Genomic DNA, 113398 nt, shown 5'->3' with positions numbered 1-113398 from the left:
CCGCAGACCTCGAAACATCCAATAAAAAAGGGCCGGTCCCGGACCGGCCCTTTCTCGTATCGGTCAGCCTGTTCAGGCTCAGTTGGCGACGAGGTTCCTCAGCACATAGTGCAGGATGCCGCCGGCCTTGATGTATTCCAGCTCGTCGAGCGTATCGATGCGGCAGAGCGCCTCGATCGTCTTCTTCGTGCCGTCTTCGTATTCCACCTCGATGTCGACCATCTGGCGCGGCTTCAGGTCCGCCACCCCCTTGATGGTGACCTTCTCCTTGCCGGTGATGTTGTGCGACTGCCAGCTCTCGCCGTCCTTGAAGGTGAAGGGCAGCACGCCCATGCCGACGAGGTTGGAGCGGTGGATACGCTCGAACGACTGCGCGATGACGGCGCGAACGCCCAGAAGCGTCGTGCCCTTGGCCGCCCAGTCGCGCGAGGAACCGGTGCCGTATTCCTTGCCCGCGAAGATGACGAGCGGGGTGCCTGCTTCCTTGTATTCCATCGCGGCGTCATAGATGAAGCGCTGCTTGCCGTCCTTCGTCGTGTAGCCGCCCTCGACGCCCGGAACCATCTGGTTCTTGATGCGGATGTTGGCGAAGGTGCCGCGCATCATGACCTCGTGGTTGCCGCGCCGCGAGCCGTAGGAGTTGAAGTCGCGCACCGAGACCTGATGCTCCGACAGGTACTGGCCTGCCGGGCTGTCGGCCTTGATGGAGCCTGCCGGCGAGATGTGGTCGGTCGTGATGGAATCGAGGAAGAGGCCGAGCACCCCGGCGTTCTCGATGTCCTGGAGCGGCTTCGGCTCCATGGTCATGCCCTCGAAGTAGGGCGGGTTCTGAACGTAGGTGGAGGAGACCGGCCAGGAGTAGGTCATGCCGCCCTCGACCTTGATGCCCTGCCAGTGCTCGTCGCCCTTGAAGACGTCCGAGTAACGGGTGCGGAACATCTCCTCGGTGATCGACGCGCGGATGAGATCGGCGATCTCCTTCGTCGTCGGCCAGATGTCCTTGAGGTAGACCGGGTTGCCGTCCTGATCCTCGCCGAGCGGGTCTTCCGCGATGTTGACGTTGAGCGAGCCGGCGATGGCATAGGCCACGACCAGCGGCGGCGAGGCGAGGTAGTTCGCCCTGACATCCGGGTTCACGCGGCCTTCGAAGTTGCGGTTGCCGGACAGCACCGAGCAGGCGACGAGGTCGTTTTCGTTGATCGTCTTCGAGATCTCTTCCGGCAGCGGGCCGGAGTTGCCGATGCAGGTCGTGCAGCCGTAGCCGGTCAGGTTGAAGCCGAGCGCGTCGAGATCGTCCTGCAGGCCGGCCTTTTCCAGATAGTCGGTCACGACCTGGGAGCCCGGCGCCAGCGACGTCTTCACCCAGGGCTTCACCTTGAGGCCCTTGGCGAGCGCGTTGCGCGCGAGGATGCCCGCGCCGATCAGCACGCTCGGGTTGGAGGTGTTGGTGCACGACGTGATCGCGGCGATCACCACGTCGCCGTCGGCGAGGCCATGGTCGGCGCCGGCGACGTCATAGCGCGTCGGCGCGTCGAGCACGCCGGTCGCCCCTTCGTCGACGAAGCGGGATTCGCCGTTCGGATTGGGGATGGCGTCCTGGTTCTTGTGGCCGCCCTTGATCTCCTTCAGCGCCTCGGCGAACTTCGGCGCGGCCTCGGTCAGCGCCACGCGGTCCTGCGGGCGCTTCGGTCCGGCGATGGAGGGTACGACGGTCGAAAGATCGAGCTCCAGCGTGTCGGTGAACTCCGGCTCGAGCGAGCCGTCGCGGAACATGCCTTGCGCCTGCGAATAAGCCTCGACCAGCGCGATGCGCTCCGCGTCGCGGCCCGTCGAGGTGAGGTAGTTCAGCGTGTCGCCGTCGACGGGGAAGAAGCCGCAGGTCGCGCCGTATTCCGGCGCCATGTTGGCGATCGTCGCCTCGTCTTCCAGTGACAGGTGATCGAGGCCCTCGCCGTAGAATTCCACGAACTTGCCGACCACGCCCTTCTTGCGCAGCATTTCAACGACGGTCAGCACGAGGTCGGTCGCGGTGACGCCTTCGTTCAGCTTGCCCTTCAGCTTGAAGCCGACGACTTCGGGAATGAGCATGGAGATCGGCTGGCCGAGCATGGCGGCCTCCGCCTCGATGCCGCCCACGCCCCAGCCCAGAACGGCAAGGCCGTTGACCATGGTCGTGTGGCTGTCGGTGCCGACCAGCGTGTCGGGATAGGCGATCGTTTCGCCGTCCTCGTCCTTCGTCCAGACGGTCTGGGCGAGATATTCCAGGTTGACCTGGTGGCAGATGCCGGTTCCCGGGGGCACGGCGCGGAAGTTGTCGAATGCGGACTGGCCCCAGCGCAGGAACTCGTAGCGTTCCTGGTTGCGCTCGTATTCGCGCTCGACGTTCTGGGTGAAGGCGGTCGCCGTGCCGAAATAGTCGACCATAACCGAGTGGTCGATGACGAGGTCGACGGGAACCTGCGGGTTGACCTTCTCGGCATTGCCGCCGAGCTTCACCGCGGCATCGCGCATGGCGGCAAGGTCGACCACGGCCGGAACGCCGGTGAAGTCCTGCATCAGCACGCGCGCCGGTCGGTAGGAGATCTCGTGGGAGGACTTGCGCTCCTTCAGCCAGTCGGCGACGGCCTGGATGTCGTCCTTCGTGACCGTGCGCCCGTCTTCGAAGCGAAGGAGGTTCTCAAGGATCACCTTCAGCGAGAAGGGGAGCTTTGAGACGCCGGAAAGACCGTTCTTTTCCGCCTCGGGCAGGCTGAAGTAGGTGTAGGTCTTGTCGCCGACCTGCAATGTCTTGCGGGCCTTGAAGCTGTCGAGTGATTTGGTCACGGCTGGCGATCCCCTTTTTGTCAGCGGCGCGGGGCGGGAGGCCGAACGCACCTTCAAATTTGCATCCCCGGTCGGGCTTGGGAGGTCCGGCGGCGGATCGGTCACGGAATACGCGGGCGGGGGCGAAGGCTGGCGTAATCGGCTGCCGTGTGCCCCGCCTTGCGCGGGTTGGCGCTCCTATAGCGAATTTTAAGCCCGCGTGCCAGCGCCCAGAGGCGCCATTTTCCTCGGCATATAGGATAGGTCATGCTTGATCTTGCTCAAGGAGCCGGAAGAGCGCATGGGCGATTGATGCGGGCCTGCCGGGCAAGCCATGCGTGCGGTCCGCACTTGATTGCGCATCCACGCTCGGGCACAAGCGTCAGGCGATGTTTCCTTGGGGGCACAAGTTCACGTCCATGCAGCTCACCGCCGAAAAGCTTGCCTGCGACCGCGGCGGGCGCAGGGTCTTCGAAGGCGTCTCCTTTTCGCTTGGGCGAGGAGAGGCGCTGGCGGTGACCGGGCCGAACGGCGTCGGCAAGTCGAGCCTGCTGCGTGTCCTGGCCGGCCTCGTGCGGCATTGCGAAGGCGAAATCCGCGTGGACGGCGGCGAGGCGGAGTTCACGGTTGCCGAGCACTGCCACTATTTCGGCCACCAGGATGCGCTGAAACCCGCACTGAGCGTTCTCGAAAATCTCGATTTCTGGCGATCCTTCTCAGCACCCGCTCCCGGCCTCGACGGCGCGCATGAGGCGATGGCGGCGATGGAAGCGCTCGATGCGCTCGGCATCGGCCACACGGCGCATCTGCCGGCGGCCTATCTTTCCGCCGGCCAGCGGCGGCGGCTTTCGCTTGCAAGGCTTTTGACGGTGCCGCGCCCGGTGTGGCTGCTCGACGAGCCGACTTCGGCGCTCGATGCGGCGTCGGAGGAAAAACTCGTCGCTCTCATGACCGCGCATCTCGATTCCGGCGGGCTGATCGTCGCCGCGACGCATCAGAACCTCGGCCTTGCAGCCATGCGGTCCTTGCGGATGGAGGCTGCCCTATGAGTGAGCGGACGAGCGGCGCGACGCAAGGATGGATCGCGGCACTTTTCGCGAGGGAACTGCGGCTTTCGGTGCGCGTCGGCGGGGGCGCGCTGATCGGCGTGCTGTTCTTCCTCGCCGTCGTCACCGTCATTCCCTTCGGCGTCGGGCCGGACCTGAACCTTCTGGCGCGCATCGGCCCTGCCATCTTGTGGATCGGCGCGCTGCTGGCGACGCTTTTAGGCCTCGACCGCCTGTTTCAGGCCGATCGCGACGACGGCTCGCTCGATCTCATTCTCATGTCGGGCCGCCCGCTGGAACTCGTGGTGCTTCTGAAATGCCTGTCGCACTGGGCGGGCACGGGCCTGCCGCTCGTCGTCGCAGCGCCCGTGCTGGCGATATTCCTGAACCTCGAACCCGTCGCCATGGGCGCGGTGACACTGACCCTTCTCGTCGGCACGCCCGCGCTCACGCTGATCGGGGCCATCGGCGCGGCACTCACGGTGTCGCTTCGGCGCGGCGGGCTGCTGCTTGCCGTCCTCGTCGTGCCGATCGCAATCCCCGTCCTGATCTTCGGCGTGAGTGCAGCCGATGCTGCGGTCACGGAGCCGACGCCCTTCCTGACGCCGTTCCTTTTCTTGTGCGCGCTGACGCTGATTTCCGCCGTCATCGGTCCCGTCGCGGCCGCAGCAGCCCTTCGCCACGCGGGCGATTGACGGGCCGCCGGGCGATGGCCGCCTGGGAAGTCATTACGCTCACCTTCAAACCGGATGAACGCCAAAACCTTTTCTCAGGGGCCCGAAACCTTCACGGTCCTGGGGTCGGTCTCGTCCGGCGAGCGCGCTTCGATGGCGAGCGCATGCACGCCACCCTTCAGCTCGGCGTCGAGGCAGGCGTTTACGGCGCGGTGGCGCGCAAGGCGGTTCATGCCCGTAAAGGCTTCTGCAACGATCCTCACGCGAAAATGTGTCTCGCCGCCCTCGCGCCAGCCGGAATGACCCCGGTGGCGTTCGGATTCGTCAATCACTTCCAGCTGTTGCGGAGAAAACGTCTCCCGCAGCCTGGCTTCCATGGTTTCGCGCATGCTCATGATTCGCGTTTTCGCCCGCCCGGGAAATGTCGTCAAGACCTTGCGAAGCAGGGCGACAATCTCATATCTAATCGCTTCGCTTTCGCCGGGTGGCGTCTTCCCGGCTTGTAGGCAATGCCTCACATTCACATAATCGGTCCATGAAGCTCGACTCGAAGATATTCGATCGCATCCGCGTCAAGCCCGACCAGGAACGGGTTGCGGAGGATCGGCACCAGGAGTGCCAATGGGACGGCTGCACCCGCGCCGGCACCCATCGCGCGCCCAAGGGGCGCGATCGCGAGGGCGAGTACCTGAACTTCTGCATCGACCATGTCCGCGAATACAACAAGTCCTACAATTATTTCGCCGGCATGGACGACGACCGCGTGCGCCAGTGGCAAAAGGCCGCGACCACCGGCCATCGGCCAACCTGGAAGATGGGCGTCAACTCCAAGGCCGCCGGGGCGAACGGCGCGTCCTCGGGCACGCAGTCGCACACCGGATACCGGTCTTACCACAACGCCTGGCGGCGGCATGCCGAAGCGCCGCGCCGGCCCAAGCTGAAACCCCTGGAGGCGGGCGCCTTCGAAACGCTCGGGCTCGATCACGCCAAGCGCGGAAACGAGATCAAGGCGCGCTATAAAGAACTTGTGAAGCGCCACCATCCCGATGCGAACGGCGGCGATCGCTCGTCGGAAGAGCGGCTTCGCCAGATCATTCAGGCCTATACTCTTCTGAAAAAGGCCGGTTTCTGCTAGACCGTTCCCGAAAAGGTTTGGCCGTTCACGCATATGGTAAGCCGCGAACGGGCTAAGTCGATTGGATCGCACGCATTTTCGGGCTGCCAGATTGCCTTGGGGCTTCGAAGATGCAATTTAGGGCGATCGAACTCTTCCCTCGTATGCGCGCTTTCCCGCGTGTATGAATTTATGGAAATCAGCGCCAGCCCGCGAAGAAACGCGGGCCTGCGGAGGACCGATGACCGAGACAATGACGACGGCCGAAGGCCTGCCCGATACCAAGGTGAAGGCGAGCGAACTCTTCGGTTTTGACACCGACCTTGAAGTTCCCGCCTACAGCGAGGCAAACGAGCACGTTCCCGAGCTTGACCCCGACTATCTGTTCGATCGCGCGACGACGCTCGCGATCCTCGCCGGTTTCGCGAAGAACCGCCGCGTGATGGTCACGGGCTATCACGGCACGGGCAAATCGACGCATATCGAGCAGGTCGCGGCCCGCCTCAACTGGCCTTGCGTGCGCGTCAATCTCGACAGCCACATTTCCCGTATCGACCTCGTCGGCAAGGACGCGATCGTCATTCGCGACGGCCAGCAGATCACGGAGTTCCGGGACGGTATCCTGCCCTGGGCGCTTCAGAACAACGTCGCCCTGGTGTTCGACGAATACGACGCCGGCCGTCCGGACGTCATGTTCGTGATCCAGCGCGTGCTTGAGGTTTCGGGCCGCCTGACGCTTCTCGACCAGAACCGCGTCATCCGCCCGCATCCGGCCTTCCGCCTGTTCGCGACCGCTAATACGGTCGGCCTGGGCGACACGTCCGGCCTCTATCACGGCACCCAGCAGCTCAACCAGGGCCAGATGGACCGCTGGTCCATCGTCACCACGCTGAACTACCTGCCGCATGACAACGAGGTGGAGATCGTTCTCGCCAAGGCAAAGCACTACCAGGGTGCCGAAGGCCGCTCGATCGTCTCCAAGATGGTCCGCCTCGCGGACATGACGCGCAATGCCTTCATCAACGGCGACCTGTCCACCGTCATGAGCCCGCGCACGGTCATCACCTGGGCGGAAAACGCGGAGATTTTCGGCGACCTCGGCTTTGCCTTCCGCGTCACCTTCCTCAACAAGTGCGACGAACTGGAGCGCACGCTGGTCGCGGAGTTCTATCAGCGCTGCTTCGGAGAGGACCTGCCGGAATCGGCGACCAACGTCGTGATGAGCTAACAACGAGCCTGGGGTCCAGCCTCTAAATGCGTCAGCCTCCCTCCGAGAAGCCGAAGCAGCCGACGACGGAGCCGCTGAAACAGGCGGTTTCGGGCGCCATGCGCGCCATCGCCGGCGATCCGGAACTGGAAGTCATGTTCACCGCCGACCGGCCTTCGCTCGTCGGCAATACCGCCCGCGTGCCCGAGCCGCCGCGCAAGCTCACGCACGAGCAGGTGGCGATTACCCGTGGCATCGGCGATTCCATGGCTTTGAAGCTCGCTTGCCACGATGCCACGGTGCACCGCAAGCTGATGCCCCAGGGCCAGGCGGGGCGCGAGATTTTCGAGGCGGTGGAGCGTGCGCGCTGCGATGCCGTCGGCGCGAACCGCATGCCGGGTGTCGCCGACAATCTTTCGGCAATGCTGGAAGACCGCTACCAGAAGGCGGGCGCGGACAAGATCTCCATCCGCTCGGAAGCCCCCTTGCAGGATGCGCTCGCCCTTGTCGTGCGCGAGCGGCTGACCGGCCGCAAGCCGCCGGCATCCGCCGAAAAGCTCGTCGACCTGTGGCGCGACTGGATCGAGGAGAAGGCGGGCAGCGATCTCGACCGGCTGATTACGCGCCTTGAAGATCAATCGGCCTTCGCCAGCCAGCTTCGCAATGTCCTTACCGCGCTCGACATGGAAGACGAGCTTGGCGACGAGGCGGAGGACGAGGAGCAGGAAGGCGAGGACGAAAACGAGGGCCGCAACGAACGCGCCGAAACGTCCGCCGACGGCGAAGAGGATGCCGGCGAGGAGGAAGGCGCCCCGCAGGAAATGGAAATGTCCGGCGAGGAGCAGGAGGCCGGCGAAACCGAGGCGCTTGACGGCGATTTCGACGAGTTCGACGAAAACGCCGACATGGATGCCGAGGAGCCGGGCGAAACGCCGCGCAGCGATCAGCCGTTCTCCAACCAGCCGCCAGGGCCCGACTACAAGGTTTTCACCACCGAATTCGACGAGACGGTCACGGCGGAGGATCTTTGCGATCAGGCCGAGCTTGACCGGCTGCGCGGCTATCTCGACAAGCAGTTGACGAACCTCCAGGGTGCGGTCGCCCGCCTCGCCAACAAGCTTCAGCGCAAGCTGCTTGCCCAGCAGAACCGCTCGTGGAACTTCGATCTCGAGGAAGGCATCCTCGACACGGCCCGCCTGATCCGCGTCGTCACCGACCCGATGCAGCCTCTCGCCTTCAAGGAAGAGACGGACATCAATTTCCGCGACACGGTGGTGACGCTGCTTCTCGACAATTCCGGCTCCATGCGCGGGCGGCCGATCACGGTCGCCGCCACCTGTGCCGATATCCTCGCCCGCACGCTGGAGCGTTGCGGCGTCAAGGTCGAGATCCTGGGCTTCACCACCCGCGCCTGGAAGGGCGGGCAGTCGCGCGAGTCCTGGCTCCAGCGCGGCAAACCGGCAACTCCGGGGCGGCTCAACGACCTGCGCCACATCATCTACAAGTCGGCGGATTCGCCTTACCGCCGCTCGCGGCGCAACCTCGGGCTGATGATGCGCGAGGGTCTTTTGAAGGAAAACATCGACGGCGAGGCGCTCGACTGGGCGCATCACCGCCTGCTTGGCCGACCCGAGCAGCGCAAGATCCTGATGATGATCTCCGACGGTGCGCCGGTCGACGATTGCACGCTTTCGGTCAATCCCGGCAATTATCTTGAAAAGCACCTGCGCTGGGTGATCGAGGACATCGAGACGCGCTCGCCCGTCGAGCTGATTGCCATCGGCATCGGCCATGATGTCACGCGCTATTACCGCCGGGCCGTCACCATCGTCGATGCCGAGGAGCTTGCCGGCGCGATGACCAACCAGCTCGCCGATCTTTTCGACGAGGAGACGACGCCCCAGCCGTCACGTCCCGGCCGCAGGCGGCACGCCGCGCACCGATGAGGCGCGTCGCGGCCATTGCCGGTCTCGTGGTGCTGCTCGGGGCGCTGCTCGGGCTGGCGCCTGTCCCGCCCGCGGTTCTTGCGGCCTCGCCTAAGCTGCCGGACGGCAAGGTGGTCATCGATACCAGGCCCGTCCCCTATTTCGGAATCGGCGAGGCGAACCGGGACCGTTTCGGCAAGCTCGAATTTCTGGGCGGGCTGGAGCTGTTGCCCCGCGACCGTCATGTCGGCGGGCTTTCCGGGCTCGTTGTCTCGGAAGACGGCGCATCCTTCATCGCGGTGACCGACAATGGCCTCTGGGTTTCGGGCGAAATCCGTCAGGACGAGGCGGGCCGCCCGCTCGGCCTTACACCGGTCGACGTCGCGCCGATACTGGGGCCCGACGGAACGCCGCTCGTACTTGCCGGGCGAGGCGATACCGAAGCCGTGACGATCGACCGTTCGGGCGAAACCCCGCGCCTTCTGGTTTCCGCCGAGGGCCATCATTCGGTCTACGCCTTCGGCTATCCGCTCGACACCTCGCAGCCGGCCGTCCCCCTCTCCCTGCCGAAGGCCGTAAAACGGCTTCGCTACAACAAGGGGCTGGAAGCCATCGCCGCTTCATCCCCGGACGGGCCGCTTGGTGGTACACTCGTGGCGATTGCCGAGCGCGGCGCTTCCTTCGACGACGATATGCAGGGCTTCTTGATCGGCGGCGCCGTGCCCGGCACCTTCACGGTCAGGCGGCATGACGATTTCGACGCGACGGATGCCGCCTTCCTGTCCGGCGGAGATCTGCTTTTGCTGGAGCGCCGCTTCAACCTGCGTCACGGAATCGGCATGCGCATCCGCCGTATCGACGGGGATAAATTGAAGCCGGGGGCGGTGATAGACGGGGAGACGATCGTCGAGGCGGGCTTCGCCCACCAGATCGACAATATGGAGGCGCTCGCCGTCCATACCACCGCGTCAGGCGACACGATCCTGACGCTCCTGTCGGACGACAACAGATCGATCCTGCAGCGCAGCCTGCTCCTCAGATTTCGCCTGGCGGATAACTGAAGAACCTTTTTCGCCTCGTTTGGCGGCGAATTCCACCCTTCCGGAATTCACCTCGCCGATGGCCGGTTACGCCGCCGCAGGGTTCGCCTTGAGGCCGAAAACCGCCAGAAGGACGCGGTAGGGCGCAAGCAGGGCAGTGGCGACGAAGATCTTCACCACATAGTCGCCGAGCGCCCAGGAAACCCAGCGCGGAACCTCGATCGCGAATGCGCCGAGAAGCGGTGCCGCTTCGGTCGCGAACGGTTCGTCGAAACCGAAGACGGACGCGAAAACGCCAGCAAAAGCAAGGCTGAAGAACAAAACCGTATCGAGGAACGAGCCGACGAGCGACGAGATCACCGGCGCCTTCCACCAGGACTGCAGGCGCAACCTGTCGAAGATCGCAATGTCCAGAAGCTGGGCGAAAAGAAAGGCCGAACCGGAGGCGATCGCGATCCTGGGCGTCGCCAGCCAGATGGAAAGTATCACCGCCATAACGAAGCCCGCGATCACGACCTTTCGCGCCGCGGCCGGGCCGAAACGGCGGTTCGTCAGGTCGTTGACGAGGAAGGCGGCCGGATAGGTGAAGGCGCCCCAGGTCAGGATATCCGCGAGATTTATGGGCCCGAGCATGCCCATCACCGGATATTGAACGAGAATATTCGCGGCGACGACGACAGCCACCATCACGCTCATGGCTACAAGGGCGGAAAGTGGAGAAAACCGGCGGAATTCCGTCATTTTCGGAGTGTCCCGAGCAAGGTGATTTTGAAAAAGAGGCCAAGTCCGCCTCGCGCCAACGCGAAAAGAGGCGCCGGGGCGCCTCTGGCTTCCAATCGCGCTTAAACGCCGATCTTACGCAGCGGCTTCAGCCTGGCGGCGCCTGATCTCGCGCTTCAGGATGCGAGCGCGCGGCGACAGTTCGCTGTCGGCGGCCTTCGCCAGGAACGCGTCGAGACCGCCGCGATGCTCCACCGTGCGAAGCGCATGCGCGGAAATGCGCAGCTTCACGGTTTCGCCAAGCGTGTCGGAAATCAGCGACACATTGCACAGATTCGGCAGAAAACGGCGGCGGGACTTGTTGTTGGCGTGACTGACATTGTTGCCGGTCATCACGTCCTTGCCGGTGAGTTCGCAACGGCGGGCCATTTGGTCACCTTCTTGTTTCGCAACGGCCTCGCCAGAGGCCGCAAACACGTAAAACCGGAGCGGTGCGGGCCCTTTCGGTCCGGCAATCTCGCGCCCGGCGCTGATTGGAAAGTCGGGATCGTATAAGCATCATGGGCTGCAAGGTCAAGCGGAGTCGCGCCGCGTTTACCGAATTAACACTGCCGCATGGCGGGCGAGCCTCGTTTGCAGTACATTAACCATGCGGTTACCGCATTTGGCGAAACTCCGCCACGGGCCATGGGGCCCGCCGGACGGAGGCGCGCAATCCAGAAAAAACCGCAGCCGCCGCCGGCATGGAGGAACAAAGAGTGCCGAGTGTCATGAGCCAATTCACCAAGCCGATCCGCAGTTTTGCCGCGCACCTCGTGGCCGCCGCGGCCATTTCGGCGTTTTCACTCGCAGCGGTGGCTCAGGGCGCTTCGGCGCAAACGGCGCGCCTCGGCGGCGTCTACGATGTCACGGTGGCGGGCCTGAAGATCGCCCGGGGTTCCCTCTCGCTTGTCGTGCAGGGCAACGCCTATTCGGCGAAAGCCGGTATGGAGCCGGCCGGCATCGGCACGATCTTCTCCACCGGCAAGGGCGGCGCACAGGCATCCGGCTGGCTCGGACGAGACAATGTGCGCCCGTCGCGCTATACGATGGCCTCGCGCGCGGCAGACCGCGATTTCTATGTCGACATCGCGCTCGGCGGAGGCCGGGTGAAATCCGCCGACGTCACGCCGAAGCTCAAGAAAAGCCCGGAACGCATCAAGGTCACGCCGCAGCATACCCGCAAGGTCGTCGATCCGCTGAGCGCGATCCTCATGCCCGTTCCGGCCAACAAGGGCGCGAAGAACGAAGCCGTCTGCGATCGCACGCTTCCGGTCTACGACGGCTGGACCCGCTTCGACATCCAGCTTTCCTACAAGGAAATGCGCGAGGTTTCAGGGCGCGGCTACGACGGCCCGGTGGTGGTGTGCGAGGCGCGCTGGATCCCCGTCGCCGGCCACCGCCCGTCACGGATCAAGGCGTCGGGCATCGAAAACCGTTATATGGAGGCCTGGCTCGCCCCGCTCGGCAAGAGCCGGGTTTTCGTGCCCTATCGCATCCAGATGGCGACCGCGACCGGAACGCTGGTGGTGGAAGCCAACCGAATAAAGGTTTACGGCGGCAAGGACACCGCGGCCCGCTGATGCCGCCACGCCGGCGCACCGCTTTGCAGCCTTGACAGCGGCGCCCGCTCTCGCCAGTGTCGCGCCGCAACGCAACCGGGTAACCTTGGGTCCATCACCCAGGCCCGTTGCCGGCACCATCCACGAGATATTGAACCCATGCACAGCTTCCTCGAATTCGAAAAGCCGGTCGCCGATCTTGCCGGCAAGGTCCACGAGTTGCAGTCGCTCGCGCAAAGCGGCGAGGCGGTCGATGTAGACGAGGAGATTTCGCGGCTGCAGACCAAGGCCGACCAGGCGCTGAAAGACATCTACGCGAAGCTGACACCCTGGCAAAAAACGCTTGTGGCACGCCACCCGGACCGGCCGCATGCCATCGACTACATAGAGGCCCTGATCGAGGACTTCTCGCCACTTGCAGGCGACCGGAAGTTTTCCGAGGACGCCGCGGTTGTCGCGGGGTTGGGGCGGTTTCGCGGGCGTTCGGTCGCCGTCATCGGGCAGGAAAAGGGCAACGACACCCAATCGCGCCTGAAACGCAACTTCGGCATGGCAAGGCCCGAAGGCTACCGCAAGGCGGTGCGCATCATGGAGCTTGCCGGACGCTTCGGCCTTCCGGTCATCTCGCTGGTCGATACCGCCGGCGCCTATCCCGGCATCGGTGCGGAAGAGCGCGGCCAGGCGGAGGCGATCGCGCGCTCCACCGATGCCTGCCTCATGCTCGACACGCCGAATGTGGCGCTCGTGATCGGTGAAGGCGGCTCGGGCGGCGCAATCGCGATCGCGACCGCCAACCACGTCGCAATGCTGGAGCATGCGATCTACAGCGTGATCTCGCCGGAAGCCGGAGCCTCGATCCTCTGGCGCGACAGCGCGCGGGCGCAGGACGCAGCAACCAACATGAAGATCACCGCCCAGGACCTCATGAAGCTCGGCATTATCGACGAGATCGTGGAAGAACCGCTTGGCGGGGCGCACCGCGCCAAGGAGATCGTCATCGACCGCGCCGGCGGCGCGATCGAGGCCGCGCTGAAGCGGTTCGACGAGATGCCGGCGGAGGAAATCCGAAAGCAGCGGCGGGAAAAATTCCTCAAGATCGGCCGCAATCTCTGAAAAGCACCGTCACACGAATGCAACGGATGCGCAGGAATTTTTCCTGCGCATGACGCTTGCCGCCAAAATGCCGGATTCCTGACGCAAGACCAGCCGAACGCGGCACTGCCGCGCCGCATTTTGCCCGATTACGGTAACGTCTGATCAACATTAAGCGCTTAGCGTCGACAGACGGGGCAAACGTATATGGAGCGTGGTAAAACCCGCGACTGATCAAAAGATCAAACGGATCAACAGGCTGGATTTTCGAAGATGAAGGCTGTCACGTCTCGCTTCCGGACCAAATGGTTCAAGACCGCAAGCGTCTTGCTGGTCGCCGGCTTTCTTGCCGCCTGCCAGGCCGACGAACTGGGATACGGGCCGAAACACCTGCGCCCGGTCAGCGGCGGCCTGAAAGCCAAGATGGAGCGCATGAACCTGGCGGCCGAATCCCCTATCATGATCCGCATCTACAAGGAAGATTCGGAGCTCGAGGTCTGGAAGGAGGCCAAGGACGGCAAGTTCAAGCTGCTGGATACATTCGAGATTTGCAGCTGGTCCGGCGAATTGGGCCCAAAGAAGAAGGAAGGCGACCGTCAGGCGCCCGAAGGCTTCTACGAGATCACGCCAAGCCTGATGAACCCGAATTCGAACTACCACCTCGCCTTCAACATGGGCTACCCGAACAAGTTCGACCGGGCGCACGGGCGCACCGGCAGCCACCTGATGGTGCACGGCGCGTGCTCGTCGCGCGGTTGCTACGCCATGACGGACCCGCAGATCCAAGACATCTACGCGCTCGCGCGCGATTCCTTCCGCGGTGGCCAGCGCTCGTTCCAGGTTCAGGCATTGCCCTTCCGCATGACGGCGGAAAACATGGCGCGTTTCGTCGACAACGAGAACTACGACTTCTGGAAGATGCTGAAGCGTGGCTCCGACCATTTCGAGATCACGAAACGCCCGCCGCAGATCGCCGTTTGCGACAAGCATTACATTTTCGACGCCACGAAGCTCGTGGAAGGCGTGCCTTTCAATGCCGTCGGCAAGTGCCCGGAGCTCGATGTTCCGGATTCCGTCGAGCGCGCGGTCCTGGCCAAGGAAAAGCGCGACGAGGAGAAGATCAGGCAGATCGTCGCGAGCAACGAGCGGGCTGAAAAGCGCAAAGAGGCGATAGCCTCGATCTTCGGCGGCGGCGCACAGACAACCGAAAGCGAAACGCCCGAGACCGACCCGGCAAGCGAGACCGCAACCGCCACGGCAGCGGACGCCGCGAAAGCGGCCGATACCGCGATCGCAAGCGCCACGGCGGACGCAAAACCCGAAGCCGGCGTGGTGGCGGAAACCGTCAACGCGACCCCGATCCCGGCGACGGCTTTCGCCGCACAGGAAAAACCGGCCGAGAGTGGCTTCTTCAGCCGCTGGATACCGAGTTTCGGAAGCGACGACGAGGAAACGGCGACCAGCGAACCCGATCCGGCGCTTGGCGAAGCCCCGCCGCCTGCAGCCAAACCTGAATAAGCTGCGCTCTCAGGCCCAGATCGCCATCCGAAGGCCGCGCACGTCCCTCTCATAATCCTCGGGAAACGGGCGCGCCTTGCCTTGAAGGATACGTTCTGCGATCAGGCAGCTCGCGCAGGCATCTACAAGGTCGTCGCGCGCCGAGCCACGAGGCGGTTTCTGAGACAGAAATTCGCGCGCGAACCCATACCGCTCCAGCAACTCGCTTCTTTCATCCAGTCCAGGACTGTTTATCCGGCTTTTTACCTTTTTGGGCAGCGACATTGCTCTTTCGCCGTTAAGCCGCCAGAAGGCGACTTCCGGATGCACTTCGTATATCTGCGCCTCACGCTCGGCCGTCATGAGGGAATCGATCTCCCGGATTTTGGGAAACAGGGCGAATGCCTGCTTCGATACCTTTCGCGGCGGATCGGATGTCACCAACGCGATGCTGCAAGCTGTGCGATAGTCGTCGCAATAAACCGCTGCTCTGGAAGGCACGGAAAACACCGAAGATTGACGCTCACGAATTAAAGGGCGCACAGCGCGTTCCGGCCCACGCCCCCCTGCGCCTGCACGCTCCGGCAAACCGATCGGCATGTCGACCGCAACGATCGACGGCGGAACAGCAGATGTCAGAATATCGCCGAATTGCGCAAACATGCGAACGTCGGCAAATGAAGGATCGGCCGTATCGCGCATAACGGCGATCCAGCCGAAACGTGCACCATCAACACCCATAACCAGAGGCATCTGCATACCCCTTCTATGAATTATGCAATACGCGGTTTCTCCAGCACCCTCCGCGAGGAAACAAGCGCCATGGGTCCAAGGATGGAACCCTGCTCGGAATGAAGCAAAAGCTCGCTGGAGCCTTGTTTGACGCTACGGGCCACAAGCTCGAATGTGGAAGCGGCCGCACGCTTCAGGGCCCCTTCTTCGCCATGCCCTTCCAGCAGGCGTGCGGTAAAGAGCGCCGAGAACACATCACCCGTCCCATGCGGCGCATCGGGAACGAGGCCGTGCTCGGCAGCGATAACGGCATTCGGGCCGACCAGCAGATTGCAGGCGGAATTGCGCCTGAGCGCAGGCGACGACGTTACCAACACGCGCTCGGGCCCGAGTGCGCGTGCGGCGGCAATCGCATCCGCCTCGGTATCGACCTCGCACCCCGTGAGCCACGCAAGCTCGAAACGGTTAGGCGTCGCGATGTCGGCACGGGCGACAAGCTCCTCGCGGATCGCGGCAGCCGTTGGTTCGGGAACGTAGAGCCCGCCCGCATCGCCGATAACGGGATCGCAGACATGCCAGGCCTGCGGGTTGGCCGATTTGACCGCATCGACAAGCCGACCGACCTGCGCCGCCTGCCCGGCGTCGCCAAGGTATCCGGTAATCACGGCGCCAATACCGCCAAGGCTTTCAGACTTCGCGAGATCATCGACAAGTGCCGAGAAGCTCTCGTCCGCAGGCACCACGCGCGTTCCCCGCCCATGGCCCGGATGCCACGGCAGCAGGATCGTCGGCACGAACCAGACGGGAAAACCGAGCCGTTCCAGAACGAAGACGGCCCCGCGCCCTCCAACGGCGCCGCTGACGACCTGGGAGGTAACGACAAGGATCGCGGGGGGTGAAGCAGACTGCCGGGACGACATCGGCGTGCCGATCACGAAGCCGACTTCATGGCCGGGGTCACGCCCTGCCCGAAGCGCTGCTCGATATAGTCCGCCACCATTTGCTTGAAATCATCGGCAATCGTGGGCCCGCGAAGAGTGGCGACCTTCTTTCCGTCGACAAAAACAGGGGCTGCGGGAGTTTCTCCCGTGCCGGGCAGCGATATGCCGATGTCGGCATGCTTGCTTTCTCCCGGGCCGTTGACGATACAACCCATGACGGCGACCTGGAGCGCTTCCACGCCCGGATATTTCTCCCGCCACTCCGGCATCGACAAGCGGATGTTTTCCTCGATATCGCTGGCAAGCTCCTGAAACACCGTCGACGTGGTGCGCCCACAGCCCGGACACGCGGCAACGACGGGAACGAAGGAACGAAAGCCCATCGTCTGGAGGAGTTCCTGCGCCACCTGCACCTCACGCGTGCGGTCGCCGCCCGGCTTCGGGGTGAGCGAAACGCGGATCGTGTCGCCGATGCCCTGTTGCAGCAAAATGCCCATGGAGGCCGACGAAGCCACGATTCCCTTGGACCCCATGCCGGCTTCGGTCAGCCCTAGATGAAGCGCATAGTCGCACCGACGGCCTAGCTCCGAATAAACCGAAATAAGGTCCTGAACCTGGCTGACCTTGGCCGACAGGATGATCTTGTCACGCCCCATGCCAAGCTCTTCCGCGCGTTCGGCGGAAAGCAGGCCGGAACGGATAATCGCCTCCCGCATGACGGCGGCCGCGGAAACGGGCCGCTCGCTTTCAGCGTTCTCATCCATCAGGCGGGTAAGCAATTCCTGGTCGAGAGAACCCCAGTTGACGCCGATCCTGACCGGCTTGTCATGCTTCAGCGCGATATCGATGATCTGCGAGAACTGGGTATCCCGCTTGTCCCTGAAGCCGACGTTGCCCGGATTGATCCGGTATTTCGCGAGTGCTTCGGCGCAAGCCGGGTGATCGGCCAGGAGCTTGTGGCCGATATAGTGAAAATCGCCAATGAGCGGCACGAAGACGCCGATCCGCTCCAACCTCTCGCGGATTTTGGGCACCGCTGCCGCAGCCTCATCCCGGTCCACCGTGATGCGGACGATCTCGGAGCCCGCCCGGGCGAGGCTCGAGACCTGCGCGACGGTTGAATCGACATCCGCCGTATCCGTGTTCGTCATCGACTGGACGACGACCGGCGCATCCCCGCCGACGGTAACCGAACCGACACGAACCGGCACGGAAACCCTGCGCGGGGCGGGTCCGCCGGCGTCACTCATCTGGTCGCTAATATTCTTCATGAGGATGGCCCAAACATTTGCGGACTATCGCCGTCCGATTTACGAGTACATGACCTAATACCCGTCAGGACCCTAGGCAAGAGGCGAAAGATGCCGCAAATTGCGCGGGTCACCGAAGAAGCTGACCGACAAGGCTGAAATCCGCGATGATCCTTGCCGTCTTCAGCCGGACCATTCATCCGGCACACAACAGTTTGGGCGTGCTCCTCGCCGCCGGCTGGGGGTATATACTGGTTCTTGTCGCCGTAAATCCCGCCATAAACATGGCGCTTGCCCCGGACGGCGGATTTGCCTCCCAATTTCGCTCCGCCCTTTTTCCAACAGGCATGAGAGTGATCGTCACATGGATATTCGCCAGCCCGCATGCCACAAGCTATGCATCGGTCCGGGAGCGATTCGCCGAAGAGGTGGGCTTTTCGGCGGATGACGTAAAACGCGCTCAAGCCCTGCGCACGATCGAGATGGCAAACCGCCTTGGCCGCGACAGCGGATAGGATTCGAAATATTTTGATGACGCCTTGATAACGATGAAGCCCGTACGCAATCAGAACGCGAAAACTGAGACTTGTTAAGGACTTATCCATGCGTACGACATTCAGATTGCTTCAGGGAACGTTCAAGGCGCTCTATTACAACTTCGACGTTTTCCTGCGGCTGTGCTGGGCATGGTTTTTGATCCTGATCGCCCTTGCGAGCGCCGTCATGGCCTTCATCGGATCGAAGGGCGACCCGGAATTGACAAGTGCAGCGACGATCGTCGTCATCCTGATAGCCCTCGTCGCGAATGCATCCATCGCCGTAAGCTGGCACCGCTGCCTGCTCATGGATGAAATGCCGGGAACCACCCACCTCAAGATCGGCGCGCGCGAATGGGCCTATCTGGGGCGTGCCGTCCTGGTCGGGGTTATCGCCTTCGCAATGATGTTCGCGATCAGCTTCATCGTCCATTCCTTCGGCGCCATAGCCGATGGCGCGGAGGCCAACGCGATGCTCGTGCTGACCGTCCTGACCGGAGCCGCCGCCGTTTTCCTGATCGTTCCCGCCGTCCTGCGGCTTTCCCTGATCCTGCCGGCGGGTGCGGTCGACCGGCCGCTCGGCATGCGCGATGCATGGCGCATGAGCAGAAGTCTCGGCTATCCGATGCTGTTCGCCATGTTCGGCATCGCCATCGTCATGGGGCTGGCGCAGGAAATACTCGACGCGCTTCTGGACCTTGTATCCTTTCAGTGGTTTCTCGGCGTCTACTACGTCCTGAAATCGGGCATCCTGCTGGTCGCACTGCAGATCCTGTCGCTCGCCCTGACGATCGGCATCCTGACGGGCGGTTACAAGATCATGCTCGAAAGAGTCGATCCGGCACGGTCGTAGGGTTGAGCGAACCCCGAAGCAGGTCTCTTTCGGGTACGCCTTTCGCCCGATATTGCAGTGCAACGCATGTTACGTTCATATGCCAGCGGATGAACACGGAAAGCCGGCCACATCTGCACGCCGGCGACGCACGAACACGGGAGACATCGCATGCTCGCCAATAAAACCGCCGTCGTAACCGGCTCAACATCCGGCATCGGACTCGCAATCGCCAAGGCGATGGCTGGGGAAGGCGCGAATATCGTCATCAATGGCTTCGGAGACGCGAATGCGATCGAAAAGGAGAGATCCGGCATCGAGAGCGAATACGGCGTAAAATGCGTCTATTCGGGCGCCGACATGACGAAACCGGACGAAATCGCGGCAATGATCGCGGATGCGGACAAGGAATTCGGCGCGGTCGACGTTCTCGTCAACAACGCCGGCATCCAGCACGTTTCCCCGATCGATGAATTCCCGATCGAAAAGTGGGATCAGATCATCGCCATCAACCTGTCTTCTTCCTTCCACACGATCCGCGCGGCCCTTCCTGGCATGAAGCGCAAGGGCTGGGGCCGGATCATCAACACGGCCTCGGCGCATGCCCTCGTCGCATCGCCTTTCAAATCGGCCTATGTGGCGGCAAAGCACGGGATCGCCGGGCTGACGAAGACGGTGGCGCTTGAGGTCGCCCAGCAGAAAATCACCGTAAACGCCATCTGCCCGGGCTATGTCTGGACGCCGCTGGTGGAAGCCCAGATTCCCGATACCATGAAGGCGCGCAACATGACCGAAGAACAGGTGAAGCGCGACGTCCTGCTGGCCGCGCAGCCGACCAAGGAGTTCGTGACCGTCGACCAGGTCGCCGCGATGGCAATCTTTCTGTGCTCGGACGCGGCAAGCTCGATCACCGGCACGATGCTGCAGATGGACGGCGGCTGGACGGCGCAATAAGCGCGAGAAAAGCGCGGGCGGCACGCCGGCCCGCGCCTGATATCGCCTTTATGGGAGATGAATGCCTTGGCGAAGTCCGTGAGCGCACCGAAAAGGATCAACCTGGCGCTCCAGGGCGGCGGGGCGCATGGCGCCTATACCTGGGGCGTGCTCGACTGGCTGCTTGAAAGCGAGGATTTCGCGATCGACGCCATTACCGGCACGTCGGCAGGTGCGATGAATGCCGTGGTGCTCGCGTCCGGTTATCAATTGGGCGGCGCTCAGGGCGCGCGCGAGGCGCTGGAGGAATTCTGGCAGGAGGTGAGCCGAAGCGCCTTTCTAAGCCCCATCAAGCGCACGCCTATCGACTATGCGCTGGGGCAATGGAGCCTTGATTTTTCGCCAAGCTACCTGGCGTTCGACCTCGTCTCGCGGTTCGCGTCTCCTTATGAGTTCAATCCGCTCAACTATAACCCGCTGCGCGATATCGTGGCAGATGCCGTCGACTTCGATGCCGTTCATCACTGCAAGCAGATCAAGCTCTTCATTGCCGCGACGAATGTCCATACCGGCAAGATCCGCGTCTTTTCGGAGAAAGAAGTCACACTGGATGCTGTCATGGCGTCCGCCTGCCTGCCGCATCTCTTCCAGGCGGTGGAAATCGACGGCGAACCCTATTGGGATGGCGGTTACATGGGCAATCCGCCGCTCTATCCGCTGTTCTACGGCACCAAAACGCCCGATGTGGTTCTCATCCAGATAAACCCGCTGGAACGCCGTCAAACTCCACGCTCGGCGCGCGAAATCCTGAATCGGCTGAACGAGATCACGTTCAACTCGACGCTCTTGAGGGAAATGCGCGCGATCGACTTCGTCACGCGGCTGATCGAGGAAGGCAAGCTTGACCGCAACACCTATATGAAGGTGCATGTCCACCGCATTACCGCGGAAGAGCTTAAACCGCTGCAGTCCTCTTCGAAACTCAATGCCGAGTGGGCCTTCTTGAGCGAACTTCGCGACATCGGACGTGCGACCGCGGAAGAATGGGCGCGCGAGAACTATGATGCGATCGGCGAGCGTTCGACCATCGATCTCAGAGAAGAATTCGGGTAGCGCCGCAAACCGCAATCCGCGAGCCTCGAACTCGGCGAGACTGCGCTTTTCGAGCTGGGCCGCAAACCGCGGCTCCCGCCCCCGGAAATTGACTGAAATTCTTAAGAAAATTAAGACATTAACCGATATTTACCGCTACTTGCGTCCTGCATTGCAGTCCGCAATGCAAAGAGAACTACACAAATCTTAACAATCGTCAGATATTGTGGTTTCCAACAATGCCGACACTTCATATAGAACAATCAGCGCACCAACGATTTGGCAAGGGTTTTGCTCCATCATTGGCACGCTGATCGTCAGGTTGTGCGTCGTCAGCGATTGGCGAACGAAGAAGGACGGCAATGCGACCCCGCCGCCTTCTTCGTTCCGCCACTCTTGGCATGGCGCTTCAAACGGAAGCGGAATGCCCATTTGAACGGACCCTAACCTACAACCTGCGCGAGAGCGAGGCGTGGAAGCGCCAGTTCGTAAACAAAATCTTAGCGCGTTACGACGATTCGCGCATTCCTCTTTCCATTCTGCTCGATAAGCGTGAACAGCCGCCGCGCATTTGCCGGATGGAGGCGAATGCAGCCGTGCGACACCGGGCGGCCCAGATACTTGACCTGATCCGTGCCGTGAATTGCATAACCGTGATAGAAGAACACCGACCATGGCATTGGCGCGCCATCGTATTTCCTGGAGAAATAACGTCTGTGCATACGGCCGGGACGGAATTGGCCGATTGGCGTCCTGTAGCCGCGCCTCGCGGTGGAAACAGGCCAGCTGTGGCGCGGAAAGCCATTTATGTAGACCCGCATTCGTTGCTCGGAGAGATCTATTCGCGCGACGATGCTTGCCGCCTCGGCAGGTACGATTGGAGATGCCGCGAGAAAGGCAGTTACGAAAACGCACGCCACCGCGGTGCGAAAGATACGCATGACCTACTCCCCCACAACCGGATACGCTCCCGAATTTCGTGAGGCGCCACATCCGGCGCACAACATTATTACGTGAGGGTAGCATATTATTTCGCCGATACGGCGCGCAATGTCCGCCGTTTACCTTCGCCCGGCGCCATATTCACGTCCATCTGCAATACGGCTCCTTTTCCAGGCGGGTCGAATACACTAAATCTATGGCTAGGTAGTCAGTCCGGGAACGGAACCGATGAGCGTTGCTCGCTTCGCCGCATTCGCCACCCTGTTCGCCCTGATGGCGTCCGGAGCCCAGTTCGCGCGCGCCGATCAGGTGTCGGTCGACAAATTGCGGGCAAGCGGCTCCTGCCCCGGCTGCGACCTGAAGCTTTCGGAACTGCGCGACCTCAACACAAATGAGGGCGATTTAAGTAAGGCCGTCATGCGAGAGGCAGACCTGAAGGGCGCCACGCTGACCAATTCCAATCTCAGGCAAGCGGACCTTCGACGGGCGGAACTGGAGCGCGCAAACCTTTCCGGCAGCGACTTCACATACGCCCAAATGCGAGGCATCGACCTTGAAAAGGCTAATATTTCAGGCTCGATTCTGGTCGAGGTCGATCTGCGAAACGCAGACATGGCGGAAGTGGAAATCTCGGGAAGCGATTTCACCGAAGCCGATCTGCGCTCGGTGAACCTTGTCCGCGCGAACGCCGGCGGAGCGATATTTCGCGACGCAAAAATGGATGCCGCCGATTTCGAGCGTGCGAAGCTGGACCGCGCCGACTTTACCGATGCACGTCTGCCCTATGCGGACTTCGACCGCGCGGTGGCAACAGGCGCAATCTTTCGTGGAGCGAACCTCTCCGGCGCGCGGATGACGAGTGCCGACCTTTCCGACGCAGACCTTACCGGCGCCAATCTCGAAGGCGCACTGTTGCGGCACACCCGGCTTTCGGGAACCAACCTCACCGATGTGCGCGGCCTGGACCCAAAGCGCATCATCAATGCATGCGGCGACAGCAAAACGCGCCTGCCGAAGGGAATCAAGTTAAAGACCTGCAATTGATGCCGGCCGGACACCGCCTGCGCCGCCGAAAAGCGGCGGCGGCATTTTCACCCGGTCAAAAAACATCGAACCCGAAGCGATAGCTCACGCCAATGCCGATGGAGAACTGATCGTCATCGCCACGAGTGACGATCGGACTGTTATCCGCATCGCCTACAAAGCGATCCCATCCGCCCTGGAGATGAAAGGTCGTCTTGTCGTTCCAGGCGTAGCTTGCGCGTGCCGCCACACCTACCGTCTTGAACCCTGCGTCCGGATCATAAGGAGTGAGTATTCCGCCAGATGCGGCAGCTTCGCTCGGGGTGACGCCGAAGTAGGTGTCCATATAGTCTTCCGACGCCCAGGACGCGCGCGGGCCGATGCTGAATTCGACCCGGTCGAGAGGGTTCGTGATGATATCGATACCGAAATCCGCAACCTGGCCGTGGTGACCGTTGATACCCTGGCGCAATTCCACGAAACCACGCAGCCAGTCGTAGCGGTATCCTGCGCCCAAACCCAGTTCCAGCGCCCAATTGACCTTGCCGGTGCCGGTCAGATCCGAAGAGTCGGATGCTTTACGCTCTCCGATGAAATCGAACGACGGATAGAAGAAGAACCCGCGCTTGACGACATCCCCATCGACGACCTGCCCGAGACCCGGCAGGTAGAACCGTCCGACGGCGATAATCGGAAAGGGATAGACCAGATAGTCGTCCGCACCAGGATAGCGCGGCTGAACGATGGCCCCACCGCCGAGATCAAGCACATATTGCTTTTGGGGCAAAGGCCTGTCTTCCGGCGCAAGGTTTCCATCCTGCGCTTGCGCCGCCGAGGCGGTTGCAAGCAAGGCGGCGGCAAGGCAGGCGCGTGAGAAAAGCGATCGCGGCATGTTCAAGGTATCCAGATCAGAAGACGGTTCCGTGAGGAAACTTCTGACACGTTATACCGCCGTTTCGAAGGGCATCTACTAACGAATTCGCGAATGTCGCGAAGGTGTTGCAGCGCTGCACCGCTTACGCGCCACGTCCACCGAACTCAAGCTACCCGGGAGGACCGCAGCACCTGGCCGACGTCCACGGGTTCGAAGAGGCAGAGCGGAATCCTATTTTGCAACAAATCACGAATACGACCGGTATCAATACCAGGCATCCGGCATTTCGGCCTTCTTGCGAGCCATGAAATCCAGCAGGGCTTCATCCACGCCCGGATCGATAGGTGGTGCCTCGTAAGCATCCAGCAGCTTCTTCCAGTGCGCGTTGGCGCGGGTTGCCATATCCAGCCCGCCTTTTTCCTCCCACGTCTCGAAAGGATCGTTGTCGGAAAGCTCCGTATCCCAGAAGGTGGTCTCATAATTCCGCATTGTGTGGGATGCACCGAAGAAATGGTTGCCCGGCCCGACTTCCGAAAACGCATCCAGCGCAAGCGCGTTATCATCCACCGGAACACCGGCAAGGTAAGTATGCAACGCGCCGCAGTAGTCGACGTCCATGACAAACTTCTCGTAACTCATCGAAAGGAGACCATCGAGGAACCCCGCCGAGTGCAGCAGGAAATTCGCACCGCAATGAATGGCGGAAAGCATGGACGTCACGCTTTCCTGCATCGCCTGTGCATCGGGCAGCTTGGAAGTCGTGAAGGAACCGGCACAGCGAAGGGGCAAGCCCAGGCGCCGCGCGAGCTGACCGACAACGAGCGAGCCAGCCGCCGGCTCCGGCGTGCCGAAAGTGGGCGAGCCGGAGCGCAGCGCCATGGACGAGAGAAAATTGCCGAAGATGACCGGCGCGCCCGGTCGCACGAGCTGGGTGAGCGCACAGCCGACCATGGTCTCGGCAAGGGACTGGGCGATCGCGCCGGCCGTCGTCACAGGCCCCATCGCGCCACCCAGAATGAACGGCACGATGACCGAACCCTGGTTTGCCGCGGCATAAGCACGGATTGCCCCCGTCATCGTCCCGTCCCAGACAAGCGGCGAATTGACGTTCACATTGCCCATGACGACGCAGTTTTCCTCGACGAAATCCCGCCCGAAGACAATCCGCGCCATGTCGATGGAATCTTCCGCACGCTCCGGCGCCGTGATCGACCCGAGGAACGGCTTGTCGGAGTAACGCAAATGCGCATAGACCATATCGAGATGGCGCTTGTTCACGGGCACGTCCGTCGGCTCGCAGACCGTGCCGCCTGAATGGTGCAGCCAGGGCGCGCTATAGGCGAGCTTCACGAAATTCCTGAAATCCTCGATCGTCCCGTATCGACGGCCCTGATCCAGGTCCATCACGAAGGGCGAACCATAGGAAGGCGCGAAAACCACATGCGGCCCGCCGATCCTGACCGAACGAGCGGGGTTTCGGGCATGCTGCACGAATTCGCGCGGCGCGCTCTTGAGAATTTCCCGCAGCATGCCGGGCTCAAACGTGCAACGCACGCCATCCGCCTTCGCACCTGCCTTTCGGAAAAGTTCGAGCGCGACATCATCGCCTCGGAATTCGATGCCGACCTCGGCAAGGATGCGGTCGGCCGCGTTCTCAATTCGCACAAGGCCTTCCTCGCCCACGATCTCATAGGGCGGGATCTGCCGCGTGATATAGGCGGGAGCGGAATGGCTTGCGGTGGCGCGACGCTCCTTGCGCCTTTCGCGCGCGCTTCTTTTTGCCCGCGCGCCGCTTTCGGCCAAATCCAAGGACGCCATGACGATCTCCCTTCACCTGAACTTATGACAAGAAAGGTATCAACCTCGACCATCATCGTGACGTGGCTAAATTCTAATCTTTGGAATAAGGTTTACTTATGAAAAGCCTACGCCATCTGCTGCCTTCGCCCAGCGCGCTTATCGCCTTCGAAGCGGCGGCGCGCCACGCAAGCTTCACGCGGGCGGGGGAAGAGCTTGCGATGAGCCAGGCGGCCGTCAGCCTCGCCGTCAAATCTCTGGAAGAAAGCCTGGGCGTGCGGCTGTTCCACCGCCGCCATCGACATGTCGAACTGACCGAGGCCGGTGCGCGGTTTTACTCCGACGTTTCGCTTGGTCTGGGCCACATCAGAAAATCCGCGGAGGAATTGCGCGCACTCGGAAGCGAAGGCCATGTGACGCTTTCGGCCTCCACCGCTTTCGCGAGTTTCTGGATGCTGCCGCGGCTTGCGAAATTCCGCGAGGACCTGCCCGATATCGACCTGCGCATCCAGACGAGCGACCGGGATATCGATATCGTTGCCGAAAACATCCCGCTTGGCATTCGCTCCGCGCCCGTCGGGATCTTTCACAGCTATGAAGCCGAAGTGCTGGCGCCTGAACGCATCGAGCCGGTGGCAAGCCCTTCCTACGTGGCGCGCAATGGAATGCCGGCCGGCGCCGAAGAGCTTTTGGGCCACAGGCTAATCCACCTGGAGGAACCCTATCGCCCCTGTACCGACTGGGCGGACTGGTTCACCGACAGCGGCCTTCCACGGCCGAGCCTGGCAAGCGGGCTCCTGATCAACGACTATGTGCTCGTGATACAGGCGGTGATGGAGGGCCAGGGCGTGGCGCTTGGCTGGAAGCACCTCACGGATCGCCTGATAGACGCGGGGCTGCTTCTACGCGTTTCGGATCATGTGCTTGAGACCGAGCAGCCTTTCCAACTGGTCTGGCCTAAGTTCGCCACACTCAACAAGCCGGCCGCGCTGGTGCGCGACTGGCTGCTTTCGCAAAAGTCGGCGTAAGACCGCTACTCTTCCGTTTCGACGAAGGGATCCCCGTTCGTCCTGTCGCCCGGCCCGAGGTCCTGAGAGGCCTTTTCCAGGGGCTGTTCGGTAAAGCCCTTCATCGGACCGATTTCCTTCGCATCGCGCTCGATCTGAACCGGGCTCAGCGTATAGGCGGTCAGGAGTTCCGCCACGGACCTCAACGCATGCATGTTGATGCGCTCGTATCCGTGCGAGGCATCCACACCAAAGGTGGCAAGAGCGGTGCGCACATCCGCGCCCGCCTCGATCGCCGATGCGCTGTCGGAGCGATAATAGCGGAAGACGTCGCGCTGGTGACGGATCTCGTTGTCCCGGCAAAGCTGGATGAGCTTGTGCGTCAGGTGATAGTCGAACGGCCCGGTCTGGTCGGCCATGGCGATCGTCACGCCGAATTCCGAGGAATTCTGGCCCGGCGCGCTGGTGCCGTTGTCGACAACCACAAGCGAAGCGACATCGTGCGACAAAACGGCGGAGGCACCGACACCGACTTCCTCAGAGATGGAAAAAAGCCAGTAGGTATCGACGGTCGGAACCGCCTTCTCGCGCTTGTGCGCTTCAAGGGCGGCAAGCATCAACGCAACGCCGGCCTTGTTGTCGAGATAGCGCGAGACGATGTAGCCGTTGTCGAGGAACTCTGGTTGCGGATCGATGGAAACAAGGTCGCCAACCTCGATACCCAAGCGCAGAACATCCTCCCTCGAATTGGCAAGGGCATCGATACGAAGCTCCACGTATTCCCATCCGACGGGCAGCTTGTCGACGTCTTCGCCATAGGTATGCCCCGATGCGCGCAGGGGCAGGATCGTACCGCGATAACTGCCGCGATCGGAGATGATCGTGCAGCGCGCGCCTTCGGCAAAGCGCGCCGACCAATGCCCGATCGGCACAAGCTCGAGCCGCCCGTTATCCTTGACCTGCTTGACCTGCGCGCCGAGCGTATCGAGGTGCGAGATCACGGCGCGGCGCTGGTTGCTCGCCTTGCCGTCCAGCCAGGCCCGGATGGCGCCCCGCCGTGTCATTTCGAACGGCACGCCAAGCCGCTTCAACTCCTCGCTGGTCGCCCTGACGACGGTGTCGGTGAAGCCTGTCGGCGATGGTATCGCCAGCAGTTTCTTCAATTGATCGGCGAGATAGTCGATGTCGATCTGCAAACGCGCCATGCGGCAGTTGCCTCCCCTCTTACGAGTAGGCCACCGTCAGCGGAAAGAGGAGATCCATGAAGCGTTCCGCCGTCGGTTGCGGTTCATGGTTGGCAAGCCCCGGCCGCTCGTTGGCCTCTATGAATGCGTAGTCCGGTTTGGACGGATCCTTGACCATGAAATCAATGCCTACGACGGGTATGTCAATCGCCCTGGCCGCCTTTTGTGCGGCATCGATAAGATCGGGATGGGTAAAATCCGTCACATCGTGGATCGTGCCGCCTGTATGAAGATTAGCCGTCCGGCGCACTTCGAGCTTCACGCCTTCGGCCAGGATACTGTCGAATCCATAGCCCTTTTCCGCCACGCAGCGGCGCGTTTCATCATCCATCGGGATCTGCGATTCGCCCCCGGTCGCATCGCGGCGACGCCGGCTCTGCAACTCGATCAGATGGGCGACGGTGCTTTTTCCGTCGCCGACCACAGTCGCGGGCTTGCGCATGGCGACCGCCACCACCTCGAAATCGATGACGACAAGGCGCATGTCGTGACCTTCGACCAGTTCCTCGACGAGGACCCTGTCGCAGACCTCGCGGGCCCGCAGGATCGCACGCTTGATTTCGAGTTCGTTCTTCACGCCGACCGCGATGCCGCGCCCCTGTTCGCCGCGCGCGGGCTTGACGACAACCGAACCGGATTTTTCGAGGATCTTTTTCCAGGCATCCTGGTCTTCCGCATCCGCCTGCTCGGGAACACGCAAGCCCGCCTTTTCGACAAAGCGGCGCGTAACCACCTTGTCATCGCAAATACTCATGGCAACCGCCGTCGTGAGTTCGCTCAAGGCTTCGCGGCACGCAATCTGGCGGCCGCCGTGGCTCAGGCGAAAGAAACCGCCTTCGCCATCGAGGATCTCGACATTGACGCCACGCCGCCTCGCCTCATCGACGATGATGCGCGCATAAGGATTGAGTTTTTCCTCCGGCAATTCGCCGATGAAAAGCTTCTCGTTGATCGGGTTCTTCTTCTTGAGCGCGAAAACCGAAATGCGCCTGAAGCCAAGCTTTTCGTATAGCCCGATGGCCGACGCATTGTCATGAAGCACCGACAGGTCGAGATAGGCGCAACCGCGCGCCTGGAACAGGTCGGCAAGGCGGCGCACCAATGCCGTTCCCGTCCCCGAACGCGCCTGCTGGCTGTCGACGGCCAGACACCAGAGCGACGCACCGTGTTCCGGATCCCCGAAGGCGCGCGCATGATCGACACCGGTTACGGTGCCGACGATTTCTCCCGTCGCCTCATCCTCCGCCACGAAGAAGGTCATGACCCGGCTGTCGCGCCGCTTCCAGAAAAATTCGGGCGCGACGGGCGCCATTCCGCGCGCGATGTAGATGCGGTTGACCGCTTCCGCATCCGCCTGCGTGCAAAGCCTGCGGATGATCACACCTTCGACCGGTTTGTGCGCCGGGCGATAGGTCGCAAGGTCGAGCCGGTAAGTATGCGATGGATCGAGAAACAATTGTTGCGGCGCAGCCGCCAGGGCGACATGCGGATCGCGAATGTAAAACGCGATGTCACGTTCGCCCGGGGTCTCCGCGCGCAGCGTTTTCGCTATCTCTTCAGCACTTTCGAACGTCTGGCCGAAAAGCAGGCGGCCCCAGCCGACATCCAGCGAAAAATTCGACGGGACGCCTGCTTCGCCTCCGACTTTGCCGATCGGCGGCTTGAGGCTTTGATTGCGCATCCTGCGCAGGCGATAGGAATGAGCGTGCGGCTCGTTCCTCTTGCTCTGCTGGGTAGACATCGGCGCCTCCTGGGTCAGAGATCGTGGGCCTGCATCCACAATTCGAGCAACGCGCATTGCCACAGTTCGGATCCGCGCAGTGGCGTGATGAAGGCCGCCGGGTCGTCGAACATCGCGTCAAGATAGTCCTTTCGGAATAACCCGCGTTCGCGCGCTTTTTGTGACGTTAAGGCATCTCGCGCCATTTCCAGGTAAGGGCCGTCGAGATATTTCAAAGCCGGCACAGGGAAATAACCCTTCGGACGATCGATGACCTCCTTGGGCACGACGCGCCGGGCAACGGCTTTCAGCACACCTTTGCCGCCGTCCGCCAGCTTGTGCCGGGCCGGAACCCTTGCTGCGAGTTCCACCAGTTCATGATCGAGGAAGGGAACGCGCGCTTCCAGCCCCCAGGCCATCGTCATGTTGTCGACGCGCTTGACCGGATCGTCAGCCAGCATGATCTGCGTATCGAGACGAAGGGCCTTGTCGACCGGATCGGTGGCACCGGAAAGTGCGAAATGGTCGGTCACCACTTTTCGAGCCTCGTCGCCACCATGCCAGCGGGCCTCCAGGTGACGCCCCATTTTCTCATGGTCGCGATCGAAAAAGGCCTCCGCATAATCCTCTACCGGCCGGTTCGAGCCTTCAAGCTTCGGATACCAGTGATATCCTGCGAAGACCTCGTCCGCGCCTTGGCCGGACTGCACGACCTTCACGTGTTTCGCCACTTCGCGTGACAGAAGGAAAAAGCCGACATTATCATAGGAGACCATCGGTTCGGACTGTGCCGCGATCGTGCGCGGAAGGGCATCCATCAATTCGCTCGAAGGGACGAAAATCTTCCGGTGATCGGTTCCGAAATGCTCCGCGATCAGATCAGAGTAGGTGAATTCGTCGCCCTTTTCGCCCTTGGCCTCTTCAAAGCCGATGGAGAAGGTCTTCAGGCCCTTCTGCCCCATGTTGGCAAGCAGGCCGACTATAAGGCTTGAATCGACGCCCCCGGACAGAAGCACTCCCACCGGGACATCGGCGACCATCCGCCGTTCAACAGCCAGCGTCAGCGCTTCGTGAACGCTGTCGGTCCAGGCCTCGAAGCTGCGCTCTTCTTCCTCGGCCGAACGTGCGAAATCGAGACGCCAGTAGGTCGTATCCGTAAACGCGCCGTCCGGTTCGTACCGGCGGATCGTGGCGGGCGGAAGCTTGCGCACCCCGTTGAGGATCGTGCGGGGAGGAGGAACAACCGCATGAAAACTCATGTAGGTGTTGAGAGCCGCCAGGTCGATCGACGTATCCACGCCGCCGGCGGCCACGATCGCCGGCAATGTGGATGCGAAACGCAACCTGCCCGGCAGCTCGGAATAATAGAGCGGTTTGATGCCGAACCGGTCACGCGCCAGAAAAAACCGGCCGCTGTCGCGCTCATAAACGGCATAGGCGAACATGCCGTGGAACTTCTTCGGTGCGTCCTCGCCCCAGGCGTGATGCGCCTTCAGGATGACTTCCGTATCGCCGTGAGAAAAGAAATCGTAGCCCTTGGCTTCGAGCTCCGCGCGCAATTCCTTGTAGTTGTAGATGCAGCCGTTGAAGACGATGTCGAGCCCGAGTTGAGGGTCCGTCATCGGCTGCTGCGCATGATCCGAAAGGTCGATGATCTTGAGCCGGCGATGCCCAAGGCCGATACGGCCGCGCCGCAAAATTCCGTCGCCGTCCGGGCCGCGAGGCGCGAGTTCCGCCGCCATCGCTTCAAGGGCCGATGTGGACGCCGAAGCGCCGTCAAAGGTGATTTCTCCGCAGAGTCCGCACATGAATCCGTTGTTGGTTGACCAAAGGAAAAGGCTGCGGATGCAGCCTCACGCGGTATTTACAACACAAATGATTTGAGTTCAAATAATATTAGCTCGAACAAATAACCGGTTGGAAACGCATGGCGGAGCAGGCGCAGTTAAACACGGTACTGAGGTCCATCCGGCGTATCATGCGCGCGGTCGACATTCAGTCGAAACAGGTCATGAAAACGGTGGGACTCACCGTGCCGCAGGTGGTGATCCTGCAGACGATCAAGGACGAAGGGGCCATCACATCCAAACGCCTTGCCGAAGGCGCGAACCTTTCACCGGCAACGGTGGTGACAATCCTCGACAAGCTGGAAGCAAAGAGCCTTGTCGAACGCAAGCGCGACACGCGTGACCGCCGGGTGGTCTATACGAGCCTGACGCGCGCCGGCAAAGAGGCGCTCAGGACGGCGCCTCCCCTGCTTCACCACGCTTTTTCCGCCCGCTTCGGCGAACTTTCACCGGAAAGGCGCAGGCAGATCATCGAAGCGCTGGAAGATGTCGCCGAAATGATGGGGGCAAAGGAGATCGAGGCAGCACCTGTGTTACACGTTGCCGCGTTGGAAGGCGTTGGCGAAGCCCCTTGAACATCGCCAAACAGCGAATAAGGACTTCAGAAAGCGCGTTCGGCGATTAGCGGCCGGCCTCTGAAGGACTTGCCTCTCTGGAAGGAGAGAAGCCCGCGGCCTTCATCGCACCGTTCGCGCGGCGATCACGGACATGCAAGGCACCAAGGCCGGCCGTTATCGACACGTGGCATGCGGCCGCCACCAGAAAACACAGCCATCCCGACAGTTCGAAAATTTCTTCAAGGTGCTGGCTGTATTGCAAGGCAAGTATCTTCTTGTCGAGAAAGTCGCCCACCAATACCGAGGCAGCCCCCAGCGCCAGAAAGAAAAACCGCCATGTACGGGCGAAAACCAAAAGCGTCCGTGTCCGGTCCGGAATGCGAGCGAACCAGATGCGCGCCTGACAGAACAGCATGACGAGAATGACCGCGACGATAACGATTTCGAGGCCACGCGTTATGGCGAAAGGCACGCCGTAAATACCGCCCCAGGCAATTTCGCGACCGCCGAACCAAACAGCGAATCCAGCCAGCACTATGCCAAGCAACCGGCCGAAAGTGCCTTTGTTCGCAAGCCGCCACGCCGTGGTCCATAAACCGGCAGTCAAAAGCAACACGAGCGCCTGCGCGGTTTCGAAAGGTCCCGTCTCGGACGGGTCCCAATCGGCGTCAGTCGAGACACTGTAGAGCAGGGCATTGATTGCCAGCATCGCCACAATGCAGAGGCCTGGTTTTATAATGTGCATATACACGCATTCTCTTGAGCTTATAGCCCACGGATATGAAATCTTCGCGTTCGGACGGACGGTGAATCGCGCCCAAGAAATGCAATTTTCTTTTGTCAGCTAACAGTCACAAATGCGTATCGCCATTCACGTTTGGCTGATTCGGCAGACCACGGCCGAGCCTGACTTCAACGCGAAAATATCCCGGGCCACTCCCAAGAGCATCGAAGCAAACGGGATTGCGCCCAGCCACATTCCGAAGATTCGGAGAAAGGGAATTCCTGCAGCGATCTCGGAGAACGCCGATCTAAGCAACACCAATGACGTGATGGAAATCAGAAAAATTGGTGGAGCCGAGGGGAATCGAACCCCTGACCTCTGCAGTGCGATTGCAGCGCTCTCCCATCTGAGCTACGGCCCCGCTCAAAGCGTGGCGGCATTTAGGAGAGTGCCGCCATTCCTGTCAAGGAAACATTTCCCTGACGAGGCAGCACCAGCGAACGCAGGAATTTTCCCTCGCTGCTTGCAGGCGCGGCCCGCGACCGCTACATGAATGGTCAACCGAATTCGCCTTGTTTCCTGCGGGAGTTCCCCGGTCTATGCGTGCAATCCTCGACGTCCTTCTCCTGGTGCTTGATCTCTACGTCTGGGTCATCATCGCCAGTGCAATCTTCTCCTGGCTCTACGCCTTCAATGTCGTGAACCCGCGAAATCAGGTCGTCTCGATGATCGGCCAGGCGCTCTATTCCCTGACCGAGCCCCTGTTGCGGCCGATACGAAATGTCCTCCCCGCGATCGGCGGGCTGGATCTGTCGCCCATTGTCCTGTTGCTTGGCGTCTTTCTCGCGCAGAACGTCATCATTCGCTACGTCTATCCGCACGTCTTCTAGCTGGTCGTGACGATCTCATCCGCGTGCCCGTGGCAGGAAACAGGCGACGGATTACGCCTGTTCCTGCGCGTCACGCCGAAAGCTGCGAAGGACGGGATCGACGGGATCAAGACGCTCGACGATGGACGAAAAGTCGTGCTCGTGCGTGTGCGCGCGATTCCCGACAAAGGCGCCGCCAACAAAGCCGTTTGCACGGTAGTCGCCAAGGCTCTTGGCGTTGCCAAGTCTTCGGTCGCCCTGGAAAGCGGATCGACATCGCGGTTCAAAACCTTGCGCATTGACGGAGATGCACAACAAATTGCCGCATCGCTGACAGCCTTGGCAGGATCGTGCTGAGTAGGGTGCCACATCGTTCGGCCCGGGCTTCCAAAGCCTTCAGGCCGTAAGCACATGACCTTTCAGGAGCGACGCATGACCGCCAAAATCATCGATGGAAAAGCTCGTGCAGCCAAGATCCGGGAAACCGTCAAATCCGCGGTAGCGGCCCTCAAAGCCACGCACGGGTTCGAACCCGGACTGGCAGTCGTTCTGGTCGGAGAAGACCCGGCAAGCCAGGTCTATGTCTCAAGCAAGGTGCGCCAGACGGAAGAATGCGGAATGCGCTCGATCGAACATCGCCTGCCGGCCGATACGCCTGAAGCCGAATTGCTCGCGCTCGTTCGTTCGCTCAACGAAGACCCGTCCATCGACGGGATCCTCGTTCAGATGCCTTTGCCGGCCCACATCGATTCCGACGCTGTCGTGCTCGCCATAGACCCGGCCAAGGATGTAGATGGACTGCACCCCGAAAACGCCGGACGCATTGTCCTTGGCAAGTCCGGTCTCGTGCCCTGCACGCCGCAGGGCTGCGTGATCCTGACCAAGGATGCCCTTGGAGACGACCTTTCCGGAATGAACGCCGTGGTGCTTGGCCGTTCGATCCTTGTCGGCAAGCCGGTGGCGCTCCTCCTGCAAAACGAGAACTGCACCGTGACGATGGCGCATTCGCGCACGAGGGATATTCCAGCCCTTTGCCGGCAAGCCGATATTCTCGTTGCTGCCGTCGGCCGGCCCGAAATGGTGAGGGGCGACTGGGTCAAACCGGGCGCTGCCGTGATCGACGTCGGCATCAACCGGGTGGCGGCACCCGAAAAGGGCGAAGGCAAGACAAAGCTCGTCGGAGATGTCGCCTACATGGAAGCGGCCGAGGTTGCCGGAGCGATCACGCCCGTACCCGGCGGTGTTGGCCCCATGACGATCGCCTGCCTGCTGGCAAATACTGTAAGGGCCGCATGCAGGATCCGGGAAATCGAGGAGCCGGCGCTCTGAAGCCGGCGCCCTTCCAGCTCACTCGTCTTCAAGCTTGCGGGCTTCGTCCGGCAGCATGATGGGAATGCCGTCGCGGATCGGATAGGCGAGCTTGGCCGCGCGAGAGACGAGTTCCTGCTTCCCCTCGTCATACTCGAGCGTCGTCTTCGTGAGCGGGCATACGAGGAGCTCCAGAAGCTTCCTGTCGATCGGCCTGGGCGCTGCGCCCTCCGGCCCGGACCCTTTATCTGGCATGAAAACCCACTCCCGATAGTGTTTTCTACTGCAGGCGCCCGCCATCGTCGCCGCCGCGTGCAAGGTGTACTTCCGTCAAAGCGACGAGTGCATCCGCTCGTGCCTTGAGGTCTTCAGCCTCAAGAAGCATTTGCTTTTCCGCCGGACCGTAAGGGCTCATCATCGAGAGGGCATTGACAAGCACTTCCGTGCCCGCGCTTCGAATGCTTTCCCAATCCGCCTCCAGGTCGTTGGCGGTAAGATAGTCGTCGAGCGTCTTGATCAACGCACTCCGATCCACCTGGTTTTCGCCATGCCCAGAGTGAAAATCGTCGGCGTAGCGCTCAGCCGATATCGATGCCAGCCGAAACGGGGTCACCGATTTCAGCTCCTCCACCACCTCGAATCGCGCGATTCCCGTGAGCGTAATCAGATAGCGCCCATCGCCGGTTTCCTGAAAAGCGACGATCCTCCCCGCGCACCCGACCTTGCGCAACGGCGGTATCTCGACACTCTCCACGCCCTCCAAGTCGTAGTCCGGCTGGATCATTCCGATGATGCGATCGCCCTTAAGCGCCGCATCGACCATCGCCAAGTAGCGAGGCTCGAATATGTTGAGCGGCATCTGTCCCTGAGGGAGCAGCAGCGCTCCCATCAGCGGAAACAACGGAATCGTCTGCGGAAGATCCGCCGGCTTTTCGAAGCTGGCATTGCCCGCAAGCATCGAACTCTCCTCAAGGTGCGGTTGGCGCCGGCCCGGTCTCGGGCCCAGCGAAGCCTTCAGCACCTGATACGTTTACGAAAACAGGATGGACGACAATTTGCGCCGTCCGTAATTCGTCGCCGGGTCCTTTGCGCCCCAGGCATCGAAGAACTGGACGAGCTGTTTACGCGCCTCGTCATCGTTCCATTCCCTGTCGCGGCGAACGATCTCAAGCAGATGATCGACTGCTCCGGTCTTGTCGCCGCGGGCGCTCAAGGCGACGGCAAGGTCGAAACGCGCCTGATGATCGGACGGTTCCTCTTCCACGCGCGTCTGCAATTCGGCCAGATCTCCCAAGGATTCCGCTTGTTCCGCCAATTGGATCGCCGCACGAGCGGCTGCGACGCTCGGATCATCGATAGCCGCTTCGGGAACCATTTCGAGAGTTTGTTTGGCGCGCGCGAAATCACCCAGGCCAAGGTAGCACTGGGCAAGCCCAGCCAGTGCGGCCGGGTTTTCGTTTTCCATGGAAAGAACCGCCCCGTAAAGCTGCGCGGCCTGGCTCCAGTCGCGAGCCGCGCGTGCCGCCTCGGCTTCTTCCAGAAATTTCTCGGCATCGGATGGTCCGACCGGCCCCGCCAGTTTTTCGATGAAGCTCTTCACCTGGCTTTCCGGCTGGGCACCCATGAAGGCATCGACCGGACGGCCATCCTTGAACGCGACGACGGCGGGAATCGACTGGATGCCCATCTGGCCCGCGACCTCCGGATGCTCGTCGATATTCATCTTGGCAAGAACGACCGCGCCCTTCGCGTCGCTCACCGCCTTTTCCAGCGTCGGCGTCAATTGCCGGCACGGTCCGCACCAAGGCGCCCAGAAGTCGACGAGAACCGGGCGGGTATGCGATGCCTCGATGACATCCTGCATGAATGTCTGCGTCGTGACATCGCGGACCAGATCGCCGCCGCCTCCGCCGTTCGAACCGGAGCCGCCTCCGTTCATGCCGCCGTTGCCAAGGGTCCCGCCAAGGGTGCCGCTCACTGAAAAGCCCTGACCGCTCATCTTCTGTTTTGTCCCGTGAATTCGAGAATGGGCGCGCATGTCGTTTCATGCGGCGATTTGTTCAAGGCCTAACATGGGGCGAAACAGGGAGAAATACAAACCGGAGCCTTTTCCATCACGACTGCGAATGACTAACGGCGATCACGAGAGGATCGTGGCCGCAGGCACGGGCGAATTTCAGCAAGTCCTCGTTCGAGATCGCCGTCGTCGCATCGTTGCGCAGCGGATGATAGTTGAGGAGGGGTTCGCGCATCATTGCCTCATCGAAGAGGGGCGTTACGCGGTGCGCATCACGGTCGTTTATAAGTGCGAAAGGCGTCACGGAACCAGGTTCCACGCCGAGCGCTTCCATCAACAGATCCGCCTTTCCGAAGGATACGCGCCCTTGCGCCCCAATCTTCTGGTGGATCGTCTTGAGATCCACCTCCGCGTCGTGCAGCAGGACGACGAGGAAAAGGCGCCCCTTCTTGTCCTTGAGGAACAGGTTCTTCGTATGACCGCCCGGAATCGCGTCGTGCAGACCGGCGGATTCCGAAACCGTGAAAACCGGCTCATGATCGACTGTGTTCGTCTTGATTCCCAAGTCGGCCAGAAAGGCCAGGAGATCTTCCCTGGTGGACGGCATATCGCAAACCTCGCCCTTCAAGTGAGCGGCGACCTTCGAATGCGCGCCGCCATGCAAACCGGGGAGTTTTAGCCGCTACCGCCCGCGGTCATCAAGCCCGGCACCGGCCGCTGCATTCATGACATCCCGAAAATGTCCACCGTTCGTCCACAGTCGCGAGCGGATCGCTAATTCGCGAAAAATGGTGGTTGCATTCGAACGCGGCTTGGTTCATATACAGCCCACTTCGGCACGGAAACACCGCTTCGCCGAAGGGAGCGTGCGGGTGTAGCTCAGGGGTAGAGCACAACCTTGCCAAGGTTGGGGTCGTGGGTTCGAATCCCATCGCCCGCTCCAATTTCCCGAAAATATACAGATGTTTCCGTTGAAAATAACCGCCTTTCGGCGGTTTTTTCCTATTGGCACGCAAGATGCCCGCGCTCATGAGAGCACAGTCCCGGCCAGCTGGAATTACGATGAAAAAACCGCCCGCCAGTTGCCCGGCGGACGGTCGTGAAATCGCAGGATCAAAGATCCTGTAGCGCGATTATTACTTCTTCAGCAGTTCGGCCGGGTCGGCGTCTTCGACGTTGACCCAGTGGTTGTTAGCGTCGGTGATCTTGCCCGGAATGTCTTCGTTCCACAGCTTGACGACCTGCTCGTTGAGGTTCAGGTAGAGCTTGCCGTCGACGATCTTCCAGAGACGCGGGTCACCGTCGAACTTCAGGCCGAGCGACAGACCATAGGCGCAGTAGCCGCCGTACTGCGGAGCGTACTTGGCCGGGTCGGCGTCGAACGTTGCCTTGTTGTCCTTGCTGGCGAAACGGTAGACAGCGCCGTTGTAGACGGAGGTGATGTCCGTGCGGCCGTCCTGCGGCTCACCGGCCTTGAAGTAGGAAACCGGATCGACACCGCGCAGGGCGAGGCCGGTGGAAGTTGCGTTGACGTCGAAGCCGGCGGCCCAGGCGTTGACGGTGAAAGCGGCGACGGCAGCGGCCGTGATCAGGCCGGTGCGGATGAAGTTCTTCATCTGGAGTTCCTTTCCGACGGCACCAACCCGCCCGAAAGCGAACGCGATGCCGTAATTGTGTACCAAACGGTTCCGAATTGGCCGTGCAATCCAGCCATATCCGTGGCACAAGCTAGCTTTAGGAACCGTTCGGTACAAAACACATGCGCGTGATTTCGATTTGTAGTACCAATTCGTATGCTGGCTCGCCCCCCGGCCGCCCATCGCGCCTACCGGATTCTTGTAATTTCATTGGATGGCGGGACGGGAAGCGAAACACACGTCCTTTACCCTTCGCACCGGAGTCGCCTGCAAATATCGGGAATTCACATGGGTCGACCGCGCCAATTCGAGATTGATGCCGCACTTGAAATGGCGATGCGGGTGTTCTGGTCGAAGGGATACGAAGCGACGACACTTCCGGACCTTCTTGGTGCAATGCGGATTTCACGCGGTTCGTTCTACAAGGCATTTCACGACAAACGTGCCGTCTATTTGGCCGCCCTGGAACGCTACAATCGCACCAGGGTGTTGGAAACCGTCGCCATGCTGCAAAAGGCAGGCACGGACAGCGGACGGGAACGCATAGAGGCCTTGTTCAAGGCGCTGGCCGAGCGGCCCGACAGAAGCGGCTGTTTCCTTTGCAATGCCGCCGTGGACAGGGCGCCGCACGATCCTGAAATCGAGGAGCGCGTTAACGCGATGGTGCAGCGCCTTGAACAGGGTTTCCGCCTGGCGCTGGAAGGGGACAGGCCGAATATCGATCCGGATGTTCTCGATGAAACCGCGAAATCGCTCGTGGTGAATTATCTCGGCCTGCAGGTGCTCGACGCTACGGGCCTCAACGAGCAGATGGCGGAGAGTTGCCGCTTGCAGGTCAGCCGGATGCTGGAAGCGGCCGTCGGGGGCGGCAATGGATTGGATGAACGGGCCGGCGACAACCGCTAACGCAAATCCTTCAGGAAATGATAGCGCCTGATACCGCCGCCGACCGTCTTGTTGTTCGCGGCATCGGCAACCTCTTCCCTTGCAAGGCTGTATCCGGCTTTTTCATAGAATTTCAGCGCCGCCTGCTGCAATTCAGAAGTGCTTAGCACGAGGCGATCGTACCCCTTCGTTCGAACCACATCCTCGGCATGCGAGATCATCCGCATCGCCAGCCCGCCACCACGATACTGCGGCGCAAGATACATGCGGCGAAGTTCCATTTCGCCGGCTCCGGCAGGCTCCAGCCCGTAAAAACCCGCAAGTTTCCCACCGCAATTTACGACCCAGAAACTGCCCTTTCGCTCTCCATAATAGTCTTCGATACGGTCGATTTCCTCAGCCAAGGACAATTCGATATAGCGTTCGAATGCGTCCCGTTTGTCGGATGGGGCAAGCTCCCTGTTGACGGAAATGAAGAGCGCCCGAACGTCTTCCGCATCCGGGCGCTGAAACGGGCGTATCGATAGTGCGTCCATATCAACCCTCGTTATCGCCGCCACAACATGCGGCATGCGGAGTCGAGAATCGAAACACAATCCGGCGATCTTCAGCCCGGCAGCGGTATTGGCGATGTGTCGCCGAGAATTGCCCACCCTCGCTGAACCGCGGGGCGCCCCGCGATCTCCGCGTACCAGCGGCGAACGTTCGGGTAGTCATTCAGGTCGATCGTCTGCATGGGGTGGCGGGCAACCCAGGGCCAAATCGCCATATCTGCGATCGAATAATCGTCGCCCGCGGCAAAGGCCGTTTCACCGAGACGCCGATCCAGCACCGAATAAAGGCGTTTTGTCTCCGTCAGATAGCGGTTCGCCGCATATTCGGACACGCCAGGGTTATAGTGGACAAAATGCATGGCCTGGCCGAACATCGGCCCGACACCCCCCATCTGCCACATAAGCCACTGCATGACATTCCAGCGGCCCGCATCATCCTTCGGAACGAACTTTCCGCTTTTCTCGGCAAGATAGAGCAAGATCGCGCCGGACTCGAAAATCGTCTGCCCCGTATCGCGATCCCGGATCGCGGGGATCTTGTTGTTTGGGGAAAGCAACGTGAATTCAGGCGAGAACTGGTCGTTCTTCGTCAGATTGACGCCTTGGATCTCATAGGCAAGACCCATCTCCTCAAGGGCGATCGAAGGCTTGCGCCCGTTTCCCGTGGTCCATGTATAAAGTTCGATCATGTGAAAGCTCTTCTGCGATTTCGGTTGGCGCCGGATTGGAGGAGGCGCGGCATGTATCGCCAAGCCATACCTGCGGCACCTGATACACTTATGGATATCAAGTAACTATTGTAAACTCGAGACGCGGCTGATATTCATGATTCCTGTTTCCGGCAGGTAACTCGAAAGCCGGCGTCCGCAGGCTGCAAGGAAAGCCAAAATGTCGCTCAAGATCCGCAAGAACCGTAGTCCGAAGCCGCCGCAGGAATGTGCGCTAACGGAGTGCATGACGATTATCGGCGGAGCCTGGACCACGAACGTGATCTGGAGTCTGCGCGCGGGACCGAGGCGCTTCAGCGAACTCAAGATCGATATTCCCCCGATTTCGCCTAAGGTCCTGACCCAGCGCCTTCGGGAACTCGAGGAGCGCGGCGTTATTTCGCGGCAGGTAAAGCCGACTTCACCGCCTTCGGTGGAATATTCGCTCACTGAACTGGGCGGCGAGCTGATCCCCGCCATAGAGGCAATCGTCAACGTCGGATACAAACTGAAGCACGAAGGGCGGATGCCGAAAGTTCAATCCGAGGCGGCCGAATAACGAGATGCCGGCCCGCAAGCCGGCACCTGAACCACGCCGCGCCGCTTCAAGCCGGGACGGTGTGGAATATCTTCGTCAAGAAGCGCCACTTGCCGTCGATTTTCATCAACGTAATCAGATCCACATAGCCGGTCGAACCAAGCACGCCACTGACGCGGGCGAATGCGGTATTCGGGCCGCCGAACTCGATCGAATGGATCGTGGCGACTTTTTCTTCGCCCCGGCTGGCCGGAGACTCGCGCTTCGCGATGACCGGAATGTATTCATCCATCGTGCGGGTCATAACGCCGCCTGTATCGGTCGACATGGCATATAGCGCGCTTTCGTGAAAAACATCCGCGATACGCTTTTCGTCAGTGTGGTGCAGGGCATCCAGATAGGTTTCCAGAACCTCCAGGACTTGCGAATAGTCATTGCTCATCGTCGCTCTCCCAATAATCGAGGGGTAGTTCCGCCGGAGAGCTAGGCAATGAGCTTTACGATGTAAACTTGGTTTCAAATAGATATTCGAGATTCAGGTATCCGCCTGGTAACGCGCTTGCCGGAAACCAGGGCGAGGTTTCAAAGGCTTCTCATGCGCGGAGCGGCAGGTCCGGAACCGCCTACCGTGCGCATGAGCCAGGATTCGGTTTCCAGGAAAAGCTCCGGTCGTTTTGTGGCAATCGCGAGGATCATCGCCCCCTGCAAGCTGGCAATCACCTGCCCCGCCTTCAGGTCTGCAACCGGTCGGTCGGAGCCGCCGGGCGTCATGGCTTTTTCCGTCCAGTCGATCAGCCAGCTGAAATAAACCGAAATCCGGTCCGCGAGCGCCTTCGGCAGGTCGAGCGCCTCGCCCCCCAGCACACAGGCAAGGCAGACCTTGCCTTCCTTCAAGGTTGCATCGTGATAGCCGCCGCAAAGGCGGGAGATCCTTTCGGCCACACTCTCGCCGGGGTCGTCAGGAGCGCCCAGCTGCTCGGCAAAACGCGCCTGATACCGTTCGATCACCGCATGACCGAGATCGGTCTTATGCGGGAAGTGGTAATGCACACTGGCACTCTTGATCCCGATCGCAGCCGCAATATCGCGGAAACTGACCGCTTCGAAACCGCCCTCACGCATTCGCGCTTCGGCTACATCCAGGATTTCCGCCGCCCGGCCGGAATAGTCAGACACGCTCATGCCTAAGGTATCTATCACCTGATAGGTATTGACAAGACCCTGTGTTTGCGCATTGTATCTACCTATCGATAGGTAGAGAAAATCAAAATAGTATTTTCTCTAATTCTTACAGGAGGTTAGCCAATGACACCAAGATGGCTGCGCTCGCTGTTCAAATCGGGAACGTCACGGACGGAGAAGAAAATGAAAGTCTACGAGTTCAAGGGTTTTGCGAATCCGGCACGCGTTCGTATCGCGCTGCACGAAAAGGGTCTGTTCGATGAGGTCGAGTTCGTTCACGTCGACGTACTCGGCGGCGAACATCGCACGCCCGAGTTCCTGGCGAAGAACCCGTCCGGCGTCGTGCCTGTCCTGGAGCTGGACGACGGCACGCAGATTTCCGAAAGCAGCGCTATTACCGAGTACCTCGATCATTCCGCGGGCGAACCGACCTTGACGGGCAAGAACGCCAAGGAACGCGCTTACATCCATATGCGTCAGCGCAAGATCGAAACCGGGCTTCTGGAAGCGATTTCCCATTATTTCCACCATGCGACGGACGGCCTCGGTCCGCAGAACTACGCCCACAAGAACAAGGAATGGGGCGAATACCAGAAGACGGTCGTGCTCAAGACCATGAAGGCGATGGACGACTATCTTGCGAACAACGCCTTTCTCGCCGGCAATGAATTCAGCATCGCCGACATCACCGGAATGGCGGGCTTCGCATTTTGTGATTTCGTCAAAGTTGAAACGCCCGCCGAACTGACGCATCTCAACGCTTGGAAGCAGAAGGTCTTCTCGCGCCCGAGCGCAAGCGTCGCCGCATAGGGCCATATCAGGCAGAGGGAAAGAATCGCCATGGAACTCAATGCCGATTTCTCGAAACGCGTCTCGATGCACGCCGACGAGATAAAATGGCAGGATTCGCCTATCAAGGGCGTTTCCCGGCGCATGCTCGACCGCATCGGCGACGAGGTCGCCCGTGCAACGACGATCGTGCGTTACGACCCGAACAGCAAATTCTCCGCCCACGTTCACACGGGCGGGGAAGAGTTCATTGTCCTGGACGGAGTTTTCCAGGATGAGCATGGGGACTTTCCCGCCGGCTCCTATGTTCGCAACCCTCCTCAGTCGAAACATACGCCAGGCTCCGAGCCGGGCTGCACGATCATGGTGAAGCTCTGGCAGTTCGACCCGCAAGACCGCACGCACATCCGCATCGACATGAACAAGATCGGCTCCGTTGTCGATCCTGCGCGGACCGGCGTCTCGGTTACGCCCCTCTTCAAGGATGCCCGTGAAGACGTAAGGCTGGAACATTGGCAGCCGGGCGCGGATGTCACCGTCGAGGCGGATGGGGGCGCGGAACTCTTCGTGCTCGGCGGCGGCTTTGAGGAAAGCGGAGAAACCTTCCGCCGCCATTCCTGGCTCCGGGTGCCCATCGGCGCCAAAGCCGCTGCGAAAGCCGGACCGGAAGGCGCGAAAGTCTGGATCAAGACAGGCGGCTTGAGGTTCGTCGAGCCGCCGAAGGCCGGGTGAGGAATGAAATGGACGAACGGCCATGCAATGGCCGTTCGTCCTTGCCGCCCCGATAAACTCCGCCGATATTGCGGCATGACACGCCGTAATCTTCCATCGCTCAAAAGTTTGCGGGCCTTCGAGGCCGCCGCGCGGCACTTGAGTTTCAAGCTGGCGGCACGCGAACTGGCCGTAACCCCCAGCGCCGTGAGCCATCAGGTCCGCGGGCTCGAAACCGAGCTCGGCGAAGCCCTGTTCAAACGCCACACGCGCGCGCTCAGCCTGACCGAAGCCGGCACCGCTTATGCCGCTTCGCTGAAGGCCGCTTTCGACGACATCGATGCTGCGACAGCGCGCGCTCGCGCAGCCATGCCACGCAAGTCCCTCCGCGTCGCACTGCTGTCCTCCTTTGCCACCAACTGGCTCGTCCCGCGTCTGCATGCGTTCAGCGCCCTCCACCCGGCGGTCGAAGTCTTGCTGCTCCCGTCCGTCGATTTTGCTCGTCTGGAGCATGGAGACGCCGATATCGCCATACGATACGGCCAAGGCGACTGGACAGGACTTGATGCACGGCTGCTCGCTGCGGAGACAATCACACCGGTATGCAGCCCGGCCTATCTAACGGCTATCGGCAGCCCTCCGACCCCCGAGCACCTGGGTGATTGCACCCTGCTCCTCTCTCATTCCGAAACGCCGTTCGAATGGCCGTCGTGGTGCGAGGTCGCCGGAATTGATCTCACCGGCGCAAAGAGGCGATTTCTTCACGACTACAACATCGTTCTTCAGGCGGCGGAAGACGGGCTTGGCGTCGCAATGGGGCGACGCTGGCTAATTGGCGATCGGATCCGAAAAGGCAGGCTTGTCGAGCCCTTTCCAGACATGACTTTTGGCGGGAAGATCGGACACTGGATCGTAACGAACGGCGAACCGACGCCCGAAACCGCCGCATTCGCCGAATGGATTTTCAAGGAAGCTGGAAACGCAACGAATGAATTCGATTCATTCGTTGCGTGAAAACTTCGCGTTCGTCGCATGAAATGAATTTCCATATGGTCTCTCCGAGTTTCCCTGGAGAAAGACCATGCCAAGTTCCATTGCCGCCCGGCTCGAATCCCTGGGCCATCGCCTCCTCTCGGCTTCGGCACCGGCCGCCAATTACGTGCCGACCACTCGTCATGGAGGCCTTCTGCTGATCTCCGGCCAGATCTGCCAGGATGAAGGTGAGGCAAAATTCATCGGCAAGCTGGGTGAAAACGTTTCGCCCGATGAAGGCCGCAAGGCCGCAGAACTTTCAGCCCTGAACGTGATCGCTCACATCGATGCGGCCGTCGACGGAGATATCGAACGCGTCGAGCGGATCCTTCGCCTCGGTGGCTTCATCAATTCCACACCGGATTTTACGGCTCAGCCGCAAATCCTGAACGGCGCTTCCGATCTGATGGTCGACGTATTCGGCGAACGCGGCCGCCACGCACGAACCACCGTTTCCGTGGCATCGCTTCCGCGCGGTGTTGCGGTGGAAATCGACGCGATCGTAGCTATCAGGAACTAAGAAAATGGCCTTGACCGACGACGATATCGAACGATTGCGAGCGGATACGCCCGGCGTCGAAAATGTAAGCCATTTCAATCATTCGAAGTGCTCGCTGCCTTCCAAGCGGGTTCTTGGAAAGATTGTCGACCACCTGCAGCGGGAAGCCGCGATCGGCCCGAGCGAAGCCGGTGATCTGGCGACCGCGGATATAGAGGCGGCCCGGGATGCGGCAGCACAGCTTTTGAACGCATTGCCCCAGGAAATAGCGCTCACCGGCAGCGGTTCGCAAGGATGGGGCGCCGCGTTTGCGGCACTGCCACACCTGAAGCCCGGAGACCGGTTGCTGACATCGCGGCACGAATGGGGAGGCAACCTTTCCATGATGAAGCGTGCCGCCGAGAAAGCCGGCGCCAACGTGGAATACGTCCCATGCCGTGAGGACGGCACCGTCTCGCCTGAAGCGTTGGCGACGATGATTGATGACCGGGTTAAGCTGGTCGCCCTGACCTGGCTTCCCGCAAACGGCGGTTTGATCAATCCAGTTGCCGAAATCGGTGAGGTAACCCGCGCTGCCGGCGTTCCCTATTTCGTTGATGCCGGGCAAGCGCTCGGACAGATTGAGGCCGACGTGGGCGCGATCGGTTGCGATATCCTGAAGGGGACCGGGCGCAAGTTTCTCCGCGGTCCGCGCGGAACCGCGATCCTCTATATCCGCAAATCTTTTCTCGACACGCTGGATCCGGTTACCACTGACGTTTTTTCGGCACCGTGGGAGGAAGGCGGGCCTAAGCTCCGGGAGGATGCAAGGCGTTTCGAGACCTCCGAAAAACCCGTCGCCCTGCAGATCGGCCTTGGCGAAGCTATCCGCCAGGCACTCGAAATCGGCATTGCCGACATACGCAGCAGGATCAAAGCGAAATCGGAGAAGCTTCGGACCGAACTATCGCAGATCGCCGGCGTTACTCTGCTCGACCTCGGAGGCGAGAAATCGGGCCTCGTGAGCTTTTCGGTGAGCAGACTGTCGGCCACCGAACTGCGCAAAAGGCTCGCGCGCAAAAACATAAACGTCGCCTCGATCGCCGCTGCATACTGCCCTGTGGAAATGGCCGAGCGCGGATTTTCGGAGGTCGCGCGTGCATCCGTCAGCTACCTCACGACGGATGAAGAGATCGACCGTTTGGCGGACGCCATGCGGACACTTTGAGAGTTAGAGCGCTTTCCGATTGGGAGATATCATCCAATCGACAAGAAATCGGCACAGGATCAATATGTTGAGGCTTATCCCGCCAAATCCGATTCAGATTTGGCGGGATATGCTCCAGGTCACCATCTCAAAATCCGGCGGCCAGCGATCCCTGCCTGCGCGGGTCGCTGGCCCCGCGCAGAAAGTCCTCCCCAATCAGTATGGATTGCGTGGAGCCCATTGCATTCTTGACCGCGACCGTGTGGCCCATCTCCTGGAGTTTCTCGATCGTGTCGGGCGAAATCCCTTCTTCGATACGGATTTCGTCGGGCAGCCACTGGTGATGGATTCGGGGAGCCGCCGTCGCTTCAGCAATATTCATTCCGTGGTCGATCACATTCATGATGATCTGCAAAACGGTCGTGATGATCCGGCTACCGCCCGGCGAACCCGTCACGAGGAAGGGCTTGCCATCGCGAAAAACGATTGTCGGGCTCATCGAAGAAAGGGGGCGCTTGCGCGCCTCGACGGCATTCGCATCACCGCCGATCAGCCCATAGGCGTTCGGCACGCCGGGTTTTGCGGAAAAATCATCAAGCTCGTTGTTGAGCAGGACCCCGGTTCCAGGTGCCATCATCCGCACGCCGTAGGAGAAATTGAGCGTATAGGTGTTCGAAACGGCGTTGCCTTTGGCATCGACCACCGAAAAATGCGTCGTTTCGCTACTTTCGTAAGGTGTTGGATCGCCAGGCTTTATTTGCGCGGAATCCGATGCGGTCCCGGGGTTGAAATCGCGCATCCTCGCTTCCGCATAATCGGGCGAGGTCAACCCCTTCACCGGCACGTCCACGAAATCGGGATCGCCAAGATATTCGGAGCGGTCCGCATAAGCACGCGTCATGGCTTCGGCCATGACATGGATTGTCTTGGCGGAGTTATGGCCGCTGGAAGCAATATCGAAGGGCTGCAGCATGTTCAGGATTTCGACAATATGCACGCCGCCCGAGGAAGGCGGTGGCATGGAGGCGATCTCATAATTGCGATAGGTGCCGGTAACGGGTTCGCGCCAGACGGTTTTGTAACTTTGCAGGTCTTCGACGGTCATCATCCCTCCGCCGGCCTGGACTCGCTCGGCAATTTGCCGGGCAACTTCGCCCTCGTAAAACGCCGATGGCCCTTCTTGGGCGATCTTCTCCAGCGTATTCGCAAGATCCGGCTGCTTCAGGATATCGCCAGGCTCATAAAAGCCGCCGGGCTTGTAAAAAACGCCGCGCGCGGCTTCATCCTTGGAAAGCTGCGGAAATACCTGCTTGAGAGAGCCGGAAAGATCATCGGAAACCGGAAAGCCGTTTCGCGCGAGTTCGATAGCCGGGCCAATCACTTCAGCCAGCGAAAGTTTCCCGCTGCCGAACCGCCGGTGGGCTTCGAATAATCCCATCACCGTTCCGGGCACGCCAACGCCCAAACCTGAAAATCGGGACTTCTCGCTGTCGGCATTGCCTTCCTTGTCCAGGAACATGTCCCGAAAAGCAGCCGCGGGCGCCATTTCGCGATAGTCGAGCGCCAGCGTCTCGGCCGTATCCGCCATATGGACGATCATGAAGCCGCCGCCGCCCAGATTGCCGGCCCGGGGCAGGGTAACCGCAAGCGCGAAGCCGACGGCCACGGCAGCATCCACCGCATTGCCACCTGCCTTCAGGATATCGACACCGACTTTCGTCGCGATTTCCTCCTGGCTGGCGACCATGCCATTTTGCGCAAAAACTGGATGAAACCGATCGAGGCCGGAAAGTATCGGCGTCGACTGTGTAAAAGCGGGGGAGGGTGCAAGCGCAATTCCGAGGATTGCAAGGGCACCGACAAATTTTCTGGTCAGCGATTTCATGAACAGCCCTTCCTCATCCTTCGTTTGGGAAAATTTGCGGCATCGGGGAAATCCCAGTCTGTCGCGAGCGTCTGTCGCAGGCTACCCTTGATGAGAAATTTCGCTTGTTGTTCCGTTCGGCAATGGAGTCCCGAAATGCATCTGCCCGGCAAGGTAAAATTCCGCTCGCGCCTCTTGAGCGAACTGAAGATCGCTATTGCGTTGCTTGTCATTCTTCCGGCTTCGATCACGAATGTACAGGCGGCAGGCGACCCGGCCGACGGCGAGCGCCTTGCACGGCAGTGGTGCGCGGCCTGCCATGTGGTCGCCGATGACCAGACGAACGGAACGGAAGCCGTGCCGAGCTTCACGGAAATTGCCAAGACACGCGGTTTCAACGAAGCGACACTGACCGGCTTCCTGGCGGATCCGCACCCGAAAATGCCGGACATGAGCCTGACCAATCGCGAAATTTCAAATCTCGCAAGCTATATCCTCAGCCGCGGGAATTAACAGCGACACCGGCTGCACGGCCACGTTCGCCCGCAAACAAAAAGGGGCGCCAGAAGGCGCCCCAAGCGTTTCCAATATTGGCCGCGATCAGCCGTTGGCGTAATACTGGCCACCGTTGATCGACATGACCGCGCCCGTCATGAAGCCGGCTTCGTTGGAAGCCAGATAACGAACGGCGGCAGCAATTTCCTCCGCCTTGCCGAGACGTCCGACCGGGATGCCGGAGATGATGCCCTCAAGCACTTTTTCGGGAACCGCCGCCACCATGTCGGTATCGATATAGCCGGGGCATATCGCATTCACGGTGATGCCCTTGCGGGCATTTTCCTGCGCAAGCGCCTTGGTGAAGCCGATCACGCCAGCTTTGGCGGCGGAATAGTTCGCCTGGCCGAGCTGGCCCTTCTGGCCGTTGATGGAGGAAATATTGATGATGCGGCCGTGGCCGCGTTCGCGCATTCCCTCGATCACGGGCCGCGTCATCGTGAACATGCTGTCGAGATTGGTGCGGATCACCGCCGACCAGCTTTCGTAGTCCATCTTGTGGAACCAGCCGTCACGCGTGATGCCCGCATTGTTCACCAGCACCTCGACCGCGCCCAGATCGGAGACGACCTTGCCGACACCTTCGGCACAAGCTTCCGGATCCGAGACATCCCACTTGTAGACGTGGATACCCGTTTCGGCCTTGAAGGCTTCCGCTGCTTGCGTGTTGCCGGCATAGGTCGCGGCCACCGTGTAGCCGGCATCCTTCAGTCCCTTGGAGATCGCGGCGCCGATGCCGCGTGTGCCGCCCGTGACGATCGCAACGTTACTCATTCCGTTTCCCCCTGAAGGCTGATTGTTTGCCGGGTATCGAAGACCCGGCCCTTTTGGCGGGAGCGCTGCGCCCCCGCCATGATTTTTGTCAAACCCGGCTGATACGAAAGGCTATTTCCGCCTTACCGCTCAACGCAAAGGGCAATGCCCATGCCGCCGCCGATGCAAAGCGTGGCAAGGCCCTTCTTCGCATCGCGCTTGCCCATCTCATGCAGGAGCGTCACCAGGATACGCGCGCCCGAGGCTCCGATCGGGTGGCCGATGGCGATCGCGCCTCCGTTCACATTCACGATATCGGTGTTCCATCCCAGATCGTTGTTGACCGCACAGGCCTGGGCGGCGAATGCCTCGTTCGCCTCGACGAGGTCGAGATCGTCGACCTTCCATCCGGCCTTTTCCAGCGCCTTGCGCGAAGACGGAATCGGCCCGGTACCCATGATCGAAGGATCGACGCCCGCGGTCGCCCAGGACGCGATGCGCGCAAGCGGCGTGAGGCCACGTCTGGAAGCTTCTTGCGCCGTCATGAGGACGAGAGCGGCCGCGCCGTCGTTGATGCCCGACGCATTGCCGGCCGTGACGCTGCCGTCTTTCGTGAAAGCCGGGCGCAGCTTGGTCATGCTGTCGAGCGTCGCACCGTGGCGAATATACTCATCGTCCTCGACGATCTTCTCGCCCTTGCGTTCCTTGACGGTGACCGGAACGATCTCGTCCTTGAAACGCCCCGCCTTCTGTGCGGCCTCGGCCTTGTTCTGCGAAGCCAGCGCGAATTCGTCCTGCGTATCACGCGACACCTGGAACTTTTGGGCTACGTTTTCCGCCGTCTGGCCCATGTGGTAGCCGTTGAAGGCGTCCCAGAGGCCGTCCTTGATCATGGTGTCGATCATCTTGTAGTCGCCCATCTTGTGGCCGGCACGAAGATGTGCGCAATGCGGCGACATCGTCATGTTCTCCTGGCCGCCGGCAACGATGATCGATGCATCGCCGTTGGCAATCTGCTGCATGCCGATCGCGACGGTGCGCAGGCCCGACCCGCAGACCTGATTGAGCACCCAGGCGGTGGAGCTTTCCGGAAGACCGGCGGCGATCGCCGCCTGGCGGGCCGGGTTCTGTCCTTGCCCGGCCGTCAGAACCTGGCCGAACACGAGCTCGTCGACTTCCGCTGCGTCGACCTTTGATCTGTCGAGCGCCGCCTTGATCGCAACGGCACCGAGTTCATGCGCCGGCATATTGGCAAACGATCCGTTGAACGATCCGACTGGCGTGCGCGCGGCGCCCACAATCACAATGTCATTTGAAGCGCTCATGAAAACCTCCGCAATGGTGTCCTCCCGGGACGAGGGTGCGCCGCCCCCTTAGTCTTTCTATCGCAACGCACCCATCCCTTCGACTAGAGACCGTCGGCCCGACTTAGTCAACCGGATGTGAGCGCCCTTCGCCGCTCAAGTCTTCCGGCAGCCTTTGTCCGGTTGCATGCGCTCCGTCATTTCACGGCCCCTTGACGACGTCATTCGCCGATGGTCGCGTTCGAAAAACCCGCACCGAAAAGATATTTAAAAACTATGGTGCCGACGACCAAGATTAGCTTATCGTGACCAAGGAGGATGCAGGACGGCCGGCTTTGGTCTGGCCCGGACCTGCCAAACGAAACGCCTGGAACGAGCAGGATCGGATCCTAAGAAACATGGCCAAGACGAAAGAGCCGACAGTCATAAAGAAATATGCCAACCGGCGTCTCTACAACACCGGAACAAGTACCTATGTCACGCTGGAAGACCTGGCGGTGATGGTGAAGGACGAGGAGGATTTCATCGTCTTCGATGCCAAGAGCGGCGAGGACATCACCCGGTCGGTTCTGACCCAGATCATCTTCGAGCAGGAGAACAAGGGGCAGAACCTCCTGCCGATCGCTTTCCTGCGTCAATTGATAAGGTTTTACGGCGACAGCCTGCAGAATGTCGTGCCGAGCTACCTGGAATTCTCCATGTCGGCGCTGACGAAGGAACAGGACAAGTTCCGCGAACAGATGTCGCAGGCCTTTGGCGCCACGGCTCTCGATGCGATGGAAGAGCAGGTCAAGCGAAATACGGAGATGTTCGAGCGCGCCATGCGCATGTTCATGCCGTTCGGCGGCGCTGGCGATGACGAGGACAAGGCACCGGCGAAGCCGGGTGCTGAATCTTCAGACGACCTCGACGATCTGAAAAAGCAGCTTGCCGACATGCAGAAGAAGATAGACGCGCTTGCGGGCGACAAGTCCTGAATTCTGCATGTCCGCGCGGCACGCTGCGGCCGTCCGAACGAGCTCAGCCGCAGTCCGATGTCTTTCCGATAGCCTCGATACCTGCAACGGCGGCGGCCTCGTCATTATCCGACGTATCGCCGCTGATGCCGACCGCGCCGAGAACTTCGCCGCCGTCTCCCTCGCGGATGAGAACGCCGCCCGGCACAGGCACGATGGCGCCACCGGAGGCGCCGTTAAGCGCCTGCACGAAATGCGGCCGCGTTTCGGCATTCGCGTTGAGCCAGCGCGTACCGGTTCCAACGGCAAGAGCGCCATAGGCTTTGCCGGACGCGATCTGCGGGCGCATGATCGACGAGCCGTCCTGCCGGGAAAGCGCGACGAGATGCCCGCCGGCATCGAGAACGGCAACGGTCAGCGGCTTGAGTTTCAGTTCCGCGCCCTTGGCGAAAGCGGCGGCAATCACCTTTTCCGCCATGGAAAGAGTGAGTTTGCTCATCGGCGATTATCTCCTTAGGGTCCACACGCTAATGTCTTTTCGTTCCTGCCGTTCTGGCTACCAGTTCGGCAGGATCGGCGACAGTCTGAATTTCGAAAAACAGTCGTTCCCGGCCGGAACGAACAACAACAGGATTGAGGTCGGATATGCGCGATTTCCATGCCCCCGGACGCTCGGCCGTCTATGCGGCGAATGCAATGGCGGCGACATCGCATCCCTTATCGACAACAGCGGCGATAGAGACGCTACAAGCTGGCGGAAACGCCGTGGATGCCGCGGTTGCCGCCGTCGCGGTGCAATGCGTGGTCGAACCGCAGATGACCGGCATCGGTGGCGATTGTTTCGCGATCATCGCCGAACCCGATGGAAAGCTCCATGGCCTCAACGGCTCGGGACGCGCGCCGAAGGCGGCAAGTTCGAAAAAGCTGATCGAACTCGGCGAGTCGTCGGTCGAACTGACCTCGCCTCACGCCGTTACCGTGCCGGGAGCGGTGCGCGCGTGGGAAACGATGCTTGAGCGTCACGGGACGAAATCGCTCGGCGACGTTCTCGGACGCGCGATCCAGTACGCCCGCGAAGGCTATGCGGTAACGCCCCGCGTCGCGCTGGACTGGTCCAGAAATGTCGAGAAGCTATCGGCCGACGAAGGCTCGAAGAGCGCTTATCTCATCGATGGCAAGGCTCCACGCACCGGTGAGATCATGCGTCATGCGCCCCTCGCCGACACGCTTCAGCGCATAGCGGAGGAGGGCTCCGGCGCGTTTTACGAAGGCGCCGTCGCCGAAGATATCGTCGCTACGCTGCGTGCGAAGGGTGGCCTGATGACCCTGGAAGACATGGCGGAGATGCAGGTCGACGACATGACGCCGGTCACCGGCGACTACCGGGGGCTGACCGTGGCGGAACTGCCGCCCAACGGCCAGGGTTTCATCGCCCTCGTCATGCTGGGCATTCTCGAAAAGTTCGATCTTCAAAAACTGGATCCGAACGGAACACAGCGTTTTCACCTCGAGCTTGAGGCCGGCCGCATCGCCTATTCGCTTCGCGACCGTTTCCTGGCGGACCCGGACTTCATGCCTCACGATCCGGCGGAGCTTCTGAGCGACGATCACATTGCCCGCCTTGCCGGCCTTGTCGACCCCGGCTCCAGGATCGCCGATCTACCGCCGAGCGTCCTCGGCCCTCGGTCCGATACGGTTTATCTCAGCGTCGTCGACAAGGATGGACTGGCGGTTTCGCTCATCAACTCCGTCTACAAGGATTTCGGATCGGCGATCACCGCGCCGAAGTCCGGCGTGTTGCTGCAAAACCGGGGCGCCTGCTTCCGGCTGGAGCCGGGCCATCCGAACACCATCGAAGGCGGCAAGCGTCCGCTGCATACGATCATTCCGGCGATGGTTCTTTCCGAAGGCCGCCCTTATCTGTCCTTCGGTGTCATGGGCGGGGGGTACCAGCCGTGCGGCCACGCCCATGTGCTGGGCAATATCACCGATTTTGGCATGGACGTTCAGGAAGCGATCGATGCGCCGCGCATGTTCTTCGATGAAAAGAGCTATGTACTGCACGCCGAACGCTACGTGCCTGAAGCGACCGTGGATGGATTGCGCGCCCTCGGCCACACGGTCGAGCGTGTCCCCGGCGCGATCGGAGGCGCTCAGGCGATCCGTATCGACCGTGCGCGCGGCATTCTCGAAGGAGGCTCCGACCCCCGCAAGGACGGCATGGCCGCCGGCTATTGACGATTGCCGATGGCAAAGGGCGGCGGGCTTTGCTCGCCGTCCTCGATCAGGCCGAAAGCACGATTGTGCGTCCGGCTTGCATACGACGTGGGCTCGCTTCCGTTTCCCGGTAAAGCCTGATCGCCGCTTCAGGTTCGGTTCTTCTGCGCACGCGAACGTCCGGCCAATCTTCCCTGACCGCTATCAATTGAGTGAGGAACGCGGAATTCGGCCGATACCGGCGGAAGGGGGCGGCAGGATCGGCTGTCTCCGTCTTTCCCGAAAACGTCGAAACCGGGAGGTTCTTGCGCGAAGAAACCCGTTCGGCAGTCTTCAGGTTTTCATCCCTGCCGGTATTCTCGCGCGCGACGTCCTGTCTCGCATTGGTGCGGGCTATAGGGTCGATACGCATTTTCGCCTCCGGACCCGTCCCGTTTCAGGACGGTTTGTGTCTCTTTGGCGATTGCGTTGCGAATGTCGTGCCGAATTATAAGTTTTGATTAAGATTTTCAGAAAAACCGGATCAAAGACGCGGATCACCCTGCCCGAAGGCAATGTCCCGGCGGGCGCCGGCGATCGTTATACTGAATCCCGCGATCACATCGATGAGAGCGATCACCGTCAGGATGAAGAAAACCGAGTTTGCGGCTTCGCGCACGGAAAGAAACTCCACGAGATAGGCGACGAAGACCAGCATGGAGAGTATGTGATCGACCATGGCGACCACACCGGTTCGTGTCGCCTTGAGGATCTCCACGAAAAGCAGGACAAGTCCGGCGATGATCATCAGGTCGCCGACAATCAGCGTGAACCGCGCGCCCGATACCAACTCGGCCGTAAAGATCGGCGCGGTCCACGGATCTCCCGGAAACGACCCGAGAACGCCGAAGGCAATGATGTTGTAAACGGCCAGCGGCACGAGTGTCAGCGGAACGGATACGATCATCGGCATGAAAATCTCCGGCGGTGCACAGCGATTCTGCATTGAGAATTATAGTCGATTTGGGACGTTTCGATGATGCTGGAGCATTTACCGTTTGCCGTAACCGAAAACACGAAAAGGCCGGCACAAGGCCAGCCTCTCGTAATTTCGAACCGGCTTGAAAGCAACGCGTGAGCGCGGCAAAGCCTCGATCGAAATCCTGTTCGCTCAGACGTCGTCCTTCGGCTGAAGGATCTGACGGCCCCGGTACATGCCGGTCTTGAGGTCGATGTGATGCGGGCGGCGAAGTTCGCCCGAATCCTTGTCCTCGACGTAGGTCGGCTGCTTCAGGGCGTCCGCGGAGCGACGAAAGCCGCGCTTCATACGCGATGTTTTTCTCTTCGGAACGGCCATTGTTGTTTTCTCCGTCGTGCAACGTGTCCCTGACCCGGACCGGGACAACCCGGGGCGCAAGTCCGTGCAGGGTGCAGGAATGGCGCGCGTTATACAGAACCTAGCCGCGCTTTGCCATCCCCTTTGCCGAAATTTCTTCGCATCTATTCCCGTCCGCCGGAAAAGATGCATTCCACATGTGGCCCGACGGCCTGCGCGCGCGCCTGATTCGTGCGGGCAAGGCGTCCGTGTCCCGGCGCGGGGCTGGCCGGATTTCGGGTCAAGGGGCTGGGAAGCGCGGTGGCGAGGCGCGCGGCCTCGCGAGCCGTAAGTTTCGATGCGGGCTTGCCAAACCAGGCTTGCGAAGCCGCTTCAGCCCCAAATATCCCTTCACCCCACTCCGCCACATTCAGATAAAGTTCCAGAATGCGTCTCTTCGGGAGGATGGCATCGATCATCAAGGCGAGCGGCAGCTCAAGCCCCTTCCGTACATAGCTTCGGTCGTTCCAGAGGAAGAGGTTCTTGGCCAGCTGCATCGTGATCGTCGATGCACCGCGCGGGCTTTCACCCTCGCCCAGCGCCTCGATCTGTGTGCCGAGCGCTTCCCAATCCACGCCGTTGTGGATGCAGAATTTCGCGTCTTCGGATGCAACGACCGAGCGGATCAAATGCGGTGAAATGCTTTCCAGAGGCACATAGGTGCGCTCGACCCACAGAAAGCTCGCATATCGCGCAAGCATCAGCGTGCTTACAGGCGGCACAACGGCATAAACGATAGTGAGTACGACGGGCAGAAGCAGGATCGCGACCGCTATGCAAACAAGCCATTTGCGAATGCGCGAAAGAGAGGTTCGCGGTGCGACTTTGGCGGCCTTGCTCACGGCATTTGCTCCAGATGGCGGGCAAGGCGAAGGTCATTTCCTTCGGAAACTCTCAAGGCACTCAAGATAACTATAATCAACGCTGTCAGATCCGCATCAAGGCCTGCGCCCGCATATTCGCTTTTGCATAACGTCCGGTGCGCAGGCGCACAATCTCCATGGAAACGGCCATACCGTTTCCTGTCTATGCGGCCCGAGGTTTCAAACGCTTTTATCGCAATTATTCTGTCGGCGGCGATTGCGCCGGAAGAGGTTGCGGCCTGAGACCGCGGACACTCCGTTCCTTCGGCACACCGGCCGCCACTGGTTCATCTCCGACATATGTCCTGCGCACAATCGGGACAGCGTCACGCTCATTCGACAGAATCAGCTGGAAGACCATATGCGTGTCGTTGAGGAAACTCAGCTCCGCGCCGATCAGGTATGTTTCCCACATCCGGCAAAAGCGTTCATCGTAAATCCGGCGCGCCTTTTCCCGGTTGCTCTCGAAGCGCCGGCGCCAATGCCGCAACGTGTAGTAGTAGTGCAATCTCAGAATCTCGACATCGGACACCCATATGCCGAGCCGCTCCAGCGCCGCGAAGGTTTCCGACAGTGCCGGCACATAACCGCCGGGGAAAATATACTTGCGGATGAAGGGACTTGTCGTTCCAGGCGGAGAACTGCGCCCGATTGAATGAATGACGGCATGCCCGCCGGGTGCGAGCACCTCCTTCACCTTCCTGAAATATTCCTCAAGATGCCCAATGCCGACGTGCTCCATCATTCCGACGGAGATAACCCTTTCGAACTGGCCTTCGAACTCCCGATAATCCTTGAGAACGAAGTTTACCCGCCCGTCGACGCCGGCATCCTTCACGCGCTCTTCGGCAATCGCCACCTGCTCCGGAGAAACGTTGAGCGAGGTCACATGTGCGCCTGCCCTGGCCATCTCGATCGCGAGCGAGCCCCAGCCGCCGCCGATTTCGAGCACTTTCATGCCCGGTTCGATTGCCATCTTGTCAACGAGGCGCGCCAGCTTCAGCGCCTGCGCATCTTCCAGGCTGTCCTCGGGATCGTTGAAATAAGCACAGGAATAATTGAGGCCGTCGTCAAGGAACAGGCGGTAGAAATCCGTGTTCAGATCGTAATGATGACGCGCTTGCTTTTTCGCCCGGTCGACATCGTTCTTCTGCTGCTGTCGGCGAAGGACCATCCAGAGCCTGTGCAGCGCAGCCTGCGCGGGATGGCCGTAAAGACCATCGAGATTGATCGAGTGCAGATAGAGCAGATCGTAAATCGTGGTGCCGTCTTCCAGCGTAAGCCGGCCGTCCATATACGCTTCGGGACCATAAAGTTCGGGATTGAGAAAGATGGTATAGGCAAGCTTCCGATCGTGTAGCCGGACGGTTGCCGTCGGACCGTTTGTACCGGGTCCGAACTCGTGCAACTCACCATGAGCGTCAAATACTCTGAGCTGGCCACGATTCACGAAGCTGCGTAACAGGTTCGCCAATAACCACATGGTTGCGGAGTCCCCATTCAAGTTTTCGCTAAGATAGAGGCGAAATGATACACATGGCAACCTTAAGGCGCTTATCGTAAAGGTAATTCGCCTCCCGGTGCGATTCCCTTACCACAGCCGGACGGCGCTGTTGACGTCCGCCGAATTTCATATCACTGAGACGACAATGGCGATCCGTGATCCGGATAGTGAAAATTGACGATCGATCTCGAAACCCTCTTCGAAGCCACCGCAAGAGCCGTGGAAGCGCGGTTGGACGCGGCGCTTGGCGTCCGGCCCCACGACGGCGAACGTGAACGCCCCCCAAGGCTCGTCGAGGCGATGCGTCATGCAGCGCTTGGCGGCGGCAAGCGACTTCGCCCTCTCCTCATGATCGAAACCGCAAAGGCCTTCGGCAGGACGGACCAGGGAGTTGTGACGGCGGCAGGCGCGCTTGAATGCGTGCATTGCTACTCCCTGGTGCATGACGATCTTCCGGCGATGGATGACGACGACATGCGCCGGGGCAGGCCAACCGTGCACAAGGCTTTCGACGAAGCCACGGCAATATTGACCGGCGATGCCCTGCTCACCATAGCGTTCGACCTGATCGCGAATGAAGACGTCCACGCCAACGCCGGCACAAGGCTCACGCTTTCGCGCGACCTTGCCCGTGCCGCGGGCCTTGGCGGAATGGCGGGCGGCCAGATGCTCGATCTCGAATCTGAAAACCGGGAGCGAAGCGAAGACGAAATCCGCATGCTTCAGTCGATGAAAACCGGGGCCCTTATCCGTTACGCGACGCGCACAGGCGCACTCCTTGCGGATGCAAAGCCGGAAGACGTTGCCCGAATGACGCGTTTCGGCGAGCTCATCGGCCTTGCCTTCCAGCTTGCCGACGATCTTCTGGACGTGGAAAGCGACACCGCCACCCTCGGGAAAACCGCCGGCAAGGATATCGAAGCAGGAAAGGCTACGCTCGTCGCGCTCAAGGGTGCCGACTGGACGCGCGATGCAGTGAAGGACCTTGTCAGGGAGGCGGATGGCCTTTTGTCGACGCTCGGCGAAGACGGCGCGCGGCTTTCGGCAATCGCGCATTTCGTGGCGGAGCGCCGCGCCTGACGGTTTCAGGTGCAGCGCTCATATCTTTCAGGCCTTGCGGCTCACAAACCAGACATTGAGCGGGTCGTGATCGAAGACGTGCTTTTCGATCGATGCGAAGCCGGCCGCTTCCAGCGTTCGTTTCGCCGTTTCCCAGCCCCACATCGTGCCGAGCCCTTCACCGCCCTGCCCGAGCGAGACGGGCATGCAATGGCAACAGGAAACGGCATAGAGGAACGAGGCCATCGGAAAGTCGAGGTTGTTCTCAAGCCTGGCCGATCCGGCGATGTCCTGCATCAGATAGACGCCGCCGGGCCTAAGCGCACCATGGAGCGAGCGGACGAGCGCAGCCGGGTCCTTCTGATCGTGTACCGCGTCGAAACTTGCGATGAAATCGTAGCGCGCCTTCTCGTCATATCCGGAAAGGTCCCGCTTCTCGAAATGGACGTTCTCAAGGCCATTCGAACGGGCTTCCGTCTTGGCGAATTCGATCGCGTCCGCGCACAGGTCGTATCCGACGAACCGGCTTTCGGGATAGCGCCTTGCCAGCTCGATCAGGGCAAGGCCGCGCCCGCAACCCGCGTCGAGAACGTCAATCCCGCCGGCCAGGCGGACTTTCAGATCCGGCGCCAGCGTATCGAGAAGGCCATCGATCTGGGCGACGACCGTCTGCCCGCTATCCTCGGCCATGAAGTCATGGAAACATGGATAGTCGGAGTAGGTTGTACCTTCGCCCGTTGCGAAACAATCGATGACACGTTCCTCGACCTGTCCGAGCAGGGCGATCGTCTGGGCGTAGACGGCGAGGTTCCCAAGCTCCCCGGAGCGGGTGATCGAGGCCGCGTGACTTGCCGGCAGGCGATAGGTTTCCGATGATGGTTCGTATGAAACGATACCGCCCGTCACCATCGCGGCAAGCCATTCCCGAACGTAGCGTTCGTCGAGGCCTGCGGCATAGGCGATTTCGGCGCTCGTTGCGGCGGGCAATCGGGCAAGCGTGTCGAAAAGGCCGGTCTTGTGGCCGATCGAGATCATGACGGTTATCGCACCGTAGTTCAGGATTTCGGAGACACGATCCGCAAAAGCCTCCGCGGCAAGTGTTTCTTTCGGCTCGAATTGGTCCAGTGCAAGTGACATGGCAGGTCTCCTGTTGTCGTTGTCGAATGCGGCTGGACCATGCTTGCAAACGCCTTGGCGGTTGAGTGACGATCGGGACATAATCGGGCCGATCGTGCCAATCGGGAGGACAAATCCGGTGCAGCGCATTGCTCGAACGCCCGTGTCGGTCTGCCTCATCGCCCTGCCGGAAACGACGCCGGCGGCCCTGTTTTCTCTCTTCGAGGTGCTGTCTTCGGTCGGACTTGCCTGGCCGGCGGTCACCGGCGAGGGCGAGCCGCATGCGGGCTTCGAGGTCAGGATCGTCGCGCCGACGGGCGGTGTGGTTAAATCCGGAATGGGCATTCCCATTTCTCCGCATGCCGCTTTCGACGACATAGAAAGCTCCGATATCCTCATTGCGACCGATCTCGAAATCGTCTCCGGAATGGACCCTCGGGGGCGCTGGCCGGAGGCCGCCGCCTTCATTCGCCGCATGCACGAAAACGGCACGCTCGTTTCATCGGTGTGCACCGGCTCGCTGCTGCTCGCCGAGGCGGGGCTGCTTGACGGGCAGGAAGCGACGACGCATTGGGCGGCGGCTGGCATGATGGAAACCTGTTATCCGAACATCTGCCTGAGGCCCGAACGCATTCTCGTTCACTCTGGGGAAGCGCATGGCGTGGTGACGAGCGGCGGCGCGTCTTCCTGGATCGACCTCGCGCTTTATCTCATCGCGCGCTATTGCGGGCGGGAAGAGGCGATCAGGGCGGCGAAGATGTTTCTTCTCGGCGATCATTCGGAAGGCCAGCTTCCCTATTCCGCCTTCATCCGGCCGCGCGTGGAAGGGGACGCCATCGTCGCCGAGGCGCAGGGCTGGCTTGCGGACAATTATCAAAGGCCCCATCCGGTTGCCGAGATGGTTCGCCGGTCAGGTCTTGCCGAGCGGACCTTCAAGCGGCGCTTCAAACAGGCGACCGGCTATTCTCCCGTCGATTACGCGCAAACGCTCAGGATCGAGGAAGCCAAGCAGATGCTGGAAACCGGCGATCTTCCCGCGGACGAGATCGCCTATGAAGTCGGTTACGAGGATTCGGCCTTCTTTCGAAAGCTTTTCAAGCGCATGACGGGCGTCACGCCCTCACGCTATCGCCGCCGCTACCGGGAGATCGTTCAGAAGCTTGACGCCGCAGAGTGAGCGCAGATCAAACGATCCCATTCAAAAAGGCGATCATGTGAAACTTCGCCTGGCCCGGCGATTGAAGGAACTCCCGCCCGTACGGGCAGGCGCGCCGGGCCAGGCAACCGGAAAAGCAATCGGCTTCAGGTTTTTTGGCAAGATGATCCCGGCAACGGGGAACGTCGTAACCCGTTTCTACCGATAGCGCGCCGGCAGGACAGGCGGAAAGACAAGGCTTATCCTCGCATGTTTCGCAAGGGCCGGGCTTTCCGTTCAACTCGAATGTCCCGAAAACCTCCGGCGACAGGAACGCGGCGCGAAAGCCCGCCCAGGGACCATAGGTCTCATGCGCCAGAACGCCCATCGGCGAGGGCGAGAAGCCGCCGGCCTTCATCGCCCATTGCTGGAACGGATGCCACGGCGGGCCGTCGAAAGGGAAAACGACGCGGAAGCCGAAGTCCTCCGAGACCTTGCGCAAAACCCTTGCGGTATACCGGTCGAGAGGATCGGACAAGCCATCGGCAGCTTCAGGCGATTTTTCGAAAAGCTGGAAGAGCGCAGGCCCGGCGCTGCCGATCACAAGCAGGGTTCGCGCCGGGCTTACTGATGCCGCATCCGGCACGCCATCTTCAGGCTGCGGGTGAAACCCGCCGAGCCCGAGGAAGCCCGCGCGGGCAAGGGCTTTCGAAAGTGCCGTCGCCCGCACGATATCCATGACGCCTCAGCCGCGCTTGTCGCGCTTGGCGAGCGTGCGCAGGCGCAGGGCGTTCAGGCGAATGAAGCCTGCGGCGTCCTTCTGGTCGTAGGCGCCGTGGTCGTCTTCGAAGGTGACCAGTTCTTCCGAATAGAGCGAATAGGGCGACTGGCGGCCGACCACGATGACATTGCCCTTGTAGAGCTTCAGGCGCACTTCGCCGGTCACCTTTTCCTGGCTCTTGTCGATGGCCGCCTGCAGCATTTCGCGTTCCGGCGAGAACCAGAAGCCGTTGTAGATGAGCTCCGCGTAGCGCGGCATCAGCTCGTCCTTGAGGTGTGCGGCCCCCCGGTCGAGCGTGATCGATTCCATGGCGCGATGCGCATCGAGCAGAATGGTGCCGCCGGGCGTTTCGTAAATGCCGCGCGACTTCATGCCGACGAAACGGTTCTCGACGAGGTCGAGCCGGCCGATGCCATTGTCGCGGCCATAATCGTTGAGCTTCGCGAAGAGCGTTGCCGGGGACAATTTCTCGCCGTTGAGCGAAACCGCATCGCCCCTTTCAAAACCGATGGTGATTTCCGTCGGCTTATCGGGCGCTTCCATCGGGTCGATCGTGCGCTGGAAGACGTAATGCGGGGGCTCTTCCCACGGATCTTCGAGCACTTTGCCCTCGGACGAGGAATGCAGCATGTTGGCGTCGACGGAGAACGGCGCTTCGCCGCGTTTATCCTTCGGCACCGGGATCTGGTACTTCTCGGCGAAGTCTATCAGGTCGGTGCGCGACTTGAATGTCCAGTCGCGCCAGGGCGCGATTACCTTGATGTCCGGGTCGAGCGCATAGGCCGAGAGCTCGAAGCGCACCTGGTCGTTGCCCTTGCCCGTCGCGCCGTGGGCTATCGCATCGGCGCCCGTTTCATGCGCGATCTCGATCAGCCGCTTTGAAATCAGCGGGCGGGCGATGGAGGTGCCAAGCAGGTAAACGCCTTCGTAGACGGCATTGGCGCGGAACATCGGGAAGACGAAATCGCGAATGAATTCTTCGCGCAGATCGTCGATGTAGATTTCCTTGATGCCGAGCATCTCCGCCTTCTTGCGGGCGGGCTCCAGTTCCTCGCCCTGGCCGAGATCGGCGGTGAAGGTCACGACCTCGCAACCGTATTCCGTCTGCAGCCACTTGAGAATGATGGAGGTGTCGAGGCCGCCCGAGTAGGCGAGCACGACCTTCTTGATGTCACCTTGCGCCATTTGCCTTCGTCCGATCGCGTGCGTTTAGGTCTTCGACCTTCATTTTCGGAATTCGGCGCAATCTAGCGGGACGTGGCGGCAACGCAAGTGCGCAGTTCGGCGAAATCGGCCACGCGTGGCGTTTAGAGCGCGTCTTGTTTGATCGGACTCACCGGACGCGCTCCATCTATTTGATAGTTCGCATGTCCTTGTCCCAAAACCGGTTCCCACTTTTGGGGGACATGCTCTAATGGAAGTTGCGCCCCTTGGGCATGGCTGCGCGCGTTCCGCGCAATCCTTCCACGTCGGCCGCGATTTCCGGCACTTCCTGCATGAGTTTTACGAGCGTTGCGGCAGGCCGCACCTTGTGGCGCTGCTCGGGAACGGGGTGCTTCACCTCATCGGCCCGGGCAAGGCTTTCATCGCAAAGCGCATCTTCCGAAAGGGCCGAAAGCAGGGGCGTCGCATCCTCCAGCCGGTTGGCGATTACATGGATCACGCCCTGGTCGGACTGCACCTTGCCGGAAACTTTTACGAACCGCGCGCCGAGAACGACGGCGCGAAACCGCTCGAACACCTTCGGCCAGACGACGACATTGGCTATCCCCGTCTCGTCCTCGATGGTCATGAAGATGACGCCGCTTGCCGTGCCCGGGCGCTGGCGCACCAGCACCAGGCCGGCAACGCTGGTCCAGTGATTGTTGCGCATGGTTCTCAGCCCTTCGCAGCGCAGAACCCGCATGGCATCCAGTTTCGGGCGGACGAAAGATGCCGGATGCGCCTTCAGGGACAGCGTCAGCGTACGGTAGTCGGCGACGACATGCTCGCCCGGGGGCATGGGCGGCAGATCGGCATCGGGCTCCTTGCGCAAGTCGCCAAGCTCCGCCTTGTCGAACAGCGGCAGGCGCTGCAGGGTTCCACCATCCTCAAGCCCCTGCGCCGCCCAAAGGGCCGCCCGCCGATCGAGTCCGAGAGAGCGGAAGGCGTCAGCTTCCGCCAGCCGCTCGATCACGGATCGCGGCAGATTCGAGCGCAGCCAGAGGTCGCGCACCGAATCGTAGCCGTGCCCGCGATTTTCGACGAGGCGGCGCATATCCTCCTGGCCGACCCCCTTCACCTGCCGGAAGCCGAGGCGCACCGCCTTGTCGCTTTTCACCGTGCCGCGCATTTCGGCGTGAACGGGATGCAGCCGCCCGGCCGCACGCACACCCGGCTCAAGCGTCGCATCCCAGTCCGACAGGTTGATATCGACGTCGCGCACCTCCACGCCATGCTCGCGGGCATCGCGGACAAGCTGTGCCGGGGCATAGAAGCCGAGCGGCTGCGCGTTCAAAAGCCCGGCGAGGAAGACATCCGGATAGCGCGCCTTGATCCAGGCGGAGGCATAGACGAGCAGCGCGAAGCTTGCCGCATGACTTTCGGGAAAGCCGTATTCGCCGAAGCCTTCGATCTGGCGGAAGCAACGCTCGGCAAAATCGCGTTCGTAGCCGTTGGCGGTCATGCCTTCGATCATTTTCGTCTGGAAAGTGCCGATGGTGCCGACCCGCTTGAAGGTCGCCATCGCCCGGCGCAGGCGGTCGGCCTCACCCGGCGTGAAGCCCGCCGCGACGATGGCGATCTTCATCGCCTGCTCCTGGAAAAGCGGCACACCCTTGGTCTTGCCGAGAACCTCTTCCAGTTCCTTTTTCGGGTAGGTGACTTTTTCCAGCCCCTGCCGCCGACGCAGATAGGGGTGCACCATGTCGCCCTGGATCGGACCGGGCCGCACGATCGCCACCTCGATGACGAGGTCGTAGAAATCGCGGGGCCGCAAACGCGGCAGCATGGTCATCTGCGCCCGGCTTTCCACCTGGAAGACGCCGACGGAATCGGCCCGGCACAACATGTCGTAGACCTCCGGTTCCTCCGGCGGGATCGTGGCAACGGAGTAATCCTCGTCGTAGTGATCCCGCAGGAGATCGAGCGCTTTCCTGATCGCCGTCAGCATGCCGAGCGCAAGCACGTCGATCTTCAGCATGCCGAGCGATTCCAGGTCGTCCTTGTCCCATTCGATGTTGGTGCGATCGTCCATCGCAGCGTTCATCACCGGCACGACCTCATCAAGCCGCCCGCGCGTGATGACGAAGCCGCCGACGTGCTGCGAAAGATGCCTGGGGAAGCCGATGATTTCCTTCGAGAGCCTCGCCACACGGGCAAGGCGTGAATCGGCCGGGTCGAGACCGGCCTCCTTCAGTTCCCTTTCCGCGACGCCGCCGGACGACCAGCCCCAGATCGTGCCGGAAATGCGCGAGAGCACATCCTCGCTCAGGCCGAACACCTTGCCGACCTCGCGCACGGCGGAGCGCGAGCGATAGGTGATCACGGTGGCGGCGAGGCCCGCGCGCTCGCGCCCGTATTTCCCGTAGATGTACTGGATCACCTCTTCGCGCCGCTCATGCTCGAAATCGACGTCGATATCCGGCGGTTCGCGCCGCTCCGGCGAGATGAAGCGCTCGAAAAGCAGGTCGGCGCGCTCGGGATCGACTTCGGTGATGCCGAGACAGAAGCAGACGACCGAATTCGCCGCCGAACCGCGCCCCTGGCAGAGGATGCCGCGCGAGCGGGCGAAGCCGACGATGTCATGAACGGTCAGGAAATAGGGCGCGTATTCAAGCTCGGCGACGAGCCCGAGTTCGTGATCGATGGCGCGCGAAACCTTTTCCGGCACGCCATCCGGATAACGGCGTTTCGCGCCTTCGCGTGCAAGACGCTCAAGCTCGACCTGCGGGTCGATCCGCCCGCCCCAGGATTCATCCGGGTATTCGTATCTGAGTTCGTCGAGGGAAAAATCGATCTCCCGCATGACCCGCATGGTCTCGGCAACCGCGCGCGGCGCCTCGCGGAAGAGGCGCAACATCTCCTCTTCGCCCTTCAGGTGGCGTTCGGCATTCGCCTGAAGTTTTCGCCCCGCACTTTCCAGCGTTTCATGCAGGCGAATGCAGGTGATCACGTCCTGCAGAGGCCGCCTCTCGGGCGTGTGATAGAGCACGTCGTTGGTCGCCATGAGCGGCACGCGGGCTTCCCCGGCGACTTTCTCAAGACGCGCAAGCCGCCTTTGATCGAGAGGCCCGTAGCCGAGATGGACCGCAAGCCGCACGGCCTTGCCGAAGCGCTCCGTCAACCGTGCGAGCAGGACCGGCAGCCTCGCGTCTTCCTGCCGGCCCGGAAGCGGAGCAAGGACCACCCCCTCGCCCCAGGCAAGGAGATCGTCGAGCGAAAGATGGCACTCGCCCTTGGGCGCTCGGCGATTACCGACGGTCAGGAGCCGGGTCAGGCGCCCGTAGGCCTCGCGGTCGCGCGGCCAGGCGAGGATATCGGGCGTTTCATCGAGGAAGGACAGCCTGCAGCCGACGACGAAGGCAAGGCCCGCCTCCTTCGCCGCCATATGCGCACGCACCACGCCGGCAAGCGAATTACGGTCGCAAACGCCGAACCCGGTAAGTCCGAGTTCGGCGGCACGCGAAACGAGTTCCTCCGGGTGCGATGCCCCGCGCAGGAAGGAGAAATTCGTCGCCGCGCAAAGTTCCGCATAAGCCATGGCGCTCACCCGAAAAGCCCCTGCAGATACCAGCGCGGCACCTCCGTTTCCCGTTCGTAAAGCCCCTCGCGATAGAGCCAGAAGTGCCGCCCCGCCCTATCCTCGACACGGAAATAGTCCCGCGTGAGGAGGCTGTTCCCGCCATGCCCGCCCGGCCACCACGGCGGGGCGATGCGCTCCGGCCCCTCCGATGCCGCGACCTCGTAAAGCGCCTTGCGCCAGCGAAACCTCAAGGGAGGACCTTCCGGCACCATGGCGATCGCCTCGACCGGCTCCGGCGGATCGATGAGCCTCAAAGGGCGGATAAGCGGTGCCTCCTCGCCCCCGGGCGCCTCACCGGACCATACGAGCACGTCGTCGCGCACCGTCGCGGCGGGCACGAGCGCCTGGCGCGCTTCGGGCAGGTGTCGGTCGCAAGGCAGGAAACGGGCGACGCGCGCAAGGCCCAGCCTCGCCCCCAGCCTGTCGACGAGATCGGAAAGGTCATCTTCAAGGGTCGCACCGCCCGTCATATCGGCTTGGGCCGGGTTCTCACGCTGCGCCTCGATCACGCCAAGACGGATAAGATCGAAGCCGAAGCCGGCATCAAGCTCGTCGCCAAGGTTGCCGAGCTTTTCGCTGAAAAGCGAAAGCACGCGCTCAGGGGCACGCAACGGACGGCTGGTCCCCACCATGGCGCGGCTCACCACCCCGTCGACACGAAAAAGCGCAAGCTCGAAAGCCCGCCCGCCCTCGCCGCGCCGCTCCAGCGCGCCCGCCAGTTGCCGGGCGAGGGAGAAGATGACGCCCTTCACATCGTCGGTTCGCGAGACGGGCTCGAAGAAACGACGCTCGGCGACAAGCGCAGGGCTGGCCAGACGCGGGGAGATCGGCTCGTCCTCGAACCCCAGCGCCTGGTCGAGACGGCGAATGAGGCCGGTGCCGAAGCGCGCGGCAAGCGGCGCGCGCGGGCGGTCGAGAACGTCTTCCACGCTCTTCAGCCCGACCCGCTCCAGCCGGGCCGAGACAGCCTCCTCCAGACGCAACGCGGCAAGCGGCAGGAGGGTTATCGCCTCGCGAGCGCCGCCCGGTGGGACGATCGTCACGGGAATGCCTTCCCTCTTTGCGGGGAAATGGGCAACTGCCCAGGCGGCACCGGCCGTATCGGCGATGCCTGCGCGCACCGAAAAGCCCTGGGCGCCAAGGCGCGATACGCAGTCGTCGGCGAGCCGCGCTTCGCCGTCTTCGCCGCCTTTTGCGAAAAGATGCGCGCAGCCGGTGATGTCGAGCAAAAGCCCGTCCGTCCCGTCGAGCGCAACGAGCGGCGTGTAACGGTCGCACCAGTCGGCAAGGGCGGCGAGAAGGCAGGCATCCGCAGCTTCGTCAGCCTCCTCTACGGCGAGCGCGGGAATGCGCGCACGCGCATCTGCCAGCGCCTCCCCCTTCCTGAGGCCGAGCTTCATGGCGGCCGCGTTCAGGGCATAAATGCGTTCGGCATTGCGGACACGGCTGGAGATCGCGCGTGGAAACGCCTCGGCGTCGGCCGATTTCTTGTCACGAAAGCGCTCTGGCGAATGCCACGACCTGCCCGCCTGCCGGCGCTCCAGCCGGTCGGTCGGGAGTGTCGGAAACCAGAGGCTCAATATCCGCTGGCGTGACGAAGCTGCGGCGCGCATGATCCCACTCCAACTCCACCTCGCCGGGCCGCCCGTCCCGGTTCTTCTCAAGCCGCAGATGCCAGCCCGGCCGGGAGACCAGCCTCACGCGGCCCACACCCGCCACGCGGGGGCGGGGGCGTGGCGAAACATGCAGGCGGGTCGTCGCCGCCGTCGGCTCCTCAAGGCCCGCGTGGCGCAGCAGGAACACCGTCGTGCCGCTCGACTGCGCCTTCAGCGAAAGCCGGCGCGTCGCCGTGAGGTCGAGCGCTTTCGGTGCGCCATGAAGCTCTCCGGCAACGGCGAAGATCGCCCGCGACCTCGCCCCTTCCTCCAGCGCCCAGAGCGCATCCTCGATCCGCCTTGGCGTCACCAGCAGGACCCGGGCCGGGTCCAGGCCGAATTCGGCAAAACCCGCGGCAAAAGGCATGCCGGCCTCACGCATCACCTGCGGATCGGCGACCCAAAGAAGATCGCCCTCCCGCTCCCGCGACAGCAGGCTCAAAAGTCCCGCCGCGAAGCCGGAAAGCGCACCTGCCGCCCGGGTCTCGGCTGCCGTTACCTCATGCAACGTTCCGCAGCTGAGTCCCGGCTGCGCGAACAGACGGTCGAAACCGTCAACTCCGGTCAGAAGACGGGCCGGCCCCCGCGTCGTTGCGGCGTCGGCAGGGGCCGGCGCGAACTGCGCATCGAGGGCGGGGCGACCCTCGATCGCCGCGATACGGCGGCGCAGTCCGGCAATATCCGTCCGTTCCGGGATTGGCATGTCCACGGCAATCGCCATACTTTTTGTTCCTGTTATGTTCTTATTGATTCCGACATTTGCCGCGAGAGTCAAGCGGCCATTTTCCTGCGCCGTCATCCGGTTCGTTTCGGGTGACGATACCCGGCGATGAGACCTCAAGTAGATGTGAACGCAGCGGCAGAAGCAGGCCATCGCAAAAAGTACGGAAATTTAATCCCTCCCGGCTACCCTGCGGAAACTCCCACCATGGAAGGTGAGGCAGACAAAGGGGATATTGTTGCGCGTCTCTCCCGTCGCATGGGCTGAACGCATCCTGCCCTCGTTCGCGCTTGAGCGGACGCGGCCCCATCTCGCGCGCCTGGAAACGATCCTCAACGGCACGGAAGACAGGGACGGCGCCCAGCGCCAGGCGCTCGTCGTCTTCGCCATCCGCGTGGCAGGCGCCCTGCTTGCCTATATCTCGCAGATGGTCCTCGCCCGCCTGATGGGCGGGCACGAATACGGCATATTCGTCGTCGTCTGGACCCTCGTCGTCATCTTCGGGATCATTTCGCCGCTCGGATTCTCCTCTTCGGTCGTGCGCCTCATTCCCGAATACCGAGAGCGGGGCAACCACGCCGCGCTGAACGGCCTCCTGAAGGGCAGCCGCCTGTTCGGTCTCGCCTCCGCAAGCCTCATCGCCGGACTCGGCTGCCTCGGCGTCTGGCTGTTCGGCGATTTCGTCACCTCGTATTACGTGCTGCCGCTTTATCTGGCCGCCATCTGCCTGCCGCTCTTCACTTTTGGCAGCATCCAGGACGGGATCGCGCGCGCCAACGACTGGATGCTGACCGCCATCCTGCCAACCTTCATCTGGCGCCCGCTGGCGATCCTCGCCGGCATGCTGGCGGCCGTCGTCCTTGGCGCGCCGGCGACGGCCAAGACCGCCTGTCTCGTCGCCATTGCCGCGACATGGGGCGTGGCGGTCGTCCAGATGTTCGTGCTACAGCGTGGCCTGAAAGGCGTGACCACCACGGCAAAGCCCAGCTATCCCTTTCGCGGCTGGCTCGCCATTTCCCTGCCCATCCTGCTGGTGGAAGGCTTCTTTCAGCTCATTACCAGCGCCGATGTGGTCATGGTCAGCTTCTGGCGCCCGCCCGACGAAGCCGCGGTATATTTCGCGGCATCCAAGACGCTTGCGCTCGCCCATTTCGTCTATTTCGCCGTGCGTTCGGCAACCGCCCACCGTTACTCGCGCCTCTACCATTCCAACGACCGCGAGGGGTTGGCCGCCCTCGTCGCCGACACCGCGCGCTGGACCTTCTGGCCAACGCTCGCGCTCGGCATCGCCCTTCTCATCGCCGGTCCGTTACTGCTTGCTCTCTTCGGGCCCGGTTTCGAGGCAGGTTACCCGGTGCTCGCAGTCCTCATGGTGGGTGTCATGGCGCGCGCCTCGGTCGGTCCGGTCGATGCGCTTCTCACAATGGCCGATCAGCAGAAACGCTGCGCCGCAGTCTATGCCACCACCTTCGCCGTCAATGTGGCCCTCAACATTCTCCTGATCCCGCGTTTCGGCATCATGGGAGCGGGTATCGCCACCGCCGCCGCAATGGTTTTCGAGGCTGCCGCCCTCTACCATCAAGCGCGCGCGCGGCTTGAGCTTCACACTTTCGCATTCCACCGCCCACCGCCGAGGGAGGCGAGGTGATGGGTGCGTTCGAAGCGCTTGTTCTCGATCCGGGCAAAGCCGCGCATCATCGCGCCGCCTGGACTGCACTCGCTGACAGCGCTATCGCTCCAAACCCCTTTTTCGGGCCCGACTTCCTGTTGCCCTATCTCGCGACCATGACCCAAGGGCCGGTTCGGCTCCATGTCCTGCGACGGAATTCGGACGGCGCATTCCTGGCCGCCGCCCCCTTTACGCGCAAGCGTTTCGGGCTTGTTTCCCCCGTTATGGGTGCGGAAGCGGGCGACTACGGGCCGCTCGGCACGCCACTCATTTCTCCCGAGTGCCCGCAGGATGCGCTGGCGCACTGGCTTGAGGGCATCTCCGGCTCGGAAAAGACCGGCCTTCTGGCGTTTCCCTATCTGAGGTCCGACGATACCGCCGCCGACCTGCTGAGGAAGGCCGCAATTGCAGGCGGATGGAGCGTGGAAGATTTCGAAACGGAAAACCGCGCCGGGCATGCCACGGGTGAGGAGGGAGAAGCCCAGGCAAAAGGGATTGCCAAGACCCGCCGAAAGGAGCTCGACCGCCAGTTCCGCCGCTTGTCGGACCTTGCCGAGACGCGTTTTGAAAGCATCGAGAGCCCACAGGCCGTTGCAACCGCATTCGAGCAATTCCTCAATCTTGAGGCAAGCGGATGGAAGGGGCGGCAAGGTACAGCGCTCGGTGCAACGCCGGAACGGGCACGCTTTGCCCGCGAATTCGTGGAAAGGACCGCGCGAAACGGAAACATCCGTATCGATGCGCTTTTTCACGCGGGCGATGCCATCGCCATGCTCGTGCTCGTGCGTTCGCTCTCGCGCATCTTCGCCTGGAAGGTCGCGTTCGACGAAGCGTTCGCACGCTATTCGCCGGGCGCCCAGCTTGCCCGGTCGTCCATGCGAACCAACCTCGCATCGCCAGGAATCGAGGAGGCCGATTCGCTCGCCATTCCCGGACATCCGATGATCGAGCCCCTTTGGCGCGGCAAGATCCCCTATTCGACGACCGTGATCCGCAAAGGCTTATTCGCAACGTTTCGCGCGAAGCTTCTACGCCGCGACATTGCCGCTACCAAAGCGCTGAAACGGAAAGCGAAATCGATCCTCAAGCGATAGCGGCGTTACTCCTCGTCGGTACCCGCCTCGATCCGCGCCCGGTCGCGCAGGACACGGCGGATCACCTTGCCGGTCGTCGTCATCGGCATCGTATCGACGAAGGCGATCTCGCGCGGATACTCGTGCGCCGAAAGCCGGTTTCGCACGAACCCACGGATTTCGTCCTCAAGTTCCGGCGAAGGGAATACACCGTCCTTAGGCACGATATAGGCCTTGACGATTTCCGTGCGCACGGGGTCAGGCTTGCCGACGGCCGCGGCCAGGGCAACGGCGGGATGGGAAATCAGGCAATCCTCGATCTCGCCCGGCCCGATGCGGTAGCCCGCGGAAGTGATGACATCGTCGTCACGGCCGACGAAATGGAAATAGCCGTCCTCGTCGCGATAGCCCTGATCGCCAGTCAGCAGGAAATCGTCGGCGAACTTCTCGCGCGTCGCATCCGGCCGGCCCCAATATTCCAGGAACATGACCGGATCGGGCCTGCGGATCGCGATCTGGCCAAGTTCGCCGTCTGCGAGTTCCCGCCCCGAGGCATCCACGATCGAAACCTCGTGGCCGGGCACCGGCCTGCCGATGGCGCCCGCCCGGGTTACGCCCAATGCCGAGCAGGAGGCCAGCACGGCGTTGCATTCGGTCTGACCGTAGAATTCGTTGACCGAAAGCTTCAGGCAGGATTTCGCCCAGTCGAAAGTTTCCCGCCCCAAAGCCTCCCCGGCGGAGCCGATCGTGCGCAAGCTCAACTCGAATTTCTCAAGCGGGTCCTTGACGGTTCTGAGGATCTTCAGCGCGGTCGGCGGAATGAAGGCGTTTCGAACGCCCAGTTCGGCCATCAGGGCAAACGCCTTTTCCGGATCGAACTTGTCGAACCGGTAGGAAACGATCGGCACGCCGAAGTGAAGCGCCGGCAGGAGGGCGTTCAAAAGGCCGCCCGCCCAGGCCCAGTCCGCCGGCGTCCAGAAGAGGTCTTTCTCGCGCGGCATGAATTCATGCGCCATCTGGATGCCCGGCAAATGTCCGGGCAGAACGCGATGTCCGTGAAGCGCGCCCTTCGGCGGCCCCGTCGTACCGGAAGTGTAGATCATCATCGCCGGATCGTCGGCGAGCGTATCTTCCACCTCGAAACGTTCCGATCCGCCGTCGATCAGCCCCTTGAAGCCGACGGCGCCGTCCTCCGGCCCGTCGGTGGATACGATCAGCCTCAGATCCGGCAAGTCTTCGCGAATTTCAGCAAGCTTGGCGAGGCCTGCCCGGTCGGTCAGGATCGCCTTGGCGCCCGAATTGGCGAGCCGGTAGCGCAGGGCCTCGACGCCGAACAGCGCCGCAAGGGGAACGGCGACCCCGGCGAGCTTGTAGATCGCAAGGTGGGAGATCGCGGTTTCCGGCATCTGGGGCAACAAGAGCGCGACGCGGTCGCCCCGCGCAACGCCATGCGCCTTCAGCGCATTCGCCAGCCGGTTGGAGCATCGCATGAGCCGTCCATACGAGTATTTCTCGATTCCGCCGTCCTGATGGCGATGCAGGATTGCATCGCGCTCCGGCTCTGCCCTCGCCCACCGGTCGCAGACGTCTTCCGCGATATTGTAGTGCCGTCCAAGACGCCAGCGGAAGCGGCTCTTCAGGTCGTCGTATGTGTCTGCGTCCGGCAGCATGCGTCACGTCCCGGCTAGTGGAGCGAATTCGACATTTGAGTTTCGGTCGCGGCCAAGCTCATGCTCAAATGTCAAATTCAAAAGCTCCACTACAAACATAAAGTCGCTAGGGTCAGGACCTATTAAATTGACGGAAATGGCACCTGAAACGGCAAAGAGATGCTAGGAGAAGGGCGCGGGGCGGGTTGACTACCCGGCCAAGCGCTTCGACAAGGCAGGTCGAAGCCGTTTCGGTGTCTGTACAGATATGGCCGATTTGGCCGGCTACTTTGTCGAAAAGCCTTGAAAACCAGACGGTTTCCTGCGTTTTTGCTCCTCGTATCCAACCAAATTGGCTCATACCATTTTCCTCAATTTAATAGGTCCTGACCCTAGTGATCCTTATGATTTCGGCATTTGCTCGGACGAATGCCGCAATGGGAGGCAAATGTCGAAATCGGATCACTAGGATATCGGCGGTCACGGCGCTGCGAGAACCAGCGACCAGAAAACCTTGTACTTGGAGCCCGGCACATAGGCTGTGGCAATGCCCATGCGGGTCGACTTTTCATCCAGCATGACGGCGTTGTGCTTCGGCGATTCGCGCCAGCCGGAGAATGCTTCCGCCAGCGTCCGGTATCCCGCACTTACGTTTTCCACCGCATGGACTTCGCCCACACCTTGGCGGATCAAACGCTCCGACAGCCGGTTGCCCGGTTGGAGCGAGGCCTTTACGTCATTCGCATTCGCCATGGCTTCGGCTTGCGCCTTGGCGACGCGCTGCAGGGCGGGATCGATCGTGACCGGTGAAAGCCCGTTGTTCGTTCGGTAGTTGGAGATCATCCGCGCGGCGGCGTTGGCGTCGATCGTCGCCGTTGGCGAGGCGAGATCTTCATAAAAGGGCGGCGTCGGTCCGGTGGGGCCGGCGCAGGCGGCAAGGACCAGCGAAAGGCCGAGCAGGCAAGCTCGCAGAAAAGGATGTGTCATGCAGGATCGTTTCCAGGTGCGGGCGGTTTGCTCGCCCGGTGAGGGGTCATCATGGATTCCAGCCGGTCCATGTCGCGCAGGTGCAGATCCCGCTGCGGGAACGGAATCTCGATACCTTCTTCGCGCAAACGTTTGAAGATTTCGAAACGAAGGTCGGAGCTGACGGTCAATGCGTAGTCGATGTTGCCCAGATAGCAGCGCAGCTCGAAGTCGAGGGAGCTTTCGCCAAAGTTCATGAAGAAGACCACGGGCGCGGGAAAAGCAAGGACGAGATTGTGATCGCGCGCGCAAGCCAGGAGGATTTCCTGAACCTGTTCGGGGTTGCTGTCGTAGGAAACGCCGACAGGCACCGAAACGCGCCCCATGGCATTGCCGTGCATCCAGTTCTTCACCACGCCGGAAATCAGGTTCGAATTCGGGATCATCACGGTTGAGCGCTCGAACGTCTCGATTTCCGTCGCCCTGACGTTGATCTTGCGCACATATCCCTGGTCCGTGCCGACCACGACCCAGTCACCGACCTTGATCGGCCGTTCGGCGAGAAGAATAAGGCCAGAGACGAAATTGTTAACGATCCCCTGCAGACCGAGACCGACACCCACCGACAGGGCGCCCGCGACGAGCGCGATGTTCTGCAGATTGATCCCGGCGGCGGAAAGGGCCATCAGGATCGCCACGATATAACCGACGTAGCCAAAGCTGGTCGAAATCGAGCTCTTCAACCCGACATCGAGACGCGTGCGAGGCAGGAAGCTGTTTTCCAGCCACCTTTGCAGCGCTCTCGTCATCGTGACGATGAAGGCGAGCAGCACGATCGCGCTGAAAACGGCGGAAAGCGAAAGCGTGACCGAGCCGATCTGAAGGCCGTAGACGATCCTGCGAATCGTTCCGATGAAGTCGCCGGAACTGAACCCCCAGGGCGCACCGATCGCGAATAGTGCAATCACGATCAGGATAAGTCGGCCCAACCCGCTGAGAATGACGCCGATCTGCTCGATCCGGTTGCCCTGAAGCGCGAGTGATTCACTCAGCATGCGTCCAACCTTCGAGGACGCGGTAAAACCGGCGGAAATCGTCGAATCGGTCACCAGCAAAAGAAGATGCAGCGTACCCAGGACAATGAGTATCCAGATTATCTGGACCGCAACATACCAGCCGAGCCAGACGTAGCCGATGACCGGCGCAAAAAGCGCGGCGAGCGCGGCTATCCAGAAAACGGGAACAAGCCAGCGCCAGACATATCCGACACTCGACTGCAATTCCGCATGGTCGGTTCCATTGCCGAAATCCCTGGCGACAACACGCAAGGCGCGCATGATCAGCAGCGAAATCACGATCGAGAATACACCGCTTACCAGAAGCTTTATCTCGCTTTCCGCCGAGACGACGTCCAGCACGCCTGAAACGAGGATTGTCAGGGCCGCCATCGCCCCGGCCCCGAATGTCAGCAAGGACAGATCACGCGCCGCCGTATCATCGACCTGCACGAGCCGCCACGCCGGCAGGCTCGGCGCAAAAAGCGCGCGCACCAGGCCATGCACATAGGCGTAGACGACAATCGCGACGAACGTGGAACGGACGATCTTGTCGACACGATCCGGCGACAGGTTGAAAGCGTTGAGGCCGAAGTATACGGCCAGGCCAAGGATAAGCGGCAAAGCGGTGGCAAGCGCGGTAATCGCAAGGGCAGCGACGGCCCGGCGGTGATCCTGAGGGGCCGTGATGGATTCCGGCCTGTTTCCCAACCGCAAAAGCCGTCGCTGGATAGGCCAAAGGAAAATTACAGCCACCACGAGTATGATAACCGTGAGGATTGCGACAACAGGGCCCGCGCGAGCCGAAATCAGCTTGACCCAATCCTGGAAAAGCAGTGTCAGGCCGGTTCCCACTTCCGGAAGTTCCGATACAGCGGCTTTCCAGAGGTTTGGATCGAAGAGAGATTTGGTCGGCACGAAAAGAAACCGCTCGAGAAGCGTGCGCCGTTTGGCGCCGATGCGGTTGAGCAGATCGTTCGCCTGTATCTCCAGCACCTGCGATTGCTTCATGAAGGCGGTCAGGACGGACCGCGCCCGGTTGAGCTGCTGTCGCTGCTCAGTCAGCGCTTTGGCTTCCTCCGCGCCGTCTTCCGGCAAGGCAAGTTCGGCAAGCCGCCGTTCGACCGAGTCGACGAACGGGCGCAACCGCGCGGCGAGGCTGCGGGTTTCGTCCGATATATCGAGTACGCGCTGCTGAAGATCTGAAAGGACGCGGAAGGAGACATCGCTGCGTTGCAGCGCAAGCTCGATGGAATTGAGCCGGGTTTCCCATCCGGTGATGCGGCGATTGACCGTCTCCGCGGCTTTTTCGTCGATCAATGACGATCCGCTGAGCAATGTATTCAAATCGAGGCCGTTGGTATTCGCGCTCCCACGCGTGCGCGGACCCTGATTCTGCGGCGCGGCGGGCCTGGAACCGGATGGGGAGCCTGCCCGAGGCTGCTCAAGCGAAGGAATGACGGTTTTCTGGCGCTCGATCGTTCCGTCCGGGCGAAGCGTGCCGAATCCTTCCGAAGATTGTGCCCTTGCGCCCGCCAGCGAGAAAACAAGCACGATGCATGCGCCGATCAGGCACAGGGCCAGCTTGTTTCGTGTCGCGCTCCAGCGTCTGCCTATCATCATGAAACCATACGCAATTTCAAAACGTCACCGCTGCTCTCGGGCTTTCCATCAAAATCCCGGGTGCGGATGATAACGACCAATCCGGCAAAAAAAACACCGGCCTTGAGAAAAGGCCGATGTTCAGGCTGCAGAATATAGCGGAATGACCCGCTTTGCATACGGTCAGGAACGCCTGGAGGCCTCCAGAACGTCATCGAACGTGCGCAGTCCCGTGGTTGGCGCGCTCACCAGTACGGCCATGTTGCCCGGCGCATGCTGGTTCTTCCACATCTTGGTGTGCGCCTTGGGGATCTGCTCCCAAGGAAAAACCTCGGACATGCACGGGTCGATACGCCGGTCGATCACGGCGTTATTGGCTTCCGACGCCTGTTTGAGATGCGCGAAATGAGACCCCTGGATGCGCTTTTGCCGCATCCATACGTAGCGCGCATCGAACGTAAGGTTGAATCCGGTCGTGCCGGCACAGAAGACGACCATGCCGCCGCGTTTCACGACGAGCGTGGAAACGGGGAAGGTCACCTCGCCCGGATGTTCGAACACCATGTCAACGTCGTTGCCCTTGCCGGTGATGTCCCAGATCGCCTTGCCGAAACGACGCGCTTCCTTCAGCCATTCCGCGTATTCGGGCGAATTGACCTTTGGAAGCTGGCCCCAGCAGTTGAAATCCTTTCGGTTGATCACCCCCTTGGCGCCCAGCGAAAGCACATAGTCGCGCTTGTCTTCCTCGGAAATGATGCCGATCGCGTTTGCACCCGCCGCGGCAGCAAGCTGGACGCCGAATACGCCCAGGCCGCCCGACGCGCCCCAGACGAGCACGTTCTGCCCCGGACGCAGCTGGTGCGGCTGATGCCCGAAGAGCATGCGGTAGGCCGTGGCAAGGGTCAGCGTGTAGCAGGCGCTTTCCTCCCACGTCAGATGCCGCGGGCGCGGCATGAGCTGCTGCGACTGGACGCGGGCGAACTGGGCGAACGAGCCGTCCGGCGTTTCATAGCCCCAGATGCGCTGGGTCGGCGAGAACATCGGGTCGCCGCCGTTGCATTCCTCATCGTCGCCATCGTCCTGGTTGCAATGGATGACGACCTCGTCGCCCACCTTCCAGCGCTTCACCTTGGAGCCCACGGCCCAGACGATGCCGGAAGCATCGGAACCGGCGATATGGAAGGGCTGCTTGTGAACGTCGAACACGGAGATCGGTTCGCCAAGTGCTGCCCATATGCCGTTGTAGTTCACGCCCGCTGCCATAACGAGGACGAGCACTTCATTGCTGTCGAGTTCCCAGGTGGGCAGGACTTCCAGCTGCATGGCCTCTTCCGGGGGGCCGTGCCGCTCACGGCGGATCGACCAGGCGTACATGTTCTTCGGAACGTGCCCGAGAGGGGGAATCTCGCCGATTTCGTAAAGGTCTTTCACCGGCGCCTCCACTTCTGCCTGCCGATTGTCGTTGGCTTCAGCGGCTTGGCTCATCGTCATTTTACCTTTCCCGTCCGTTTTATGGTTCCGGCCGCATTTTCCGGCCGGTTCACTCTGAGCAGGTCCGGCACCCGGCGATATTGCAATGCATCATTCGCCTGGCACCGATTTCGCCCAATCGCGAAATTATCGTGCGAGAATACCCGCTCACGCTATAAGACTATTGCTTATCTTGCCCAATTACCCAAGACTGTTTTTTGCATTGCATATAAATCTGTCTGTGCGGCAGGCCGAATTCCCTTCGCACTTGCAGCAAAACAGCAGAAGATTCAGGCGTCTGACGGAAGCCCCCACGCCAGCCGCCGCGGGAGAGGAGAAAGGCCGTAAAATGAGCGAGAAGACCGATGGAAGCCGCGAAAACCGCCATGAACGCGACAGGCCGTGGATCTTCCGCACCTATGCAGGCCACTCGACAGCCGCCGAATCGAACCGGCTTTACCGCTCCAATCTCGCCAAGGGACAAACGGGCCTTTCGGTCGCTTTCGACCTGCCTACCCAGACCGGATACGACCCCGATCACCCGCTTTCGCGCGGGGAAGTCGGCAAGGTCGGCGTTCCGATCGCCCATCTTGGGGACATGCGTGCGCTGTTTTCCGAGATTCCGCTGGAGCGCATGAACACGTCCATGACGATCAACGCGACGGCGCCCTGGCTGCTCGCGCTTTATGTGGCGGTGGCCGACGAGCAGGGAGCGAACCGCAAGCTTCTTTCAGGAACGACGCAAAACGACATCATCAAGGAGTATCTTTCGCGCGGCACTTACGTCTTTCCGCCCGCACCTTCCATGCGGCTGACGACGGATGTGATCGCATGGACCTACTCCGAGATGCCGAAATGGAACCCGATGAACGTGTGCTCCTACCATCTGCAGGAAGCGGGCGCGACGCCGGTTCAGGAACTTTCCTTTGCGTTAGCCAATGCGGTCGCCATTCTCGATGAGGTAAAGGCTTCGGGTGCCATCGCCCTTGAGGACTTCCCCAAGGCGGTCGGGCGTATCTCCTTCTTCGTGAATGCCGGCATGCGCTTCATCACCGAAATGTGCAAGATGCGCGCCTTCACGGAGCTTTGGGACGAGATCTGCCGCACCCGCTACGGTGTGGAAGACGAGCGATATCGCCGGTTCCGTTACGGCGTACAGGTAAACTCGCTCGGATTGACCGAACAGCAGCCGGAAAACAACGTCTACCGTATCCTGCTTGAGATGCTTGCCGTTGTTCTGTCAAAGAACGCGCGTGCCCGCGCCGTACAGCTTCCGGCGTGGAACGAGGCGCTTGGCCTGCCACGTCCGTTCGACCAGCAATGGTCGATCCGCATGCAGCAGATCGTGGCCTATGAGACGGATCTTCTGGACTATGCGGACATCTTCGACGGTTCCCGGGAAGTCGAGGCGAAGGTGGAGGCGCTGAAGGAAGAAGCCCGCGAGGAGCTTCAGCGTATCGAAGCCATGGGCGGGGCCGTTGCGGCCGTGGAATCCTCCTACATGAAGCAGAAGCTCGTGGAATCGAACGCCCTGCGCCTTGCCGGCATCGAAGCGGGCGAGCAGGTGGTCGTCGGCGTCAACCGCTGGACGGAAAGCGAGCCTTCACCACTTTCGACCGGCGAGGACGGCGGCATTCTGACCGTCCCCGAACATGTCGAGGAGGAAGCCGTCAACGCCATCAGGGCCTGGCGGGAGGCGCGCGACGAAAATGCCGTAAAATCCGCGCTCGCCGAGCTGCGATCGGCTGCGGCCGAAGGGCGCAACATCATGGATGCCTCCATCGCCGCCGCCAGGGCGGGTGCGACCACGGGCGAATGGGGGGCGACCTTGCGCGAAGTCTTCGGCGAATACCGCGCGCCGACAGGCGTCGGAAAATCCGCCCGCGACGATGGCGCACAACTCTTCGAGGTTCGAGAAACCGTCGAAGCGGTTTCCTCAAAGCTTGGACGGCGTTTCAAGTTTCTTGTCGGCAAGCCGGGCCTCGACGGTCACTCGAACGGTGCGGAGCAGATCGCCGTGCGTGCGCGCGACTGCGGAATGGAAGTCGTCTACGAAGGCATCCGCCTGACGCCTGCGCAGATCGTCAACGCCGCGCTTGAGGAAGGCGTTCACGTCGTCGGTCTTTCGATCCTGTCCGGCTCGCACCTTGCCCTTGTTCGAGACGTCATGGAGCGAATGCGGGCGAACGGTCTCGACGACGTACCCGTCGTCGTCGGCGGTATCATCCCGAATGAGGACGCCCAGGCGCTACGCGCAATGGGCGTTGCGGCGGTCTACACGCCCAAGGACTTCCAGCTCACCGACATCATGGCGGATGTCGTGAAGATCGTGGAAAGGCGCCTCGATCAGGCCGCTTGACGAGCGCGGGCAGCCGCCAGTTGGCGGGAGGAGGCAGGCTCTTTCCCGTCAGTTTGCCTCGCCTTCTGATTCAGGCTCCCCGTCATTCCCTTCAACCGGTTTTTCGGGCGGAGCCGCAGGCTGCTCATCGGATTCGCCGGCACTTTCACCAAGGCGCTCCATCCAGTCGAATGACCCGAACCAGTATTCGCGGGCTTCAGCCAGCCGTCCGCTCGCCTGGTTTTCCACGATCCAGGCATCGATGAAATTCACGAAACGCAAGGAGTCGGGTCGCACGGCTACCGCCTCCGACGTGCCGAACAGGCTGTCGCTGCCCAGCAGGAAACGATCGGGCGCGCGCTGCATCATGTAGGTCGGATAGGGTGTCGGCACGATAATCGCGTTGAGCTCGCCTTTCTCGAAAGCGTCGCGCGCGGCCCCCTCGTCGGCAAGCGGCACTATCTCCGCGTGCTCGAACAGACGGGCGGCAATCGTCTCCGCAATTGAATCGCTCATTACACCGACCTTGTAGCCGGCAACGTCGTAATCGCCTTCGTCGGCTCCGTCGGGAAGCGTGTTCTTGTCGACCACGAGCCAGTAATCCGTCTCGCCGTAGGGAATGGAATAGAGCACCGACCGAGCGCGCTCCGACGTAACGGAATAAGCGGAGACGATCACATCGATATCCCCGATGAGAAGGTGCTGCGAAAGATCGTCGAACGGCAGTTCGATGAAATCCGCATCCACGCCCAGAACTCCGGCGAGGTCGCGCGCGACATCCACTTCAAAGCCGAGAAGGCTGCCATCCGCCGCACGTCCAACCCACGGCAGGAAGTTTTCCTCGGCAATGCCGATGCGCAGACTGCCGCGCTTGATCGCATCTTCCATCGCATCGGCATGTGCGCTGCCCGCCAAGGTCATGGCCAGCAACAACGCTCCGGTCAGCCCTGCGATCGCATGTCTTGCGGCAATCAGAATGGGTTTCATTTCATCGATCCTTCGAAATCAAATTCGCACGCCTTAACGGCGGCGCCCTCCGCCGCGCCCACCGCTGGGGCGTGGCCTGCCTCCACCGGGGCGCGCACCGGGCCGGCCACCGCCTGGCGGCCTGAAATTCGGCGGCCTTTGGCCGGGCGGACGGGCTGAAGGAGGCCTGGGCCTGCCGGGTGGGCGCGCACCGGGCGGGCGCTGACCGGGAGGCCGGGCGATTGGTGGCCGCGGCCTGTTGGGGGGCCTGGCCCCCGGAGGGCGTTGACCCGGCGGTCTCCAGCCTGGCGGGCGCTGGCCGGGAGGTCTCCAGCCCGGCGGCCGTTGGCCGGGTGGTCGCCATCCAGGTGGCCGGTTGGGAGGCCTGTAGATTGGGGGCCGGGGACGATAGATCGGCCTGTAGACCGGATAGGAATCCCAGAAAAGAGGCAGGCCGAGGGTCAGCCCTATCGCGGGAAGCGCACGGCCATAGTATGTGCCCTGAACGGCATAGTTCAGATATTTGCCGGCGACATAACCGCGCTGGCCGGCGTAGTCGATATCGCACCAGGAATAACCGGAATTGCAGGAATAGACGGTGACGCTCGCGCCTGCCGGAACGGTGGCCAGAACTTCGTAGTTCGTCCCGGGGCCTGCCCGCAGGTTGACGCTTGTCGATGCGGTGGCAAGCTCGGCAGCGAGCGATGGCATCGAAATCATTAGCAGCAACGCCGCAATCAATAACTTTACGTGAGCGAAAGGATGTCTCCACCAGGTATCTTGAAACATCTTACGCCTCCGGAACGCTATCTCAAAATAATACGATAAATCAAATTACATGGGCGCAACAAGGTGAAGAATACGTACCTGGCGCTCTCGAATTCCGTGGCCATTCTTCTCATGTGACCCATTTTTTCGCGATGGCATGAGTTTTTCCGGAGGACGGGTCGATGAAACATATCAAAGGTGAATTCCCGACGGTCGACAGGCGCATGTTTCTGCTGGGCGCCGGCGCCAGCTTCTTGACCCTGCCGGCCCTTGCCCACCATGGCTGGCGATGGGCGGAGGATGGCCAGTTCGAACTGACGGGGTTGATCAGGGAAATCTACATTGGCCCGCCGCACGGTATTCTCGAGGTAGATGTGGACGGCGTGATGTGGCGTGTCGAACTCGGTCCACCGTCAAGGATGCGCGGCGCTGGCCTCGAAGAGGGGACGCTAAACGCCGGCCAGGAAGTTCTGGCGTCGGGTCATCGTTCGAAAGACCGGTCGGAAAACAGAATGAAGGCGGAAAGAATCACGGTGGCCGGTATAACCTACGACATGTATCCGAATCGATCCGGCTGATTCCCTTGGACCTATCCACCCTCGCAGACGCCTTGCAGACCTCCGAAGCGGCTCGCCTCATGAAAAGCGAGCCGTGGCTTTATCCTTTCGTGAATTTTGCGCATATCCTCGCGATCGCGCTTCTGTTCGGAGCGATCCTGCCGCTCGATCTCAGGCTCATGGGGCTTTGGCGCTCGATCCCGCTTGCCGAGCTGAAGCGCATTCTGGTGCCCATATCGGCGTTCGGACTGCTTCTTGCGATTTCGACCGGTATCCTGATGATCTCGGTAAAAGCATCCGAATATCTCGCCATGCCCGTCATGCAGGCGAAGCTCGCTCTTGTAGGGCTCGGCATCCTCAACGCGCTGGCCCTCAGGATCGTGCCCGCATGGCGCTTGCTCGCTCAGGTGGATTCGCGCGGCACGATCTCGCGCTTTCGTTGGGCGGGCTTTCTGTCTGCCGCGATCTGGGTCGCGGCGATCGGCTGCGGGCGCGCGATCGGCTATCTCTGAGGGCCTGCTAATCCTGCGTGACAAAGGGTAAGCCTCGGGCTATTCAACGCCCATGTTGCGCCGCCTCTACGACTGGACCATGTCTCTCGCCTCCGGCCCGCGCGCGCCGGCGGCACTTGGCACCATATCCTTTGCGGAAAGCTCGTTCTTTCCGATCCCGCCGGACATTCTCCTGATCCCCATGGTCATCGCGAAGCGGGAACGTGCGTTCGCCTACGCCACGATCTGCACGGTCACCTCCGTCGTCGGCGGATTTTTCGGCTATATGATCGGCGCCTTCCTGTTTCAGCAGCTTGCGCAGCCGATCCTGGAATTCTACGGCTACCTCGACAAGTTCGAGCACTTCCGCGAAGACTTCAACGCCTATGGCTCGTGGATCGTCTTCATCGCCGGCCTGACGCCCTTTCCGTACAAGGTGATCACCATCGCCAGCGGGGCAACCGCGCTGAACCTGCCCGTCTTCATCGTGGCGAGCATCCTTTCGCGCGGCATTCGTTTCTATGTGGTGTCGGGGCTTCTTTATCTCTTCGGCCCGCCGATCCGCGATTTCATAGAAAAGCGCCTCGGGCTGGTGTTCACGCTTTTCGTAATCGGGCTTGTCGGCGGCTTCGTCGCGATCAAATACCTTTGATGGAATATACCGCATGACCTCGCCGCAAACGTTGAGACTGTCCTCGCTTGTCCTCCTGATCCTCGCCGGCGCGGCGACGATTGCCGGCGCCTGGGGCTTCCAGCTCATCGGCGGTTACGTGCCCTGCAAGCTCTGCCTGGAACAGCGCGTGCCGTATTACGTCGGCCTTCCGGTGGCGCTTCTGGCGCTCGGACTGATGGTGCGCGGCCGGGCGCGGGCGATGACAAGCCTGCTGCTCCTCGTCGTCGCCGGTGTATTCGCCTATGGCAGCGGCCTCGGCATCTACCAGGCGGGGGCCGAATGGGGCTTCTGGCCCGGGCCCAGCGACTGCGGCGGAGGCACGGCGGCTCCCACATCCGCCGGAGATCTTCTCAACGCCCTGTCGACCACACGCGTCGTAAGCTGCACCGAGGCGAGCTGGCGGATGCTGGGCCTATCCTTCGCGGGCTGGAATGCGGTCGCCTCCGGCGCGATTGCAGTACTTGCCTTGATCGCGCTTGTGGCGCACCGTCGGGCCAGGACCTGAGGCTCGGGAGAAAGGCTGAATTGCGATGCCAACCCGCGAGGAACGCGATCGCCTGAAGGTGGAGGACGCCAAGCGCGCCCTTGAGGCGGTTCATCGCGACAGCGATACAATCGGCCAATCGGCGCTTGCACGCACCGCCAACCGGGTACGCGACCATTTCGCCGCTCAAGACAAGCCGGAGGACGACCCGATCGAGGTTTGGGGGAGCCGCATCGGGCGGATTGCCGGCCTGGTGTTCGCGATTTTGCTGGTTGGGTATCTCGCCGTCACCTATCTATGAACCATGAAAGACGCATCATGGTCCTGGGGGCAGAAAACAGCCCCTTCTATGGAAGATTTCGTGGAAATCGCCGAGGCGGCATTCGATGGCCTGCCGGAAGAATTCCGTGAGCTGTGCGGCGATATTCAGGTCACCGTCGCCGATTTCGCGGATGATGACGTCCTGGACAGTCTCGGCATCGAAGACCCCTTCGGCCTCCTCGGCCTGTTCGAGGGGGTGGGGCTGGCGCACGGCGGGGCAAACAGCTTCACCGGGCAGATGCCGAACCGCGTCTGGCTCTACCGCCGTCCGATCCTGGATTATTGGACCAGCCACGAGGACACGCTCGCAGCCGTGATCGCACATGTCCTGATTCACGAAATCGGCCATCATTTCGGACTGTCGGACGACGACATGGAGGCGATAGAGGCAAGCGCGGACTGATTTCCTTGCAGGGGCGGACGACCCGAGCCCTTCACAATTGCGCTTTCAGCTCCGCTCCATGCCCATGTCCCGCAACAGGATTTCGGCCTCGCGAAGGCTGCCTGCAGCGATGGCCCCTTGCCCTTCGAGTTGCTGCAGCTTCCCTATCTTGTTCAGGCAAAGGGCAACAAGCGGCTGCATGCCGAGGTCCTCGGCCGTCCGCCTTGCCGCCTGAAGATGCGAGATCGCATCTTCCCGGCAATCCTCGGCCGCCAGGGACGCGCCGAGCAGGTAGCGCGCCCAGGCGCCGTGGGAAACTTCGCCGGTCGCGCTGCAGTGGCGGTAAAGCCGCTCTGCGATATCGCAGGCATTCGACGTTCGTCCCGCGTTCAGTTCAACCTCGCCGATCCAGCGCAGGCAGAAGGAACGCATCGCCGTCAGATGCATGGAATCGACCTGCCGGAGCGCCCGTTCCGCAAGCTTGTCCGCCTCCCCGAACCTGCCTTCCAGGCTATAGGCATAGGCAAGCGAAGCGGTAACGCGCGGCACGAGAATCTGGATGTCGACGTCCTCGCAAAGCGCGAGCGCCTCCTCCAGGTACGGCAGGGAACCTTTCGCCTTCCCGCGAATGTGGTCGACATGGCTGAGCGCGAGATACCCCTGTATGACGTCGAACGGCCGTCCGTATTCCGTCGCGATCGCTATCGCCTCGCTCACGGGCGTCTGGGCATCCTTGAACAGTCCCTGCTCCGCGAAGCAAAGCGCGAGATAGCAGCGTGAGACGACGGACGGCAGCGCGAACATGCCGAACCTGTTTCCGACTTCGCGTTCATCCAGGTCCTTCACGTTTCCGCCCAGGTATTCGGCCGCGTTTTTGAATTTTCCGATCGAATAATTCGATATCCCGAGCGTGAAGCGGGTGGTCACCAGAAGGCCGAAGTCATTGAGATGTCCCGCGATTTCCAGCGCCCGCCGCCCTTCGCGTATGGCGTCTTCCCACTCGGCGACAAGCCAGTGATAGTGGGAGAGGTAGGAATGGGTTCTGGCGATCCTCGAGCGGTCGCCGAGCGTTGTGCCGAGCGCCAGCGCCTCGCTCAGATGCGGCAGGATTTCGTCATGTCGGCCCAGCGGCATGAGGGCGTTTCGCAGATCCAGCCTGACGTCGATCGCATCCTCGACGACCGCCTGCTTGTCCGGCATGCGATTGATTACCGACAGGCAGTCCTCGAAGCATTTGGATGCCTGCTGACAGGCGGAACTTGCCATCGCGCGCCGCCCCGCGGCCCGCAGGTAGTTCTTCGCCTTTACAAGATCTGCCGCATGCTCGGCGTGAAAGGCAAGCTTGTTGAGAACCGTATCGTTGCTATCGCGGTAGAGCTCCTCCAATGCCGCCAGGATCTTCGCGTGAATTTTCCTGCGGTCTCCCTGAACCATGGTGTGATAGGCGACGTCATGGGTCAGCGGATGCTTGAACTCGAGCTGCGTTCCCGCGGTCTGCGGCCCGAACGTCAGGAAGTGCATATCGATAAGATGTTCCAGAATCGGCCAGACCGCCTCGTCATCGAGATCCGAAATCCTTGCGAGAAGATCGCCCTCGAATTCGTAACCGAAGGCCGCGGCATCCTGCAGGAGGCGCTTTTCGGCAGCAGGCAGACGGTCGATGCGCATCGCGATCACATCCTGAACGCGTGGCGGGATGGTCTGCTCGCCGACTTGCCGGCTCATCTCATATTTCCCGCCTTTCGAGGAAAGGTACCCCTCCTCCACAAGGGACCTGACGCTTTCCTCCAAGAAGAACGGATTGCCGCCGGTGCGTTCGATCAGGGACTTGCGAAGATCATCCAAGCTCGAATTCCGCCCGAGCAGCGCGTCGAGGAATTCGTCGGCGGATCCGCCTTTCAGGCAGTCGAGCGGGATCTGGAAATAATGCAGGTTACCGTGCCAGCCGTGTGAGTATTCCGGGCGGTATCCCAGAACGATCAGGACCCGAAGGTCGAAAATGAGCCGGATCGTCTCGCCGAAGATCGCCTGGCTGTCCGCGTCGATCCACTGAAGATCGTCGATCACGACGATCGCGGCAGCCGCGCTGCTGCTCTTGTCCAGAAGCGAATAAAGGATATGCGCCAGCCGGCGCTGTCTCTGATCGGCGGTCAGCGCCTCCCAGTCCGAGCCTTGATTGGCGTTGTAGAGCGAAAGAAGCGTTGTGGTGAACTTGTCGGTTTGAAGGCCGAATTCCTCAAGCCTGCGGGCCACTTTCTCCCGGATATTTTGCTCATAGGCATCAGGCCCGCGAAATTTTTCATGCTCGAACCCGAATACCTGATCCAGGATTTCCTTCACCCCCGCATAGGGCGCAGGCTTGTTGTGGGAGATGCCGCAGGTTTTCAGCGTTACCCATTCGCCCGTATTTCGCGTGCGCAGGAATTCGTCGATAAGCCGCGATTTGCCGACCCCGGGCTCGCCCACGATCGACACGACGCGGCCTTCGCCCACGGACGCCTGCAGCGCGGCGTGATCGAGAATGCCCAGTTCCGCCTCGCGGCCGACGAATGTAACCGCGGGTCCGCGTGAGGTGGATCGGCCGGCGGAACTGTCGATCGACAAAAGTTCATGGAGCCCCACCGGATCTTCCAGGCCGCGAACGTCGACATTTCCCTTTGAAGCCGCCCGCGCCCGGTCGCGCACGAGCCGCCATGTATTTTCAGAGATAAGGATGCTTCCGGGAGAGGCCATCTCTTCCATTCTCGCGGCGAGATGCGCCGTGCGCCCGAAGGCGGCATATTGCAGGTCCAGACCCTCGCCGCGTTCGCTCACCACCACCTCGCCTGAGTTGATGCCGACACGGACCGACAAGGAACGGGAGCCTTCATCCGGTTCGCGGCGGAATTCCTCCTGAATGGCAAGGGCGGCGTGGCACGCGCGAAGCGCATGATCCTCATAGGCAAGCGGCGCGCCGAAAATGGCCATTATGCCGTCGCCCATCGCCTGAACCACCGTGCCGTCGAACTTGCGCACGGCCCCCGTCAGCCGGTCGAGAACGCCGACGAGAAGTTCCTTTGCCTTTTCCGGGTCGCTTTCAAGCAGCCTGAAGGAACCGCTCAGATCGGCGAACAGAATGCTGACGATCTTGCGCTCCTCGGCAAGCGAGCCCTTGCGGAGATTGCGCCAGGAAACGACACCCGGCTGGGCCTTGGGTACAAGTTCCGTCCCGCAGTCGGAGCAGAATTTCGCGCTCGCCTCGCAGCGCGCGCCACAAGCTGGACACAGGCGCGCGAGAGGTTCTCCGCAGTTGCTGCAGAAGCGGCCCGTATCCGGATTTTGCGACATGCACGCACTACAGCGCATGGTGACACCTGCGGCAGGTCCCGAATTTTTCTGATTATTGACGGGAATGGACGTTTCATAATACCATTTCCCATAATCTTAGCATGAAAATCAGCAGTTTATATAGTCGGAGGAAAGCTGATGTTCTCGTTTCCTCGCATGGTAAATTTGTTGGCTATGTGCGTTTGTCTTGCGTATGTCCAACCGGCATCTGCGCAAACTCAGACCCTTAGTGAAGAGCTTGCCAAGGAAATCGTTGCGATCGCCGATTCCCGTACCGCATTCGTATCCGACTACGTGGCAGGCAGCGTCGATGGCATTATCGCAGCCTATGACGATGACGCTACGTTTGCCGGGACGCTGCAGCCCTTCTGGCTTGAAGGGCGCGACGCCATCGCCGATCTCTGGCAGCGCTATTTCGCCGCCTGGCCGCAGCGCAACCTGATATTCCGGCAGCCCACCGTGAGGTTTTACGGCGATGCCTCAGTCGAGACCGGCTACATGGAAATGTACATGAGCCGCCCCGATGCCGGGACAGTCGCCACATACATCCGGTACTCGATCACCAGGATCAAGACCGACGAGGGGTGGAAGATCGTCAATATGCACGTAACGAAACTGCCGGGCACGAAGTAAAATTAACTCAGCCCTCGCAGATCGGGGTCCGGACCCGCCGGAAAGTCATGCTTCCCGGCGGGTTTCCTGGTCGCGGTATCGCGTTATTTCGTAACGCTGGCCTTCAGGCTGGGCCAATTCTTCTCCGCCAGCTCGATACGGCTTTGAAGATCCGCCTGGAATTTTTCCGAAACGGCGACGTTGTAGTTGAGATAAAGCTTGCCGTCGATGATGGAGAAGGCTTCCGGTTCTGTCTTCACCAGATAGCCGTTCCCCGCACCGTAAGCGCAGTAACCGCCATAGGCGGGAGCAAATTTTTCCGGATTCGCCGCAAACAGATCCCGGTTCTTCGCGCTGGCGAAGAGCCATTTGGCGCCATTGTACTCAAAACTGTAATGAGCATCGCCTTTCACCGGTTTTCCCTGGGTGTGATAGGCGACACTGTCATACCCGCGGATGGCAATGTTTCCGTCCGAATAAAGCGTATTGACGAGCGTCTCGCCGTAGAGCACCTCATCCGCAATTGCCGATGACGCGGCCACGCCTGTTAACGCAACAATTAAGCCGGCAAAAAAGCTTCTGCGTATCCTGATCACCAATCCACACCTTCTTGAAGAGCCGTTTCAGCGTTAATCGATTAGGCAAAACCCCGAATACGTACGATTTATTTCGCTGTATACTTCGATTGGCGCGTATCGGAAGAAACGCGCGCTTTGCCTGACGCTTGGGTAGCAGCGAATCCTACGAAGCGGCAACTACACAGTGCCCGCTTCACGAAGACGTGCATGTGCGGAACGATCGCGCGATCCGGCCGCAGGATATCCCCGGCACAGGCACGGCAGGTACTATTGCGGCGAAGCAGGGAGGAATGAATTGGTGCCCCCTTCCGGGGTCGAACCGGAACTCCCTCACGGGAACTGGATTTTGAGTCCAGCGCGTCTACCAATTCCGCCAAAGGGGCACGGGAATCGATCTAGCAGATCGCAACGCGATAGGAAAGACCGGGATGCGCATCAACGACCACGAATTCAACATTGCTCTGCACATGATCAACGCCGAATTGACGCATGAAATATAGACACATAGGTTAAAAAAACGCACTGAGAGCGCCTTTCGAATGGATTATGACAAACACGCCGGGTAGACGACTTGGAACGATGACAGAGACATTCGAAACCGAACTGAAACTCGAGCTTGACCAGACGTCCCTGAAACACGCCAGGTCAGCCGAATTGCCGTGCCGGTATAGCGCCGGCCGCCCGGTGACGCGCAATCTTCGCTCGATTTACTTCGATACGCCGGACTGCCGGTTGCGCAAGGCGAAATGGTCGCTGCGGGTCAGAAAGACGGGGCGCGACTGGGTGCAGACGGTCAAGAGCGGGACCGGCCTTTCCGGCGGACTGTCGCGCCCGCGCGAATACGAGGTGCGCATTTCCGGGCCGGTGCCGGAATTGGACCGGATTGAAGACGAAGCGCTGAAATCCGCGCTTTTGCGGCTTATCGGGACCGACAAGCCGGTACCGCAGTTCGAAACGGTGGTCCGGCGGACGACCAAGCAGATCAAGGATGCCGGGGGGACGGAAATCGAACTGGCGCTCGACGATGGCCAGATCGTTTCCGGCGAGCGGCAATGCCCGATTACCGAAGCGGAACTGGAACTGAAATCGGGCTCGGTCGATGTACTCTACGACGTCGCGAAGGCGTTGGTGAACGGGTCTCCGGTCCGCTTCTCGCAATCGAGCAAGGCGGCACGCGGTTATGCTTTCGCCGCCGGGGAGGAAAGCGGCCCGCCGATGCCGAAAACGGCCGGAAATATCGAGATTTCGGACGGAGACACCGCGGAACTGGCATTGCGCGCAATCCTGCGCTCCTGTTTCGACCAGATCTCCCACAACCGCATCGTCGTGCTTGAGACGGAAGACCCCGAAGGACCGCATCAACTGCGCATCGGGCTGCGCCGCTTGCGCAGCGCCTTCAATGTTTTCAGAAAGATCATCGACCCGGCGGCGTCCCGCAACCTCGATCAGCGAGCCAGATCCATTGCGGCGGAAGTCGGCAATCTTCGCGATCTGGACGTGCTGATCGATGAAATCATTGCCCCGCTTGAGCCGGAAATGCCTAAATCCGTTACGGCAGATGCGCTGATTTCCCATATCAGGGACGAACGGGAGAAGGTTCGCGAAAGCGTCAGGCAAATGCTCGGCGACCCGAATACCAACGATTTCCTGTTCGATCTCGCCGCCTACACGGAAAGTCGCGGCTGGCTGACGCCGCAGGCGATCGAGCAGACTGTCGCGCTCGCCCGTCCCATATCATTCTTTGCCGCCAAGGCACTGACAAAACAATGGAAAGCGGCATCGAAATACGGCCGGAGGATCGAGGAACTCACGATCGAGGAGCGCCATGAAATGCGGAAGGCGCTGAAGAAACTGCGCTATACCGTAGAGTTTTTCCGGCCGATCTATAAGGAAAAGGCGGTAAGACCTTTCCTTGAGAAAATGAAAACGCTTCAGGACATGTTCGGTTACCTGAACGATGTCGCCATGGCCGAAAAGCTGACCGGTTTGCCGGACGCCAAGGGCCAGAAAGGTGCAAGCGTTGCTCTTGCAACGGGTTTCGCCATCGGCTGGCATGAGGCCAGGGCGACCGGCGCATGGTCGCAGGCGAAGCAACTCTGGGACCGGACCAGCAAGGCCGACAAGTTCTGGATCAAGTAATTCAAGCGTCGAAGAGAATTCCCCGGCGGGCAAATCGGCCGCCGCCGGGGGGATTTTCGGTGATTTAAAATTCCCTGACGGATTTACGCCAGTTCCGGCTCGCGCACCTTGCGGCCATGAACGAGTTCCGCAGCGACAGTGGCCACATGCTTGCCCTGGAAGCGGGCGAGAGACAGCTCCTTCTCGCTCGGCTGGCGCGAGCCGTCACCGCCGGCGATGGTGCCGGCGCCATATGGCGAACCGCCGCGCACTTCCGAAATATCCAGAAGCTCCTGGGCCGCGTAGGGCAGACCGACGATCACCATGCCGTGGTGGGCGAGCGTGTTCCAGGACGAGATGATCGTAGCTTCATTGCCGCCGCCGGTGGCGGTGGAGGTGAAGACGGAACCGACCTTGCCGACGAGCGCACCCTTGGCCCAGAGGCCGCCGGTCTGGTCGAGGAAGTTGCGCATCTGGGCGGCCATGCTGCCGAAGCGGGTCGGCGTGCCGATGATCACGGCGTCATAATCGCCAAGTTCCTGCGGATCGGCGACCGGAGCCGCCTGATCGAGCTTCACGCCCGCATCCCTGGCTGCGTTTTCCGGCATCAGTTCGGGAACGCGCTTTACGGCAACCTCGACACCGTCGACGGATTTCGCACCTTCGGCGACCGCACCCGCCAGCCGCTCGATATGGCCGTAGGACGAGTAATAGAGAACGAGAACCTTCGTCATTTTCAAACTCCAGAAACTTTCATGGCGCTTCACGGAACGGCGGAGCCGCGCGCCTTCACTCGAGAGCCAATATGCGCTTTCGAACCAGGATACGAAGGGGTGGATGCCTGAATGCAGTGTTCATCATTAGTGAACGATCATTTGAAAGCTGTGGAGAGAGAGGGCCCTTTCGGGGCGAATCCACCAAGTGCGAATTTCAATGCCGCAACGCTAACCAGGCCTGCTTGAATATGTTCTAAAATAGAAATAGTTATTTCGCTACAGGCCACTAGCAGGAATTCGGCAAATTGCGACTTTGTTGGGTCCAGATGATCCGCAGGGTCGAAATAACCCGCATTCAGCTTGTGTATAACTGTGGGATTGGTCGTGAAATTGCGAACAATTCGGCTTGATCCGCCGATGCCCCGGTCAGCTTTCGATCACCAGCTGCATGCGGCCTGCGACAAAGCGGGATTGGGTCAGGTGGCTCGGGTGGCCGTCGCTTTCGACATTGAGAGCTTCAACGACGAGGATGGGCTGACCCACGGCGATTTCCAGAAGCTTTGCCTCCTCCGGGTCGACGATTTCCGCCGAAACGCGGGTCTCCTTGCGGTGATAGTCGCCGGCGCCGGCCCGCTGCAGCGAGACCGTTACACTGCCAGTCTCGGCATAGTCGATCTCAAGGTTTGGAAAGCGATTTCGATCGAACCAACTCGTCGAACGCGTGAGCGGGATTCCGTCGGCGTCGCTGGTCGTGTCGATACGCAGCAGCGGCGATCCTTCCGAAACGCCAAGACGCGCCGCAAGATAAGCGCTCGCCGGCTCGACGGTTGACGAAAGAAGGCGGCCGTGCGGCGTGCGCGCATGGGCTGTAATGATTTCCGAAAAGCGGGTGCGCGAGGTGATCGGATAGCTGATCAGCCTTTCGGAAACGAAGGTGCCGCGCCCCTGATCGGCGCGCAACAGGCCGTCGGCCGTCAGGCTGGCGATGGCGCGGCGCACGGTATGCCGGTTCACGCCGAAGCGCGCGGCAAGGTCCGTCTCCGTCGGCAGTTTGCCGCCGTCCACGCCCAGGCGACCCGACAGGATTTCGGCGCGAAGCTGCTCTGCGATCTGCCGCCAGACCGCAACGCCGCTGCCGCGCTCGATTTCCGGTTTTTCCGCTCCGCTCGTCATGCGCCTGTCATAGAGGGGCTGTACCAAAATGCAAATTCGTCTATACAAATAGACAAATCAATATGACGGTGGTAGGGAGGAAAGGAAAGTCGATGGGAATTCCCGGTAGGGCCGATGTTTCCGGTTTGGCGGACTTCCCAATCACCCTTACCCCAGCCCTCTCCCACCGAACTCGGGTGTTCCCGAGTTCGGAAGAGAAATGGCCAAGTCGGGAACACCCGACTTAGCGGGGAGAGGGGGCGCTAGCAGCTAAGATTTTACCGACAAACAGATTTTGGCGTTCGTGGCAGCCCAAAAACACCAAGCGTGGCGTAATGCAGAGAGCGTGACATGACCCAGGAAAGAGAAGTGACATGAGCGAGGCACAGGATGACGACGCCGCGCCGCGGGAGGCCGGCGATGCGCGCCGAAAGAACGTGATGGCGCTGCTGGCGCGCAGCGACACGGGGCGGCTTGCGGCGGCCTGGGAAGCGCTTACGAACAAGCCGGGCTACCGAACGGTACGCGCACCCGAAACGGGCCTTGTGATGGTGCGCGGGCGCGCGGGCGGCGGGGGACGGCCCTTCAACCTTGGCGAAGCGACCGTGACCCGCGCCGTTGTCACGATCGAAACCGGCGAGACCGGCTATTCCTACGCGCTCGGCCGCGACCGCAAGAAGGCGCTCTACGCCGCCCTTTTCGATGCGCTCTGGCAGGCACCACGCCACCGTGGCGAACTGGAGCGAAGCCTGATCGGCCCGCTGGCAAGGGATCTTGAAGGCGCCGACGCCAGATCGCGCGCCGAAACGGCGGCGACAAAGGTCGATTTCTTCACCATGGTACGCGGAGAGGACTGATGAGCGCGCTCCTTGATACCGCAGCGCCGCTGCCGGGCCTGCCCGACCCGGTGCATGATTCCCAGGCGGCCTTCCGGGCGGTGATGAACGCACTCGCCCGCCCCGGAAAGCCGCAGAAGCTCGACACAGGCGATTTTCAGGCCCCGGCACCGCTTTCGAACACGGCGGGAGCGATCGCGCTTTCGCTTTTCGATTACGACACGCCGGTATGGCTCGATGCGGAACTTGCCGGGTCGTCGCAAGTCTGGCAGTTCCTGCGTTTCCACACCGGATGCCCGATTACCGATGATCCAGGCGAAGCGAGCTTCGCGCTCGTAAGCGACGCGGAGCATATGCCGCCGCTTTCAAGCTTCAACCAGGGCACGCTGGAATATCCCGACAGATCCACCACGATCATCGCCATGGTCGACAAGCTGACGGGCGCGAAGGCCGTGACACTATCCGGCCCCGGCCTGAAGAAGCCTGCCGGTTTCAACGCAAGCCCCCTGCCGCCTTCCTTCTGGAACGAGCTTGCCGCGATCCACGCGCAGTTTCCGCGCGGCGTCGACATGCTCTTCGTCACCCAAAAGCAGGTTGCCGGACTGCCCCGTTCCACCCGCATCGAAATGAAGGGCCGCTGAGCGATGTATGTTGCCGTCAAGGGCGGAGAAAAGGCGATCCGCAATGCCCACCGGCTGCTGGCGCACGAGCGGCGCGGAGACCGGACCGTGCCGGACCTGACGCTTCGCCAGATCGTGGAGCAGATGGCGCTTTCTGTCGCCCGCGTCATGGCGGAAGGTTCGCTCTACGACATGGAGCTTGCCGCCCTTGCGATCAAACAGGCGCGCGGAGACCTGATCGAGGCGATCTTCCTGATGCGGGCCTACCGCACGACGCTGCCGCGCTTCGGCTATTCCGAGCCACTTGAAACCGCGAAAATGCTGGTGCGCCGCCGCATTTCGGCCACCTACAAGGACCTGCCGGGCGGCCAGCTTCTGGGCCCTACATTCGACTACACGCACCGCCTGCTCGACTTCAAGCTGGCGGCGGAAGGCGGTGAGGTTCCCGAAATGCCGGAACTGGCGCAACCGGATCCTCAAGAGATGCCGCGCGTGACCGACCTTCTGGGCCATGAAGGCCTGATAGAGCCGGATGTGCCGGAACATACGCCCGAAAGTGCGGACGAGGACGGCGAAGTGGGCGACCTCACCCGCGAACCGCTTTCGTTTCCAGCCGAACGCGACATCCGCCTGCAGAACCTTGCGCGCGGCGACGAGGGCTTTCTGCTCGCGCTCGGCTATTCCACGCAGCGCGGCTTCGGGCGCACGCACCCCTTTGCCGGCGAAATCAGGATCGGCGAGGTGGAGGTGGAATTCTTCGCCGAGGAACTGGGCTTCGCCGTGCCGCTTGGCCGGGTTTCCGTGACCGAATGCCAGATGATCAACCAGTTTCAAGGCTCCGCCAAGGCGCCGCCGCAGTTTTCGCGCGGCTACGGCCTCGTCTTCGGACAGGGCGAACGCAAGGCGATGAGCATGGCGCTGGTCGACCGGGCGCTGCGATCCCGCGAGCTTGGCGAGGAGCAGGGCGCGCCCGCGCAGGACGAGGAATTCGTGCTTTCCCACTCCGACAACGTGCAGGCGACAGGCTTCGTGGAACACCTGAAGCTGCCGCATTACGTGGATTTTCAGGCCGAGCTTGTGCTTGTCCGGCAAATGCGCCGCGAATGGGAAGAGCGAAACCGGCAGGACAAAGCCGACGCACAGGAGGCGGCGGAATGACCGGTCCGGCAGAGAGCGCCAGAGAGGCGGCGGAGGGCGAATACAACTTCGCCTATCTGGACGAGCAGACGAAACGCATGATCCGCCGGGCGATCCTGAAGGCTATCGCCGTGCCCGGATACCAGGTGCCGTTCGCCTCGAGAGAGATGCCGATGCCCTACGGCTGGGGAACGGGCGGGGTGCAGGTGACGGCCTCTATCCTTGGCAGGGACGATCGTCTCAAGGTCATCGACCAGGGATCGGACGACACGACGAACGCTGTGTCGATCCGTGCTTTCTTCGAAAAGACGGCGCAAGTGGAAACGACGACGCAAACGGGCGAGGCGACGATCATCCAGACGCGGCACCGCATCCCGGAAAAGGCGCTCTCGCAAGACCAGGTCATCGTCTATCAGGTGCCGATCCCCGAGCCCTTACGCTATCTGGAGCCGCGCGAGACGGAAACGCGCAAGATGCATGCGCTTGCCGAATACGGGTTGATGCATGTGAAGCTTTACGAGGATATCGCACGCCACGGGCATATCGCCACCACCTACGCCTATCCCGTAAAGGTGGACGGGCGTTACGTGATGGACCCTTCGCCGACGCCCAAGTTCGACAACCCGAAAATGCACGGGATGAAGGCACTCCAGCTTTTCGGCGCGGGCCGGGAAAAGCGCATCTACGCGATCCCCCCGCATACGACGGTGGAGAGCCTCGACTTCGAGGATCACCCCTTCAAGGTGCAGACGTTCGACCGGCCTTGCGCGATCTGCGGGGCGGAGGAGGTTTACCTCGACGAGGTGATCCTGGACGATCGCGGCGGGCGGATGTTCGTGTGTTCCGACACCGATCACTGCGAGGAACGGCGCGCGGCGGGCCATGTGGGCGAGGCCGGCGGAAACCCGCTTGAGCGTGAGGGGGCAGCGTAATGAACGCGGCCGATTTCCTGAACGAAGAGCCGCTTCTGCGTGCAAGCGCGCTGACACGCTTTTACGGCGAGAGGGTCGGCTGCCGGGATATCTCCTTCGAGCTTTTCCCCGGAGAGGTACTTGCCATCGTCGGCGAAAGCGGATCGGGCAAGACGACGCTGCTCGATTGTCTGTCGACACGGCTTCAGCCGACGGCCGGCATCGTCGAATACCGCATGCGCGACGGCACGATGCGCGACCTGTTCCAGCTTACCGAGGCCGAACGCAGGCTGCTGATGCGCACCGACTGGGGCTTCGTGCACCAGCATGCCGCCGACGGGCTGCGCATGTCCGTTTCAGCCGGAGCCAATGTGGGCGAGCGGCTGATGGCGGTGGGCGCGCGGCACTACGGCGACATTCGCGGCACCGCGCTCGACTGGCTTTCGCGGGTGGAGATCGACGAAACGCGCATCGACGACGCGCCGCGCGCCTTTTCCGGCGGCATGCGCCAGCGCCTGCAGATCGCGCGGAACCTCGTCACCAATCCGCGCCTCGTCTTCATGGACGAGCCGACGGGCGGGCTGGACGTTTCCGTGCAGGCGCGGCTGCTCGACCTTATCCGCGGGCTCGTTTCGGAGCTTGGGCTTTCGGCGATCGTCGTCACGCACGACCTTGCCGTCGCAAGGCTGCTTTCCCACCGCATCATGGTGATGCGGCACGGCGAGGTGATCGAAACGGGGCTTACCGACCGGGTGCTCGACGATCCGCAGGCGCCCTACACCCAGCTACTCGTTTCTTCCATTTTGCAGGTTTGACCATGCGCACCAGACTTTGCCTTGCCGATGTCGGCAAAAGCTTCAAGATGCACCTGCAAGGGGGCGCGGAATTTCCCGTGATTGCAAACGTCGGCTTTTCGGTCTCCGCCGGCGAATGCGTGGTGCTGGGCGGGCCGTCGGGGGCGGGCAAAAGCTCGATCCTGAAAATGATCTACGGCAATTACGCCTGCGAGATGGGCCGGATACTCGTTACCACCAGCGACGAGAAGATCGTGAATATCGCCGATGCGGAACCGCGCCGCATGCTGGCCTTGCGGCGCGACACCATCGGCTATGTCAGCCAGTTCCTGAAAGTGATCCCCCGCGTGGCGGCGGTCGACGTCGTCGCCGAACCGCTGATCGCGCAAGGCGGCGCACCCGACAAGGCGCGGGAAAAGGCGATGACGCTGCTTGAGCGGCTGAACGTTCCGGAACGGCTGTGGCAACTGCCGCCGGCGACCTTTTCCGGTGGCGAGCAGCAGCGCGTCAACATCGCGCGCGGCTTCATCGCCCATTATCCCGTCCTGCTGCTCGACGAGCCGACGGCCTCTCTCGATGCCGCGAACCGCGCCGTCGTGGTGGAACTGGTGGAGGAGAAGAAGGCGGAAGGCGTGGCCATGCTCGCCATCCTGCACGACCAGGACGTGCGCGAGAAGATCGCCGACCGGATCATCGACGTGAGCGGCTTCAAGGCAGCCGCATGAGGAAGGGCAATGCCGCGAAGTTGAAAAACGTCATCGCGCCGACACGGCCCCGCCATAAGGACGTGGCAAATCGCGCGCCCATATAACGGACACGAACAGGCATATTCCATGCGTTACGCAATCTATTACACGCCCCCCTTCGACGACCCCTTGACGAGGCTCGGCAGCCAGTGGCTCGGCCGCGATGCGTTTTCCGGCAAGGAGATCAACCAGCCCGCACTTGAGGAAATCTCGCGCGAGCGGCTGTCAGCTCTTACGCCCTTCCCGCGCCGCTACGGCTTTCACGGCACGATGAAGGCGCCTTTCGCGCTGGCCGAGGGACGCAGCGAAGACGAACTGCGCGACGCGTTCGCCGAATTCTGCGAACGCATGCCCGCGTTCGACCTTCCGGGCCTTGCCGTCACGAGGCTCGGTTCCTTTCTGGCGCTGACGCCGAGCGCGCCGATCGAGGCGCTCGACGTGTTCGCGGCAACCTGCGTGGAAACCTTCGACGCCTTCCGCGCGCCGCTTTCCGACGCGGATCGGGAGCGAAGGCTTTCGTCCGGCCTGTCCGACCGGCAAGCCGGTTATCTTCTGCGCTGGGGATACCCTTACGTTTTCGATGAATTCCGCTTCCACATGACGCTTTCCTCCAGGCTGGAGGACGAACGGGAAGCCGAATGCCTAAAGCGCGACGCCATGCGCTATTTCGCCGCCGTCACCGAGCGCCCCCGGCCCTTCGCCACCCTCGCCCTTTTTGTCGAGCGGGAGCGGGGCGGACCCTTCACAATTCTCGACCTCAGGCCGCTCAAGGCCGGAGCCTCGCGCGTCGAGGCCCAACAGGAAACCGTAAATGTCTGACCATGTCTTTTCGAACGCACGGCTCATCCTGCCCGACGCCGTGATTGACGGGAGCCTTTCCACCCGCAAGGGCAATATCGCCGCCCTTGCCATGGGGCCGACGACCGTTACCGGCCACGATTGCGAGGGCGACTACCTGCTGCCGGGCCTCGTGGAGCTGCACACCGACCATCTGGAAACCCACTACGCCCCGCGCCCCAAGGTTCGCTGGAACCCGGTTTCCGCCGTGCAGGCGCATGACGCACAGATCGCCTGTTCCGGCATCACCACCGTATTCGACGCGCTGCGCATCGGCATGGACGACGAGGCGGACCTGAAGGTGGACGACATGCGCCGGCTGGCGGATGCCATCGAGACGGGACTGGCCGAACACCGCCTGCGCGCCGACCACTTCATCCACCTGCGCTGCGAGGTTTCCTCGCCCGACGTGATGGACGCCTTCGCAAGTTTCGACGAAGACCCGCGCGTGCGCCTGATCTCGCTGATGGACCATACGCCGGGCCAGCGCCAGTTCACGTCCCTTGATGCCTACCGCGTCTATTACCAGGGCAAGAGGGGCTTCAACGACGAACAGATGGACGCCTATATCGCCAAGCGCCAGGCGCAGGCGAGCAAGCTCACCCCGCAAAACCGAAAGGACATCGCCGCAACGGCGGCAGAACGCGGCATCATCGTCGCAAGTCACGACGATGCAACGACGGATCACGTGCGCGAGGCGGTCGAACTCGGCACCTCCATCGCCGAGTTCCCGACGACGCTGGAAGCGGCGAAAGCCTCCCGCGAGGCCGGGATGAATGTGCTTATGGGCGCGCCGAACGTGGTGCGCGGCGGCTCCCACTCCGGCAACGTTTCGGCGCGCGAACTGGCCGATGCGGGCCTCCTCAGCGTTCTTTCCTCCGACTACATCCCGATGTCGCTCCTGCAGGCGGCTTTCCAGCTTGCCGAGGAGGTGGAGGCGATCACCCTGCCCGATGCCGTGCGGATGGTGACGAAGACGCCGGCGGAAGCGACCGGCCTCAACGATCGCGGCGCGATACTGGAAGGGCGCAGGGCCGACCTGGTGCAGGTCAGGCTCGTCGGCAACGTGCCGATCGTGCGCGGGGTCTGGCGCGAAGGGCGCAGGGTGGCGTGAGGATATGCCCGACCTGAAGGAAAAGACGGTGGCGAAAGAGAACACCGGACGCATCGGGCCCGGGCGGCTCGTCCTCGTCGTCGGCCCGAGCGGGGCCGGCAAGGACACGCTGATGGAGGGCGTGAAGATTGAGCTTGGCGACGATCCGCGCTGCCGCTTCGTGCGCCGCCTGGTGACCCGCGCGGCCGATCCGGATTCGGAGGACCACGGCACGATCAGCCGGCGGGACTATGCGAAACTGTCGTCCGGTGGAGGGGCCGCGCTCCACTGGGAAGCGCACGGGCACGGATACGTGCTGCCCGCCTCCCTAAACGCCGATATCCGCGCGGGCAGGACGGTTTTCGCCAATGGATCGCGCAAGGTGATCGGGCGTGCGCGGGAGAAATACGAAAACGTCGTCACGCTGCTGATCACAGCCCCGCGCGACGTGCTGGCCGAGCGGCTTCTGGCGCGCGGACGGGAAACAGCCGAGGAGATCGCCCGACGTCTCGACCGCGCCGATCTGGACTATCCGGCAGACGACAGCGTGATCACCATCGAAAACACCGGAAGCATTGGCGACGGGGTGAGGTTGATCCTCAAACGCCTCGGTTACTGAGCCGAGTCCCCTTCCGCCTGCGGCTCTTCGGCGGCCGCGTCATCAGGCGCGCGCGACTTGCCGATGCCGACCGAACCCAGGAAGCCGGGCGGCAGGCCGAAGCCCTGCTCGACCGCTTCAAGCACCTGCTGGTCGTCGACCTTGCCCTCGATCACGTCCTGCACATCGATGCGGGTGCTGCCGCCGGTCGCGCGCTGTATGACCCGGTTCGCGGTATCGGCGAGCGTTTCTTCCGGCTTCGCCTTCAAGGCCTCCACCAGCCCGCCGCCGAGCTTCTCGAGCTGCTTGTAGGCGGCCTGCGGATCTTCGAGGATGCCGTCGATCTCGGGATAGATGCGAGGCTTCGCCCATGGCCCGCGCACGACGACGGGAACGCCCAGGCCGTCAAGCTCGCGCGTTTCGCCCTTTTGCGTCGGCACCGGCGGCTGCCCCTGAAGCGTGGGAACGACTTTCGGCTCGAACCGCCAGTCGAGCATTTTTTCCGGCAAGTCGACCGAACCTTCGCCGGTCAGGCGGATCAAAGGCCCCGCCATTGCGAGGTCGCTCGAGCGGGCAATGCCGTTCGCGACTTCGAAGGAAGCCGAAAGTTGCGTGAAATCGGTCTTCTGTTCCTCGGTGCTGGCCCATCCGAGCAGGGTTTCGACCGTAAGGCCGCGCACCAGCTTCGGAATATTGACGCCGAGGATCGCGCCGTTCGCGAAATCGAAGCGGGCGGTGCCGCCAAGGGCGGAGACGAGTTCCGCATGGTTCTTGCCGCGCGCGGAAAGATCGATCGAGGAGGAAACCGTTCCTTCCAGCCAGTCGAAATCCGCCACCGCATTCAGGAAAGGGCGGGCCTTGAGGCCCGAAAGGGTGAACATTCCCTGGACGGCCGCAACGTCGCTGGTGCCGTCGAGCCGGACTTCGCCAGCGCCCGTTCCGCCGTAGATCGCCATTTCCCGGAGGCTGGCCTGCAGGATGCCTTCGGCGATATCGAGATCCACGCTGCTCTTGCCGATCTCGATATCGCCAAGGCGGATACCGGCCGCCGTAAGGTCCAGAGCCGCGTTCACGGCCTTGAGCCCCGCGAAATCGACGGGATCGCGGCTCCAGGTCTCGTCTCCCCCCGGCACACGGGCGGTGACACGCTTCGTCCCGCCCGATTCGGGCGCCGCCTCCTGATCGAGATAGGGATCGAGAACGAGTTCATCGACCGCGAGGTTTGCCGTGACTTTCAAAGGCGAGGTAAGCGCGAGTGCGCCATCGCCCTTGCCGGTGATTTCGTCGAGCTGGAAACTCGCGTCCGAAAAGCGAATATCCTGCGCCCCCACGGCGAGCTTTCCGGCCAGGCGGAAGTTCTTCAACCCTCCCCCCGGACCGACGGGCCGCCCGAGCCAGGCCGCAAGGCCGCGCAGGTCCGGCGTGGAAAACGACACATCGCCGTCAAGCGCACCGTCAGGCGATGCCGCACCCTCGAAACCCATGGAGGCGCGGTCGCCCGAAAGCAGCAAATTCACCGGCGCACCGAGCCCGGCGAGCATGGGCGCGGGCGTTGCCGAGCCTTTCAAGGTAAAGGTTTCGCCGCGCCAGGCGAGCCCGCCGGAAACGGAAACCGGCTTGTCCAGCCCGTCGAAAACGATGTCGACACCGATATCCTCGATCCGGTCCGCCGCCTCGTCGCCGCCCAGCGCATCCGCAAGGCCAAGGCCAGAGACCGTTCCGCCCTGAAGGCCGATGCGGCCGTTTACGTCAAGCGAACCGAGCAAGGCCGCCTGATCCGCGCCCGCGCCGCGCACGGCGATATCGGCGGAGATCGTGCCGGTGGCCGGTTCCGGACGCCCGGCGATAACCAGCGCATCGGCAAGATCGATGCCGGATGCTTCCAGCCTTGCGGCGAAGCTCGGTACGGACTGGCCAAGCTCTACGCGTGCGGACCCCGTCGCAGCGATTTCGCCGATGTCCGCCTTCACGCTGCTGACCGTCACCCGTTCGGGCGACACCTCGACCTGCGCCGCAAACGCGAATGCGCCCGGATCCACCGGCGGAGCGAGACCCGCGGCACGAAGCAGCGCCAGCGACGATTCCCCCCGGCCTTCGATATTCAGGTCCGCCGCGGGTGCGCCCGAGACGGTGCCAGCCACCGTGAATTCACCCTCAAACACCTTTACGACAAGCTCGACCGCCGACGACCCGCCCTTCGAAAGGGTGAGCGGCGCGCCAAGCTCGCCATCGGTTTCCGCGCGAATGCCGTCGTAGGTAAAGACGCCGGAAAGCGTCGCCTGGCCGTCGAGCGTAGGCAGGGCAAGATCAACGTCCACATCTTCCAGCGTGTGCCGCGAACCACTGCGCGCATCCGCGTAGGTGATGGTGCCGCTATCGATCGTCAGCCTGTCGACGCCGATGCGCTGCAGGAACGGGGCCGGAGCCTCACCTTCACTTGCCCTCGCAACGGGAGGCGCTTCGCTTTCACCCGACGCCCCGCCATCCACGCGAGGCTCGTTGGCCTTGCCCGCAACACTCCAGCGGTCGTCGAATGCATAACGGCGGCGAGGAGCCCAGCTCGTGACGCCATCCGGACCGATTTCAAGAAGGATTTCAGGGCCTTCCAGCTCAATATGCGTGAGTTGTACACGTCCGCCGAAAAGCGCGCCCCAGGAGAGGCCGAAATCTATACGCTCCGCCTTGGCGAATTCCACGCCGTCGGCACCCGCCGCACCCGATATGCCCACGCTTTCAGCGGTCAGGCCGAAACCGGGCACGAGCGAAAGGCTAACATCGCCATCAAGGCGAAGACGCCAGCCGGTCGTCTCCTCGAACCTGGCCACGACTTCCTGCCTGATCGCATCTTTCGGCAGGAGGAACGGAACGACCAGGACAACGAGCGCGAGGGCGAAAACGAGGCCGGCGAACCAGACGGCGAGGCGCTTCACGAGGAACCTCCAGAAAATCGAATCGCTGCCATTTTAAAGCAGAGCATGGCCTTATGGTGACATCTTGAACCGATCGTGCATATACGCCCGCGCGAAGAGAACCTATATCCAAGGCCGCAGTGAGGATTTAACGATTTGCAGCGCCGTCGTAAAAATGCGCCATATTCAGGAGCGAGGAGGAAGAACATGCCACGCATATTCGACGCCGAGCGACGACAAGATGGCACATTTTCCGGGCGGCCCGAACGGGTTGGGTCAAAATCGCTTCTGAATACGGCGCAAATGCTCGAAAGTGAACGGCACTGTCTTGCGCTTTGCTTCTGTCCAGAAACGATTTTGGCCTCCAACGCTGCTAAACGTTAAATCCTCACTGCGGCCCAGTTCAGCCGTTTGACGCATGGACGCCATGGCGACAAGATATGCTCACTCACAGGGAAGGGCCATGCTCTCATCGATCAAGCGTTTCATAAAGCAGGTCACCTACGGCGAAAGCGACAATCTCGCTTTTCAGGAGGACGACCACAGGCTCGCCGCCGCGGCATTGCTCGTGCATATCATCGCGGTGGACGGGATCGTCGACGACGCCGAACGGGAAACGCTCAAAAAGGTCCTGAAATCAAACTACAAGCTGACCGACGACATGGCCGGCGAGCTGATTCGCGAGGCGCACCAGCGCGACAGCGAGGCGGTCGACCTTTACGGCTTCACCTCCGTCCTGAAGCGCAAGCTCGACATCGAGGAGCGCCTCAAGGTCGTGGAGATGATGTGGGAACTCGTCTATGCCGACGGGACGGTGCACGAATTCGAGGACAACACCATCTGGCGGGTGGCGGAACTCCTCGGCGTTTCCTCGCGCGACCGGCTTTCGCTGCGCCGCAAGGTGGCCGGCGAGCAGGCGAACGACGAAGACGACGAGTGACCCTGCGAAAAGGCGATGGAGGCCCGGAAGCCGGGCTTGCCGCGCCCGATGAAGGCTTTCAAGAATCGGATTTTACGGCTATATATTCGGTCGATGTTTCTTGATCCCAAAGACCTTGCCAACCGCCCCAAGATACTGATCGTCCTGCATCAGGAGCACTCGACGCCAGGCCGCGTCGGGCAGGAACTCCTGAAGCGGGGGTTCGCCCTCGACATCCGCAAGCCGCGCTTTGGCGACCTCTTGCCCGAAACGCTGAAGGATCACGCGGGCGCCGTCGTCTTCGGCGGGCCGATGAGCGCAAACGACACCGACGCCTTCATTCAGCGCGAGATCGACTGGATCGACGTGCCGCTGAAAGAGGAAAAGCCGTTCTTCGGCATTTGCCTGGGCGCACAGATGCTGGTGAAGAACCTGGGCGGCCACGTGGGCAGCCATGACGAAGGGCTGGTCGAGATCGGCTATTACGACATCACGCCAACGGAAGCCGGCAAGGCGCTGATGAAGTGGCCGAAGAAAGTTTACCAATGGCACCGCGAAGGCTTCGACCTGCCGAATGGGGCCGAGCTTCTGGCCGGCAGCGAAGCCTACCCGAACCAGGCGATCCGCGTGGGCAAAAACGCCTATGGCATCCAGTTCCACCCCGAACTGACCTACAAGATGATGGTGCGCTGGACGACGCATGGCGCGCCGCGCATGGACCTGCCGGGCGCGCGCCAGCGGCGCGACCACTTCTCCGGGCGTTTCGTCTTCGATCCGCCGCTGAAAACCTGGCTCGACAACTTCCTGGACCTTTGGATCGGCACGGCGGCGAAACCGGTTCAGACCGCCGATTTGCGGGAAGCCGCCGAGTAAGCCCGCAAGATCAAATGGTGTTTCGCGGTCTTTGTCTCTCAGATTTCGTGAAATTTGAGAGACAAAGGCATTTGACGTACACGCGTGCGACTCAAACGAGTTTGTCTCTCAAAAACCGCCGAATTTGATTCACAAACTGATTTGAAGACTACGACTACAGCATCATCGGAGGGCGCAACGATGCGAGATCGCCTTTCCGTCGTCGTCGGCGACATCACGAAGCTTGAAGTCGACGCCATCGTCAATGCCGCCAACGAGCAGCTCTTGCGCGGTGGCGGCGTGGACGGCGCGATCCACCGCGCGGCAGGGCCGGAACTGCAGGAAGAATGCCGCAAGATCGGCGGCTGCCCGACCGGCGAAGCGCGGCTGACGAAGGGCTATCGCCTGCCGGCGCGCCATGTGATCCACACCGTCGGGCCCGTCTGGCGCGGCGGAAACGCGGGCGAGCCCGACTTTCTCGCCGCCTGCTATCGCAACTCCATCTCCATCGCCAATGCACAAGGCTTCGCCAGCATAGCCTTTCCGGCGATTTCGACCGGGATCTACGGCTATCCGGCGGATGAGGCTGCAGCGATTGCGGTGAAGACGACCATGGATGCGCTGCTGGAGCTGGGAGGCGACCCCGAGAAGGTTATCTTCTGCTGCTTTTCGGAGGAAGGTGCCGCACACCACCGCGCGGCGCTGGATTCAATTCTCCAGTAAGAGAACGCAGGCGACGAGCGCCCGCATCCCCAGCATTTTAGCCCTCGATAACGACCAGAAGATCCTTGGCGTCGATCTGCGCGCCCGGCTCGACAAGGACTTCCGAGACCTTGCCGTCCTTTTCCGCGTGAAGGGCGGTTTCCATCTTCATCGCCTCGATGGAGACGAGAACGTCGCCCGCCTTGATCTCCTGCCCCGGCTTGATGGCGACCGTGGAGATAACGCCCGGCATGGGCGCGCCGATGTGGGCGGGATTGCCGTCCTCCGCCTTGCGCCGGGCAGCCGCCGCATCAGCACCATGCGCGCGGTCCGGCACCTTGACATTGCGCGGCTGGCCGTTCAGCTCGAAGAAGACCTTCACCTGGCCTTTCTCGTCGGTTTCGCCGATTGCCTGACAGCGAACCACAAGCGTTTTTCCCGGTTCGAGATCGACCAGGATCTCCTCTCCCGCCTCAAGCCCGTAGAAATAGACCGGCGTCGGCAGGACGGACGTCGGACCGTAGGTCTCCTGCGCCTTCATGAAATCCGTGAAGACCTTGGGGTACATGAGGTAGGAGGCAAGGGCGGCATCGCCGATTTCGCCGCCCGTCTTGTCGGCGGCCTCCTTGCGGCGCGCCTCCAGATCGTCGTCCTTCAGGAGCGAACCGGGACGAACGGTGATCGGCTTTTCGCCTTTCAGGACTTTCTTCTGAATGTCTTGCGGCCATCCGCCCGGCGACTGGCCGAGATCGCCGCGCATCAACTGCACGACGCTGTCGGGGAAGGCGACATCCTTCTTCGGATCGAGGACATCATCGGGCGTAAGGCCCTGGCTCACCATCATCAGCGCCATGTCGCCGACGACCTTGGACGACGGCGTGACCTTGACGATATCGCCGAACATGAGGTTGGCGTCGTGATAGGCCTGGGCCACGTCATGCCAGCGGGTCTCAAGGCCGAGCGAACGGGCCTGCTCCTTCAGGTTCGTGAACTGGCCACCCGGCATCTCATGCAGGTAGACCTCCGAAGCACCGGACTTGAGGTCGCTTTCGAAGGCGCGGTACTGGTTTCGCACCGCCTCCCAGTAAAAGGAAATCTCGCGGATCGCCTTCGGATCGAGCCCGGTGTCGCGGTCGGTTCCGCGAAGGGCCTCGACGATGGAGCCAAGGCACGGCTGCGAGGTCATGCCCGACAGCGCATCCATCGCCGCATCCACCGCGTCGACGCCGGATTCGACCGCCGCAAGCACGGTCGCCGCCGCTATCCCCGAGGTGTCATGCGTGTGGAAGTGGATCGGAATGCCAACCTCCTCCTTAAGCGCCTTGAAGAGGACGCGGGCGGCCTGCGGCTTCAACAGGCCCGCCATATCCTTGACGCCCAGGATATGCGCGCCGGCCTTTTCCAGATCCTTGGCGAGCGATACGAAATAGCGCAGATCGTATTTCGGGCGCGCGCTGTCGAGGATATCGCCCGTGTAACAGAGCACGCCCTCGCAGAGCTTGTCCGCCTCGCGCACCGCATCCATCGACACGCGCATGTTCTCCACCCAGTTGAGACAGTCGAACACGCGGAAGAGATCGACGCCGTTTTGCGCGGCCTGGGCAACGAAGAACTTCACCACGTTATCGGGATAATTCGTGTAGCCGACGCCGTTCGCCCCGCGCAGCAGCATTTGCAAAAGAACGTTCGGCACCTTTTCGCGGATGAGACGCAAACGCTCCCACGGGTCTTCGGTGAGGAAGCGCATGGCGACGTCGAATGTCGCGCCGCCCCAGCATTCCAGCGAGAAAAGCTGCGGCAGGGCGGAGGCGTAGGCATCCGCGATTCTGGCGATGTCGAAGGTGCGCATGCGGGTGGCGAGCAGCGACTGATGGCTGTCGCGCATTGTCGTGTCGGTGACGAGCGCACGCTTTTCGCCCTTCATCCAGTTCGCGAAACCTTCCGGCCCCAGCTCGTCGAGAAGCTGGCGCGTGCCCTTGGCCGGCCTCATATCGTAACGCGGAACCTGCGGTGCGGCGGCCTCTGCCAGCGGACGGGGGCGGTCGCGCGTTTCGGGATGGCCGTTCACCGTGACGTCGGCGATATAGGTCAGAAGCTTCGTCGCCCGGTCCTTGCGGCGAACCTGCTCGAAAAGCGCAGGCGTTTCGTCGATGAAGCGGGTGGTGTAGTTGTTCGCCCGGAAATCCGGATGGCCGATGATGTTCTCAAGGAAAACGAGGTTGGTGGCGACACCGCGGATGCGGAACTCGCGCAACGCACGGTCCATGCGCTGTGCGGCCTCTTCCGCCGTCGGCGCCCAAGCGGTCACCTTTTCAAGCAGCGGATCGTAAAAGCGGGTGATCACCGCGCCCGAATAAGCCGTTCCGCCGTCAAGACGAATACCGAAGCCGGTCGCGCCCCTGTAGGCGGTGATGCGGCCATAGTCGGGAATGAAATTCTGCTCCGGATCTTCCGTCGTGATGCGGCACTGGAGCGCGTGGCCGTTCAGCCTGATATCGCCTTGGGCTGGAATGCCGGAGCCCGGATCGCCGATGATCGCGCCGGAGGCGACGCGGATCTGCGCCTTGACGATGTCGATGCCCGTCACTTCCTCCGTGACCGTATGCTCGACCTGGATGCGCGGGTTCACCTCGATGAAGTAGACCTTGCCCGTATCGGCATCCATCAGGAACTCGACGGTGCCTGCGCCGACGTAATCCACCGCCTTGCCGATCTTCAGCCCGTATCCGCAAAGCTCCTCGCGCTTGGCGCCATCGAGATAGGGTGCGGGCGCACGCTCAACGACCTTTTGATGGCGGCGCTGGATGGAGCAGTCACGCTCGAACAGATGAACGAGATTGCCGTGGCGATCGCCCAGGATCTGCACTTCGACGTGACGCGCGCGCTCCACGAGCTTTTCCAGATAGACCTCGTCCTTGCCGAAGGCGGCCTTGGCCTCGCGCTTCGCCGCCGTCACGTCGCGGGCAAGCTCCTTCTCGTCACGGATGACGCGCATGCCGCGCCCGCCGCCGCCCCAGGACGCCTTGAGCATGACGGGATAGCCGATACCGGCGGCGAGCTTTTTCACCGTCTCCATGTCATCGGGCAATGGCTCCGTCGCCGGCATGACCGGCACGCCGGCATCGAGCGCGATGTTGCGCGCCGAGACCTTGTTGCCCAGCGCGCGCATGGTCTCAGGCCTCGGCCCGATGAAGACGATGCCGTTTTCCTCGCAAGCCTCGACGAATTCCGGACTTTCCGACAGCAGCCCGTAACCCGGGTGGATGGCATCCGCACCCGACGCCCGTGCGACCCGCATGATCTCGTCGATGGAAAGATAAGCCTCGATCGGCCCCAGCCCCGCACCGATCTGATAGGCCTCGTCCGCCTTGAAACGATGCAGCGCCAGCTTGTCCTGCTCAGCGAAGACGGCAACCGTCCGCATGCCGAGCTCGTTTGCCGCGCGGAACACGCGAATGGCGATTTCAGACCGGTTGGCGACGAGAATCTTGCGAATGGCCAATGGCATCCTCCCCAGGCGAGCAAAAATAACGTCGCGGACCTTCTACTAAAGGATAGGTCTTTTGGGAAGCGGCGCACAATTTTTGTTGCGAAGCAAAAAATCGTGCGAAAACGAGACAACTTCCTTTGGCCGGCTTGGCAGCGGCATGTTCTCTCGCGCCGCCAGCCATCCAGATCTCGTATGTGCGGACGAGCGGCCCACAATTTATCGGCGAACCAAAACCGGAACATTCGCCGGTCAGTGATTCGTACGGCAGATGTTCCGCATTCTTCCCAATCGTTAACAACTCACTGTCAAATTTAGCGAATCAATTAACTTGAAATTTGCACTTGACCGGACTCCGCGACGAATCCGCTCCGCTTGGAAATTTCCGCTAAGATTCTGAGCGGATTCACGATTTCGCCCCGAGTCGCTCGCCACACACAAGATTTCGTAGGGAACGAAAAGGGAATCTTCCGGAGTCAGCGATTCGGTCGGCTTTTGTTCCAGACTCGTTCTTTTTACGAGTCTCGCGAGATCGATTCGCGCAATGCGGGCATGGGCTGCCCGCAAAAACAACGATGCCGAAATTTGCGGGAAACGCGCAGCGCAAGAGTTGAACCCCACTAAACGAATCGGAAACCAACGAATGCGACTTGCAGCAAAAAGGGGCGCGACACGGGTAAAGCGTCTATGCTAGGAAACCGGTACGGAAATTTCCCCGCGCGATTTCAGCCGGAACGCAAGCACGAGCGACAGGCCAAGACGTCACCAGCCCAAAAATGTTTCAGACAGGATATTCGCCGCTTCCGCCGGCCGCGCGCGCCCGCACCGTTACCGCCGTTCTAGGGCCGACGAACACGGGCAAGACGCATCTGGCGATCGAACGCATGATCGCGCAGCCGTCGGGCCTGATCGGCCTGCCGCTTCGCCTGCTGGCGCGCGAAGTGTTCGGCAGGCTGGTGCAACGCGCGGGCGCGGACGCCGTCGCGCTGATCACGGGCGAGGAAAAGATCGTCCCGCCGACGCCGCGTTTCTGGGTTTCCACCGTGGAAGCCATGCCGCTCGATCTCGATACGGAATTCGTCGCCATCGACGAGGTCCAGCTTGCCGGCGACCTCGAGCGCGGCCACATCTTCACCGACCGCATCCTCAACCTGCGCGGTCGTTCGGAAACGCTGCTTCTGGGTGCTGCGACGGTGCGCCCGCTGCTTGAAAAGCTCATTCCCGGCATCAACGTCGTCACGCGCCCGCGCATGTCGGTGCTGACCTATGCGGGCTCCAAGAAGATCACGCGACTGCCCAGACGCTCCGCCGCGGTCGCCTTTTCGGCGAGCGAGGTCTATGCGATCGCCGAGCTTATCCGCCGCCAGCGCGGCGGGGCCGCCGTCGTGCTCGGCTCGTTGAGCCCAAGAACCCGAAATGCGCAGGTCGAGCTTTTCCAGAACGGCGACGTGGAACACCTGGTCGCGACCGACGCCATCGGCATGGGTCTCAACCTCGATGTCGATCACATCGCATTCGCCGGAAACCGCAAGTTCGACGGCTATCAATACCGCCAGCTCACGCGCTCCGAGATGGGCCAGATCGCCGGCCGCGCGGGCCGCCATACGAGCGACGGCACCTTTGGCGTGACGGGGCGTGTCGACCCGCTCGACGACGAGCTTGTCGATGCGCTGGAATGCCACCGCTTCGACGCGCTGAAAGTGCTGCAGTGGCGAAATCCGCAGCTCGACTTCACCTCGCTTGACCGGCTGATCCGCACCCTGGAACAGCCGCCGGGCGAAGAAGGCCTTGCAAAAGCGCCGCCCGCGGAAGATCAGGTGGCGCTGGAACATGCCGCGCGCGACCCCGACATTCGCCGCATCGCCACCTCGCGAGAGCGGATCGAACTCCTGTGGGACGTCTGCCAGGTGCCGGACTACCGCAAGATCGCGCCGGCCAACCACGCGGAACTGATCGCCTCCCTTTACGGTTATATAACGCAGAACGGTGTCATTCCCGACGACTGGTTCGGGGCGCAGGTTTCCTTCGCCGACCGGATCGACGGGGACATCGACACGCTTGCGAACCGGATCGCCCACATCCGCACATGGACCTTCGTGGCCAACCGCGCGGACTGGCTAAGCGATCCGGCATATTGGCAAGGCGTCACGCGTGGCATAGAAGACCGTCTATCCGATGCCCTGCACGAAAAGCTGACGCAGCGTTTCGTGGACAGGCGAACCAGCGTATTGATGCGACGTTTGAGAGAAAACGCGATGCTCGAAACGGAGATCAACCAGACCGGCGACGTGCTTGTCGAGGGTCAGCATATCGGCCAGTTGCAGGGCTTCCGCTTTGCGCCCGACGCCGCAGCCGAAGGACCCGACGGCAAGGCCGTGCGTGCGGCGGCGCAAAAGGCGCTGGTGAGCGAGATAGAGCGGCGCGCGGAAAAGCTCTCCAAGGCGCCGAACGAGGAATTCGCGCTTTCCACCGACGGAACGATCCGCTGGCAGGGCGAAATCGTCGCGCGGCTGATCGCGGGCGAAACGGTGCTTGCGCCCGGCTTCGTCGTCCTTGCGGACGAAACGCTGACTGGCCCGACACGCGACAAGGTGCAGGAGCGGGTTTCGCTATGGATCAAGGCGCATGTCGGCACGCTGCTGAAGCCGCTCAACGACCTTGAAGCCGCCGAAGGGCTGGAAGGGCTC

General features: G+C 61.6%; 106 protein-coding genes and 3 tRNA genes (1 of these 109 running past the window's edge). 56 read left to right on the top strand and 53 right to left on the bottom strand.

Annotated features, from left to right (window positions below; all coding sequences use genetic code 11):
• Window positions 1–78 precede the first annotated feature (78 nt).
• Window positions 79–2823: an aconitate hydratase AcnA gene (acnA, locus tag GR183_RS09005; protein ID WP_160775267.1), complete on the bottom strand. Its 2745-nt coding sequence runs from the start codon at window positions 2821–2823 to the stop codon at window positions 79–81.
• Window positions 2824–3221: 398 nt separating this feature from the next.
• Here acnA and ccmA point away from each other — a divergent pair, with 398 nt between their 5' ends.
• Window positions 3222–3851 carry a heme ABC exporter ATP-binding protein CcmA gene (ccmA, locus tag GR183_RS09000; protein ID WP_160775789.1) on the top strand — a complete coding sequence of 210 codons (630 nt, stop codon included), beginning with the start codon at window positions 3222–3224 and terminating at the stop codon, window positions 3849–3851.
• Window positions 3852–3883: 32 nt separating this feature from the next.
• Window positions 3884–4543 (top strand): heme exporter protein CcmB, encoded by a 660-nt coding sequence (gene ccmB / locus GR183_RS08995; protein ID WP_160775788.1) that lies wholly within the window; start codon window positions 3884–3886, stop codon window positions 4541–4543.
• Between the two features lie 74 nt (window positions 4544–4617).
• On the opposite strand, the gene GR183_RS08990 is transcribed toward ccmB, so the two are convergent.
• On the bottom strand, window positions 4618–4917 hold the full coding sequence (locus GR183_RS08990; RefSeq protein WP_160775266.1) for a BolA family protein: 300 nt from the start codon (window positions 4915–4917) through the stop codon (window positions 4618–4620).
• A 140-nt stretch (window positions 4918–5057) separates the two neighbouring features.
• On the opposite strand from GR183_RS08990, the gene GR183_RS08985 reads away from it, so the two are divergent.
• From GR183_RS08985 to GR183_RS08970, 4 genes are all read left to right on the top strand, one after another.
• Window positions 5058–5657, top strand: coding sequence for a J domain-containing protein (locus GR183_RS08985; protein WP_160775265.1), 600 nt, complete (start codon window positions 5058–5060; stop codon window positions 5655–5657).
• A 220-nt stretch (window positions 5658–5877) separates the two neighbouring features.
• Window positions 5878–6864, top strand: coding sequence for a cobaltochelatase subunit CobS (gene cobS / locus GR183_RS08980; RefSeq protein ID WP_160775264.1), 987 nt, complete (start codon window positions 5878–5880; stop codon window positions 6862–6864).
• 26 nt (window positions 6865–6890) lie between these two features.
• The gene (gene cobT, locus GR183_RS08975) at window positions 6891–8789 is read left to right on the top strand and encodes a cobaltochelatase subunit CobT (protein WP_160775263.1); all 1899 of its coding nucleotides are present in this window, start codon (window positions 6891–6893) and stop codon (window positions 8787–8789) included.
• A complete protein-coding gene (locus GR183_RS08970; RefSeq protein ID WP_160775262.1) occupies window positions 8786–9829 on the top strand; it encodes an esterase-like activity of phytase family protein in 1044 nt (347 codons plus the stop codon). Before cobT ends, GR183_RS08970 begins: the two co-directional genes overlap by 4 nt.
• 66 nt (window positions 9830–9895) lie before the next feature.
• Here the strand turns inward: GR183_RS08970 and GR183_RS08965 are convergent, their stop codons facing one another.
• Together GR183_RS08965 and rpmB are read right to left on the bottom strand one after the other, a co-directional pair.
• Window positions 9896–10549, bottom strand: a complete 654-nt coding sequence (locus GR183_RS08965) for a VUT family protein (protein WP_160775261.1) — start codon at window positions 10547–10549, stop codon at window positions 9896–9898.
• Between the two features lie 114 nt (window positions 10550–10663).
• Window positions 10664–10957: a 50S ribosomal protein L28 gene (gene rpmB / locus GR183_RS08960; RefSeq protein WP_160775260.1), complete on the bottom strand. Its 294-nt coding sequence runs from the start codon at window positions 10955–10957 to the stop codon at window positions 10664–10666.
• A gap of 341 nt (window positions 10958–11298) precedes the next feature.
• Between rpmB and GR183_RS08955 the strand changes: the two genes are divergently transcribed.
• The 3 genes from GR183_RS08955 to GR183_RS08945 all read left to right on the top strand — a co-directional run bounded on the left by GR183_RS08955 (window position 11299) and on the right by GR183_RS08945 (window position 14739).
• Window positions 11299–12150 carry a DUF3108 domain-containing protein gene (locus GR183_RS08955; RefSeq protein ID WP_160775259.1) on the top strand — a complete coding sequence of 284 codons (852 nt, stop codon included), beginning with the start codon at window positions 11299–11301 and terminating at the stop codon, window positions 12148–12150.
• Window positions 12151–12288: 138 nt separating this feature from the next.
• Complete coding sequence (locus tag GR183_RS08950) at window positions 12289–13242, top strand: acetyl-CoA carboxylase carboxyltransferase subunit alpha (RefSeq protein WP_160775258.1); 954 nt, start codon at window positions 12289–12291, stop codon at window positions 13240–13242.
• Between the two features lie 252 nt (window positions 13243–13494).
• On the top strand, window positions 13495–14739 hold the full coding sequence (locus GR183_RS08945; RefSeq protein ID WP_160775257.1) for a L,D-transpeptidase family protein: 1245 nt from the start codon (window positions 13495–13497) through the stop codon (window positions 14737–14739).
• Window positions 14740–14748: 9 nt separating this feature from the next.
• Here the strand turns inward: GR183_RS08945 and GR183_RS08940 are convergent, their stop codons facing one another.
• The 3 genes from GR183_RS08940 to ispG are packed head-to-tail and all read right to left on the bottom strand — an operon-like array spanning window position 14749 to window position 17641.
• Window positions 14749–15471: a DUF429 domain-containing protein gene (locus GR183_RS08940; protein WP_312846806.1), complete on the bottom strand. Its 723-nt coding sequence runs from the start codon at window positions 15469–15471 to the stop codon at window positions 14749–14751.
• A gap of 20 nt (window positions 15472–15491) precedes the next feature.
• The gene (pdxY, locus tag GR183_RS08935; protein WP_312846805.1) at window positions 15492–16385 is read right to left on the bottom strand and encodes a pyridoxal kinase; all 894 of its coding nucleotides are present in this window, start codon (window positions 16383–16385) and stop codon (window positions 15492–15494) included.
• Window positions 16382–17641 carry a flavodoxin-dependent (E)-4-hydroxy-3-methylbut-2-enyl-diphosphate synthase gene (gene ispG / locus GR183_RS08930; RefSeq protein WP_160775786.1) on the bottom strand — a complete coding sequence of 420 codons (1260 nt, stop codon included), beginning with the start codon at window positions 17639–17641 and terminating at the stop codon, window positions 16382–16384. The genes pdxY and ispG overlap by 4 nt, the downstream gene beginning before the upstream one ends.
• 167 nt (window positions 17642–17808) lie before the next feature.
• Here ispG and GR183_RS08925 point away from each other — a divergent pair, with 167 nt between their 5' ends.
• The 4 genes from GR183_RS08925 to GR183_RS08910 all read left to right on the top strand — a co-directional run bounded on the left by GR183_RS08925 (window position 17809) and on the right by GR183_RS08910 (window position 21055).
• The gene (locus GR183_RS08925; protein ID WP_160775255.1) at window positions 17809–18156 is read left to right on the top strand and encodes a hypothetical protein; all 348 of its coding nucleotides are present in this window, start codon (window positions 17809–17811) and stop codon (window positions 18154–18156) included.
• Between the two features lie 88 nt (window positions 18157–18244).
• Window positions 18245–19030, top strand: a complete 786-nt coding sequence (locus tag GR183_RS08920; protein WP_160775254.1) for a hypothetical protein — start codon at window positions 18245–18247, stop codon at window positions 19028–19030.
• 150 nt (window positions 19031–19180) lie between these two features.
• Entirely contained in the window at window positions 19181–19963 is a 783-nt protein-coding gene (locus GR183_RS08915) for a 3-hydroxybutyrate dehydrogenase (protein ID WP_160775253.1), read from the top strand.
• 78 nt (window positions 19964–20041) lie between these two features.
• On the top strand, window positions 20042–21055 hold the full coding sequence (locus GR183_RS08910) for a patatin-like phospholipase family protein (RefSeq protein ID WP_312846804.1): 1014 nt from the start codon (window positions 20042–20044) through the stop codon (window positions 21053–21055).
• A 186-nt stretch (window positions 21056–21241) separates the two neighbouring features.
• On the opposite strand, the gene GR183_RS08905 is transcribed toward GR183_RS08910, so the two are convergent.
• Together GR183_RS08905 and GR183_RS08900 are read right to left on the bottom strand one after the other, a co-directional pair.
• A complete protein-coding gene (locus tag GR183_RS08905; RefSeq protein WP_160775251.1) occupies window positions 21242–21466 on the bottom strand; it encodes a hypothetical protein in 225 nt (74 codons plus the stop codon).
• Between the two features lie 68 nt (window positions 21467–21534).
• Entirely contained in the window at window positions 21535–21975 is a 441-nt protein-coding gene (locus tag GR183_RS08900; RefSeq protein ID WP_160775250.1) for a L,D-transpeptidase, read from the bottom strand.
• 229 nt (window positions 21976–22204) lie between these two features.
• Here GR183_RS08900 and GR183_RS08895 point away from each other — a divergent pair, with 229 nt between their 5' ends.
• The gene (locus GR183_RS08895) at window positions 22205–23020 is read left to right on the top strand and encodes a pentapeptide repeat-containing protein (RefSeq protein WP_208999797.1); all 816 of its coding nucleotides are present in this window, start codon (window positions 22205–22207) and stop codon (window positions 23018–23020) included.
• Window positions 23021–23075: 55 nt separating this feature from the next.
• Here the strand turns inward: GR183_RS08895 and GR183_RS08890 are convergent, their stop codons facing one another.
• Window positions 23076–23891 carry a MipA/OmpV family protein gene (locus GR183_RS08890; RefSeq protein WP_160775249.1) on the bottom strand — a complete coding sequence of 272 codons (816 nt, stop codon included), beginning with the start codon at window positions 23889–23891 and terminating at the stop codon, window positions 23076–23078.
• Between the two features lie 246 nt (window positions 23892–24137).
• Window positions 24138–25691, bottom strand: a complete 1554-nt coding sequence (locus GR183_RS08885; protein WP_160775248.1) for a trimethylamine methyltransferase family protein — start codon at window positions 25689–25691, stop codon at window positions 24138–24140.
• A gap of 98 nt (window positions 25692–25789) precedes the next feature.
• Between GR183_RS08885 and GR183_RS08880 the strand changes: the two genes are divergently transcribed.
• Window positions 25790–26698 carry a LysR substrate-binding domain-containing protein gene (locus tag GR183_RS08880; RefSeq protein WP_160775247.1) on the top strand — a complete coding sequence of 303 codons (909 nt, stop codon included), beginning with the start codon at window positions 25790–25792 and terminating at the stop codon, window positions 26696–26698.
• A gap of 5 nt (window positions 26699–26703) precedes the next feature.
• Here the strand turns inward: GR183_RS08880 and GR183_RS08875 are convergent, their stop codons facing one another.
• Genes GR183_RS08875 through GR183_RS08865 form a run of 3 tightly spaced genes read right to left on the bottom strand, consistent with a single transcriptional unit; the run spans window position 26704 to window position 31449 of the window.
• The gene (locus GR183_RS08875) at window positions 26704–27882 is read right to left on the bottom strand and encodes an osmoprotectant NAGGN system M42 family peptidase (RefSeq protein ID WP_160775246.1); all 1179 of its coding nucleotides are present in this window, start codon (window positions 27880–27882) and stop codon (window positions 26704–26706) included.
• Window positions 27883–27901: 19 nt separating this feature from the next.
• On the bottom strand, window positions 27902–29662 hold the full coding sequence (gene ngg / locus GR183_RS08870; RefSeq protein WP_160775245.1) for an N-acetylglutaminylglutamine synthetase: 1761 nt from the start codon (window positions 29660–29662) through the stop codon (window positions 27902–27904).
• Between the two features lie 14 nt (window positions 29663–29676).
• Entirely contained in the window at window positions 29677–31449 is a 1773-nt protein-coding gene (locus GR183_RS08865) for an N-acetylglutaminylglutamine amidotransferase (protein ID WP_160775244.1), read from the bottom strand.
• A gap of 119 nt (window positions 31450–31568) precedes the next feature.
• Here GR183_RS08865 and GR183_RS08860 point away from each other — a divergent pair, with 119 nt between their 5' ends.
• Window positions 31569–32063 carry a MarR family winged helix-turn-helix transcriptional regulator gene (locus tag GR183_RS08860; RefSeq protein WP_160775243.1) on the top strand — a complete coding sequence of 165 codons (495 nt, stop codon included), beginning with the start codon at window positions 31569–31571 and terminating at the stop codon, window positions 32061–32063.
• 46 nt (window positions 32064–32109) lie between these two features.
• Here GR183_RS08860 and GR183_RS08855 read toward each other — a convergent pair whose 3' ends face one another.
• Both GR183_RS08855 and GR183_RS08850 read right to left on the bottom strand, forming a co-directional pair.
• Window positions 32110–32796: a hypothetical protein gene (locus GR183_RS08855; protein ID WP_160775242.1), complete on the bottom strand. Its 687-nt coding sequence runs from the start codon at window positions 32794–32796 to the stop codon at window positions 32110–32112.
• Window positions 32797–33114: 318 nt separating this feature from the next.
• Window positions 33115–33190 (bottom strand) — tRNA-Ala (locus tag GR183_RS08850).
• 178 nt (window positions 33191–33368) lie between these two features.
• On the opposite strand from GR183_RS08850, the gene GR183_RS08845 reads away from it, so the two are divergent.
• The 3 genes from GR183_RS08845 to folD all read left to right on the top strand — a co-directional run bounded on the left by GR183_RS08845 (window position 33369) and on the right by folD (window position 34967).
• On the top strand, window positions 33369–33659 hold the full coding sequence (locus GR183_RS08845) for a YggT family protein (RefSeq protein WP_160775241.1): 291 nt from the start codon (window positions 33369–33371) through the stop codon (window positions 33657–33659).
• 6 nt (window positions 33660–33665) lie between these two features.
• Window positions 33666–33995 (top strand): DUF167 family protein, encoded by a 330-nt coding sequence (locus GR183_RS08840; protein WP_312846803.1) that lies wholly within the window; start codon window positions 33666–33668, stop codon window positions 33993–33995.
• 75 nt (window positions 33996–34070) lie between these two features.
• Entirely contained in the window at window positions 34071–34967 is an 897-nt protein-coding gene (gene folD, locus GR183_RS08835; protein ID WP_160775240.1) for a bifunctional methylenetetrahydrofolate dehydrogenase/methenyltetrahydrofolate cyclohydrolase FolD, read from the top strand.
• Between the two features lie 18 nt (window positions 34968–34985).
• On the opposite strand, the gene GR183_RS08830 is transcribed toward folD, so the two are convergent.
• The 4 genes from GR183_RS08830 to GR183_RS08815 all read right to left on the bottom strand — a co-directional run bounded on the left by GR183_RS08830 (window position 34986) and on the right by GR183_RS08815 (window position 37570).
• Window positions 34986–35201 carry a Trm112 family protein gene (locus GR183_RS08830; RefSeq protein ID WP_160775239.1) on the bottom strand — a complete coding sequence of 72 codons (216 nt, stop codon included), beginning with the start codon at window positions 35199–35201 and terminating at the stop codon, window positions 34986–34988.
• 25 nt (window positions 35202–35226) lie between these two features.
• Window positions 35227–35904, bottom strand: coding sequence for an LON peptidase substrate-binding domain-containing protein (locus tag GR183_RS08825; protein ID WP_160775238.1), 678 nt, complete (start codon window positions 35902–35904; stop codon window positions 35227–35229).
• A gap of 72 nt (window positions 35905–35976) precedes the next feature.
• Window positions 35977–36945 (bottom strand): thioredoxin, encoded by a 969-nt coding sequence (trxA, locus tag GR183_RS08820; RefSeq protein ID WP_160775237.1) that lies wholly within the window; start codon window positions 36943–36945, stop codon window positions 35977–35979.
• A 115-nt stretch (window positions 36946–37060) separates the two neighbouring features.
• On the bottom strand, window positions 37061–37570 hold the full coding sequence (locus GR183_RS08815) for a prolyl-tRNA synthetase associated domain-containing protein (protein ID WP_160775236.1): 510 nt from the start codon (window positions 37568–37570) through the stop codon (window positions 37061–37063).
• 261 nt (window positions 37571–37831) lie between these two features.
• Here GR183_RS08815 and GR183_RS08810 point away from each other — a divergent pair.
• A tRNA-Gly gene (locus GR183_RS08810) sits at window positions 37832–37906 on the top strand.
• 193 nt (window positions 37907–38099) lie between these two features.
• Here GR183_RS08810 and GR183_RS08805 read toward each other — a convergent pair.
• Window positions 38100–38579 (bottom strand): YHS domain-containing (seleno)protein, encoded by a 480-nt coding sequence (locus GR183_RS08805; RefSeq protein WP_160775235.1) that lies wholly within the window; start codon window positions 38577–38579, stop codon window positions 38100–38102.
• A gap of 309 nt (window positions 38580–38888) precedes the next feature.
• Here GR183_RS08805 and GR183_RS08800 point away from each other — a divergent pair, with 309 nt between their 5' ends.
• On the top strand, window positions 38889–39506 hold the full coding sequence (locus GR183_RS08800) for a TetR/AcrR family transcriptional regulator (protein WP_160775234.1): 618 nt from the start codon (window positions 38889–38891) through the stop codon (window positions 39504–39506).
• Here GR183_RS08800 and GR183_RS08795 read toward each other — a convergent pair.
• Window positions 39503–40021: a GNAT family N-acetyltransferase gene (locus GR183_RS08795; RefSeq protein WP_160775233.1), complete on the bottom strand. Its 519-nt coding sequence runs from the start codon at window positions 40019–40021 to the stop codon at window positions 39503–39505. The two genes, GR183_RS08800 and GR183_RS08795, sit on opposite strands and share 4 nt — an antisense overlap.
• A 71-nt stretch (window positions 40022–40092) precedes the next feature.
• Window positions 40093–40728 carry a glutathione binding-like protein gene (locus GR183_RS08790; RefSeq protein ID WP_160775232.1) on the bottom strand — a complete coding sequence of 212 codons (636 nt, stop codon included), beginning with the start codon at window positions 40726–40728 and terminating at the stop codon, window positions 40093–40095.
• Window positions 40729–40927: 199 nt separating this feature from the next.
• On the opposite strand from GR183_RS08790, the gene GR183_RS08785 reads away from it, so the two are divergent.
• A complete protein-coding gene (locus GR183_RS08785) occupies window positions 40928–41305 on the top strand; it encodes a winged helix-turn-helix transcriptional regulator (protein WP_160775231.1) in 378 nt (125 codons plus the stop codon).
• A 46-nt stretch (window positions 41306–41351) separates the two neighbouring features.
• On the opposite strand, the gene GR183_RS08780 is transcribed toward GR183_RS08785, so the two are convergent.
• Together GR183_RS08780 and GR183_RS08775 are read right to left on the bottom strand one after the other, a co-directional pair.
• Complete coding sequence (locus GR183_RS08780) at window positions 41352–41726, bottom strand: nuclear transport factor 2 family protein (RefSeq protein ID WP_160775230.1); 375 nt, start codon at window positions 41724–41726, stop codon at window positions 41352–41354.
• Window positions 41727–41866: 140 nt separating this feature from the next.
• Window positions 41867–42466 (bottom strand): TetR/AcrR family transcriptional regulator, encoded by a 600-nt coding sequence (locus GR183_RS08775; RefSeq protein ID WP_160775229.1) that lies wholly within the window; start codon window positions 42464–42466, stop codon window positions 41867–41869.
• Window positions 42467–42649: 183 nt separating this feature from the next.
• On the opposite strand from GR183_RS08775, the gene GR183_RS08770 reads away from it, so the two are divergent.
• From GR183_RS08770 to GR183_RS08750, 5 genes are all read left to right on the top strand, one after another.
• Window positions 42650–43276, top strand: a complete 627-nt coding sequence (locus tag GR183_RS08770; RefSeq protein ID WP_160775228.1) for a glutathione S-transferase family protein — start codon at window positions 42650–42652, stop codon at window positions 43274–43276.
• A gap of 30 nt (window positions 43277–43306) precedes the next feature.
• Window positions 43307–43987, top strand: a complete 681-nt coding sequence (locus tag GR183_RS08765) for a cupin domain-containing protein (RefSeq protein WP_160775227.1) — start codon at window positions 43307–43309, stop codon at window positions 43985–43987.
• Between the two features lie 75 nt (window positions 43988–44062).
• Complete coding sequence (gcvA, locus tag GR183_RS08760; RefSeq protein WP_160775226.1) at window positions 44063–44980, top strand: transcriptional regulator GcvA; 918 nt, start codon at window positions 44063–44065, stop codon at window positions 44978–44980.
• A gap of 67 nt (window positions 44981–45047) precedes the next feature.
• Window positions 45048–45518, top strand: a complete 471-nt coding sequence (locus tag GR183_RS08755) for a RidA family protein (RefSeq protein ID WP_160775225.1) — start codon at window positions 45048–45050, stop codon at window positions 45516–45518.
• 4 nt (window positions 45519–45522) lie between these two features.
• Window positions 45523–46704, top strand: a complete 1182-nt coding sequence (locus GR183_RS08750) for an aminotransferase class V-fold PLP-dependent enzyme (protein WP_160775224.1) — start codon at window positions 45523–45525, stop codon at window positions 46702–46704.
• Window positions 46705–46831: 127 nt separating this feature from the next.
• On the opposite strand, the gene ggt (GR183_RS08745) is transcribed toward GR183_RS08750, so the two are convergent.
• Window positions 46832–48568 carry a gamma-glutamyltransferase gene (ggt, locus tag GR183_RS08745; protein WP_160775223.1) on the bottom strand — a complete coding sequence of 579 codons (1737 nt, stop codon included), beginning with the start codon at window positions 48566–48568 and terminating at the stop codon, window positions 46832–46834.
• Here ggt (GR183_RS08745) and GR183_RS21785 point away from each other — a divergent pair.
• A complete protein-coding gene (locus GR183_RS21785) occupies window positions 48452–49060 on the top strand; it encodes a c-type cytochrome (protein WP_208999835.1) in 609 nt (202 codons plus the stop codon). The genes ggt (GR183_RS08745) and GR183_RS21785 overlap by 117 nt on opposite strands.
• 87 nt (window positions 49061–49147) lie before the next feature.
• On the opposite strand, the gene phbB is transcribed toward GR183_RS21785, so the two are convergent.
• A complete protein-coding gene (gene phbB, locus GR183_RS08735) occupies window positions 49148–49876 on the bottom strand; it encodes an acetoacetyl-CoA reductase (RefSeq protein ID WP_160775222.1) in 729 nt (242 codons plus the stop codon).
• A gap of 122 nt (window positions 49877–49998) precedes the next feature.
• The gene (locus GR183_RS08730) at window positions 49999–51180 is read right to left on the bottom strand and encodes an acetyl-CoA C-acetyltransferase (protein ID WP_160775221.1); all 1182 of its coding nucleotides are present in this window, start codon (window positions 51178–51180) and stop codon (window positions 49999–50001) included.
• Between the two features lie 377 nt (window positions 51181–51557).
• Between GR183_RS08730 and phaR the strand changes: the two genes are divergently transcribed.
• A complete protein-coding gene (phaR, locus tag GR183_RS08725) occupies window positions 51558–52136 on the top strand; it encodes a polyhydroxyalkanoate synthesis repressor PhaR (protein ID WP_160775220.1) in 579 nt (192 codons plus the stop codon).
• Between the two features lie 43 nt (window positions 52137–52179).
• Here the strand turns inward: phaR and GR183_RS08720 are convergent, their stop codons facing one another.
• Entirely contained in the window at window positions 52180–52614 is a 435-nt protein-coding gene (locus GR183_RS08720; RefSeq protein ID WP_160775219.1) for a GlcG/HbpS family heme-binding protein, read from the bottom strand.
• Between the two features lie 146 nt (window positions 52615–52760).
• Here GR183_RS08720 and ggt (GR183_RS08715) point away from each other — a divergent pair, with 146 nt between their 5' ends.
• Window positions 52761–54353, top strand: coding sequence for a gamma-glutamyltransferase (gene ggt, locus GR183_RS08715; protein ID WP_160775218.1), 1593 nt, complete (start codon window positions 52761–52763; stop codon window positions 54351–54353).
• A gap of 46 nt (window positions 54354–54399) precedes the next feature.
• Here the strand turns inward: ggt (GR183_RS08715) and GR183_RS08710 are convergent, their stop codons facing one another.
• The 5 genes from GR183_RS08710 to GR183_RS08690 all read right to left on the bottom strand — a co-directional run bounded on the left by GR183_RS08710 (window position 54400) and on the right by GR183_RS08690 (window position 58032).
• Window positions 54400–54744 (bottom strand): hypothetical protein, encoded by a 345-nt coding sequence (locus GR183_RS08710; protein WP_160775217.1) that lies wholly within the window; start codon window positions 54742–54744, stop codon window positions 54400–54402.
• Between the two features lie 111 nt (window positions 54745–54855).
• A complete protein-coding gene (locus GR183_RS08705; protein ID WP_202395930.1) occupies window positions 54856–55284 on the bottom strand; it encodes a hypothetical protein in 429 nt (142 codons plus the stop codon).
• A gap of 198 nt (window positions 55285–55482) precedes the next feature.
• The gene (rpmF, locus tag GR183_RS08700; RefSeq protein WP_160775216.1) at window positions 55483–55668 is read right to left on the bottom strand and encodes a 50S ribosomal protein L32; all 186 of its coding nucleotides are present in this window, start codon (window positions 55666–55668) and stop codon (window positions 55483–55485) included.
• A 143-nt stretch (window positions 55669–55811) separates the two neighbouring features.
• A complete protein-coding gene (gene mtgA, locus GR183_RS08695) occupies window positions 55812–56528 on the bottom strand; it encodes a monofunctional biosynthetic peptidoglycan transglycosylase (protein WP_160775215.1) in 717 nt (238 codons plus the stop codon).
• A 220-nt stretch (window positions 56529–56748) separates the two neighbouring features.
• A complete protein-coding gene (locus GR183_RS08690; protein WP_160775214.1) occupies window positions 56749–58032 on the bottom strand; it encodes an SAM-dependent methyltransferase in 1284 nt (427 codons plus the stop codon).
• 195 nt (window positions 58033–58227) lie between these two features.
• On the opposite strand from GR183_RS08690, the gene GR183_RS08685 reads away from it, so the two are divergent.
• A complete protein-coding gene (locus GR183_RS08685; RefSeq protein WP_160775213.1) occupies window positions 58228–59133 on the top strand; it encodes a polyprenyl synthetase family protein in 906 nt (301 codons plus the stop codon).
• Window positions 59134–59160: 27 nt separating this feature from the next.
• On the opposite strand, the gene GR183_RS08680 is transcribed toward GR183_RS08685, so the two are convergent.
• The gene (locus GR183_RS08680) at window positions 59161–60249 is read right to left on the bottom strand and encodes a class I SAM-dependent methyltransferase (protein WP_160775212.1); all 1089 of its coding nucleotides are present in this window, start codon (window positions 60247–60249) and stop codon (window positions 59161–59163) included.
• Window positions 60250–60367: 118 nt separating this feature from the next.
• Here GR183_RS08680 and GR183_RS08675 point away from each other — a divergent pair, with 118 nt between their 5' ends.
• Entirely contained in the window at window positions 60368–61405 is a 1038-nt protein-coding gene (locus GR183_RS08675) for a GlxA family transcriptional regulator (RefSeq protein WP_312846802.1), read from the top strand.
• 7 nt (window positions 61406–61412) lie between these two features.
• On the opposite strand, the gene GR183_RS08670 is transcribed toward GR183_RS08675, so the two are convergent.
• The 5 genes from GR183_RS08670 to GR183_RS21945 all read right to left on the bottom strand — a co-directional run bounded on the left by GR183_RS08670 (window position 61413) and on the right by GR183_RS21945 (window position 69303).
• On the bottom strand, window positions 61413–62102 hold the full coding sequence (locus GR183_RS08670; RefSeq protein WP_160775210.1) for a hypothetical protein: 690 nt from the start codon (window positions 62100–62102) through the stop codon (window positions 61413–61415).
• 6 nt (window positions 62103–62108) lie between these two features.
• On the bottom strand, window positions 62109–63329 hold the full coding sequence (locus tag GR183_RS08665; protein WP_160775209.1) for an argininosuccinate synthase: 1221 nt from the start codon (window positions 63327–63329) through the stop codon (window positions 62109–62111).
• 226 nt (window positions 63330–63555) lie between these two features.
• On the bottom strand, window positions 63556–66885 hold the full coding sequence (locus GR183_RS08660; protein WP_160775208.1) for an error-prone DNA polymerase: 3330 nt from the start codon (window positions 66883–66885) through the stop codon (window positions 63556–63558).
• A gap of 5 nt (window positions 66886–66890) precedes the next feature.
• Window positions 66891–68507, bottom strand: a complete 1617-nt coding sequence (locus GR183_RS08655) for a Y-family DNA polymerase (protein WP_244313695.1) — start codon at window positions 68505–68507, stop codon at window positions 66891–66893.
• Complete coding sequence (locus GR183_RS21945; RefSeq protein ID WP_244313653.1) at window positions 68419–69303, bottom strand: ImuA family protein; 885 nt, start codon at window positions 69301–69303, stop codon at window positions 68419–68421. Before GR183_RS21945 ends, GR183_RS08655 begins: the two co-directional genes overlap by 89 nt.
• A gap of 238 nt (window positions 69304–69541) precedes the next feature.
• On the opposite strand from GR183_RS21945, the gene GR183_RS08650 reads away from it, so the two are divergent.
• Both GR183_RS08650 and GR183_RS08645 read left to right on the top strand, forming a co-directional pair.
• On the top strand, window positions 69542–70951 hold the full coding sequence (locus tag GR183_RS08650) for a lipopolysaccharide biosynthesis protein (RefSeq protein ID WP_160775206.1): 1410 nt from the start codon (window positions 69542–69544) through the stop codon (window positions 70949–70951).
• Window positions 70951–72066 carry a GNAT family N-acetyltransferase gene (locus tag GR183_RS08645; RefSeq protein WP_160775205.1) on the top strand — a complete coding sequence of 372 codons (1116 nt, stop codon included), beginning with the start codon at window positions 70951–70953 and terminating at the stop codon, window positions 72064–72066. The genes GR183_RS08650 and GR183_RS08645 overlap by 1 nt, the downstream gene beginning before the upstream one ends.
• A gap of 5 nt (window positions 72067–72071) precedes the next feature.
• Here the strand turns inward: GR183_RS08645 and GR183_RS08640 are convergent, their stop codons facing one another.
• The 4 genes from GR183_RS08640 to ccrA all read right to left on the bottom strand — a co-directional run bounded on the left by GR183_RS08640 (window position 72072) and on the right by ccrA (window position 78802).
• Window positions 72072–73715: an acyl-CoA synthetase gene (locus GR183_RS08640; protein WP_160775204.1), complete on the bottom strand. Its 1644-nt coding sequence runs from the start codon at window positions 73713–73715 to the stop codon at window positions 72072–72074.
• Window positions 73716–74174: 459 nt separating this feature from the next.
• A complete protein-coding gene (locus GR183_RS08635; protein WP_160775203.1) occupies window positions 74175–74681 on the bottom strand; it encodes a CAP domain-containing protein in 507 nt (168 codons plus the stop codon).
• Complete coding sequence (locus tag GR183_RS08630) at window positions 74678–77338, bottom strand: mechanosensitive ion channel domain-containing protein (RefSeq protein WP_208999795.1); 2661 nt, start codon at window positions 77336–77338, stop codon at window positions 74678–74680. Before GR183_RS08630 ends, GR183_RS08635 begins: the two co-directional genes overlap by 4 nt.
• A gap of 162 nt (window positions 77339–77500) precedes the next feature.
• Window positions 77501–78802 carry a crotonyl-CoA carboxylase/reductase gene (ccrA, locus tag GR183_RS08625; protein WP_160775781.1) on the bottom strand — a complete coding sequence of 434 codons (1302 nt, stop codon included), beginning with the start codon at window positions 78800–78802 and terminating at the stop codon, window positions 77501–77503.
• Window positions 78803–79136: 334 nt separating this feature from the next.
• Here ccrA and GR183_RS08620 point away from each other — a divergent pair, with 334 nt between their 5' ends.
• The gene (locus GR183_RS08620) at window positions 79137–81146 is read left to right on the top strand and encodes an ethylmalonyl-CoA mutase (protein ID WP_160775201.1); all 2010 of its coding nucleotides are present in this window, start codon (window positions 79137–79139) and stop codon (window positions 81144–81146) included.
• A 48-nt stretch (window positions 81147–81194) separates the two neighbouring features.
• Here GR183_RS08620 and GR183_RS08615 read toward each other — a convergent pair whose 3' ends face one another.
• Window positions 81195–82112: a substrate-binding periplasmic protein gene (locus GR183_RS08615; protein ID WP_160775200.1), complete on the bottom strand. Its 918-nt coding sequence runs from the start codon at window positions 82110–82112 to the stop codon at window positions 81195–81197.
• A 33-nt stretch (window positions 82113–82145) separates the two neighbouring features.
• Complete coding sequence (locus GR183_RS08610) at window positions 82146–82802, bottom strand: SH3 domain-containing protein (protein WP_244313694.1); 657 nt, start codon at window positions 82800–82802, stop codon at window positions 82146–82148.
• Window positions 82803–83041: 239 nt separating this feature from the next.
• On the opposite strand from GR183_RS08610, the gene GR183_RS08605 reads away from it, so the two are divergent.
• The 6 genes from GR183_RS08605 to GR183_RS08580 are packed head-to-tail and all read left to right on the top strand — an operon-like array spanning window position 83042 to window position 85788.
• Window positions 83042–83437, top strand: coding sequence for a DUF6152 family protein (locus GR183_RS08605; RefSeq protein ID WP_202395928.1), 396 nt, complete (start codon window positions 83042–83044; stop codon window positions 83435–83437).
• A gap of 5 nt (window positions 83438–83442) precedes the next feature.
• Window positions 83443–83928 carry a hypothetical protein gene (locus GR183_RS08600; RefSeq protein WP_160775198.1) on the top strand — a complete coding sequence of 162 codons (486 nt, stop codon included), beginning with the start codon at window positions 83443–83445 and terminating at the stop codon, window positions 83926–83928.
• 52 nt (window positions 83929–83980) lie between these two features.
• Window positions 83981–84559: a YqaA family protein gene (locus tag GR183_RS08595; RefSeq protein ID WP_160775197.1), complete on the top strand. Its 579-nt coding sequence runs from the start codon at window positions 83981–83983 to the stop codon at window positions 84557–84559.
• A 13-nt stretch (window positions 84560–84572) separates the two neighbouring features.
• A complete protein-coding gene (locus GR183_RS08590) occupies window positions 84573–85085 on the top strand; it encodes a disulfide bond formation protein B (protein WP_160775196.1) in 513 nt (170 codons plus the stop codon).
• A gap of 25 nt (window positions 85086–85110) precedes the next feature.
• Window positions 85111–85365, top strand: a complete 255-nt coding sequence (locus GR183_RS08585; RefSeq protein ID WP_160775195.1) for a hypothetical protein — start codon at window positions 85111–85113, stop codon at window positions 85363–85365.
• A gap of 48 nt (window positions 85366–85413) precedes the next feature.
• Entirely contained in the window at window positions 85414–85788 is a 375-nt protein-coding gene (locus GR183_RS08580) for a metallopeptidase family protein (RefSeq protein ID WP_312846801.1), read from the top strand.
• A gap of 45 nt (window positions 85789–85833) precedes the next feature.
• On the opposite strand, the gene GR183_RS08575 is transcribed toward GR183_RS08580, so the two are convergent.
• A complete protein-coding gene (locus GR183_RS08575; RefSeq protein WP_160775193.1) occupies window positions 85834–89112 on the bottom strand; it encodes an adenylate/guanylate cyclase domain-containing protein in 3279 nt (1092 codons plus the stop codon).
• Window positions 89113–89232: 120 nt separating this feature from the next.
• Between GR183_RS08575 and GR183_RS08570 the strand changes: the two genes are divergently transcribed.
• On the top strand, window positions 89233–89727 hold the full coding sequence (locus GR183_RS08570; RefSeq protein WP_160775192.1) for a YybH family protein: 495 nt from the start codon (window positions 89233–89235) through the stop codon (window positions 89725–89727).
• 83 nt (window positions 89728–89810) lie between these two features.
• Here the strand turns inward: GR183_RS08570 and GR183_RS08565 are convergent, their stop codons facing one another.
• Window positions 89811–90248 (bottom strand): YHS domain-containing (seleno)protein, encoded by a 438-nt coding sequence (locus tag GR183_RS08565; RefSeq protein WP_160775191.1) that lies wholly within the window; start codon window positions 90246–90248, stop codon window positions 89811–89813.
• 332 nt (window positions 90249–90580) lie between these two features.
• Window positions 90581–90667, bottom strand: a tRNA-Leu gene (locus GR183_RS08560).
• A gap of 196 nt (window positions 90668–90863) precedes the next feature.
• On the opposite strand from GR183_RS08560, the gene GR183_RS08555 reads away from it, so the two are divergent.
• The gene (locus tag GR183_RS08555) at window positions 90864–92423 is read left to right on the top strand and encodes a CYTH and CHAD domain-containing protein (protein WP_160775190.1); all 1560 of its coding nucleotides are present in this window, start codon (window positions 90864–90866) and stop codon (window positions 92421–92423) included.
• Window positions 92424–92506: 83 nt separating this feature from the next.
• Here GR183_RS08555 and wrbA read toward each other — a convergent pair whose 3' ends face one another.
• Entirely contained in the window at window positions 92507–93136 is a 630-nt protein-coding gene (gene wrbA, locus GR183_RS08550) for an NAD(P)H:quinone oxidoreductase (protein WP_160775189.1), read from the bottom strand.
• A 408-nt stretch (window positions 93137–93544) separates the two neighbouring features.
• Complete coding sequence (gene phnF / locus GR183_RS08545) at window positions 93545–94291, bottom strand: phosphonate metabolism transcriptional regulator PhnF (RefSeq protein WP_160775188.1); 747 nt, start codon at window positions 94289–94291, stop codon at window positions 93545–93547.
• Window positions 94292–94644: 353 nt separating this feature from the next.
• Here phnF and phnG point away from each other — a divergent pair, with 353 nt between their 5' ends.
• From phnG to phnN, 9 genes are all read left to right on the top strand, one after another.
• Complete coding sequence (gene phnG, locus GR183_RS08540) at window positions 94645–95127, top strand: phosphonate C-P lyase system protein PhnG (RefSeq protein ID WP_160775187.1); 483 nt, start codon at window positions 94645–94647, stop codon at window positions 95125–95127.
• Window positions 95127–95747, top strand: a complete 621-nt coding sequence (gene phnH / locus GR183_RS08535) for a phosphonate C-P lyase system protein PhnH (protein WP_160775186.1) — start codon at window positions 95127–95129, stop codon at window positions 95745–95747. The genes phnG and phnH overlap by 1 nt, the downstream gene beginning before the upstream one ends.
• 3 nt (window positions 95748–95750) lie before the next feature.
• Window positions 95751–96884 carry a carbon-phosphorus lyase complex subunit gene (locus GR183_RS08530; protein ID WP_160775185.1) on the top strand — a complete coding sequence of 378 codons (1134 nt, stop codon included), beginning with the start codon at window positions 95751–95753 and terminating at the stop codon, window positions 96882–96884.
• The gene (locus GR183_RS08525) at window positions 96881–97795 is read left to right on the top strand and encodes an alpha-D-ribose 1-methylphosphonate 5-phosphate C-P-lyase PhnJ (protein WP_160775184.1); all 915 of its coding nucleotides are present in this window, start codon (window positions 96881–96883) and stop codon (window positions 97793–97795) included. Before GR183_RS08530 ends, GR183_RS08525 begins: the two co-directional genes overlap by 4 nt.
• A 17-nt stretch (window positions 97796–97812) precedes the next feature.
• Window positions 97813–98589, top strand: coding sequence for a phosphonate C-P lyase system protein PhnK (gene phnK, locus GR183_RS08520; RefSeq protein WP_160775779.1), 777 nt, complete (start codon window positions 97813–97815; stop codon window positions 98587–98589).
• Window positions 98590–98591: 2 nt separating this feature from the next.
• Window positions 98592–99293: a phosphonate C-P lyase system protein PhnL gene (phnL, locus tag GR183_RS08515; RefSeq protein WP_160775183.1), complete on the top strand. Its 702-nt coding sequence runs from the start codon at window positions 98592–98594 to the stop codon at window positions 99291–99293.
• Between the two features lie 108 nt (window positions 99294–99401).
• Window positions 99402–100133 (top strand): DUF1045 domain-containing protein, encoded by a 732-nt coding sequence (locus GR183_RS08510; protein ID WP_160775182.1) that lies wholly within the window; start codon window positions 99402–99404, stop codon window positions 100131–100133.
• Window positions 100126–101265, top strand: a complete 1140-nt coding sequence (locus GR183_RS08505; RefSeq protein WP_160775181.1) for an alpha-D-ribose 1-methylphosphonate 5-triphosphate diphosphatase — start codon at window positions 100126–100128, stop codon at window positions 101263–101265. Before GR183_RS08510 ends, GR183_RS08505 begins: the two co-directional genes overlap by 8 nt.
• Window positions 101266–101269: 4 nt before the next feature.
• Window positions 101270–101863: a phosphonate metabolism protein/1,5-bisphosphokinase (PRPP-forming) PhnN gene (phnN, locus tag GR183_RS08500; protein ID WP_160775180.1), complete on the top strand. Its 594-nt coding sequence runs from the start codon at window positions 101270–101272 to the stop codon at window positions 101861–101863.
• Here phnN and GR183_RS22250 read toward each other — a convergent pair.
• On the bottom strand, window positions 101857–104772 hold the full coding sequence (locus GR183_RS22250; protein ID WP_160775179.1) for an AsmA family protein: 2916 nt from the start codon (window positions 104770–104772) through the stop codon (window positions 101857–101859). The genes phnN and GR183_RS22250 overlap by 7 nt on opposite strands.
• A gap of 442 nt (window positions 104773–105214) precedes the next feature.
• Between GR183_RS22250 and GR183_RS08490 the strand changes: the two genes are divergently transcribed.
• The 3 genes from GR183_RS08490 to GR183_RS08480 all read left to right on the top strand — a co-directional run bounded on the left by GR183_RS08490 (window position 105215) and on the right by GR183_RS08480 (window position 107245).
• Window positions 105215–105691, top strand: a complete 477-nt coding sequence (locus GR183_RS08490) for a tellurite resistance TerB family protein (RefSeq protein ID WP_160775178.1) — start codon at window positions 105215–105217, stop codon at window positions 105689–105691.
• A gap of 93 nt (window positions 105692–105784) precedes the next feature.
• Window positions 105785–106543 carry a glutamine amidotransferase gene (locus GR183_RS08485; protein WP_160775177.1) on the top strand — a complete coding sequence of 253 codons (759 nt, stop codon included), beginning with the start codon at window positions 105785–105787 and terminating at the stop codon, window positions 106541–106543.
• Between the two features lie 180 nt (window positions 106544–106723).
• Window positions 106724–107245, top strand: coding sequence for an O-acetyl-ADP-ribose deacetylase (locus GR183_RS08480; protein ID WP_160775176.1), 522 nt, complete (start codon window positions 106724–106726; stop codon window positions 107243–107245).
• A 37-nt stretch (window positions 107246–107282) separates the two neighbouring features.
• On the opposite strand, the gene pyc is transcribed toward GR183_RS08480, so the two are convergent.
• Window positions 107283–110726 (bottom strand): pyruvate carboxylase, encoded by a 3444-nt coding sequence (gene pyc, locus GR183_RS08475; RefSeq protein ID WP_160775175.1) that lies wholly within the window; start codon window positions 110724–110726, stop codon window positions 107283–107285.
• A gap of 761 nt (window positions 110727–111487) precedes the next feature.
• Between pyc and GR183_RS08470 the strand changes: the two genes are divergently transcribed.
• On the top strand, window positions 111488–113398 hold the 5' portion of the coding sequence (locus GR183_RS08470; RefSeq protein ID WP_208999793.1) for a helicase-related protein. 1287 nt of this gene lie beyond the right edge of the window; 1911 of the gene's 3198 nt are visible here — the first part of the coding sequence; it begins with the start codon at window positions 111488–111490; its stop codon lies off the right edge, out of view.

The sequence above is a fragment of the Stappia sediminis genome (genome assembly GCF_009826895.1).
In the GTDB taxonomy this organism is placed as follows: domain Bacteria; phylum Pseudomonadota; class Alphaproteobacteria; order Rhizobiales; family Stappiaceae; genus Hongsoonwoonella; species Hongsoonwoonella sediminis.
Note: the sequence above shows the minus strand (reverse complement) of the source record. Positions and strands in the feature narration are given on the sequence as shown.

What these genes read in the sequence shown, in the direction of transcription:
- ccmA (WP_160775789.1), top strand. Translation starts at nt 3,222, where the DNA reads ATGCAGCTCACCGCCGAAAAGCTTGCCTGCGACCGCGGCGGGCGCAGG.
- GR183_RS08990 (WP_160775266.1), bottom strand. Translation starts at nt 4,917, where the DNA reads ATGAGCATGCGCGAAACCATGGAAGCCAGGCTGCGGGAGACGTTTTCT.
- GR183_RS08985 (WP_160775265.1), top strand. Translation starts at nt 5,058, where the DNA reads ATGAAGCTCGACTCGAAGATATTCGATCGCATCCGCGTCAAGCCCGAC.
- cobS (WP_160775264.1), top strand. Translation starts at nt 5,878, where the DNA reads ATGACCGAGACAATGACGACGGCCGAAGGCCTGCCCGATACCAAGGTG.
- cobT (WP_160775263.1), top strand. Translation starts at nt 6,891, where the DNA reads ATGCGTCAGCCTCCCTCCGAGAAGCCGAAGCAGCCGACGACGGAGCCG.
- GR183_RS08970 (WP_160775262.1), top strand. Translation starts at nt 8,786, where the DNA reads ATGAGGCGCGTCGCGGCCATTGCCGGTCTCGTGGTGCTGCTCGGGGCG.
- GR183_RS08965 (WP_160775261.1), bottom strand. Translation starts at nt 10,549, where the DNA reads ATGACGGAATTCCGCCGGTTTTCTCCACTTTCCGCCCTTGTAGCCATG.
- rpmB (WP_160775260.1), bottom strand. Translation starts at nt 10,957, where the DNA reads ATGGCCCGCCGTTGCGAACTCACCGGCAAGGACGTGATGACCGGCAAC.
- GR183_RS08955 (WP_160775259.1), top strand. Translation starts at nt 11,299, where the DNA reads ATGAGCCAATTCACCAAGCCGATCCGCAGTTTTGCCGCGCACCTCGTG.
- GR183_RS08950 (WP_160775258.1), top strand. Translation starts at nt 12,289, where the DNA reads ATGCACAGCTTCCTCGAATTCGAAAAGCCGGTCGCCGATCTTGCCGGC.
- GR183_RS08945 (WP_160775257.1), top strand. Translation starts at nt 13,495, where the DNA reads ATGAAGGCTGTCACGTCTCGCTTCCGGACCAAATGGTTCAAGACCGCA.
- GR183_RS08940 (WP_312846806.1), bottom strand. Translation starts at nt 15,471, where the DNA reads ATGCCTCTGGTTATGGGTGTTGATGGTGCACGTTTCGGCTGGATCGCC.
- ispG (WP_160775786.1), bottom strand. Translation starts at nt 17,641, where the DNA reads ATGAGTGACGCCGGCGGACCCGCCCCGCGCAGGGTTTCCGTGCCGGTT.
- GR183_RS08925 (WP_160775255.1), top strand. Translation starts at nt 17,809, where the DNA reads ATGATCCTTGCCGTCTTCAGCCGGACCATTCATCCGGCACACAACAGT.
- GR183_RS08920 (WP_160775254.1), top strand. Translation starts at nt 18,245, where the DNA reads ATGCGTACGACATTCAGATTGCTTCAGGGAACGTTCAAGGCGCTCTAT.
- GR183_RS08915 (WP_160775253.1), top strand. Translation starts at nt 19,181, where the DNA reads ATGCTCGCCAATAAAACCGCCGTCGTAACCGGCTCAACATCCGGCATC.
- GR183_RS08905 (WP_160775251.1), bottom strand. Translation starts at nt 21,466, where the DNA reads ATGGGCATTCCGCTTCCGTTTGAAGCGCCATGCCAAGAGTGGCGGAAC.
- GR183_RS08900 (WP_160775250.1), bottom strand. Translation starts at nt 21,975, where the DNA reads ATGCGTATCTTTCGCACCGCGGTGGCGTGCGTTTTCGTAACTGCCTTT.
- GR183_RS08895 (WP_208999797.1), top strand. Translation starts at nt 22,205, where the DNA reads ATGAGCGTTGCTCGCTTCGCCGCATTCGCCACCCTGTTCGCCCTGATG.
- GR183_RS08890 (WP_160775249.1), bottom strand. Translation starts at nt 23,891, where the DNA reads ATGCCGCGATCGCTTTTCTCACGCGCCTGCCTTGCCGCCGCCTTGCTT.
- GR183_RS08885 (WP_160775248.1), bottom strand. Translation starts at nt 25,691, where the DNA reads ATGGCGTCCTTGGATTTGGCCGAAAGCGGCGCGCGGGCAAAAAGAAGC.
- GR183_RS08880 (WP_160775247.1), top strand. Translation starts at nt 25,790, where the DNA reads ATGAAAAGCCTACGCCATCTGCTGCCTTCGCCCAGCGCGCTTATCGCC.
- GR183_RS08875 (WP_160775246.1), bottom strand. Translation starts at nt 27,882, where the DNA reads ATGGCGCGTTTGCAGATCGACATCGACTATCTCGCCGATCAATTGAAG.
- ngg (WP_160775245.1), bottom strand. Translation starts at nt 29,662, where the DNA reads ATGTCTACCCAGCAGAGCAAGAGGAACGAGCCGCACGCTCATTCCTAT.
- GR183_RS08865 (WP_160775244.1), bottom strand. Translation starts at nt 31,449, where the DNA reads ATGTGCGGACTCTGCGGAGAAATCACCTTTGACGGCGCTTCGGCGTCC.
- GR183_RS08860 (WP_160775243.1), top strand. Translation starts at nt 31,569, where the DNA reads ATGGCGGAGCAGGCGCAGTTAAACACGGTACTGAGGTCCATCCGGCGT.
- GR183_RS08845 (WP_160775241.1), top strand. Translation starts at nt 33,369, where the DNA reads ATGCGTGCAATCCTCGACGTCCTTCTCCTGGTGCTTGATCTCTACGTC.
- folD (WP_160775240.1), top strand. Translation starts at nt 34,071, where the DNA reads ATGACCGCCAAAATCATCGATGGAAAAGCTCGTGCAGCCAAGATCCGG.
- GR183_RS08830 (WP_160775239.1), bottom strand. Translation starts at nt 35,201, where the DNA reads ATGCCAGATAAAGGGTCCGGGCCGGAGGGCGCAGCGCCCAGGCCGATC.
- GR183_RS08825 (WP_160775238.1), bottom strand. Translation starts at nt 35,904, where the DNA reads ATGCTTGCGGGCAATGCCAGCTTCGAAAAGCCGGCGGATCTTCCGCAG.
- trxA (WP_160775237.1), bottom strand. Translation starts at nt 36,945, where the DNA reads ATGAGCGGTCAGGGCTTTTCAGTGAGCGGCACCCTTGGCGGGACCCTT.
- GR183_RS08815 (WP_160775236.1), bottom strand. Translation starts at nt 37,570, where the DNA reads ATGCCGTCCACCAGGGAAGATCTCCTGGCCTTTCTGGCCGACTTGGGA.
- GR183_RS08805 (WP_160775235.1), bottom strand. Translation starts at nt 38,579, where the DNA reads ATGAAGAACTTCATCCGCACCGGCCTGATCACGGCCGCTGCCGTCGCC.
- GR183_RS08800 (WP_160775234.1), top strand. Translation starts at nt 38,889, where the DNA reads ATGGGTCGACCGCGCCAATTCGAGATTGATGCCGCACTTGAAATGGCG.
- GR183_RS08795 (WP_160775233.1), bottom strand. Translation starts at nt 40,021, where the DNA reads ATGGACGCACTATCGATACGCCCGTTTCAGCGCCCGGATGCGGAAGAC.
- GR183_RS08790 (WP_160775232.1), bottom strand. Translation starts at nt 40,728, where the DNA reads ATGATCGAACTTTATACATGGACCACGGGAAACGGGCGCAAGCCTTCG.
- GR183_RS08785 (WP_160775231.1), top strand. Translation starts at nt 40,928, where the DNA reads ATGTCGCTCAAGATCCGCAAGAACCGTAGTCCGAAGCCGCCGCAGGAA.
- GR183_RS08780 (WP_160775230.1), bottom strand. Translation starts at nt 41,726, where the DNA reads ATGAGCAATGACTATTCGCAAGTCCTGGAGGTTCTGGAAACCTATCTG.
- GR183_RS08775 (WP_160775229.1), bottom strand. Translation starts at nt 42,466, where the DNA reads ATGAGCGTGTCTGACTATTCCGGCCGGGCGGCGGAAATCCTGGATGTA.
- GR183_RS08770 (WP_160775228.1), top strand. Translation starts at nt 42,650, where the DNA reads ATGAAAGTCTACGAGTTCAAGGGTTTTGCGAATCCGGCACGCGTTCGT.
- GR183_RS08765 (WP_160775227.1), top strand. Translation starts at nt 43,307, where the DNA reads ATGGAACTCAATGCCGATTTCTCGAAACGCGTCTCGATGCACGCCGAC.
- gcvA (WP_160775226.1), top strand. Translation starts at nt 44,063, where the DNA reads ATGACACGCCGTAATCTTCCATCGCTCAAAAGTTTGCGGGCCTTCGAG.
- GR183_RS08755 (WP_160775225.1), top strand. Translation starts at nt 45,048, where the DNA reads ATGCCAAGTTCCATTGCCGCCCGGCTCGAATCCCTGGGCCATCGCCTC.
- GR183_RS08750 (WP_160775224.1), top strand. Translation starts at nt 45,523, where the DNA reads ATGGCCTTGACCGACGACGATATCGAACGATTGCGAGCGGATACGCCC.
- GR183_RS21785 (WP_208999835.1), top strand. Translation starts at nt 48,452, where the DNA reads ATGAAACCGATCGAGGCCGGAAAGTATCGGCGTCGACTGTGTAAAAGC.
- ggt (WP_160775223.1), bottom strand. Translation starts at nt 48,568, where the DNA reads ATGAAATCGCTGACCAGAAAATTTGTCGGTGCCCTTGCAATCCTCGGA.
- phbB (WP_160775222.1), bottom strand. Translation starts at nt 49,876, where the DNA reads ATGAGTAACGTTGCGATCGTCACGGGCGGCACACGCGGCATCGGCGCC.
- GR183_RS08730 (WP_160775221.1), bottom strand. Translation starts at nt 51,180, where the DNA reads ATGAGCGCTTCAAATGACATTGTGATTGTGGGCGCCGCGCGCACGCCA.
- phaR (WP_160775220.1), top strand. Translation starts at nt 51,558, where the DNA reads ATGGCCAAGACGAAAGAGCCGACAGTCATAAAGAAATATGCCAACCGG.
- GR183_RS08720 (WP_160775219.1), bottom strand. Translation starts at nt 52,614, where the DNA reads ATGAGCAAACTCACTCTTTCCATGGCGGAAAAGGTGATTGCCGCCGCT.
- ggt (WP_160775218.1), top strand. Translation starts at nt 52,761, where the DNA reads ATGCGCGATTTCCATGCCCCCGGACGCTCGGCCGTCTATGCGGCGAAT.
- GR183_RS08710 (WP_160775217.1), bottom strand. Translation starts at nt 54,744, where the DNA reads ATGCGTATCGACCCTATAGCCCGCACCAATGCGAGACAGGACGTCGCG.
- GR183_RS08705 (WP_202395930.1), bottom strand. Translation starts at nt 55,284, where the DNA reads ATGCCGATGATCGTATCCGTTCCGCTGACACTCGTGCCGCTGGCCGTT.
- rpmF (WP_160775216.1), bottom strand. Translation starts at nt 55,668, where the DNA reads ATGGCCGTTCCGAAGAGAAAAACATCGCGTATGAAGCGCGGCTTTCGT.
- GR183_RS08690 (WP_160775214.1), bottom strand. Translation starts at nt 58,032, where the DNA reads ATGTGGTTATTGGCGAACCTGTTACGCAGCTTCGTGAATCGTGGCCAG.
- GR183_RS08680 (WP_160775212.1), bottom strand. Translation starts at nt 60,249, where the DNA reads ATGTCACTTGCACTGGACCAATTCGAGCCGAAAGAAACACTTGCCGCG.
- GR183_RS08670 (WP_160775210.1), bottom strand. Translation starts at nt 62,102, where the DNA reads ATGGATATCGTGCGGGCGACGGCACTTTCGAAAGCCCTTGCCCGCGCG.
- GR183_RS08665 (WP_160775209.1), bottom strand. Translation starts at nt 63,329, where the DNA reads ATGGCGCAAGGTGACATCAAGAAGGTCGTGCTCGCCTACTCGGGCGGC.
- GR183_RS08660 (WP_160775208.1), bottom strand. Translation starts at nt 66,885, where the DNA reads ATGGCTTATGCGGAACTTTGCGCGGCGACGAATTTCTCCTTCCTGCGC.
- GR183_RS21945 (WP_244313653.1), bottom strand. Translation starts at nt 69,303, where the DNA reads ATGGCGATTGCCGTGGACATGCCAATCCCGGAACGGACGGATATTGCC.
- GR183_RS08645 (WP_160775205.1), top strand. Translation starts at nt 70,951, where the DNA reads ATGGGTGCGTTCGAAGCGCTTGTTCTCGATCCGGGCAAAGCCGCGCAT.
- GR183_RS08640 (WP_160775204.1), bottom strand. Translation starts at nt 73,715, where the DNA reads ATGCTGCCGGACGCAGACACATACGACGACCTGAAGAGCCGCTTCCGC.
- GR183_RS08635 (WP_160775203.1), bottom strand. Translation starts at nt 74,681, where the DNA reads ATGACACATCCTTTTCTGCGAGCTTGCCTGCTCGGCCTTTCGCTGGTC.
- GR183_RS08630 (WP_208999795.1), bottom strand. Translation starts at nt 77,338, where the DNA reads ATGATGATAGGCAGACGCTGGAGCGCGACACGAAACAAGCTGGCCCTG.
- ccrA (WP_160775781.1), bottom strand. Translation starts at nt 78,802, where the DNA reads ATGAGCCAAGCCGCTGAAGCCAACGACAATCGGCAGGCAGAAGTGGAG.
- GR183_RS08620 (WP_160775201.1), top strand. Translation starts at nt 79,137, where the DNA reads ATGAGCGAGAAGACCGATGGAAGCCGCGAAAACCGCCATGAACGCGAC.
- GR183_RS08615 (WP_160775200.1), bottom strand. Translation starts at nt 82,112, where the DNA reads ATGAAACCCATTCTGATTGCCGCAAGACATGCGATCGCAGGGCTGACC.
- GR183_RS08610 (WP_244313694.1), bottom strand. Translation starts at nt 82,802, where the DNA reads ATGCCATCGCTCGCTGCCGAGCTTGCCACCGCATCGACAAGCGTCAAC.
- GR183_RS08605 (WP_202395928.1), top strand. Translation starts at nt 83,042, where the DNA reads ATGAAACATATCAAAGGTGAATTCCCGACGGTCGACAGGCGCATGTTT.
- GR183_RS08595 (WP_160775197.1), top strand. Translation starts at nt 83,981, where the DNA reads ATGTTGCGCCGCCTCTACGACTGGACCATGTCTCTCGCCTCCGGCCCG.
- GR183_RS08590 (WP_160775196.1), top strand. Translation starts at nt 84,573, where the DNA reads ATGACCTCGCCGCAAACGTTGAGACTGTCCTCGCTTGTCCTCCTGATC.
- GR183_RS08585 (WP_160775195.1), top strand. Translation starts at nt 85,111, where the DNA reads ATGCCAACCCGCGAGGAACGCGATCGCCTGAAGGTGGAGGACGCCAAG.
- GR183_RS08580 (WP_312846801.1), top strand. Translation starts at nt 85,414, where the DNA reads ATGGAAGATTTCGTGGAAATCGCCGAGGCGGCATTCGATGGCCTGCCG.
- GR183_RS08575 (WP_160775193.1), bottom strand. Translation starts at nt 89,112, where the DNA reads ATGCGCTGTAGTGCGTGCATGTCGCAAAATCCGGATACGGGCCGCTTC.
- GR183_RS08570 (WP_160775192.1), top strand. Translation starts at nt 89,233, where the DNA reads ATGTTCTCGTTTCCTCGCATGGTAAATTTGTTGGCTATGTGCGTTTGT.
- GR183_RS08555 (WP_160775190.1), top strand. Translation starts at nt 90,864, where the DNA reads ATGACAGAGACATTCGAAACCGAACTGAAACTCGAGCTTGACCAGACG.
- wrbA (WP_160775189.1), bottom strand. Translation starts at nt 93,136, where the DNA reads ATGACGAAGGTTCTCGTTCTCTATTACTCGTCCTACGGCCATATCGAG.
- phnF (WP_160775188.1), bottom strand. Translation starts at nt 94,291, where the DNA reads ATGACGAGCGGAGCGGAAAAACCGGAAATCGAGCGCGGCAGCGGCGTT.
- phnG (WP_160775187.1), top strand. Translation starts at nt 94,645, where the DNA reads ATGAGCGAGGCACAGGATGACGACGCCGCGCCGCGGGAGGCCGGCGAT.
- phnH (WP_160775186.1), top strand. Translation starts at nt 95,127, where the DNA reads ATGAGCGCGCTCCTTGATACCGCAGCGCCGCTGCCGGGCCTGCCCGAC.
- GR183_RS08530 (WP_160775185.1), top strand. Translation starts at nt 95,751, where the DNA reads ATGTATGTTGCCGTCAAGGGCGGAGAAAAGGCGATCCGCAATGCCCAC.
- GR183_RS08525 (WP_160775184.1), top strand. Translation starts at nt 96,881, where the DNA reads ATGACCGGTCCGGCAGAGAGCGCCAGAGAGGCGGCGGAGGGCGAATAC.
- phnL (WP_160775183.1), top strand. Translation starts at nt 98,592, where the DNA reads ATGCGCACCAGACTTTGCCTTGCCGATGTCGGCAAAAGCTTCAAGATG.
- GR183_RS08510 (WP_160775182.1), top strand. Translation starts at nt 99,402, where the DNA reads ATGCGTTACGCAATCTATTACACGCCCCCCTTCGACGACCCCTTGACG.
- GR183_RS08505 (WP_160775181.1), top strand. Translation starts at nt 100,126, where the DNA reads ATGTCTGACCATGTCTTTTCGAACGCACGGCTCATCCTGCCCGACGCC.
- phnN (WP_160775180.1), top strand. Translation starts at nt 101,270, where the DNA reads ATGCCCGACCTGAAGGAAAAGACGGTGGCGAAAGAGAACACCGGACGC.
- GR183_RS08490 (WP_160775178.1), top strand. Translation starts at nt 105,215, where the DNA reads ATGCTCTCATCGATCAAGCGTTTCATAAAGCAGGTCACCTACGGCGAA.
- GR183_RS08485 (WP_160775177.1), top strand. Translation starts at nt 105,785, where the DNA reads ATGTTTCTTGATCCCAAAGACCTTGCCAACCGCCCCAAGATACTGATC.
- GR183_RS08480 (WP_160775176.1), top strand. Translation starts at nt 106,724, where the DNA reads ATGCGAGATCGCCTTTCCGTCGTCGTCGGCGACATCACGAAGCTTGAA.